Here is a 111,906-nt window from a genome sequence, read left to right as displayed (position 1 = left end):
AAGGGTTGGGTCAACAACCTGTCCACCGACGTGTTCTCCGATGACATCGCCGTGCTCGAAGCCATCAACGCCGGGCAGTGCGACGTGGGTATCGTCAACACCTATTACTATGGCCGCCTGCACAAGCAGAAGCCGGACCTGGCCGTGAAGCTGTTCTGGCCGAACCAGGGTGACCGTGGCGTGCACGTGAACCTGTCGGGTATCGGCCTGACCCAGCACGCGCCGCATCCGGAAGCCGCCAAGGCGCTGGTGGAGTGGATGACCACGCCTGAGGCGCAGAAGATCTTTGCCGACGTGAACCAGGAGTTCCCGGCCAACCCGGCGGTGCCGCCGTCAGCCGAAGTGGCGACGTGGGGCAAGTTCGTCGCGGATACCTTGCCGGTGGAAGTCGCGGGCAAGCGACAGGCTGAGGCTATTCGGTTGATGGATCGCGCCGGCTGGAACTGACACACTACGGGTCAAAATGTGGGAGGGGGCTTGTCCCCGATAGCGGGATATATCAGTTCACTCATCATGGACAGATCCACCGCCATCGGGGGCAAGCCCCCTCCCACATTGGATTGAGTTGAATTTAAGACATTCATTGAGAGCTGACTTTGGCCCACCCCGCCCAACGCCGCTGGTACCTGCCGGTCTTTACCGTCGCCGCCCTGGTGCTGTTGCCGCTGAGCGTGCTGTTGCTGTCCTGGCAAAGTATCGATGCACAGGTCTGGTCGCACCTGTGGGAAACCCAGATGCCGCGCCTGCTGGGCAACACGCTCACCCTGGTGCTGGGCGTCGGCATTGGCGTGACCCTATTGGGCGTCAGCCTGGCCTGGCTGACCAGCCTCTGCGAATTCCCCGGACGACGCTGGCTCGATTGGGCACTGATGTTGCCGTTCGCCATTCCTGCCTATGTGCTGGCCTTTGTATTTGTCGGCCTGCTGGACTTCTCCGGCCCCGTGCAAACCCTGTTGCGTGAATGGTTCGGCACCGGGCTGCGCCTGCCACGGGTGCGCTCCACCGGCGGTGTGATCATCGTTCTGGTCCTGGTGTTCTATCCCTATGTTTATCTATTGGCGCGCACCGCATTCCTGGCCCAGGGCAAAGGCCTGATGGAGGCCGCGCGGGTGCTCGGGCAATCGCCATGGCGAGCGTTCTGGCACGTGGCTCTGCCCATGGCGCGCCCGGCGATTGGGGCTGGAGTCGCCTTGGCGTTGATGGAAACGCTGGCGGATTTCGGCGCGGTCTCGGTGTTCAACTTCGATACGTTCACCACCGCCATCTACAAGACGTGGTACGGCTTCTTCAGTCTTTCCAGCGCCGCCCAACTGGCCAGCCTGTTGCTGCTGGTGGTGATGTTGGTGCTGTACGGCGAGCGGCGCGCCAGGGGCGCCAGCCGGCCAGGCAATGAGCGGCCACGGGGCAAGGCGTTGTACCACCTGCGCGGGGTCAAGGCGGCCGCAGCCAGCAGTTGGTGCGCGTTGGTGTTCGCCTGCGCGTTTGTCATCCCGATGCTGCAACTGGTGGCCTGGTTCTGGCAGCGCGGCCGCTTCGATCTGGATGAGCGCTATTCGGGCCTGATCCTCCATACGCTTTACCTGGGCGGCATCGCGGCCTTGATCACGGTCAGCGTGGCGCTGGTACTGGCGTTCGCCAACCGCCTGGCGCCGACACGGGCGATCCGTTCCGGTATCAGCCTGGCCAACGTTGGCTATGCCTTGCCGGGCTCGGTGCTGGCGGTATCGATCATGTTGGCGTTCAGCTATCTGGACCGTGAACTGGTGGTGCCGCTGTCCGGCTGGCTCGGCGGGGCGGGCAAGCCGTTGTTGCTGGGCAGCCTGTCGGCGCTGGTGCTGGCGTATCTGGTGCGTTTCCTGGCGGTGGCCTATGGGCCGTTGGAAAACAGCCTGGCGCGTATCCGTCCGTCCCTGCCGGAAGCTGCACGCAGTCTTGGCGTCAGTGGTCCACGACTGTTTTGCAAAGTGTATCTCCCGTTGCTGTTGCCGGGGACGTTGAGCGCAGCACTCCTGGTGTTTGTCGATGTGCTCAAGGAAATGCCTGCCACCTTGCTGATGCGCCCGTTCGGCTGGGACACGCTGGCGGTGCGGATCTTTGAAATGACCAGCGAAGGCGAGTGGGCACGGGCCTCTTTGCCGGCGTTGACCCTGGTGCTGGTGGGCCTGTTGCCGGTGATCGGGCTCATCCGACGCTCTGCACGGCAAATCGGTTAGGTGCCAGTCCTACGGCTTGCGGCTACAATGCGCGGCATTCGGTGCGCTTCGTCTTTTGGAGCGGGTCGCTGGACGTGGCTGCAGGCCTTGTGAATCAAGGTGTTCAGCGCGGACAGTAGCTCCGCGCACCTTCGCCAAGCCCGGAAGGAGAAACCCATGGGACAGCGTACGCCTCTGTATGACCTGCATCTCGCCCTCGGCGCGAAAATGGTCGATTTTGGCGGTTGGGATATGCCTCTGCACTACGGCTCGCAAGTTGAGGAGCACCATCAGGTGCGACGCGACTGCGGGGTGTTCGATGTATCTCATATGACCGTGATCGATGTCAGCGGCCCCCAGGCCAAGGAATGGCTGCAGCACCTGCTGGCCAATGATGTCGAACGCCTGCACGACTGCGGCCGTGCGTTGTACAGCGCCATGCTCAACGAGCAGGGCGGCGTGGTGGACGACATGATTGTCTACCGCACCGAGGCCGCCTATCGGCTGGTGGTCAACGCCGCCACCCGCGACCAGGATATGGCCTGGATGCACGCGCAACTGGGCGACTATCAGGTGCAACTGCATGAGCGCGCCGAGTTGGCGATGCTGGCCATCCAAGGCCCCCACGCCCGGCAGAAGATCGCTGAGCTGGTCACTCAATCGCGCAGCACCCTGATTCACCAGCTCAAGCCCTTCGAAGGCCGCGCCGATGGTGACTGGTTTATCGCACGTACCGGGTACACCGGCGAAGACGGCCTGGAAATTGTCCTGCCTGCCGATCAGGCACCGGGCTTTTTCAATGACCTGGTGGGCGCTGGTATTTCACCCATCGGCCTCGGCGCCCGCGATACCTTGCGCCTGGAAGCGGGCATGAACCTGTACGGCCAGGACATCCACCAGGAGGTTTCGCCCCTGGCGTCGAATATGGCCTGGAGCATCGCCTGGGAACCGGCCGAGCGTAATTTCATTGGCCGCACCGCACTGGAAGCGGAAAAAGCAGCTGGTGTGCAGTTCAAACTGGTCGGGCTGGTGCTGGAAGAACGCGGGGTTTTGCGTGCTCACCAGGTGGTTCGTATCGCCAATATTGGCGAAGGGGAGATCACCAGTGGTAGTTTCTCTCCTACGCTGAGCAAATCCATTGCGCTGGCGCGTGTACCGACGGCAACCGCTGATCGGGCCGAAGTGGAGATCCGCGGCAAGTGGTACCCGGTTCGAGTGGTCAAACCGACCTTCGTGCGCCATGGCAAAACCTTGATCTAACCTATTTCCGGCAGGCCGAAGGCCGCTGACATTACTTCTTGAGGACACAGACTATGAGCGATATCCCTGCCGACCTGCGTTTTGCCGAAAGCCACGAATGGGCACGCCTGGAAGCTGACGGCACCGTGACCGTCGGTATTTCCGACCATGCCCAGGAAGCGTTGGGTGATGTGGTGTTTGTTGAGTTGGCCGAAGTGGGCGCCCAGTTTGACGCGACTGGCCAGGCGGGTGTGGTTGAGTCGGTCAAGGCCGCCTCGGATATCTACGCCCCGGTTGCAGGCGAAGTGATTGCCGTCAACGAAGAACTGAGTGGTAGCCCGGAGCTGCTGAACTCTGATCCCTACGGCGCTTGGATCTTCAAGCTCAAGCCAAGCAACCCGGCTGATCTGGATAAATTGCTGGATGCTGCCGGCTACAAAGCCGCCATCGGCGAGTGATCCTGTTGCGGGAGCCGGTCAAACGGCTCCCGCAATGTGTTTTCAGGGCTGTAGAACCGCCTTCACGGCTGCCACCGACCGCTCCACATCCGCCTCTGTCATCGCCGTAAACATGGGCAACGACACGATCAAACGTCCCACTCTCTCCGCCACCGGGAACATGCCTTCCTTGAACCCCTGTGCCCGATAAAGGCTCAGCAGGTGGATCGGCGGGTAGTGATAGCCAATGCCGACGCCATGAGCCTGCATCTGCTCCATGAAGGTGGCGCGGGCTGGCAGACCGTCTTGACGTTCCGGCAGCACCAGTTGAAACAGGTGCCAGTTGCTGTTCTCGAAGTCTGCCGGCGGCAGTTGTGCGCCGTACTGCTCTTCAAAGTCACTGCCAAAGCATTTGAAGTAGTGCCGCGCCAGGTTCTGGCGGTGAGCAGTGATCTGCTCGATATGGGCAAATTGCCCCAGGCCAATGGCGGCGGCGATGTCGGTCATGTTGAACTTGCCGCCCAATACATCCACGTCGAGGCCGTCGAAGCCGGTGCGGGTAACGCCCTGCAGGCGGTATTTTTCCGCCAGCCGTGCCTCTTCGGCGTTGTTCAACACCAGGCAGCCGCCCTCGGAAGAGGTGATGTTCTTGTTGGCCTGGAAACTGAACGACACAAAATCCCCGGTGGCGCCAATACGCTCGCCATCCCAGCTGGAACCCAGCGCCTGCGCCGCATCTTCGATAATGCGCAGGTTGTACTTGTTCGCCAGTGCATACAGCATCGGCATATCCAGGGGCAGGCCGGCCAGGTAGACCGGGATGATCGCCTTGGTGCGCGGGGTAATCGCCGCTTCCACCTGGGACAGGTCGATATTGCGGGTCACCGGGTCAATATCGGCAAACACCGGCGTAGCGCCCACTTCCAGGATCACGTTGGCCGTGGCCACCCAAGAGATTGGCGTGGTGATGACTTCATCGCCCGGACCGATGCCGGCAATGCGCAAGGCAATCTCCATGGTGCAGGTGCCCGAGTTGAAGGTGCGCACCGGCCGACCGCCAAAGTACTCCGACAACTGCGCCTCGAATGCCTGGACCTTCGGCCCGCTGGTGATCCAGCCCGAGCGCAGTACATCGCCGACCGCTGCAATGGTGGCTTCATCAATGGTGGGTTTGGAAAACGGCAGGAAGGGCAGTTGGCTCATGACGACGAAGGCATCCGTTTCAGGTTGGCGATGAGTAAGCGAGGTATCAGTACCGGCATGGTTGCACGGGTTGACTGAATATAGCCTGTCGCCCGTGAATGAATTGTCATGCGCGGGGAAAAACGTGGACAAAAAAATGCCGCTTCAACAGCGGCATTTTTCAGAGCGATGGAATCACTCGGTGACAGCATTTTTCGCAAGGATGGCGTTGGCCAACTCCATGTCCGTGGCCTGCAGACCAGGGTTATCAGCGCGAACTTTCTGCATTGCTGCTTCCAGGTATGGACCACGGATGCCGCCGTCGCTGGCAACGAAGCTGCCTGCGTCGTCTTGTGCAGCGACCACCAACTTGTGGTCCTTGAAGGTCAGGTACGTCGAGCCGGTAGTGGCGCCGGACGAGATGACATTGCGCCAGAAACTGTCGGCCATGGCTGATCCGACAGGGAGGGAAAGCACAGCAAGGGTTGCGACAGCATATTTGAGACGCATGATGGGTGACTCCGGGTGGGTTATCTGTACTTTATGATTGTAGTTAGCCCAATCGAGTTCCATCACTGACTAAACAGTTTCAACCCTTAACACCACGCCTTCCTGGCCAACCACCCGTACTTGGGCGCCTACGGGGCTGTCCGGGCCGGTCACCATCCACACGCCATCACCGACTTTCACCTTGCCCCGGCCATCCACAATCGCCTGGTGCACCACGAAGGTGCGGCCGATCAGCTCGGAGCCGCGTTCGTTGAGCCCCGGCTGGTCGCTGGCCTTGGCGCTGCTGCGCTGACGTTTCCACCAGTACACCGCCGTCATTATCGACAACACGGCAAACAGCAGGAGTTGCCATTCCAGCCTCAGGGGTGGCACCAGGAACTTGATCACGCCCACGGCCGCCGCGGCGATACCCATCCACAACAGGTAACCGCCAGCGCCGAATACCTCAAGAATCAGCAGTACCGTGCCCAGTGCCAGCCAATCCCAGAACGACAGATGCTGCAGGAAATCCCACATGGCGCTGGCCTCAGCCTTTCTTGTTGTCGAACGTTGCCTTGACGATCTCGCCGATACCGCCAACTGCGCCGATCACCTGGCTGGCTTCCAGCGGCATCAGGATGACCTTGCTGTTGTTGGCCGAAGCCAGCTTGCCCAGGGCGTCGATGTATTTCTGTGCGACGAAGTAATTGACCGCCTGCACATTGCCCGACGCGATTGCTTCCGATACCACCTGTGTGGCGCGGGCTTCGGCTTCGGCCTGACGCTCACGGGCTTCGGATTCAAGGAACGCCGCCTGGCGGCTACCTTCGGCCTCGAGAATCTGTGCCTGCTTCTTGCCTTCGGCCGTCAGGATCGCCGAGGCGCGCAGGCCCTCGGCTTCGAGGATCTGCGCACGCTTGATCCGTTCGGCTTTCATCTGGCCCGACATCGCGGCCATCAGGTCGGCGGGCGGGCTGATGTCCTTGATCTCGATACGGGTGATCTTGATCCCCCACGGCGCGGTGGCTTCGTCCACGGTCTTCAACAGTTTTTCGTTGATGCCGTCACGCTGGCTGAGCATGGCATCCAGTTCCATGGAGCCGAGCACGGTACGGATGTTGGTCTGCAGCAGGTTGCGGATGGCGTGTTCGAGGTTGTTCACCTCGTAGGCGGCCTGGGCGGTGTTGACCACCTGGAAAAAGCACACGGCGTCGATCTGCACGGTGGCGTTGTCGGCGGTGATGACTTCCTGGGGCGGGATATCCAGTACGCTTTCCATCACGTTGATCTTGCGACCGATGCGGTCCATGACCGGGATGATGATGTTCAAGCCAGGCTTGAGGGTATTGGTGTAACGGCCGAAACGCTCGACCGTCCATTGGTAGCCCTGGGGGACCACCTTGAAGCCCATGAACAGGATGGCGATGGCCAGCCCCACGAAAAGAAGCAGTACGGTTCCGATCTGCATAGCGATTCCCTATCTGATGGTGTCAGTGAAACGACGTTGGGCCGATTGTAACGGTGTTGTCACCGATAAGAACGGTTTCACTGCTTAACAAACAAAGGATTTGTTACCGAATCCCCGGGAGTCACCCGCAAGACTTCCGCCATCGTGGTGAGCCCCGCCGCGACCTTCTGCATGGCGGCCATACGCAAGCTGCGCATGCCGTGAGTCACTGCTGCCTGGCGCAGGGCCTGCACATCGGCCCCAGGCGTGATCAAAGTCCTGAGCGCTTCGTTCAAAACCATGATTTCGTAAACGCCGGCCCGCCCCTGATAACCGCTGTGTCGACATTCAACGCAACCGACCGCTTCATGGGCGTCACCCAACGCACGCTTGCAGTGGGGGCACAGAACCCGCACCAAACGCTGCGCCATTACGCCGAGCAAGGTGGCTTTGATCAAATAATGCGCAATGCCCAGCTCCTGCAGGCGGCTGATGGCGCTGGGCGCATCGTTGGTATGCAGGGTCGACAGCACCAGGTGCCCGGTCAATGCAGCCTGGATCGCCATTTCGGCGGTCTCCTGGTCGCGGATCTCGCCGATCATGATGATGTCCGGGTCCTGGCGGAGCAGGGCGCGGATGCCGCTGGCGAAGGTCAGGTCGATATTGTGCTGCACCTGCATCTGGTTGAACGCCGGCTCGACCATTTCGATCGGGTCTTCCACCGTGCACAGGTTGACTTCCCGCGTGGCCAATTGCTTGAGCGTCGTGTAGAGGGTGCTGGTCTTGCCTGAACCGGTAGGGCCGGTGACCAGGATGATGCCGTTGGTCTGGCTCGTCATGGCTTGCCAGCGTTGCTGGTCCTCAACCGATAAACCAAGCTGGTCAAAGCCCTTGAGCAGCACCTGTGGGTCGAAGATCCGCATCACCAGCTTTTCGCCAAACGCCGTGGGCAAGGTGGACAGGCGCAACTCCACTTCCGCTCCGGTCGGGCTCTTGGTCTTGACCCTGCCGTCCTGGGGCCTGCGCTTTTCTGCCACGTTCATGCGGCCCAGGCTTTTGAGGCGGCTGACGACTGCCATCGTGACCTGGGGCGGGAACTGATAGACGTCGTGCAGCAACCCGTCGATGCGAAAGCGCACACGGCCCTGTTCACGGCACGGTTCAATGTGGATATCGCTGGCCCGCTGGCCGAAAGCGTACTGCAACAGCCAGTCGACGATGTTGACGATATGCGCGTCGTTGGCATCCGGCTCCTGGTCGCTGGCGCCGAGGTTGAGCAGTTCGTTGTTGCCCGGTGCCGCAACTTTTTGATCGGCGCCGCTGACGGACTTCGCCAGCCGGTAGAACTCGCCGATACAGCGCGTTATGTCATGGGGGTTGGCAACCACACGCTTGATCGAGCGCTTGAGCACCTGCGCCAGCCCGGCTTCCCAACTGGTGACGTGGGGCTGGGCGCTGGCGACGGTGACCGTCTGCGCGTCCACCGCCACTGCAAGGATGGCGTGGCGTTGGGCGAACGCATGGGACATCAGCGGCACGACCGTCGCCACATCGATCTTCAACGGATCGATGCGCAGGTACGGTTGCCCGGCATGCTGGGCCAGCCATTCGGTCAGGGTTTCCAGACTGGGGCCAAGGGCTGCGATGCTTTCCAGGGGATGCAAGGTGTTGCTGGCCGGCAGCGCCGACAACTGCTGTGCAACTTCCGGGGTGATCACTCGCCCTTCGAGCAAAGCCGGCAGCAGCTGACGCAGTTCCAATCGTTGATCAACCGGCATGGAGATTTTCCTGAGGGCAGTGGGCGTAAATCCCAGGCTAGCCAGCCCCTGAATATCTTCCTCCCGGCGTGTATTGCAGGGTCTTACTGAGCAACCGCCATCACTGCCTGAGGCGCCACGGAATCAGCCGACCACACGTCCAGTGTGCACACGCTGATCAGGTTTCGAATCTTTTCACCGATCACCTGGGCGCGGTGCCAGCTCAGGCCGTCCATCACGATGCCGATGTTTAACAGGTCTTCTTCGCGGTTGACCGTAACCTGCTGTGGCGTGAGGAATTGCAGAGCGAAATAGTTGAGTACCCGGCACACCACGTCGGGCTCCGCCTCGGCGACGATCTGGTAATGGGCCTGGCAATGGGCGCTGTTGACGGCCCACGCATCGACGCGGGTGGCGGGGTGGTTGGTTTCGACGGCATGCATGGGAAAGCTCCGGATTCGACTGGAGAAATTTTTACATTCGCCACGGGAGATTTCTTATCTAAGATGGGCCTTATTTGTCGAAAATCGAATCAATCAATTCAGAATAAGTGCGATGGAGGGTATTTATATGCACAGCGAGTTGGACGCCTACGACCGCCGTATCCTGGCCCTGTTGCAAGAAGACGCTTCTCTCTCCAGCGCGCAGATCGCCGAACAGGTCGGCCTGTCCCAGTCGCCTTGCTGGCGACGTATCCAACGGCTCAAGGAAGAGGGTGTGATTCGTGGCCAGGTGACCTTGCTGGATCGCAAGAAGATCGGCCTCAACACGCAGATATTCGCCGAGGTGAAACTCAACGCCCACGGCCGCTCCAACTTCACCGAGTTCACCGATGCGATTCGCGGGTTCCCGGAAGTGCTGGAGTGTTATGTGCTGATGGGGGCGGTGGACTTTCTGCTGCGTATCGTCACCTCGGACATCGAGGCGTATGAGCGGTTTTTCTTCGAGAAACTGTCGATGGTGCCTGGGATTCAGGAGGTTAATTCGATTGTGGCTTTATCCGAGATCAAATCCACCACCAGCCTGCCAGTATTGCGCTGACAGGCTGGTGATAGCGGCCTTACAGACGCAGCAGAGTCTTCCACGCCCGGTTCTGATACACCGCAATCGCCTGATGCATCCGCGCATCCAGCGACTCATCGGTAATCGGCTGGTTGGCCAGTTGCACCAACTTGTTCAGCTCGCCGTACAGACGGTCCAGTTCCGGAATGTCGACCACCTGGCGCGCATGGTGCAGCCAGGCCTGGATGCGTTCGATACGCGGCAGTTGCTCGGCCAGGTCTTCCGGCTGTTGCTGGTAGCGCGGCAGTTGCAGGGCGACAGCGTCGTCGGCCAGCAGGCGCGGCAGCCAGTTGGTGATTTGCGCGGCGCCCTGGCGGTTGCCACGCACGTTGCGGTCGGCGGTCCAGGTGCGGGCGAGCAGCCAGCGTGAAGCGTTCAGTGAGAACAGGCCCCAGCGCACGTCGTCCAGTTCTTCGGCGAACTGTTCCGGCGCGGCTTTGCGGATGTCCTCGTCGTCATCACCGGCCTGTACCAGTGGACGCCAGTCTTCCAGCAGGGCATCGAGTGCGCTGCGCAGTTCGCTGGTGGACTGACGCGGTGCCGCCTGGCCAAGGCTGCCGACCAGGGCACGCAGTTCACCGAGGTTGTCGACCCAGTCTTGCAGCAGGCGCCAGTGGCCATTGAAACGGTATTGCTCGGCCAGGCGTTGGCTGCTGCCCAGCAGGTGCCACATGATCGCAGCGAAGGCATCGTCCAGCGGCATTTCAGCGTGGATCTGCGGCGCCGGCAGGCTCAGGGAGTAGCTACTGGCGTCGTACAAACGGTAGCCGCGCTCGGCCTTGCTGATATCGCACGGCATCAACGCCAGGGTCGCGGCCAGCTCGGCGGCCAACTCCAGCAGGGCGGCCGGTTCGCCTTCGCGCAGTTCCAGTTCCAGCTCGCAGATTTCTTCTTTCTGCTTGCCGACCACCACGTGGCCCAGATCCAGGGCGGCTTCGATCACCACCTTGGCCTTGCCGCGACCCCAGGCGATTTCGGCGCGCTCACGCACGAAGTCGGTGGTGAAGATCGGCTTGAGGGTCTTTTTGTCCAGCTCGGCCAGTTGCTCGGGCCAGCATTCGCCGTCGAGTTTCTTTACGTCGAGCTTGGCTTTAGGCAGTTCCCAGTTGTATTCGTTACGTTCCGACAAGCCGGCGACGCTCTGGCCGCGGGTCTTGAGGGTCTGGATGATGTCGTCACCGTCCTTGCGCAGGCGCAGGGCGACTTTGGCCTGGGCCAGGTCGCGCTCGGGGGTGTCGAAGTACTGGTTCATCAACTCACGGCGTTCCCAGCCACTTTTGTTGCGTTTTTTCAGGAGCGGGTGCTCACGCAGCGCGGCGAGGGTCTCGCGGCTGACGCGGAGCTTGATTTCAGTTTCTTTTTGCATGGCCGGAACATCCAGGATCGGGAGCGCAGCCGGGGAAGTGAGTGGCTGCCAAGGTCGTGCAGTGTACAGGACTGAGCCCGGCAACGCGCCGCAACGGTTTATTGTGTCGTGCAGATGGCTCTATAGTGAGGCTCATCCGGGAAGTCGAGAGGCCGAGCATGCCGTTACCGTCCATGAAAGAGCAGTTTGCCGCGTTGATTGCCGCGCCATCCGTGAGCTGCACCCAGGCCTCTCTCGACCAGACCAACCGCCCGGTGATCGACTTGCTCGCCGCTTGGCTGGGGGATCTGGGTTTCGCCATCGACATCCAGCCAGTCAGCCCCGGCAAGTTCAACCTGTTGGCCAGTTACGGCAGTGGGCCCGGAGGCCTGGTGCTGGCGGGTCATAGCGATACCGTCCCTTATGACGCAGCGCTGTGGAAGACCGACCCGCTCAAGCTGACGGAAGTTGACGGCCGTTGGGTAGGATTGGGCAGCTGCGACATGAAGGGCTTTTTCGCGCTGGCCATCGAAGCGGTGTTGCCGCTGCTGGATCAGCCGTTCAAACAGCCTCTGCTGATTCTCGCCACCTGTGATGAAGAAAGCTCCATGTCCGGCGCTCGCGCACTGGCCGAAGCGGGCCGCCCTCTGGGTCGCGCAGCGGTGATCGGCGAGCCGACCGGCCTCAAGCCGATCCGCCTGCACAAAGGCGTGATGATGGAACGCATCGATATTCTTGGCCAAAGCGGCCACTCGTCGGACCCCAGCCTGGGCCACAGCGCGCTTGAAGCCATGCACGACGCCATCGGCGAACTGCGCGGCCTGCGCCTGGCCTGGCAGCGCGAGTACCGCAACCCTCAGTTCAGCGTGCCGCAACCGACCATGAACTTCGGTTGCATCCACGGCGGCGACAACCCCAACCGCATCTGCGGCCAGTGTTCCCTGGAGTTCGACCTGCGCCCACTGCCGGGCATGGACCCCCAGGTGCTGCGCGATGCGATCCGCCAGAAGCTCCAGCCGGTGGCCGAGCGCCATCAGGTCAAGATTGACTATGCGCCCCTGTTCCCCGAAGTACCGCCGTTCGAGCAACCGGAAGATGCCGAACTGGTACGGGTGGCGGAACGATTGACCGGCCATCGTGCCGAAGCAGTAGCGTTCGGCACCGAAGCGCCTTATCTTCAGCGCCTTGGTTGTGAAACCCTGGTGCTCGGCCCCGGCGACATCGCCTGCGCACACCAGCCGGGCGAATACCTCGAAATGTCACGCTTGACGCCTACAGTGCGTCTATTGCGGGAACTGATCGAACATTACTGCCTGAAACCTGCATAAATTAACCCCTGCCTGTTCGTACATAGAAGGAGAGTGAGCGTGTCGCCAAGCCTGTTCCGACGATAACCATCAGCCCGCCGTGCGCTTTCAGGATTCATCCTTTTTCGGCTGCTTTTTATTACAGGCCCAGGTTCTATGCCCGACTACGTTAACTGGCTTCGCCATGCGTCCCCCTACATCAATGCCCACCGCGACTGTACCTTTGTGGTCATGCTGCCTGGCGATGGTGTGGAACATCCCAACTTCGGCAATATCGTCCACGACCTGGTGCTGCTGCACAGCCTGGGTGTGCGATTGGTACTGGTCCACGGTTCGCGCCCACAGATCGAAGCGCGCCTTGAAGCGCGGGGCCTGACCCCGGCTTACCACGAAGGCTTGCGCATCACCGATGCCGCAACCCTGGAGTGCGTGATCGACGCGGTCGGCCATCTGCGTATCGCCATCGAAGCGCGCCTGTCGATGGACATGGCCTCGTCACCGATGCAGGGCTCGCGCCTGCGCGTTGCCAGCGGCAACCTGGTGACGGCACGTCCGATCGGTGTACTCGAAGGCGTGGACTACCATCACACTGGCGAAGTGCGCCGCGTCGACCGCAAGGGTATCAATCGCTTGCTGGATGAGCGCTCCATCGTGTTGCTGTCGCCGCTGGGGTATTCGCCAACCGGTGAGATCTTCAACCTGGCCTGCGAAGACGTCGCGACCCGCGCCGCCATCGACCTGGGCGCCGACAAGCTGCTGCTGTTTGGCGCCGATATGGGCTTGATCGATGAAAACGGCCGCCTGGTACGCGAGCTGCGCCCGCAACAGGTGCCGGCTCACCTGCAGCGCCTGGGCAAAACCAACTACCAGGCCGAATTGCTCGATGCCGCCGCCGAAGCGTGCCGGGGTGGAGTAGGGCGCAGCCATATTGTCAGCTACGCCGAAGACGGCGCCTTGCTCACCGAGCTGTTTACCCGGGACGGCGGCGGTACGCTGGTGGCCCAAGAGCAATTCGAGCAGGTGCGCGAAGCGGCGATTGAGGATGTCGGCGGTTTGCTCGACCTGATCAGCCCGCTGGAAGAGCAGGGCATCCTGGTACGCCGTTCGCGGGAAGTGCTGGAACGTGAGATCGAGCAGTTCAGCGTGGTAGAACGCGAAGGCATGATCATCGCCTGTGCAGCGCTGTATCAGATCGCCGATTCGGACGCGGGAGAGCTGGCTTGCCTGGCAGTGAACCCGGAATATCGCCATGGCGCTCGTGGCGATGTGTTGCTGGAGCGCATCCAGGCCCGTGCCCGGGCGCAGGGGTTGAAGACCTTGTTTGTCCTCACCACCCGCACCGCGCACTGGTTCCGTGAGCGGGGGTTTGTGCCGAGCAGTGTCGACCGCCTGCCGTCGGCGCGGGCGTCGCTGTACAACTATCAGCGTAATTCGAAGATCTTCGAGAAGGCCCTGTAATCCACACCCTGTAGGAGCCGGTTAACCGGCTCCTACAGGGTGCAGGGTTTGACGAATTTGTCGGTCACGAAGGCCGAGTCATCCGGCAGCACTACCTCAACCTTCCCCTGTTACTCCAAGAGCTTCGCCGTCTCCCCGATCGCCTTCGCCGTGCCGCCTTTTGGCAGCGCATCGGTTTGTTGTGCCTGGGCATCCGGGAATGTCGTGCCGGCTAGCAGCTCATGAATGTCTGCGGCGTCGGCGCCTGTCATTTTCGCGATTTTCTGCACCGGTTTCGAATCTACTAATGAGAGGTTGAGACAAACGGCGTGGCGATGGTTTTACCGATCAAATCCTTGGGTGCGTCAATGTGGCTGCCCTTACGCACCACCGATGCTTCAGAAGTATTGATCTGGGCCGATACGATGAACGCGACGATGGATAGATTCCGTGATGCCGCTGCGGCAGCGGCGCTGGAACCGAGGTTGCCGATTTGCACGTCGCCCGAGGCCATGGCGGTTACGACTTCCGGCCCACTGTTGAATGGTGCCAGGCAATTTTCTAGCCGATGGGCAAATCGGCCGCTTTGACACCAAAAGAAACTATTAGTGACACAAAAACTGTAACAAATTGACGGGAGGATATGCGTTTGGCCATGATGGCGTCGCCTTTTTGATCGTGGGTGACGTATGCAACCTTACGGCCACACTAATCGATCTAAAAAAGTGCTAAAAAATACCCTTTAGGAATTAGCTTATGAAGCGGTTCGTCTACGCTGACGGGTTCGCGTCATGCAAAGGCTTATTCCTGAATCGTATGAAAAAGAATGAAATAATTCTTTTTGGGTGTATGAAAAACTCATTACCCTGCAGGGACCAAATCAACTGCGATTAGACGAAGGTAGTAGACACACAAGGTTACGATTGACTTGGTGGTCACTATCTGGCGCTAATCGCGCATCTGTGGATCGAGGGCGTCAGACCCGAGACCAAAGAAATACAAAAATTAGAAATGAGAGGAGCGGTACATGAAGAAGTCCACCTTGGCACTGGCTGTAGCCCTGGGCGCAATCGCTCAGCAAGCAGGCGCTGCCGGTTTCATCGATGACAGCAAAGTAACACTGGGTCTGCGTAACTTTTACATCAACACTGACAACCGTGACTCGGCTGCTGGCACAGCCGCCAACAAGCGTGCCGGTGTTCAGAGCAAGAACGAAGAATGGGGCCAAGGCTTCGATCTGCGCTTCATCTCCGGTTACACCCAAGGCACCGTGGGTTTCGGTCTTGATGCTATCGGCCTGCTGGGTGTTCGCCTGGACTCCGGCGGTGGCACGAATGGCGCAACTGCCTCGTCTTATGGCGGCACTGTGTTCCCGAGCAAATCCAATGGCGAAGCCGTTGATAACTACTCGAGCCTGGGCCTGACTGCCAAGGCCAAGATCTCTCAGACCGAACTGAAGCTGGGTACGCTGATGCCCAAGCTGCCCGTCATCGTGTCGAACGACGGTCGTCTGCTGCCGCAAACCTTCCAGGGTGGCCAGATCACCACAAACGATCTCAACAAGGACCTGACGCTGGTTGCGGGTCAGATCGAAAAAGCCAAGGGTCGTAACTCCAGCAACGTCGACAACCTGTCGATCGCGGGTGCCAACTCCCGTGGCGTCAACTGGCGTGACAGCAACAAGTTCTACTACGCCGGTGGCGACTACAAGATCACCAAGGATCTGACTGCCCAGTACTACTACGGCAACCTGGAAGACTTCTACAAACAGCACTTCCTGGGTCTGACCCACAACTGGGCTATCGGCCCGGGCGTACTGAAGTCTGACCTGCGTTATTTCAACAGCTCCGATGACGGTAAAAACGGTCACGAATCCGCCTACTTCTCCTCGGGTAACTACAGCGGTGTGAACTCCGGTCGCGGCAAGGTTGATAACAACCTGTACAGCGGTCTGTTCCTCTACACCGTTGCAGGTCACACCTTCGGTGGTGGTTACCAAGTGAGCAACGGCAGCAGCGACTTCCCTTGGCTGAACCAAGGCGACGGTTCGTCGGCTTACCTGACCACTGACATGCAGATCGCCAAGTTCGCCCGTGCCGGCGAACGTACCTGGCAAGCTCGCTACTCCTACGACTTCGCCAAGGTTGGCGTGCCTGGCCTGACCGCCGGTGTTGTTTACCTCAAAGGTACCGACATCGATACCGTCAACAGCACTCGCGCAGAATTCACCGGCCAGTCCGAGTGGGAGCGTGATATCACTGTTGCCTACGTAGTGCCAGAAGGCCTTTTCAAAAACGTCGGTGTCGCCTGGAAAAACGCTATGTGGCGCAACGATGTTGCGGCCGCGCGTGATCAAGACGAAAACCGTGTAATCGTCAGCTACACCTACGCGTTCAAGTAACTGCGTAAAACCCTGCCCGGTGCAACACCGGGCAGGGTGTCTTGCTTTCAAGTCGGGCCAAACCCCCGCAGGCCCTTCCTGACCCCTCTTTGTACAGCGTCTCAAGGCCTTCTCTAACCTTGAAAACGATGTTGCTCCTCGTCTGCCCCCGCGTCCAATGAACAGATTTTTAATATTCCTTTATCGTCTAGATAAATTGATATTTATTCTTTTTAAATAATCCACAATCCATGCACAGTGGGCTCCATAAGCACTCACCAGGAGCCACACCATGAGCCTAAGACTGGGCGATATCGCCCCCGACTTCGAACAGGATTCCAGCGCCGGCACGATTCGTTTCCACGAATGGCTGGGCGATAGCTGGGGTGTGCTGTTTTCCCACCCGGCGGATTTCACCCCGGTGTGCACCACCGAGCTGGGTTTCACCGCCAAGCTCAAGGACGAATTCGCCAAGCGCGGCGTCAAGGCCATCGCCCTGTCGGTCGACCCGGTGGATTCGCACCACAAGTGGATCGAAGACATCAACGAAACCCAGAACACTGTTGTCAACTTCCCGATCCTGGCCGACGCCGATCGCAAAGTGTCCGACCTCTACGACCTGATCCACCCCAACGCCAGTGACACACTCACCGTGCGTTCCTTGTTCGTGATCGACCCGAACAAGAAGATCCGCCTGACCATTACCTACCCGGCCAGCACCGGGCGCAACTTCCACGAGATCCTGCGGGTCATCGACTCGTTGCAGCTCACCGACAGCCACAAGGTCGCCACGCCCGCCAACTGGCAGGACGGTGATGAGGTGGTGATCGTGCCTTCGCTCAAGGATGAGGAAGAGATCAAGAGACGCTTTCCGAAGGGCTATCGCGCGGTGAAGCCGTACCTGCGCCTGACACCACAACCGAATCGCTGATCACATAGCAGGGGTTTTGAGGCCGTTTCGACGGCCTTTTTTTTCGGCTGCGATTTCATACCTGGTATATGCATTTTAAGAATAAACAAATGAAAAAATAAGATTTATAGATATATGAATCTGCTGATAAGGTCTGTTCCATCTTGGCGCCATCGCCACACAGCGAACCGCCGACACCTGCTCAAGGAATTCCTGCATGTTGGTCGTAACACTTGGAGGCAGCCCCAGCCAGCGCTCCCGCTCCGGGGTATTGCTGGATAAAACCCGTCAGTGGTTGCAAGACAAAGGCGTAGAAGTGGTGAGTTACCAGATACGGGACTTCCCGGCTGAGGACCTGCTGCATGCGCGCTTCGACAGCCCCAAGGTCATCGACCTGTTGCAACAAGTGGCTAACGCTGACGGCCTGGTGATCGCTACGCCGGTGTACAAGGCCTCGTTCTCCGGCGCGCTGAAGACCGTGCTGGACCTGCTGCCCGAACGCGCCCTGGCCCACAAGATCGTGTTGCCGATGGCCACCGGCGGCAGCATCGCCCACATGCTGGCGGTGGACTATGCCTTGAAGCCGGTGCTGTCGGCGCTGAAGGCCCAGGAATTGCTCCACGGCATCTTTGCCGAAGACAGCCAGATCGCGTATGGCGAAGGCAGTGCCCAGGCGCAGTTGGTGCCAGTACTCGAACAGCGTTTGCACGAAGCCCTGGAAACACTGTACGGCGCCATGGCCCGTCGCCCGAAACCGCTGGACCCCCACGTGTTGAACGAACGTTTGTTGAGTGCTCGCTGGAGCATCTGAGCCTCACTGATATACCGAAACACTCACCTTACTCAGCCGCCAACGGCCAAGCAGGTGCAGCCAAAACCCCTAATCGCATTTTTGGAGAGAGCGCCATGCGCACTGTCATCTTGCGTCGTGGTCTGGTCGCACTGTTTGCTGCGGCTGTGTCCTTCGGCGCCATTGTTCAAGCTCAAGCGGCCGAGACCCTGCGGATCGGCTATCAGAAATACGGCACGTTGGTGCTGCTCAAGGCCAAGGGCACCCTGGAAAAACGCCTGGCGGCCCAGGGCGTTAATGTCCAGTGGACCGAGTTCCCTGGCGGCCCCCAGCTGCTTGAAGGCCTGAATGTCGGCTCCATCGACTTTGGCGTGACCGGCGAAACCCCGCCGGTGTTCGCCCAGGCTGCCGGTGCCGACCTGCTCTACGTGGCCTACGAACCACCGGCGCCGACCAGCGAAGCGATCCTGGTGCCGAAAGACTCACCGATCAAATCCGTGGCCGAGCTCAAGGGCAAGAAAATCGTGCTCAACAAAGGCTCCAACGTGCACTACCTGCTGGTGCGGGCCCTGGAAGATGCCGGCCTGAAATACACCGATGTGCAAACCGTATTCCTGCCGCCCGCCGATGCCCGTGCCGCTTTCGAGCGTGGCAGTGTGGACGCCTGGGTGATCTGGGACCCGTACCAGGCCGCCGCCGAGAAACAACTGCAGGCCCGCACCCTGCGTGACGGCACCGGCATCGCCGACAACCATCAGTTCTACCTGGCGACCAAACCGTATGCCGAACAACATCCGCAAGTGATCAAGGCGCTGGTGGAAGAAGTGCGCGCCGTGGGCGAATGGTCCAAGGCCAACCCCCAGGAAGTCACCGAACAAGTCGCACCGCTGCTCGGTCTGCCGGCTGACATCACCCTGACCTCGGTAAAACGCCAGGGCTACGGCGCGCTGTTCCTGACCCCGGAAGTGGTCGCCGCCCAGCAGAAAATCGCCGACAGCTTCTACCAACTCAAATTGATCCCCAAACCCTTGAGCATCAAGGACGTGATCTGGACGCCACCCGCCGCCGTTGCCAACGCGCCGTAATCCGACTTCTTCAGGAGACAACTCCATGAGCCTCAATATTTTCTGGTTCCTGCCTACCCACGGCGACGGCCATTACCTTGGCACCGCCGAAGGCGCTCGCGCCGTTGACCACGGTTATCTGCAGCAAGTTGCCCAGGCCGCCGATCGCCTGGGCTTCGGTGGGGTGCTGATCCCGACCGGGCGCTCCTGCGAAGACTCGTGGCTGGTGGCCGCTTCGCTGATCCCGGTGACCCAGCGCTTGAAATTCCTTGTCGCGCTGCGCCCCGGGATCATTTCCCCGACGGTGGCTGCGCGTCAGGCCGCGACCCTGGATCGTCTGTCCGGTGGCCGTGCATTGTTCAATCTGGTGACCGGCGGCGATCCGGAAGAATTGGCCGGCGACGGCTTGTTCCTCAGCCATGAAGAGCGCTACCAGGCCTCGGTGGAATTCACCCGCATCTGGCGCCGTGTGCTGGAAGGCGAGACCGTGGATTACGACGGCGAACACATCAGCGTCAAAGGCGCCAAGCTGCTTTACCCGCCGATCCAGCAACCGCGTCCGCCACTGTACTTCGGCGGCTCCTCCGAAGCGGCCCAGGACCTGGCAGCCGAGCAGGTGGAAATGGTGTTGACCTGGGGTGAGCCACCGGCCGCCGTCGCGGAAAAAATCGAACAGGTACGCGCCAAGGCCGCCAAGCTCGGGCGTACCGTGCGCTTTGGTATCCGCCTGCATGTGATCGTGCGTGAAACCAACGAAGAAGCATGGAAGGCCGCCGACAAACTGATCTCCCACCTGGATGACGACACCATCGCCCGTGCCCAGGCCTCTTTGGCACGCTTTGATTCTGTCGGCCAGCAACGCATGGCGGCGTTGCATGGCGGCAACCGCGACAACCTCGAAGTCAGTCCCAACCTGTGGGCCGGCGTCGGCCTGGTGCGTGGCGGTGCGGGGACGGCGCTGGTGGGCGATGGCCCGACCGTGGCGGCACGCGTCAAGGAGTACGCCGCGCTGGGTATCGACACGTTTATTTTCTCCGGTTATCCACACCTGGAAGAGTCGTATCGCGTTGCCGAATTGCTGTTCCCTCACTTGGATATCGAGCGACCCGAGCTGCCGAAAAGCGCCGGCTACGTCAGCCCGTTCGGCGAGATGGTCGCCAACGATATCCTTCCCAAAGCTGCGTCACAGAGCTGAGGCCGCCCCATGAGCTATGAAAAACTAAGCCACCGCGTGGCGCCCTGGGTACTGCCGGTGCTATTGCTCGCGGTGTGGCAGTTGTCGGTATCGGCGGGGTGGTTGTCGACCCGTATCCTGCCGGCGCCCAGTGCCGTGATTGCTGCCGGCGTGCATCTGGTCGCCAGCGGTGAGATCTGGACGCACCTGGCGATCAGTGGCTGGCGTGCCGGCCTGGGGTTTGTGATCGGCGGCAGCATCGGCCTGGTCCTGGGCTTTATCACTGGCTTGTCGAAGTGGGGCGAACGCCTGCTGGACAGTTCGGTGCAGATGATCCGCAACGTGCCGCACCTGGCGCTGATTCCGCTGGTGATCCTGTGGTTCGGCATTGATGAGACGGCGAAGATTTTCCTGGTTGCCCTCGGCACGCTGTTCCCGATCTACCTGAATACCTACCACGGCATCCGCAATGTCGACCCGGCGTTGGTGGAGATGTCGCGCAGCTACGGCTTGTCCGGGTTCAGCCTGTTCCGCCAGGTGATCCTGCCGGGTGCGCTGCCGTCGATCCTGGTCGGCGTGCGCTTTGCCCTGGGCTTCATGTGGCTGACGCTGATCGTGGCGGAAACCATCTCGGCCAGCTCCGGCATCGGCTACCTGGCGATGAACGCCCGTGAATTCCTGCAAACCGACGTGGTGGTGTTGGCCATCGTGATGTACGCCATCCTCGGCAAACTCGCCGATCTGGCTGCTCGTGGCCTGGAGCGTGTGTGGCTGCGCTGGCACCCGGCCTATCAAGTGAATAAAGGAGGTGCGGCATGACAGCTCAACAACCTCCGCGCCTGCTCAAGGGCATCCCCCTGGCGGTACGCAAGTTGCGCAAGGCCTTTGGCGCACGGGAAGTGCTCAAGGAGATCGACCTGCACATACCTGCCGGCCAATTCGTGGCGGTGGTCGGTCGCAGTGGCTGCGGCAAAAGTACCTTGCTGCGCCTGCTGGCCGGGCTGGACAAAGCCAGCGGCGGCGAGCTGCTGGCCGGTTCCGCACCGCTGAGCGAAGCGCTTGAAGACACGCGGTTGATGTTCCAGGAAGCGCGCCTGTTGCCATGGAAAAAGATCATCGACAACGTCGGCCTTGGCCTTAAAGGCGATTGGCGCCCCAAAGCGTTGGAAGCCCTGGAGGCGGTCGGCCTGGCTGAACGTGCCAACGAGTGGCCGGCGGCGCTGTCCGGTGGGCAGAAGCAACGCGTGGCCCTGGCCCGTGCGCTGATCCACCAACCGCGCCTGCTGTTGCTGGATGAGCCGCTGGGGGCGCTGGATGCCCTGACCCGCATCGAGATGCAGCAACTGATCGAAAACCTGTGGCAGAAGCATGGCTTCACCGTGTTGCTGGTAACCCACGATGTCAGCGAAGCCGTGGCAATTGCCGACCGCGTCATCCTGATCGAAGACGGCGAAATCGGCCTCGACCTGATCGTCGACCTGCCACGCCCGCGTGCACGGGGCTCACATCGCCTGGCCGCGTTGGAAGCTGAAGTGCTCAACCGTGTGCTGTCGTTGCCCGGCTCGCCACCGGAACCCGAACCTGTTTCACCGCTGCCTACGCAATTGCGTTGGGCTCAATAACTCACTCGTCCCCTGAAGGAAGAACACCATGACTATTAAAGCCATCAACGTGCGTAACCAGTTCAAAGGCACCATCAAGGAAATCGTCGAAGGCGACGTGCTGTCGGAAATCGACGTGCAGACCGCGTCCGGCATTGTCACTTCCGTGATCACCACCCGCTCGGTCAAAGAGCTGGAGCTGGTGATTGGCAGCGAAGTAATTGCCTTCGTGAAATCCACCGAGGTGTCGATCGCCAAGTTGTGATCGCGCTTGAGACCGCCATCGGGGGCAAGCCCCCTCCCACATTTTGAATGTATTCACAAATCAAAGTGTGGGAGGGGGCTTGCCCCCGATGAGGCCGGCCCAGCCCCCACAAAATTAACGCTTGGGCAGGTAGGGCGGCAGGTACAGCCCTACATACGCATCAAACACCCGCATCCCTTCCTCCGCCATGCGCGGTGTGATCAGCCCATGCTGATGCACCGAGCGCGCATACACTCGGTCGCTCAGCTCCAACGCCAGGGCAAATACATCCACATCCTTCGGTAGCGTCGGCACTTCGAAGTGGCGGTTGAACACCGCGAGCATCAAATCTCCCAGCTCCAGATCATGCTGACGATCCGCCTGGGTCACTTCGGTCAGCCCATGCTGGGCCAGGATCAACTGGCGGGCGGCGGCGTCGTGCTCGTAGATGCTGAGCATGCGCTGTTCGACGATGCAGGACAGGTCGCGCCAATGCTTGAGTGAGTCGTGGTCGATGGGCGCCTGAATCGCCGCCCGGAAAGCGGCATGCACATCGGCGGTCAGAGCTTCCAACAGCGCCGGCACACTGGCGAAGAAGTGATACACCGACGACGGCGGAATCTGCGCCCGCTCGGCCACGCCGTAGATCGACAAACCCGCCACGCCTTCGGCAGCCAGCAAGGTGCGGGCGGCGTCGAGGATCGCGTCGATCCGGGCCTGACTGCGGGCGCGGGGTTTGCGAAGGGCGGCGGGGCGGGTGGTCATGGAAGTCTCCTACAAGGCAGCGGGCATTGTACGCAGAGCCTGAAGATGATCCATACCTGGGGCGAGGGCTTTTGTGGTGAGCGAGTTTGTTGTGGCGAGCAGGCTTGTTGTGGCGAGCGGGCGTGCCACAACAAGCCTGCTCACCACATTTACAGTCGCAACCGCTTACACGGTATGCAGGTACCAGTTGTACTCAAGGTCGGAGATGGAGTGTTCGAACTCTTCCAGCTCACTTTCCTTACAGGCGACGAAGATATCGATGTATTTAGGATCGATGTACTTGGCCATCACCTCGCTGTCGTCCAACTCGCGCAATGCATCGCGCAGGTTGTTCGGCAGGCTTTGCTCGTTTTGCTCGTAGCTGTTGCCTTCCACCGGTGCGCCAGGCTCGATCTTGTTGGTCAGGCCGTGGTGCACGCCTGCCAGGACCGAAGCCATCAGCAGGTAAGGGTTGGCGTCGGCGCCGGCCACGCGGTGTTCGATACGTACGGCATCGGACGAGCCGGTCGGTACGCGAATCGCCACGGTACGGTTGTCCAGGCCCCAGCACGGCGAGTTCGGCACGTAGAACTGTGCGCCGAAACGACGGTAGGAGTTGACGTTGGGGCACAGGAACGCCATCTGGGCGGGCAGGGTCTCGAGCACACCGCCGATCGCGTGACGCAATGCGGCGTTCTGCTCGGGATCCTCGCTGGCAAAAATGTTCTTGCCGTCTTTGTCCAGGATCGAGATGTGTACGTGCAAACCGTTGCCTGCCTGGCCCGGATACGGCTTGGCCATGAAGGTGGTGTCCATCTCATGGTCGTAGGCGATGTTCTTGATCAGGCGCTTGAGCAGTACCGCGTAGTCGCAAGCCTTGATCGGGTCGGCCACGTGGTGCAGGTTCACTTCGAACTGCGCCGGGGCACTTTCCTTGACGATGGCGTCGGCCGGGATGCCTTGTTCTTTCGCACCTTCCAGGATGTCCTGGAGGCAGTCGACATATTCGTCGAGGTCGTCGATCAGGTAGACCTGTGTCGAGTGCGGGCGTTTGCCGGAGATCGGCGAGCGGGGCGGTTGTGGGCGGCCGTTCACGTTCTCCTGGTCGATCAGGTAGAACTCAAGCTCGAAGGCGGCGCAGATGGTCAGACCGAGGTCGTCGAATTTGCTTACAACTTGGCGGAGCACTTCGCGCGGATCGGCGAAGAAAGGTTCACCTTCAAGTTCGTGCATGGTCATCAGCAGTTGCGCGGTGGGGCGCTTTTGCCAGGGTTCATTGCACAGGGTGTCGGGGATCGGATAACAGATTCGGTCAGCATCACCGATGTCCAGGCCCAGGCCGGTGCTTTCCACCGTAGAGCCGTTGATATCCAGGGCAAATAAAGAGGCAGGCAGGTTAATGCCCTTCTCGTAAACCTTGTGGAGGCTGGTGCGTTCGATGCGCTTGCCGCGCACCACACCATTCATATCCGCAATTAGAAGGTCTACGTACAGAACCTCAGGATGATCCTTAAGGAACGCGTTCGCTTCGTTAAGCTGAACGGCACGCGGGGGTACCGACATGATGCAACACCTTTGTTGTTAAAAATATCAATCATTGATCTTTTCTGGTTTCAGTCAACCCGAACGGCATGCCGAAGTCAAGCGAGGCCTTTTTTGCCCTAAAAAAGCGCCGTGAAGGCTTTTTTGGGGCTTTTTGGGGCGGTTTTTTGGGTTTGAGAGGCTTGGGACTCGCAGGCTTGAGCGGGCCGTGTTGTATTTTTTACGGGGGTGTTGTGTAAAAAAATGAACAAGGCTAAGCTCGATTCAAACCCATAACAGCAATAATACCGGGGTGCTTCATGTTTCACCTGCCGCCCAACGGCGTCTTGGCCTGCTTCAGCCAGGCTGTGTCATCCGTATTTTCCTCCCGCGTGATAGCGCGCCCCCCGGCCAATATTCTTGACGCCCGGTCTACCCTCTTTTTTGCTTCCTCATTTGTCAGAGAGCGGCGTGCGCCCTGCGTGCTGCTCAAGATTGCGCACAACTTTGGCGTGAGGAATGCAACGCAGCAGCAAATGGCAGGTAAGCTCCTACCCTGAACGAAAAAAACGACGCGGATGCTGCGTCAAACAACGCCTGGCCTTTAATGGATGCCAGGAAACCCAGCCCAGAGGCATTTATGAGTAACAACCTCGACCAGCTCACCGATTGGTTGAAAGACCACAAGATCACAGAAGTCGAATGCATGATTGGCGACCTCACCGGCATCACCCGGGGCAAGATCTCGCCGACCAACAAGTTCATTGCCGAAAAGGGCATGCGCCTGCCCGAAAGCGTTCTGCTGCAGACCGTGACCGGCGACTATGTCGAAGACGACATCTATTACGAATTGCTCGACCCGGCCGACATCGACATGATCTGCCGCCCCGACCAGAACGCCGTGTTCCTGGTGCCTTGGGCCATCGAGCCGACCGCCCAGGTGATCCACGACACCTACGACAAGCAAGGCAACCCGATCGAGCTGTCGCCGCGCAACGTGCTCAAGAAGGTCCTCAAGCTCTACGCCGACAAAGGCTGGCAGCCCATCGTGGCGCCGGAGATGGAGTTCTACCTGACCAAGCGCTGCGAAGACCCTGACTTCCCGCTGCAACCGCCGATTGGCCGTTCCGGCCGCCCGGAAACCGGTCGCCAGTCTTTCTCTATAGAAGCCGCCAACGAATTCGACCCGCTGTTCGAAGACGTCTACGACTGGTGCGAACTGCAGGAGCTGGACCTCGATACCCTGATCCACGAAGACGGCACGGCGCAGATGGAGATCAACTTCCGTCACGGCGATGCCCTGTCCCTGGCCGACCAGATCCTGGTGTTCAAGCGCACCATGCGCGAAGCCGCGCTCAAGCACGACGTGGCCGCCACCTTCATGGCCAAGCCGATGACCGGCGAGCCCGGTAGCGCGATGCACCTGCACCAGAGCATCATCGACATCGCCACCGGCAAGAACGTCTTCTCCAATGAAGACGGGACCATGAGCCAGCTGTTCCTCAACCACATTGGCGGCCTGCAGAAATTCATCCCTGAACTGCTGCCGCTGTTTGCCCCCAACGTGAACTCGTTCCGCCGCTTCCTGCCCGACACCTCGGCGCCGGTGAACGTGGAATGGGGCGAAGAAAACCGCACCGTCGGCCTGCGCGTACCGGATGCCGGCCCGCAGAACCGCCGTGTGGAAAACCGCCTGCCGGGTGCCGACGCCAACCCGTACCTGGCGATTGCCGCCAGCCTGTTGTGCGGCTACATCGGCATGGTCGAAGGCCATAACCCGAGCGCGCCGGTGGTGGGCCGTGGTTACGAGCGGCGCAACCTGCGCCTGCCGTTGACCATCGAAGACGCCCTGGAGCGCATGGAAAACAGCAAGACCATCGAGAAATACCTGGGTCAGAAATTCATCACAGGCTACGTCGCGGTCAAGCGGGCCGAGCATGAAAACTTCAAGCGCGTGATCAGTTCGTGGGAGCGGGAATTCCTGCTCTTTGCCGTCTGATACGCCGGGCGCGCCCTTTGAACGGCGCGCCCTTTACTGAAAAGTCTAGGAGATTGGTATGTCCAGCAACAACCCGCAAACCCGTGAATGGCAAGCCTTGAGCAGCGATCACCACCTGGCGCCGTTCAGCGACTTCAAGCAATTGAAAGAGAAAGGCCCACGGATCATCACCAAAGCCCACGGCGTTTACCTGTGGGACAGCGAAGGCAACAAGATCCTCGACGGCATGGCCGGCCTGTGGTGCGTGGCGATCGGTTATGGCCGCGATGAACTGGCTGACGCCGCCGCCAGGCAAATGAAAGAACTGCCGTACTACAACCTGTTCTTCCAGACCGCTCACCCGCCAGTGCTGGAACTGGCCAAGGCCATTTCCGACATCGCACCGGCCGGTATGAACCACGTGTTCTTCACCGGTTCCGGCTCCGAAGGCAACGACACCATGTTGCGCATGGTTCGCCACTACTGGGCGATCAAGGGCCAGCCAAACAAGAAAACCATCATCAGCCGCAAGAATGGCTACCACGGTTCCACCGTGGCCGGCGCCAGCCTGGGCGGCATGACGTATATGCATGAGCAGGGCGACTTGCCGATCCCGGGCATCACCCACATCGCCCAGCCGTACTGGTTTGGCGAAGGCGGCGACATGAGCCCGGAAGAATTCGGCGTGTGGGCCGCCAACCAGTTGGAAGAAAAGATCCTGGAACTGGGCGTGGACAACGTCGGTGCCTTTATTGCCGAGCCGATCCAGGGTGCCGGTGGCGTGATCGTGCCGCCGGACACCTACTGGCCGCGCATCAAGGAAATCCTCGCCAAATACGACATCCTGTTCATTGCCGACGAAGTCATCTGCGGTTTCGGTCGCACCGGTGAGTGGTTCGGTAGCGACTTCTACGACCTCAAGCCCCACATGATGACCATCGCCAAGGGCCTGACCTCGGGCTACATCCCGATGGGCGGCCTGATCGTGCGCGATGACGTGGTGGCGGTGCTCAACGAAGGTGGTGATTTCAACCACGGCTTCACCTACTCCGGTCACCCGGTGGCCGCTGCAGTGGCCCTGGAAAACATCCGCATCATGCGCGATGAAAAAATCGTTAACCGTGTGCATGATGAAACGGCACCGTATTTGCAGAAACGCCTGAGGGAGTTGGCGGATCATCCGCTGGTGGGCGAAGTGCGCGGCGTGGGCATGCTCGGTGCCATTGAACTGGTGCAGGACAAGGCCACCCGCAAGCGCTACGAAGGCAAGGGTGTCGGCATGATCTGCCGCACGTTCTGCTTCGAAAATGGCCTGATCATGCGCGCCGTGGGCGACACCATGATCATTTCGCCGCCGCTGGTGATCAGCAAGGCAGAAATCGACGAGCTGGTGACCAAGGCTCGGCAGTGCCTGGACCTGACTTTGGCGGCATTGCAGGGCTAAGTGCTAGGCTCAGAACGCAGTGGCTTTCGGGTGCTGCGTTCAGGGCAGTTATAAATGAGGCTTTGGTTGAAAGCCGGCCTCGGAACTTGCCAGACTGTCGCCCTGTTTTGTTGCCCTTTGGCTGGGCTACTCAACATTGAAAGCTTGTGGCCCAAAAAAGAAAAAATCGGAGCATCACCAAATGAAGGCATTAGGTTTGAAGAACGCTGGCAAGACCCTCCTCGCCTTGTCCCTGATGGGCGCAATGGCGGGCGCGGCCCAGGCAGACGATAAAGTGCTGCACGTCTACAACTGGTCCGACTACATTGCACCGGACACCATCGCCAACTTTGAAAAAGAGTCGGGCATCAAGGTGGTGTACGACGTTTTTGACAGCAACGAAACCCTGGAAGCCAAGTTGCTGGCAGGCAAGTCCGGTTACGACATCGTCGTGCCGTCGAACAACTTCCTCGCCAAGCAGATCAAGGCCGGTGTCTACCAGGAGTTGGACAAGTCCAAGCTGTCCAACTACGACAACCTGAACAAATCCCTGCTCAAGGCCGTGTCGGTCAGCGACCCGGACAACAAGCACGCCTTCCCGTACATGTGGGGCTCGATCGGCATCGGCTACAACCCGGAGAAGGTCAAGGCCGCGCTGGGCGTGGACAAGATCGACTCGTGGGACGTGCTGCTCAAGCCTGAAAACATCGCCAAGCTCAAAAGCTGCGGCGTGAGCTTCCTCGATTCGCCAACCGAAATGCTGCCGATCGCGCTGCACTACCTGGGCCTGCCGACCGACAGCCAGAAGAAAGATGACCTCAAGCAAGCCGAAGCGCTGTTCCTGAAGATCCGTCCTTCGATCGGCTACTTCCACTCTTCCAAGTACATTTCCGACCTGGCCAACGGCAACATCTGCGTGGCCGTGGGTTACTCGGGTGACATCCAGCAGGCCAAGTCCCGCGCGGCCGAAGCCGGTGGCAAGGTCAAGGTGGCCTATGACATTCCGAAAGAAGGCGCTGGCAGCTTCTTCGACATGGTCGCCATCCCTAAAGATGCCGAGAACGTCGACGCGGCCTACAAGTTCATGAACTACCTGCTCAAGCCTGAAGTCATGGCATCGATCACCAACAGCGTGCGTTTCCCGAACGGTAACGAGAAGGCCACCGCGCTGGTCGACAAAGACATCACCAGCGACCCGGGCATCTACCCGCCAGCGGATGTGCAGGCCAAGCTCTACGCCATTGCCGACCTGCCGGCTGCGACCCAGCGTGAAATGACACGCAGCTGGACCAAGATCAAGTCCGGTAAGTAAGCGCTGAAACCGGTGGAGGGGCAGTTTGACTGCCCCTCTCACAAATTAAATAACAGAAAGTTTTGCCGGATCGGTTTATCGAGGGTAAGTTGCGCGCCGGTTTTGTTGCCGGGCAACAACTTTGGGCCCAACTATTTAAGAGGACCTCCACTTGCCAATTTCTTTATTTCGCAAAGCCATGCTGGTGGGTGCAGGTATCACGCTGACGTTGAGCGTACAGGCCGCACCGACCGTGCATATTTATAACTGGTCGGATTACATCGGCGACGACACCCTGGCCAACTTCGAAAAGGCCAGCGGCATCAAGCCCGTGTATGACGTGTTTGACTCCAACGAAACCCTGGAAGGCAAGCTGCTGGCCGGGCGTACCGGCTACGACGTGGTGGTGCCGTCCAACCACTTCCTGGGCAAGCAGATCAAGGCCGGGGCATTCCAGAAGCTCGACAAGTCGTTGCTGACAAATTACGCCAACCTTGACCCGGCGCTGCTCAAGCGCCTGGAAAAGAACGACCCGGGCAACCAGTACGCCGTACCGTACCTGTGGGGCACCAATGGCATCGGCTACAACGTCGATAAAGTGAAGGAAGTGCTGGGCGTCGACCATATCGATTCCTGGGCCGTGCTGTTCGAGCCGGAAAACATGAAGAAACTGGCGACGTGCGGCGTGTCGTTCATGGACTCGGCGGACGAAATGCTGCCGGCAGTGCTCAACTACATGGGCCTGAACCCCAACAGCGAGAACCCTGAAGACTACAAGAAGGCCGAAGCCAAGCTGCTCAAAGTGCGACCCTACGTGACCTACTTCCATTCTTCCAAATACATCTCGGACCTGGCCAACGGCAACATCTGCGTGGCGGCCGGGTTCTCCGGCGATGTGTTCCAGGCCAAGGCTCGCGCAAGCGAAGCGGGCAAGGGCGTGAACATCGCCTACGCGATTCCGAAGGAAGGCGGCAACCTGTGGTTCGACGTGCTGGCCATCCCCAAGGATGCCACCAACGTCAAAGAAGCCCACGCCTTCATCAACTATTTGCTGCAACCTGAGGTGATCGCCCAGGTCAGTGATTACGTCGGTTACGCCAACCCTAACCCAGGGGCGGACAAACTGATGAAGCAATCGATACGCACGGACGAAGCGGTTTACCCACCGCAGGCGGTACTCGACAGGACCTTCGTCAACTTCGAGCTACCCCCGAAAGTGCAACGTTTGATGACCCGTAGCTGGACCAAGGTCAAGACGGGCAAGTAAGGCTCAAACTATCCAAGGTTCGCCCGCCTCGGGCGCACAGAAATTTTTGTTGGGAGTTTCGTAAATGGCAGTTGCCTCCGGCGCCTATAAGAAAGCCCTCGAAGGGGACCAGACACCGAAGAAGGTGCTGGTCAAAATCGACCGGGTCACGAAGAAGTTCGACGAGACGATTGCCGTGGACGATGTGTCCCTGGAAATCAAGAAGGGCGAGATCTTCGCCCTGCTCGGCGGTTCGGGTTCGGGCAAGTCCACCTTGCTGCGCATGCTCGCAGGTTTCGAGCGCCCGACCGAGGGCCGCATCTACCTCGACGGCGAGGACATCACCGACATGCCGCCCTACGAGCGGCCGATCAACATGATGTTCCAGTCCTACGCCCTGTTCCCGCACATGACCGTGGCGCAGAACATCGCCTTCGGCCTGCAACAGGACAAGATCCCCAAGGCCGAGATCGACGCCCGCGTGGCCGAGATGCTCAAACTGGTGCAGATGAGCCAGTACGCCAAGCGCAAGCCGCACCAGTTGTCCGGTGGCCAGCGCCAGCGTGTGGCCCTGGCCCGTTCCCTGGCCAAGCGTCCGAAACTGCTGTTGCTCGATGAGCCCATGGGCGCCCTCGACAAGAAGCTGCGTTCGCAGATGCAACTGGAGTTGGTGGAGATCATCGAGCGCGTGGGCGTGACCTGCGTGATGGTGACCCACGACCAGGAAGAGGCCATGACCATGGCCGAGCGCATCGCGATCATGCACCTGGGCTGGATCGCCCAGATCGGCAGCCCGATCGACATCTACGAAACGCCTACCAGCCGCCTGGTGTGCGAGTTCATCGGCAACGTCAACATCTTCGACACCCAAGTGGTCGATGACGCCGAAGGCCACGCGGTGCTCAAGTGCCCGGACCTGGACCGCGACATCTATGTGGGCTACGGCATCGCCACCTCGGTGGAAGACAAGTCGGTAACCTACGCCATCCGCCCGGAAAAACTGTTGGTCACCACCCAAATGCCGACCTGCGAGCACAACTGGTCCAGCGGCAAGGTGCACGATATTGCCTACCTGGGCGGCCATTCGGTGTTCTACGTGGAGTTGCCGAGCGGCAAGCTGGTGCAGTCCTTTGTGGCCAACGCCGAGCGCCGTGGCCAGCGGCCGACCTGGGGTGACCAGGTCTACGTATGGTGGGAAGACGACAGCGGCGTGGTACTGCGCTCATGAACATGAAGAAGCTCAAGCGCCGCCTGCAACGAATAACGCCCAGTGGCCGTCATGCGGTCATTGGCATTCCCTTCCTGTGGCTGTTCCTGTTCTTCATGCTGCCGTTCTTCATCGTCCTGAAGATCAGTTTTGCCGAAGCCGACGTGGCGATCCCGCCGTATACCGAGATCTACACCTTCGTTGAGCAGAAACTGCAGTTGGTGCTCAACCTGGGCAACTACGCGATGCTCGGCGACGACGAGTTGTACATCGCTGCGTACCTGGGCTCGCTGAAAATGGCGTTCTTCAGCACGCTGCTGTGCCTGTTGATCGGCTACCCGATGGCCTATGCCATTGCCAGTGCGCGCAAAGAGATGCAGACCGTGCTGGTGCTGCTGATCATGATGCCGACCTGGACCGCGATCCTGATCCGCGTGTATGCGTGGATGGGCATCCTCAGCAACAACGGTTTGCTCAATGGCTTCCTGCTGTCCATCGGCTTGATCAACGAGCCGCTGCAGATCCTCAACACCAACATCGCGGTGTATATCGGCGTGGTCTATTCGTACCTGCCGTTCATGATCCTGCCGCTGTACGCCAACCTGGTGAAACACGACCAGAGCCTGCTGGAAGCCGCTTCGGACCTGGGTTCGAGCACCTTCAACAGCTTCTGGAAGATCACCGTGCCGCTGTCCAAGAACGGCATCATCGCCGGTTGCATGCTGGTGTTCATCCCCGTCGTGGGCGAGTTCGTGATCCCGGAACTGCTGGGCGGCCCGGAAACCCTGATGATCGGTAAAGTGTTGTGGCAAGAGTTCTTCAACAACCGTGACTGGCCGGTGGCCTCCGCCCTGGCGGTGGTGATGCTGGCGATCCTGATCGTGCCGATCATCCTGTTCAACCGCAGCCAAGCCAAAGAGATGGAGGGCAAGATATGAAGCGCTTCAGTTTCTCGAGTTTCATGCTGGTGGCGGGGCTGCTGTTCATCTACCTGCCGATGCTGATCCTGGTGATCTACTCGTTCAACGAATCCAAGCTGGTGACAGTGTGGGGCGGTTGGTCGATCAAGTGGTACGTGGGCCTTCTGGACAACACCCAGTTGATGGGCTCTGTGGCGCGTTCCCTGGAAATCGCCTGCTACACGGCAGTGGCCGCGGTAGCGCTGGGCACCCTGGCGGCCTTCGTGCTGACGCGCATCAGCCAGTTCAAGGGCCGCACGCTGTTTGGCGGCCTGGTGACCGCGCCATTGGTGATGCCCGAGGTGATCACCGGTCTGTCGCTGTTGCTGCTGTTCGTGGCCATGGCGCAGATGATCGGCTGGCCCCAGGAGCGTGGCATCGTCACCATCTGGATCGCCCACACCACGTTCTGCGCGGCGTATGTGGCGGTGGTGGTGTCGGCGCGCTTGCGTGAGCTGGACCTGTCGATCGAAGAAGCGGCGATGGACCTGGGTGCGCGGCCGTGGAAGGTGTTCTTCCTGATCACCATCCCGATGATTGCGCCGTCGCTGGCGGCGGGCGGCATGATGTCGTTCGCGTTGTCCCTGGATGACCTCGTGCTTGCCAGCTTCGTATCGGGCCCGGGCTCGACGACCTTGCCGATGGAGGTGTTCTCGGCGGTGCGCCTTGGGGTCAAACCCGAAATCAACGCCGTGGCCAGCCTGATCCTGCTGGCGGTGTCGCTGGTGACCTTCCTGGTGTGGTTCTTCAGCCGGCGTGCCGAAGAGATGCGCAAGAAGGCCATTCAGCAAGCGATTGAAGAAGCCGCTGCCGATGGCTGGCAGCAGCCGGACAAGCGCCGGGCAGCTGCACCGGTCTAAATGTGGGAGGGGGCTTGCCCCCGATGACAGTGTGTCAGCCAATGGATATGTGGCTGATGCTCCGCTATCGGGGGCAAGCCCCCTCCTACGTTTGATTGCATTTCAAGTCCAGGGCGACTTGCGGATCACCTCCACAAAATTCATCGGCTTGAACCCCGGCTCCTGATCCACCAGCACATCCGTCTTCACGTTGCCGAACGTGGTCTGCGGACGATGGCGCAAGCCGTCGGCAAACGCGCAGATGATGCACTCCTTGAACCCCTCGCCGCGTGGGTGCGCATGCACCACGGCTTCGCGCTGCAAGCTGGAAAACGCGGCGTAGTCCATGCCCAGCACGTCCATTTCAACGCCGGCCGTCACCAGTGCCACAGTCGGGCGCAAATGTTGCGGCACGCCTGGGGTGGTGTGCAGGGCGATGGACAGCCACACCTGTTCAATATCGTCATCGCTCAGCCCATATGGCTTGAGGAACGCGGCCGCGGCGTTGGCACCGTCGACTTCGAAGCGCTCGTTGTCACTGCGATGGCCTTCCACCAGGCCCAGGTCATGGAACATCGCGCCGACATAGAGCAGCTCCGGGTTGTAGGCCAGTTGCTTGCGTTCACCGCTCAAGGCGCCGAACAGGAATACCCGGCGCGAGTGGTGGTAGAGCAGGTCGGATTCGACGTCGCGGATGTATTCGGTGGTGGCCTTGGCCAGGGCGCTGTCCGGAATCGGGATGCCGGCGATGGTGGTGGTCATGGTGGTTCTCCTCAACAAAGCGCCGGGGGTGGCGCCGATGAGTCCAGTCTGTTCGCGTGGCCGCCAAGGGGCCATCGCGGCGGGGGAGCGATCCCGGCCAATGTGCTGGCATATCACGCCAAGGGTGTACTCGGTCAAATGTAGGCGCTGGCTTGTCGGATCGCCGCACTGCTGCGATATCATCACCGCGGTATACCTGATGGACCGAGTCGCTTGCATCGCAGGCAAGCCAGCTCCCGCAGGGTTTTGCGTTCGCCCGGACATAAAGGTCTACCCATGCAAAAAACCGTCGCCATCCTGATCTTCCCCGGCGTCCAGTCACTGGACGTGAGCGGTCCCATGGACGTGTTCTGCGAAGCCAACCGTTTTCTGCCGTCGCAGGATCATTACCGGTTGGACGTCATCGGCTTCGGTCACGGCAACATGGTTGCTTCCAACGGCCTGTCATTGCAGGCCCATCGGCACTACAGCGACGCGTTGCAAGCGTATGACCTGCTGCTGGTGGCGGGTGGCCCGCAGTTGCCCTTCGAAGACTTCGGCGCCGAGTTCGATGCTTGGTTGCGTGGCGCCACGGCGCGTGCGCAGCGCTTCGGCTCGATCTGCAACGGCGCTTTCCTGCTGGCCCGCGCCGGGCTGCTGGACGGGAAAACCGTGACCACCCACTGGAACGATGCGGCGGATCTGGCGCGCTTGTGCCCCACGGCTCAGGTCGAAGCCGACCGTCTCTACGTGCAGGACGGCAGTCTCTACACCTCGGCCGGGGTCACGGCGGGCATCGATCTGTCGTTGTATCTGTTGGCCCAGGATCATGGCCCGGAAGTCGCGCTGAGCGTGGCCAAGCGCCTGGTGGTGTTCACCCAGCGGTCGGGCGGGCAGTCGCAGTTCAGCCCGTTTCTGACGCCCCACGCCGAAACCACCTCGGCGGTAGCGCTGGTGCAGTTGTATGTGTTGGCGAACCTGACCGGGGACCTGACCATTGCCGATCTGGCCAAGGCCGCGAACATGAGCGCACGCAACTTCTCCCGGGTGTTTGCCCGTGAGGCGCGGATCACGCCGGCGGAGTTTGTCGAGCGGGCGCGGGTGGATGCGGCGCGGGTCATGCTGGAAAGCAGCCCCGCACCGCTCAAGACCGTGGCCTACCAATGCGGCTTTCGCGACGCCCAGCACATGCGCAGTGTGTTCAACCGCCGCCTGGGCGTGACGCCGCAACAGTTCCGGCTTAACTTTGCGGCGCCGGTATAGGCGCCGGTTACTGCGGCGCGCGCGCGGGCAACAGCTTCAGTGTCCCGCGCGTATTGGCCGTCACTTCCTCATCGGTGAAATGCGCCTGTTCGTAGCCACCTTCGATGTAGGTTTCGGCCTGGTCGCTGTAGTGTCGGTCAAACGGCACGCCACTTTGCCCGACCGGGTTGATGGTCAGTGCGTGAGCCGCATCGGCGAAGTCGATCAAGCGGCGGGTCGAGGGGCCGTAGGTGACCGGCCACGGCGCCGGGCCGATCATGGCCGACTGGTTGTTCGGCACTTCATGGGTGCCCGGCGCAGGGAACGGGCCGACGTTGAATACCTTGTCCAAAGGCTTCTGCATGCCCAATGGATGGCCGTGGGTCAGGGTATGCGCGGTGCCCCACTGCCATTGGCCCGGGTCATCGCCGAGGGTGGCCTTGAGGTGCGCGAGGCTGTTGTCCCAGGCGAGCTTGACGGTATCGGCGCGCTTGCCATCCCACCACGGTGAGTCCGGCGTGGCGGCCAGGCGTGGCAGGGCGGCGTCGATCACGCGGGTGGTGAGCAGGGTCTTGAACATGCCGTCGCCGAGTTTCGGGTGGAAGGCCGCGTCGGTCAGGTTGAACAGGAACTGGTTGAACAGCGTGGCGCTGGTGGAGTCCAGCGGGTAGTCACCTTTCCAACGTGCAAGCTGCTCCACCAGTTTCAACTGTGCCGGGTCCTTGACCACCTCACGCAGTACCGGCAACAGCGGCGCCAGCAGGCGCGGGCCGAAAGCGGTGGTGGTGCCCAGTTGCAAGGCCTGGCTGTTGTTCACGTCCCATTTCACGCTCTTGTCGCTCAACTGCGCATTCAACTGCTGGCCACGGTCGGCCAGGTTGTAATAGCCGGGGATCTCCATACCGGTGGGCGACGCGGGCTGAGCATTGGCCGACACCACATAGCCGCGTGCCGGGTTTTCTTCCTGCGGGTTGGCGCTGAAGGGGTAGAAACCCGGTTTATCGGCCTGTTCGGTACTGCCATCGAGGATGAAACCGGGGTTGACCCCGGCCGGGCGAATCGGCAATTGCGCCGCCGCCCACCAGCCGATATCGCCCTTGGCGTTGGCCCACACGATATTCAGGCCCGGCGCGGACACCTTGGCTGCAGCGGCTCGGGCCTTGGCCAGGGTGTCGGCGCGGTTGAGCTGGTAGAAGCCTTCGAGGATCGGATTCTGGGTGTCGAGGAACGCCCACCACATGGCAATCGGGGTCTTGCCGGCGTTCTCGCCGAGCACGTCATTGATGATCGGGCCGTGGGGCGATTGGCGCAGGGTCAACGTCATCGGCGCCTGGCCCTTCACCGCGATCTGTTGCTCGGTGCGGGTCATGTCGACCCACTGGCCGTGGTACCAGACCTGGTTGGCATTGTCCGGGTTGACCTTCTCGGCGATCAGGTCGAGGTCGTCGTTCTGGAACATGGTCAGGCTCCAGCCGAAATCCAGGTTGTGTCCCAAGAATGCCATCGGCACCAGTGCGTTGTGATAGCCATACAGCTCGAAACCCGGCGCCGACAGCTGCGCTTCGTACCACACCGACGGCACCGAGAAACGAATATGCGGGTCACCCGCCAGCAACGGCTTGCCGCTCTTGGTACGGTTGCCGCTGATGGCCCAGGCGTTACTGCCTTCGAACTGCGGCAGGCCGTTGTCGGCCAGGGCCTGTTCGCTCAGTGACGCGAGGGCGCCGAGGGTCTGCCAGTCGCTGGCGGCGAGGTTGAGGGCGCCCTTGGGCTGCCAGTCGAGGTCAAAGATTTTCAGGTAGTCGCTGCCCAACTGGTCGCGTACGTAAGTCAGCAAAGGCTCGGTGCGAAACGCGGCGGCAAAGCTGTAGGCCATATACCCGGCGACGCTGATGGTGTCTTCGGCGGTGAACGGCCGCTTGGGGATGCCCAGCACGTCGAACTCCATCGGGCGGGCGTGGCTGTCCTGATACTGGTTGATCCCGTCCAGATAGGCTTGCAGGGCCTTCCAGTGCGCCGACTCATGATCCAGTTGCGCCACATAGGTCGCGGCGCGGTCGCGAATGCGCAGGCTGCGGAACAGTTTGTCGGTCTCCAGCACCTTCGGCCCGAGCACTTCGGCCAATTCGCCACGCGCCAGGCGCCGCATGATTTCCATCTGGAACAGACGGTCCTGGGCATGCACATAGCCCAGGGCGCGATACAGGTCGGTTTCGTTCTCGGCGCGGATATGCGGCACGCCACGGTCGTCGTAGCGCACCGTGACCGAGCCTTGCAGGTTGGCCAGCGTCACCGTGCCCTGGCGGGTGGGCTGCTTGCTATAGACGTATGCGCCTGCGCCAAGGGCAGCCAGCACGACCAGAACCGCGAACACCTGCAAGACGCGCTTCATGAACATTCCTTACCAAGAGAGAGGCGGGTTACGAGCCTTTTGGCCACGAACAATAGCAGCCCACCGCCAGGGTGTGAGTAGCATTTATCTCGCGCCCCACTTCAAGGGCCTTCAGGATCGGCTCAATAAAGCTGTTGCTGGAATTGCACGTGAGGCCCTCGCTGTAGGGCCCGAAATACGCGAGCTTGCCTGTGCGATCCCAGATCCCCACGGCCGGGCTGGCCGGCACCTGGTCGGCGCCGGGCAGGGCGGCGAGGGTTTTCATCGTGCGCAGGTTGTCGGGCAGTTGGCCGTGGCTGCCGGGCTTTTGCAGGGCGTAGAACTCGACGCCTTGGGGCGCGTACTGCTCGATCAACTCGCCCAGGTGCTGCTGGTTGCCGACGTTGCACGGGCAGGCTGGGTCCCAGAAGTGCACCAGGCGGATCGGGCCGGGGCCGGCGAGGTCGGCGGGCAGCTTCAATGGGTCACCGGAAAACACCGCCGTGTGTTCGCTGAAGGCGCGCAGGTAGCGGCCCTGGAACCAGTCATACGCCGCCCACAGCACGCCCGCACAGATAACCAGGATCAGGCTGGCGAATAGAGCGGTGCGGTAGGGCTGTCGCATTCAGATGTATCCTCGAAGGTCGCGTAGCTTGCCATGCTTGTCCTGACAGATGAATATCGCAGCTCGATATTCATCTTCGCCGCCAGTCTGGAAGCCTTTATGCCCGTCACCTTTGACCCCGATCATCTGCGCGAAAGCCTGCAGCCCCTGGTGGATGCGCAACCGCTTTCAGCCGAGGCACGGGTCTACCAGCGTTTCTATGGGCTGGACCAGGCGGTGAGTCGCCTGGGGCGCTTCGAGGTGGATGGATTCGAGGTGGTCGCGCAAGTGTGGTGGCCGCCCACACCGGTGGCCACGATGTTCATGTTCCACGGCTTCTACGACCACATGGGGCTGTACCGTCATGTGGTGAAGTGGGCGCTGGACCAGGGCTTCGTGTTGATCGCCTGCGATCTGCCCGGGCATGGGCTGTCCAGCGGCGCGCGTGCCAGCATCGACGATTTTGCGGTGTACCAGCACGTGGTGCAGGCCCTGTTTAGCCAGGCCGAAGCCCTGCAATTACCACAACCCTGGCACCTCTTCGGGCAAAGCACCGGCGGCGCGGTGGTGGTGGACCACCTGCTCAATCACGGCGCCGACAGCCCCGCCCAGGGCAAGACCTTCCTGCTGTCCCCCCTGGTGCGGCCGCGTGCGTGGGGCTGGTCGCAGGTCAGCTATTACCTGCTGCGCCCCTTCGTCAAAGGCATTGCGCGGCGGTTCAGCGAAAACACCAACGACCCCGCGTTCAAACCGTTCCTTGAAGCCGACCCACTGCAGCCGCGCCAGTTGCCGACCGCCTGGGTGGGCGCCTTGGCGCGCTGGATCAAACACATCGAAGCCGCACCGCGCAGCCCTCGGCGGCCGGTGATCGTGCAGGGTGAAGAAGACATGACGGTGGACTGGCAGCACAACCTGCAGGTGTTGCGGAGCAAGTTCGACCAGCCGGAGGTGTTGATGCTGCCGCGTGGCAGGCATCACTTGGCCAATGAGATTCCGGAGATTCGCGAGCAGTACTTCAGATATCTCACCCAGCACCTGAACTAAGACGATCCAAATGTGGGAGGGGGCTTGCCCCTCCCACATTTTTTACTGCGCAAGGCTTGAGGTGCTTTGGCCGACCGCCAGGCCCGCGCGAATAGCGGCAAGGGCTGCCTGGTAATACGCCTTACCTTCCGGCGACTCCGCAAACGTCGCGAATTCTTCCAACTCCGGGTCGGACAGATCCCGATAGACGTACAGCAGCGTGTTGTTCAGATCCTTGTCGATCTGCTGCATCAACCGTTCACGTTGACCATTCAACATGCCTTGGGCCTGGCCGCCGCCCAGCAGGCCGGGGATCATCTGGCTCAGGCTGTCGGCCGCCACGCCGGCAATCGCCAGGCTGACTTCCGCGCCGGCTTCACGGGCCGGCAGGGCCTGGGCCAGGTGGCCGATGATCAGGCTGCGTGTGGCGCCGGCTTCGATTTTCGGCAAACCCTGGGCGTTTTTCGCCAGTTGGTCACGGCGGGTGGCGAGCAATTCGGCGGCGACAATCTTGCGGCCCAGGGGCGATTGGAAAAACGCCAAGGCAGGCGCAGGGTCCGCCAGGTGTTTGCGCAATTGCGCTTCGGCACGCTGGTCCATGGCCTGGGCGGCAAAGCGTTTATTGCTGTTGTCCACCAGCGCCTGGTACACCGCCGGCGGCAGGCTATTGCGATAGCGTTGCTGGGCGGCACTGAGGGCGTCATTGAAATGCGCACGTTGTTCGGCCCAGCCGGCGACCTTGTACAACTGGTCATGGCCGTCTGCCCAGGCGGGCAAAACGCAGAACATCAGCAAGGAAAAAAACAAACGACGCATAGGGACTCCTGTCAGTCGGCCACTATTGTCCGTGTCGGGCGTAGGATTTGTCGAGAAGTCCTATCAGTCACCTGACTAAAGTGTATTCAGACGCTCGGCGGCTCTGTCGGATTCACAGGCGTATGGATACTATGCGCGCCATGCAAATGCCCTTCGATCACCCCTTGCTGCAACGTATTGTCGACGACCTGGCCGAAAAGGGCTGGTCCCGACAGGACGGCTTCCTGCCCCAGGCTCTGACCCTGGAACTGGCGGCTGAGTGCCGTAAACGCAAGGCCGAAGGTGAGCTGGCCCCGGCAGCGGTAGGGCGCGGCCCGAGCCAGGAGATCCGTGAAGGCATTCGCGGTGACCACATCCAGTGGCTGGAAGAGGGCGATGCGGCGGTTTGCGACACCTATATGGCGGTGATGGACAGCCTGCGCCTGGCCATGAACCGTGACCTGTTCCTGGGCCTGGAAGACTTCGAAAGCCATTTCGCGATGTACCCGCCGGGGGCGTTTTACCTCAAGCACCTGGACCGTTTCCGTGACGATGACCGGCGCATGGTCTCGGCGGTGATCTACTTGAACGATGCCTGGCTGCCCGAACATGGCGGCCAGTTGCGCATGTACCTCAAAAACGGCGTCGAATACGACGTGGTGCCCACCGGCGGTAGCCTGGTGGTGTTCCTGTCGGGCGAGGTGCCCCACGAAGTGATGCCCGCCACGCGCGAACGCCTGTCCCTCACCGGCTGGTTTCGCCGGCGGGGCAACGAGCCGTTCTGAGCATGCAAAAGATTCTGATCAGCCGCTGCCTGCTCGGGCACAAGGTGCGTTATGACGGTGGCGCCAGCGGGCCGTTCGACCAGTTGGCCGTGTGGCAGGCCGAGGGGCGTGTGGTTGCGATCTGCCCGGAAGTGTCGGGTGGTTTGCCAACGCCACGACCTGCTGCCGAGATCCCAGGCGGGCAGGGTGTGGATGTGTGGGAGGGGCGTGCCCAGGTGCTGACGGCCGAGGGCGAAGATTTCAGCGCAGCGTTCCTTGATGGTGCCCGCCAGGCACTGGCTCTGGTTCAACGCCACGCTATCCGCATCGCCGTGCTCAAGGCCAATAGCCCGTCCTGTGGCAACCTGCTCACCTATGACGGCACTTTTACCGGCGTGAAAGTGAGTGGCGAGGGCGTAACCGCGGCACTGCTCAAGCGCCACGGCGTGCAGGTGTTCAGTGAGCTGGAGCTGCCTGAGGCTGCGCGGGCACTGGCGCGGCTGTAGTCGGGGTTTCTCCTTCAAACCACTTCTGCGACAGCGCCTTTAACCGGCCATCCTCCTTCACCCGCTTCAGCGCGCCGTCCAGGCTCGTCTTGAACGCCGGGTTACCCTTCTGGAACGGGATCACCAAATCAGGCTTCTCGCGATAAACCTCGCTGAAATCGAACTGATCCTCAAGGTCGGCAGTCTTAGCGATATGGTTGATGGCCACGTCGTACTTGCCGGTTGCCACGCCGGGCAGCAAGTCGACGTCATCGGTGGTGATGAACGAGGAGCGCACATCCATTTCCTTTGCCAGCAGCTCACCCAGTTCCACTTCGAAACCGGTGAGTTTGTCGCCTTCCTTGAAGTTGAACGGAGGTGTATTGGCTTCAAGGGCGATGCGCAGTTCGCCACGATCGAACACATCATCGACCAGTTCGGCGTGAGCCAGGGGGCTCAGAAGGGGAAGCAGCAGTAACAGGCCAGGCGAAAAGCGCATGGTCACTCCTAGAGAATTTTTATGTGCGAGGCGCCGGTCAGCATCGCTTTGCTATGGTGTTGAGTGCCTTGGACAGCAATTTGTCGCGAAGTTGTCTTAACCCTACAGATTTCACAGAAAAACTGGAGAAGCGAATGAAAGCCCTTTTGTCCCGTGCCACCCTGGCCTCCCTGATGCTGGGTGCTTCGATGTTGGCAAACGCTGCTGATGTTCCCCGCACCCCCGCACCCAAGGGCGCCGAGGTGTTTATCGTCTCGCCCAAAGATGGCGCCACCGTCGACAAGACCTTCACCGTCAAGTTTGGCGTGAAGGGGTTGGACCTGGAACCGATCGACAAGCAGGTGCCCGGTGCCGGTCACCATCACCTGCTGGTCGACCAGGACGTGAAGTCGCTCAAAGCAGACGAGGCAATCCCGGCCACCGCCACCTCTATCCATTTCGGCAAGGCGCAAACCGAAACCGAACTGACACTGGCCCCAGGCAAGCACACCTTGCAACTGGTGGCGGGCGATAACGTGCACCGCCAGTTCGAGCCCACTGTAGCCTCGAAAGTGATCACGGTTAACGTCAAGTAAGATTTGTTCAGATGCAAAAAAGGGAGCCCCGAGGGGCTCCCTTTTTTGTGGTGCGGTCGAAACCTTAGAACAACACGCGGCTACGGATAGTGCCGTTGATGTGCTGCAGCTTCTCTTGCGCCAGGTCCGAGTACTCGGCGTCGACGTCGATCACCACGTAGCCGACCTTCTCGTTGGTCTGCAGGAACTGACCGGAGATGTTGATGCCGTTTTCCGCGAAGACCTTGTTGATCTCCATCATCACGCCAGGGATGTTCTGGTGGATGTGCAGCAGACGGTGTTTGCCAGGGTGAGCCGGCAGGGCCACTTCCGGGAAGTTCACGGACGATACCGAGGTACCGTTGTCGCTGTACTTGACCAGCTTCTCGGCCACTTCCAGGCCAATGTTGGCTTGGGCTTCAGCGGTGGAACCGCCGATGTGCGGGGTCAGGATCACGTTGTCCAGGCCACGCAGCGGGCTTTCGAAGATGTCGTCGTTGGAGCGAGGCTCAACCGGGAACACGTCGATGGCGGCGCCGATCAGGTGCTTGTCCTTGATCGCATCGGCCAGGGCGTCCAGCTCGACCACGGTGCCGCGTGCGGCGTTGATCAGGATGCCGCCCTTCTTGATGGCGCGGATTTCCTTCTCGCCGATCATCCACTGGGTCTCGGCAGTTTCCGGAACGTGCAGGGTCACGATGTCGGACATGCCCAGCAGCTCGGTCAGGCTGGCCACTTGGGTGGCGTTGCCCAATGGCAGCTTGGTCAGGGTGTCGTAGAAGAACACCTGCATACCGAGGCCTTCAGCCAGGACCGACAACTGAGTGCCGATCGAGCCGTAACCGACGATGCCCAGCTTCTTGCCGCGGATCTCGAAGGAGTTGGCCGCGCTCTTGATCCAGCCGCCACGGTGGCAGGAAGCGTTCTTCTCGGGAATGCCGCGCAACAACAGGATGGCCTCGGCCAGCACCAGCTCCGCCACGGAACGGGTGTTGGAGTACGGTGCGTTGAACACCGCGATGCCGCGCTCGCGCGCAGCAGAGAGGTCGACCTGGTTGGTGCCGATGCAGAAACAGCCGACCGCCACGAGTTTCTTGGCGTGATCGAAGATTTCTTCGGTCAGCTGAGTGCGGGAGCGAATGCCGATAAAGTGCGCGTCGGCGATCTTTTCCTTGAGCTGGGCTTCCGGCAGAGAACTGGTGATGTACTCAATGCTGGAGTACCCGGCGGCCTTCAGTACTTCGACGGCCGATGGGTGGACGCCTTCCAGAAGAAGGAACTTGATCTTGCTCTTATCGAGAGAAGTCTTGCTCATCTGCGTAAACCTGTATCCCGGAGAAAAATGGCAGGGAATCGGATCGCTTAAGCTGACCCGGACGGCAGGAAAGCCGTCACCGCAGAAACGCCCTTGGGCTCTGTCCTGCGGGGGCGGTATGCTAGCATACGCGCCCCGCTAAACACTCATTCCTGCGACGTGAAGCGTTCTCAGGATGACCATGAATTGTTCGAGAGTTCTGTCGATGACCCATCCTGCCCTGATTGATGAGCTAAAGACCCTGGTTGAGCCCGGCAAAGTGCTGACCGATGCAGACTCCCTGGAGGCTTACGGCAAGGATTGGACCAAGCACTTCGCACCCGCCCCGACCGCCATCGTCTTCCCCAAGACCACTGAGCAGGTCCAGGCCATCGTGCGTTGGGCCAATGCGCACAAGGTGGCGCTGGTGCCATCCGGTGGGCGTACTGGCCTGTCGGCCGCTGCCGTGGCGGCCAATGGCGAAGTGGTGGTGTCGTTCGACTACATGAACCAGATCCTCGACGTGAACCTCACCGACCGCACCGCCGTGTGCCAGCCGGGCGTGGTCACCAAGCAATTGCAGAACGTTGCCGAAGAAAAAGGCCTGTACTACCCGGTGGACTTCGCGTCGTCGGGTTCCAGCCAGATTGGCGGCAACATCGGCACCAATGCCGGCGGAATCAAGGTCATTCGCTACGGCATGACCCGCAACTGGGTGGCCGGCATGAAGGTCGTCACCGGCAAGGGCGATGTGCTGGAGCTGAACCGCGACCTGATCAAGAACGCTACCGGCTACGACATGCGCCAACTGTTCATCGGCGCCGAAGGCACCCTGGGCTTTGTGGTCGAAGCCACCATGCGCCTGGATCGTGCGCCGAAAAATCTCACCGCCATGGTGCTCGGCACTACTGACTTTGATTCGATCATGCCGGTATTGCACGCGTTCCAGAGCAAGCTGGACCTGACTGCCTTCGAGTTCTTCTCCGACAAGGCCCTGGCCAAGGTCATGGGCCGTGGCGACGTGCCGGCGCCGTTCGAAACCGAGTGCCCGTTCTATGCGCTGCTGGAATTCGAAGCCACCACCGAAGAAGTCGCCAACCACGCACTGGAAACCTTCGAGCACTGCGTGGAACAAGGCTGGGTGCTGGACGGTGTGATGAGCCAGAGTGAAACCCAGCTGCACAACCTGTGGAAACTGCGCGAGTACATCTCCGAGACCATTTCCCACTGGACCCCATACAAGAACGATATTTCGGTGACTGTCTCCAAAGTACCGGCGTTCTTGAAGGAAATTGACGCGATCGTCGGCGAGCACTATCCGGACTTCGAAATCGTCTGGTTCGGCCACATCGGCGACGGCAACCTGCACCTGAACATCCTCAAGCCGGAAAACCTGAGCAAGGACGAGTTCTTTGCCAAATGCGCCACTGTCAATAAGTGGGTGTTCGAAACCGTCGAGAAATACAACGGCTCGATCTCCGCTGAACACGGCGTTGGCATGACCAAGCGCGATTACCTGACCTACAGTCGCTCGCCGGTTGAAATCGAATACATGAAGGCTGTCAAAGCAGTGTTCGACCCGAACGGGATCATGAACCCTGGCAAGATCTTCGCTGTTTAATCGCCCTGAAGGAGTCGTTCCATGAGCTACCAGCACAAGTATGTCGACGGCACCAACATCCACTTTCCGGTGGGGAAAGTGGTGTGTATCGGGCGTAACTACGCCGAACATGCCAAGGAACTGGACAACCCGGTACCGACCGAACCGTTGCTGTTCATCAAGCCGGGCAGCTGTGTGGTGCCGTTGGGCGACAGTTTCACTATCCCCACCGAGCGCGGTTCGGTGCATTACGAAGCGGAGATCGCGGTGTTGATCGGCAAACCATTGTCGAACAAGCCCAGCCGTGAAGAAGTGCTGGATGCCATCTCCGGCTTCGCCCCGGCCCTGGACCTGACCCTGCGCGACAAGCAGGCCGAGTTGAAAGCCAAGGGCCTGCCGTGGGAAATCGCCAAGTCCTTCGACGGCGCGGCGGTGATTGCGCCGTTCGTGGTGGGCAGTACCTTTGCGGACGTGACCGACATCGGCATCCGCCTGACCATCAATGGCGAGGTGCGCCAGGACGGCAACAGCGCGCAGATGCTCAACCCGATCATCCCGATGATCCGGCACATGGCCGGCTGCTTCTCGCTGCAGGCGGGCGACGTGATCCTCACCGGCACCCCGGCCGGTGTAGGCCCGCTGAATGTGGGGGATGAGTTGGTGCTGGAACTGGCGGGCCAGCATCGTTTTGAAAGCGTTGTTCGTTAAGCACTGACAAAACGCGGTCAAAATTGTGGGAGGGGGCTTGCCCCCGATGGCGGTTTATCAGTCAAACATCTGTTGCCTGACACTCAGCAATCGGGGGCAAGCCCCCTCCCACATCCCAGGCTTTTGCATTTTTTTCACACGCCATCCGGATAATCCTCAGCCTCGTTCGCGCAGGCCCGTTGTTCCTGTGCTATCACCTAACGCTGACTTTCCGGAAAAAGCGCCCAATGGCCGTGTCCCTGCCCTCCGCTTCACCCAAGCCGCGTTCTCGTTTTGCCATGCGCTGGTATTCCTGGCTGTTGCTGACAGGGGTGATCCTGTATGGCGTGGCCTGGGCCCTGCACTGGGATGATCGCGGTGTGTTGTGGGTGCTGGAGCGCTTTGAGACGCCGGCTGAACGCCAGCAGAGCGTATGGCTGCCGGACTACCATGCGGTCATTGATGGCAAGCTCTTGCCGGGGATGGAGAAGGACGAAGCGTCAGACGTTGCCTACAACCCACAGACCAAAACCCTGTTTTCCGTGATGGGCAAAAACCCGTTCCTGGCCGAGTTGAGCCTGCAAGGCGATGTATTGCGCAAGATGCCGCTCAACGGCTGGGACAACCCGGAAGGCGTGACCGTGATGGAGAATGGCCTGTTGGCAGTGGTCGACGAGCGCCAGCACACCCTGACCATCGTCAAGGTCGATGCGAGCACCACCCAACTGAACAAGGCCGACTTCACCAGCTATGACCTCGGCCCGTCCAAGGACCAGAACAAGGCCTTCGAAGCCATCACCTGGGACAAGCGTAACCAGCAGTTGATCCTTGGCGAAGAGCGCCCGCCCGCGCTGTTTACCTGGAAAAGCGACGGCGGCCCGACCCTGGCGGGCGATAAACACACGCTGGCGAGCAAAGAACTGGACATGCGCAACCTCTCGGCCCTGTCCGTCGACCCGCGTACCGGGCATTTGCTGGTGCTGTCGGCCGACTCCCATCTGTTGCTGGAGCTGGACGAGAAGGGCCAGCAAGTCAGCTTCATGACCCTGCTCGGCGGTTTCAACGGCCTCAAGCACACCATTCCCCGTGCCGAAGGAGTGACCATGGACGAGGAGGGCACGCTGTACATCGTCAGTGAGCCAAACCTGTTCTACCGATTCGAAAAGCAGAAATAGCACACCGATTACGTCAGATATGTCTCTGTGAGCGGCATCTGCCAGACATCCGAGCGTGTTTAAGTTTAAATTCAGACGGGCGTGATATTCATTCGCCACTTTTGAATTTGAGCCCCCCGATGCAACGACTAGCCCGCCCCAAACCCCTGTTCATCATGCTTGCGCTGATCGCCCTGGTCAGCGCCGGGGCCGTTGCGCAGCATTTTCGCCTGTTCGAACGTGCCTGGTTCAATTGGCAGGTATGGCGCCAGCCAGCGGACGAACGCTCCATCGGGCTGGCGGACTACCGCGTCACGCTGGAGGCCCAGGCCATTGAGGGGCTCGACGACGATGTCTCGGCTCTGACCTACGACCCGGTGCGCAAAAGCCTGTTCACCGTCACCAATAAAAACGCCGAGCTGATCGAGTTGTCCCTGGAAGGCAAGATCTTGCGGCGCATCCCCTTGATCGGGTTCGGCGATGCCGAAGCCGTGGAGTTCATCAGCGACAACATCTATGTCATCAGCGATGAGCGCCAGCAGCGGCTGATCAAGGTGCATGTGGACGATGACACCCAATTCCTCGACGCCGCCGATGCGGAGCAGATGACCCTGGGCCTGCACGTCGGTGGCAACAAGGGCTTTGAAGGCCTGGCCTACGACTCGGTGGGCAAGCGCCTGTTCGTGGCCAAGGAGCGCGACCCGATGCTGATCTATGAGGTGCATGGCTTCCCGCATTTCAAACCGGAAAAAACCTACTCGGTACACGTGATCAATAACCCCAAGCGCGACGCCGGGTTGTTTGTGCGTGACCTGTCAAGCCTGCAATACGATGAGCGCAGCGGCCATCTGCTGGCGCTGTCGGATGAGTCGTTTCTGGTGCTGGAACTGGATATCGACGGTCGCCCGTTGAGCAGTCTGTCACTGCTCAACGGACGTCATGGCCTGACGAAGCGAGTGCCGCAGGCCGAAGGCATCGCCATGGATGACGAGGGCGCGCTGTACCTCGTCAGCGAGCCGAACCTGTTTTACGTCTTCAAGAAGCCTTGAGGGTTTTGACGCCTTCGGCGGTGCCCAGCAGCAGCACATCGGCCGGACGCGCCGCGAACAGGCCGTTGGTGACCACGCCGACAATCGCGTTGATCTGCGTTTCAAGCTCCACCGGATTGGTGATCTGCATGTTGAACACGTCGAGGATAATGTTGCCGTTGTCGGTCAGCACACCTTCACGGTACACCGGGTCGCCGCCCAGCTTCACCAGCTCGCGGGCCACGTGGCTGCGGGCCATCGGGATCACTTCCACTGGTAACGGGAAGGCACCGAGCACCGGCACCAGCTTGCTGGCGTCGGCGATGCAGATGAAGGTCTTGGCCACGGCCGCGACGATCTTCTCGCGGGTCAGGGCTGCGCCGCCGCCCTTGATCAGGTTCAGGTGTTCGTCGCTTTCATCGGCGCCGTCGATGTAGAACTCCAGGTCGCTCACGGTGTTGAGCTCGTACACCGGAATGCCGTGGCCCTTGAGGCGTGCGGCGGTGGCTTCGGAGCTGGCCACGGCGCCATCGAATGCGCCCTTGTGCTGGGCCAGTGCATCGATAAAGCAGTTGGCGGTGGAGCCGGTGCCGACACCGACGATGCTCTTGTCGTCGAGTTTAGGAAGGATTAAATCGACGGCGGCCTGGGCCACTGCCTGTTTGAGTTGATCCTGGGTCATGCGGGCTCCGGAACGGGCGGGGAGTTATCGAGGGGCGCGAGTATAACCCAACAAAACCTCTGGATTCGTGTGGTCGCCCGCCCAAACGCTGGGTTAGACTCCTTGGCCCTGCCCAACCCGCCCAGTGATATCCGCCGATGCTTGAACAGTACGTCAAAAAGATCCTCACCTCGCGCGTTTACGACGTTGCCGTAGAAACCCCGTTGCAGACCGCCCGTCAGCTCTCCGAGCGGCTGGGCAACCAGGTCTGGCTCAAGCGTGAAGACTTGCAACCGGTGTTCTCGTTCAAGATTCGCGGCGCCTATAACAAGCTGACCCAACTGAGCGCCGAAGAACGTGCGCGCGGCGTGGTCACCGCGTCGGCCGGCAACCATGCCCAGGGCCTGGCCCTGGCGGCGAAGGTGCTGGGGGTCAAGGCCACCATCGTGATGCCCAAGACCACGCCTGAAATCAAGGTCGAAGGCGTGCGCTCCCGTGGCGGCAAAGTGGTGCTGCATGGCGATTCGTTCCCGGAAGCCCTGGCCTACTCGCTCAAACTGGTCGACGAAAAAGGCTACGTGTATATCCACCCCTACGATGATCCGCACACCATTGCCGGGCAGGGCACCGTGGCGATGGAGATCCTGCGCCAGCATCCAGGGCCGCTGGACGCGATTTTCGTACCGGTGGGCGGCGGCGGGCTGATCGCCGGTATTGCGGCGTACGTGAAATACCTGCGCCCCGAGATCAAGATCATCGGCGTCGAGCCGGACGACTCCAACTGCCTGCAAGCCGCCATGGCTGCTGGCGAGCGCGTTGTGCTGCCGACCGTGGGCATCTTTGCCGATGGCGTGGCGGTGGCGCAGATCGGCCAGCACACCTTCGACATCTGCAAGGACTATGTGGATGAAGTGATCACCGTGAACACCGACGAGATCTGTGCGGCGATCAAGGACATCTACGACGATACCCGTTCCATCACCGAGCCGGCAGGGGCTTTGGGCGTGGCCGGGATCAAGAAGTACGTCGAGACCCGTGGCGTCACCGGACAGACCCTGGTCGCCATCGACTCCGGCGCCAACGTCAACTTCGACCGCCTGCGCCACGTGGCCGAACGCGCCGAGCTGGGTGAAGGCCGCGAAGCCATCATCGCCGTGACCATCCCTGAGAAGCCCGGCAGCTTCAAGGCGTTCTGCGAGGCCGTGGGTAAACGCCAGATCACCGAATTCAACTACCGCTACCACTCCGGCAGCGAGGCGCACATCTTTGTCGGCGTGCAGACCCATCCGGAAAATGATCCGCGCAGTGCCCTGATCGCCAGCCTGACCCGCCAGGGGTTCCCGGTGCTGGACCTGACCGAGAACGAACTGGCCAAGTTGCACATTCGTCACATGGTGGGCGGGCACGCGGCCAAGGTCAGCGATGAAGTGGTGTTGCGCTTCGAGTTTCCGGAGCGTCCGGGGGCGTTGTTCAACTTTCTTAACAAATTGGGCGGGCGCTGGAACATCTCAATGTTCCACTATCGCAACCACGGCGCAGCAGACGGCCGTGTGGTCGCCGGCCTGCAAGTGCCGGCGGATGAACGTCACCTGGTACCGGCCGCCCTGGAAGCCATCGGCTACCCGTACTGGGATGAAAGCGATAACCCGGCCTACAAACTGTTCCTCGGTTGAGCGACTACGCTGAAGGGGCGGCCTTCAAGGAAAACGACACATGGAAACCCTGACCACCCTGAAAGTTATCCACATGGCAGCCACTGTGGTGTTGCTGCTCAGTGGCCTTGGCCTGGCGCTGCTGGCCTGGCGCAAACGCAGCGCCGGCCCGGCGGTGACCGTGCAGCGCCCGTGGGCGTTCGTCTGGTTGCTGATGGGCGTGTGCGTGGTCAGCATGCCGTTTACCGGCTGGTGGCTGGTGCACCTGGTTGGCTGGCCGCTGGGCCAGACCTGGATCCTGGGTTCCAGCATCCTCTATACCGTGGCGGCGCTGGCCTGGTTCTGGCTGGTGGCGCGGCTCAATCGCCTGCGCAAAGGTGAGGGCGGTAGCCTGAACTTCACGCTGGTGCTGGCGGTGGTCAGTCTGGTGGGGTTTGTGGCGATTGCCGGTCTGATGGGCGCCAAGCCGGTTTAAGGCTTTGGACCGAGTCGTCTGCATCGGGGGCAAGCCCCCTCCCACATTTTGACCGTGTGAACCCGATCAAGTGTGGGAGGGGGCTTGCCCCCGATGGCTTCATCAGCTGCGCAGCGTGATCACCGGCCAGCCGCGCTTCTCGGCCTCGGCCCGCAGGTTCGGATCCGGATCCACCGCCACCGGGTGAGTCACTTTCTCCAGCAGCGGCAAGTCGTTCATCGAGTCGCTATAGAAATAGCTGTCTTCCAGGCTGTACCCGGTTTCTTCCAGCCAGCGGTTCAAGCGCGTCACCTTTCCTTCACGGAAGCACGGCACATCGGTGCTGCGCCCGGTGTAGCGGCCGTTTTCCATCTCGCACTCGGTGGCGATCAAGGTTTCAACGCCCAGGCGAGCGGCAATCGGCGCGGTGACGAAACGGTTGGTGGCGGTGATGATGACCAACTTGTCACCGGCGGCGCGGTGTTTGGCCAGCAGCTCAATGGCCAGCGGCAGCATGATCGGCTCGATGCAGTCGCGCATATAGTCGTTGTGCCATTCGTTCAACTGGGTGATCTCGGTGCGGCCGAGGATCTCCAGGCAGAAGTTCAGGTAGGCGGCGTTGTCCAGCTTGCCGGCCAGGTAATCCTGGTAGAACTCGTCGTTGCGGGCCTTGTAGGCCACCGGGTCGAGAATCCCGCGTTCACAGAGGTAATCGCCCCAGGCGTGATCGCTGTCACCGCCGAGAAGGGTGTTGTCCAAGTCGAATAAAGCCAGGCGCATTGCAGTTACTCGCTGAAAAGTCTGTAAAAAGGCGTCCAGAATACGGTCTTTTCACAAGAGTGCACATAAGGTACGAAGCCTCGTTGCCGCTTCATCAACCTTTGTGGAACAATGCGGCGACATGCGTTTGCGAGGTTGTTGCCGTGATCGACCCCGATGGTTTCCGTCCTAATGTCGGGATTATTCTTACGAATGATGCCGGACAGGTGCTATGGGCTCGCCGAATCAACCAAGATGCCTGGCAGTTTCCTCAAGGTGGAATCAACCCCGACGAGACCCCTGAAGACGCCTTGTACCGCGAGTTGAACGAAGAAGTCGGCCTTGAGCGCGAAGATGTGCAGATTCTGGCCTGTACCCGTGGCTGGTTGCGCTATCGTTTGCCGCAACGCCTGGTGCGTACCCACAGCCAACCGCTGTGTATCGGCCAGAAGCAGAAATGGTTTCTCCTGCGCCTGATCTCCAACGAGCAGCGGGTGCGGATGGATTTGACCGGTAAACCGGAGTTCGATGGCTGGCGCTGGGTCAGCTATTGGTATCCGTTGGGCCAGGTGGTGACATTCAAGCGCGAGGTTTATCGTCGCGCGCTCAAAGAGCTTGCCCCGCGCCTTTTAGCGCGCGACTGACGACGGAGTTCGACCCCGAGCCATGCTCAATACGCTGCGCAAGATCGTCCAGGAAGTTAACTCCGCCAAGGATCTCAAGGCGGCGTTGGGGATTATTGTGTTGCGCGTCAAGGAAGCCATGGGCAGCCAGGTCTGCTCGGTTTACCTGCTGGACCCCGAGACCAACCGTTTTGTGCTGATGGCCACGGAGGGCTTGAACAAGCGCTCCATCGGCAAGGTCAGCATGGCGCCCAATGAAGGTCTGGTGGGCCTGGTGGGGACGCGTGAAGAACCCCTGAACCTTGAAAACGCGGCCGATCACCCGCGTTATCGCTACTTTGCCGAAACCGGTGAAGAGCGTTACGCCTCGTTCCTTGGGGCACCGATCATTCACCACCGACGCGTCGTCGGCGTGTTGGTCATCCAGCAGAAAGAGCGCCGTCAGTTCGACGAAGGTGAAGAAGCCTTCCTCGTGACCATGAGCGCGCAGCTCGCCGGGGTTATCGCTCACGCCGAGGCCACTGGCTCGATTCGCGGCCTGGGGCGCGAAGGCAAGGGTATCCAGGAAGCCAAGTTCGTTGGTGTACCCGGTTCGCCAGGCGCTGCGGTCGGTACGGCGGTGGTCATGCTGCCGCCGGCTGATCTGGACGTGGTGCCGGACAAGGCCGTCACCGACATCGACGCTGAAATCAAACTGTTCAAGACCGCCCTGGAAGGCGTGCGCGCCGACATGCGCAACCTGTCGACCAAGCTGGCCACCCAACTGCGCCCCGAAGAGCGCGCGCTGTTCGACGTGTACCAGATGATGCTCGACGACGCGTCGCTGGGTAATGAAGTCAAGACCGTAATCAAGACCGGCCAGTGGGCCCAGGGCGCGCTGCGCCAGGTGGTCACCGATCACGTCAACCGTTTCGAACTGATGGACGACGCCTACCTGCGCGAACGGGCCTCGGATGTGCGCGACCTCGGTCGCCGTCTGCTGGCGTACCTGCAGGAAGATCGCACCACCAACCTGGTCTACCCCGACAACACCATCCTGATCAGCGAAGAGCTGACCGCGACGATGCTTGGCGAAGTGCCGGAAGGCAAACTGGTCGGCCTGGTGTCGGTACTCGGCTCGGGTAACTCCCACGTCGCGATCCTGGCTCGGGCCATGGGCATCCCGACGGTGATGGGCCTGGTGGACCTGCCGTATTCCAAGGTGGATGGTATCGACATGATTGTCGATGGCCATCGCGGCGAAGTCTTCACCAACCCCAGCGAAGTGCTGCGCAAGCAATACGCCGAAGTGGTCGAGGAAGAGAAGCAACTGGCGCTGGGCCTCGATTCATTGCGCGAGTTGCCATGCGTGACCACCGATGGTCACCGTGTGCCGCTGCTGGTGAATACCGGCCTGCTCGCCGACGTGGCCCGTGCGCAACAGCGTGGCGCCGAAGGGGTGGGGCTGTACCGCACAGAAGTGCCGTTCATGATCAACCAGCGTTTCCCGAGCGAGAAGGAGCAGCTGGCGATCTATCGCGAGCAACTGCAGGCCTTCCACCCGTTGCCGGTGACCATGCGCAGCCTGGACATCGGCGGCGACAAGTCACTGTCGTATTTCCCGATCAAAGAGGACAACCCGTTCCTCGGCTGGCGCGGCATTCGCGTCACCCTCGACCACCCGGAAATCTTCCTGGTTCAGACCCGCGCCATGCTCAAGGCCAGCGAAGGCCTGAACAACCTGCGCATCCTGCTGCCGATGATCTCCGGCACCCATGAGCTGGAAGAGGCGCTGCACCTGATCCACCGCGCCTGGGGCGAAGTACGCGATGAAGGCGCCGACGTACCGATGCCGCCGATTGGCGTGATGATCGAGATCCCGGCGGCGGTGTACCAGGCCAAGGAACTGGCGCGGCAGGTGGACTTCCTGTCAGTGGGGTCCAACGACCTGACTCAATACCTGCTGGCTGTGGACCGTAACAACCCACGGGTGGCCGACCTCTACGACTACCTGCACCCGGCGGTGCTGCAAGCCCTGCAACATGTGGTGCGCGACGCCCATGCCGAAGGCAAGCCGGTGAGCATCTGCGGCGAAATGGCTGGTGACCCGGCGGCGGCGGTGCTGTTGATGGCGATGGGTTTTGACAGCCTGTCGATGAACGCCACCAACTTGCCGAAGGTGAAGTGGATGCTGCGCCAGGTGGAGCTGAGCATGGCCAAGGAGCTGCTGGCGAAGTTGATGACCATCGACAACCCGCAAGTTATCCACAGCTCGTTGCAGTTAGCCCTGAAAAACCTGGGACTGACGCGGATGATCAACCCGGCCTCTGCCAAAAACCTTTGAAAATGTGGGAGGGTGGGGTCATAGGTTGATTTCGACTTCGCCCAACCGCCCACCGTGCGGCCCGAAACTGCGTTCCACCATCCGCCGCGTCCCGTCGGCATTCACGATCAATGCCGTGCTCGCCCGCGTCCCGTAACTCGGGCTGGCAATAAACACGCTGGATAAAAGGCTTTCCGTCGCCAACCCCACCCCAGTGTCCGGCAAGTCCGCAAACGGCGCGGTCCGTGGGTCACTCAAAATATCCAGCAACGCCTCTGGTTGCGGATCATCCAGAACCGCGCTCAACGCCGCCCTGGCCTTGAGCAACTTGGGCCACGGCGTATCCAGCCCCGCGTTGGATAGCCCATACACCCCGGCCTTCAGGCGCGTGGGCTCGGTATGGTTGGCGTTGTAATGCCACAGCTCATCCCGCGTGCCCACCAGCAGATTGAATCCGGCATATTCAATCGAACGGCCGTTAACATCGGCTAAATATTCGTCAATCGGCAGCGAACCGTTGAGAAACCGCGCCACTAATTCCCCCCGTGACTTACGGGCCGGCGGTTGGTGCGGATCACGGATATTGGTCAGGGCAGCGAAGCGCCCGTCGGCATTCACGCCCAGCCAAGTGCCACCGGCTTCCTGGTCACGGCCGGCGTACACCTGTGGCGCATCCGGCCACTGGGCCAGCGGCAGGCTGGGGCGGGCGTAGAACTCATCGCGGTTGGCCGCGACGATCAGCGGCTGGGCGTGGCCCGGCCGCCAGGCAAAAACAATCAGGCACATCAGGCGATCCCTTTTGTGTTTTCGGCCACTCTACCCACTCAAGCAGAGGCGTTCCATCGTATCCAGTTGGGTCGCATGCCTTCCATCCGTTAACATGCCGGACTTGGTTCGGGGGCTCCCATGGAATTTCTGCTGTATTTGCTGCTCGGCGCCTGTGCGGGTGTGCTCGCCGGGCTGTTCGGCGTGGGCGGCGGGATCATCATCGTGCCGGTGCTGGTGTTCAGCTTCACCTTGCAGGGGTTTGACCCGCAGGTGCTGACCCACCTGGCGGTGGGTACTTCCCTGGCGACGATCATCTTTACCTCGGTGAATGCCGTGCGTGAACACCACCGGCGGGGCGCGGTGCGTTGGCCGATCTTTGTGTGGATGACCGTGGGCATCCTGATTGGCGCCGGCTTTGGCGCGCTGACTGCCGAGGCGATTTCCGGCCCGCACCTGCAAAAGATCATTGGCGTGTTTGCCTTGCTGGTGGCCGTGCAACTGGCCCTGGAGGTCAAGCCCAAGGCCAGCCGTACGGTGCCGGGCAAGGTTGGCCTGACCGTGGCGGGGACGTTTATCGGCTGGGCCTCGGCGATTTTCGGAATTGGCGGCGGTTCGCTGACCGTGCCGTTCCTGACCTGGCGCAGCGTGCCGATGCAGCAGGCGGTGGCCACTTCATCGGCCTGTGGCTTGCCGATTGCGGTGGCCAGTGCATTAAGTTTCATGATTCTGGGCTGGCATGACCCGCTGTTGCCCGCTCATAGTCTAGGGTTCGTGTATTTGCCAGCGCTGTTGGGCATTGCCCTGACCAGCATGGTGTTCGCCCGTTTCGGCGCACGCCTGGCGCATCGCTTGTCGCCGCGTTTGCTCAAGCGGCTCTTCGCCGGGTTGCTGTTCTGTGTCGGTTTGAACTTTTTGCTTTGAAAAAACTTGAGTAATGCAGGCTTAATCGCGGCCCGGCATGGTCCGCACGCCTAACGAATGATTTAACGAGGAGTCGCAATGCTGCCTTACCCGCAGATCGACCCGGTGGCCCTGGCCATCGGTCCGCTGAAAATCCACTGGTACGGGTTGATGTACCTGATCGGCATCGGCGGTGCCTGGTTTCTGGCCTCCCGACGCCTGAACCGGTTCGACCCGACCTGGACCAAGGAGAAACTCTCCGACATGGTCTTCTGGCTGTCGATGGGGGTGATTGTCGGCGGGCGACTCGGCTACGTGCTGTTCTATGATCTGTCCGCGTACATCGCCAACCCGACATTGATCTTCGAAGTATGGAAAGGCGGCATGGCGTTCCACGGCGGCTTTATCGGTGTGATGATCGCTGCCTGGTGGTTCGGTCGCCGCAACGGCAAGTCGTTCTTCCAACTGATGGACTTCGTCGCGCCGATGGTGCCGATCGGCCTGGGCGCCGGGCGTATCGGCAACTTCATCAACGCCGAGTTGTGGGGCAAGCCGACCGACGTGCCGTGGGCCATGGTGTTCCCGCCGTTCAGCGATCCGGCGCAACTGCCGCGCCACCCGTCGCAGCTCTACCAGTTTGCGTTGGAAGGCGTGGCGCTGTTCCTTATCCTGTACATCTTTTCGCGCAAACCGCGCCCGACCATGGCGGTTTCCGGCATGTTCGCGCTGTTCTATGGGATCTTCCGCTTTATCGTCGAGTTCGTGCGTGTGCCGGATGCGCAACTGGGCTACCTGGCGTTCGGTTGGGTGACCATGGGCCAGATCCTCAGCCTGCCGATGATCATCGGTGGCCTGGGCCTGCTGTGGTGGGCGTACAACCGCCCGCAACCTCTGAAGAACACCGCGCTTTAAATTCGAATGCCCAGGTCTTTATCTGGCCTGGGCTTCAACGATACGGGTACCAACATGAAGCAATATCTCGAGCTACTGAACGACGTCGTGACCAATGGACTGACCAAGGGCGATCGCACCGGTACCGGCACCAAAGCCGTGTTTGCCCGTCAGTATCGGCATAACCTGGCCGACGGCTTCCCGCTGCTGACCACCAAGAAGCTTCACTTCAAAAGCATTGCCAATGAACTGATCTGGATGTTGAGCGGCAACACCAACATCAAGTGGCTGAACGAAAACGGCGTGCGCATCTGGGACGAATGGGCCACCGAAGATGGCGATCTGGGCCCGGTGTACGGCGAACAGTGGACCGCCTGGCCAACCAAGGACGGCGGCACGATCAACCAGATCGACTACATGGTCCACACCCTCAAGACCAACCCCAACAGCCGCCGCATCCTGTTCCACGGCTGGAACGTCGAGTACCTGCCGGACGAAACCAAGAGCCCCCAGGAAAACGCCCGCAACGGCAAACAAGCCCTGCCACCGTGCCACCTGCTGTACCAGGCGTTCGTGCATGATGGTCACCTGTCGATGCAGTTGTATATCCGCAGCTCCGACGTCTTCCTCGGCCTGCCGTACAACACCGCCGCGCTGGCCTTGCTCACCCATATGCTGGCCCAGCAGTGCGACCTGATCCCCCATGAGATCATCGTCACCACCGGCGACACCCACGCCTACAGCAACCACATGGACCAGATCCGCACCCAGCTGGCGCGCACGCCGAAGAAGCTGCCGGAACTGGTGATCAAGCGCAAACCTGCGTCGATCTACGACTATAAGTTCGAAGACTTCGAGATCGTGGGCTACGACGCCGACCCAAGCATCAAGGCCGACGTGGCTATCTGATCAATGCCCATGGCTGCGCCCTACATGTGAGGGCTCAGCCTCACTGGCCAGCACACTCCCGCTGACTTCCAGCCGCTGCAGAATCCCGCACTGATTCCCGCCGCCACAGCGCTGGCGCAGGTCCAGCAATTGCTCCTGCAACGCCAACAGCCCATCGATCCGCGCTTTCACGTGGTGGATATGCTCGTCGATCAGCGCATTCACGCTTTCGCACTGGTCCTGAGGGCTGTCCCGTAGCCCCAGCAGGCTGCGGATTTCTTCCAGGGTCATGTCCAGGCTGCGGCAATTGCGGATAAACACCAACCGCTCGGTGTGTGCCTGGGTGTATACGCGGTAGTTGGCGTCGGTGCGCGCCGGCGGCGGCAGCAGGCCTTCCTTCTCGTAGTAACGGATGGTTTCCACCGGGCAGTCGGTCAGTTTGGCCAGTTCGCCGATCTTCATCGCAACAATCTCCAAATGGGTGCTTGACCCTATAGTGGCTACAGGGTCTTTACTTGGCAACAGGCACCTTTACGGACGCGACAGAATGAGCGATTCCATCCACACCCCGCATAAACACGATCATGATCACGATCATGGCCCGAAAAAACTCACGCCTGTGCATGACCATGGCCACGGCGGCGCCTGCTGTTCCGGCACCCCGGCCCCGGCGTTGGTGCAATTGAGCGAAGCGCCCACCGCCGGCTCGCGGCTGAGCACCTTTCGCATCGAAGCCATGGACTGCCCCACCGAGCAGACGCTGATCCAGAACAAACTGGGCAAGCTTGCGGGTGTGCAGCAACTGGAATTCAACCTGATCAACCGCATCCTCGGTGTCACCCACGATCTGCCGACGACCGCGCCGATCATCGACGCCATCAAGTCCCTGGGCATGCAGGCCGATCCCGTCGAAGAAGGCACACCCGCCGCCGAACCGCCCGCCAAGAAACACTGGTGGCCGCTGGCGTTGTCCGGCATCGGCGCGTTGGGCGCCGAAGTGCTGCACTTCACCAGCGCCGCGCCGACCTGGGTGATTGCCATCGTGGCGCTGTTGTCGATCCTCAGTGGCGGGCTCACCACCTATAAGAAGGGCTGGATTGCCCTGAAAAACCTCAACCTGAACATCAATGCCCTGATGAGCATCGCGGTAACCGGCGCGATCCTGATCGGCCAGTGGCCGGAAGCGGCGATGGTGATGTTCCTGTTCACCGTGGCCGAGTTGATCGAAGCCAAATCCCTGGACCGTGCGCGCAATGCCATCAGCGGCTTGATGCAGATGACGCCCGAGCAGGCCACCGTGCAGCAGGCTGATGGGTCTTGGGCTGAACAAGAGGTCAAGAGTATCGATCTTGGCGCCATCGTGCGGGTAAAGCCTGGCGAGCGTATCGGCCTGGATGGCGAAGTCACCGCTGGCCAATCCACGATCGATCAGGCGCCGATCACCGGTGAAAGCCTGCCGATTGAAAAGACCGTGGGCGACAAAGTCTTCGCCGGCACCATCAACCAGGCCGGTTCCCTGGAATATAAAGTCACTGCCGCCGCCAACAACTCCACCCTGGCGCGCATCATTCACGCGGTGGAGCAGGCCCAGGGCGCACGGGCACCGACCCAGCGCTTCGTCGACAGCTTCTCGAAAATCTACACCCCGGCGGTGTTCCTGTTTGCCCTGGGCGTGGCGGTGATCCCGCCGTTGTTCATGGCCGGTGCCTGGTTCGACTGGATCTACCGCGCCCTGGTGCTGCTGGTGGTCGCCTGCCCGTGTGCACTGGTGATTTCCACCCCGGTGACTATCGTCAGCGGCCTCGCGGCGGCAGCGCGCAAAGGCATCCTGATCAAGGGCGGCGTGTACTTGGAGGGCGGTTACAAGCTCGACTACCTGGCCCTCGACAAGACCGGCACCATTACCCACGGCAAACCGGTGCAAACCGATTACCTGGCGCTGTTCCCCAACGTCGAAGACAGCGCACCGGCATTGGCCGCCAGCCTGGCTGGGCGTTCCGATCACCCGGTGTCGCTGGCGATCGCCAATGCGGCTGTGGATAAAAATCTGCCTACCCACATTGTGGATAACTTCGCCGCCCTGGCCGGTCGCGGCGTGCGCGGCGAGATCAACGGCGAAACCTACCATTTGGGCAACCACCGCCTGGTGGAAGACCTGGGCCTGTGCTCGCCGGAGCTGGAAGAAAAACTCTTCGCCCTGGAGAAGCAAGGTAAGTCCGTGGTGCTGCTGCTCGACAAGTCCGGCCCACTGGCGCTGTTCGCCGTGGCCGACACGGTCAAGGACAGCAGCCGCGAAGCCATCCAGCAGTTGCACGAACTGGGCATCAAGACTCTGATGCTTACCGGTGACAACACCCATACCGCCCAGGCGATTGCCGCCCAGGTTGGCATCGACCAGGCCCAGGGCGACCTGTTGCCGACCGACAAGCTGCAAGCCATCGAAACCCTCTACGGCCAAGGCCACCGCGTGGGCATGGTCGGCGACGGCATCAACGACGCCCCGGCCCTGGCCCGCGCCGAGATCGGCTTTGCCATGGCTGCAGCGGGTACCGACACGGCCATCGAGACCGCTGATGTGGCCTTGATGGACGATGACCTGCGCAAGATTCCGGCTTTCATTCGTCTGTCGCGGCAAACGTCGAGTATCCTCAAGCAGAACATCGCCCTGGCGCTGGTGATCAAGGCGATCTTCCTCGCGGTCACCTTCCTGGGCATGGCCACGATGTGGATGGCGGTGTTCGCCGACATGGGCGTGAGCTTGCTGGTGGTGTTCAATGGCCTGCGCCTGTTGCGCAAATAGACGATGAGAGGGTGGTGTGCTGAGTGCCGAGTTGAAGGCGTTTTATATGGTCGCCCGCCTGGGCAGCATTACCCAGGCGGCGAAAAAACTCGGCCTGAGCCAACCCACGGTCACCACCCAGATCCGCAATCTGGAAAGCCAATACGGCATTGAATTGTTCTACCGTGGCGGGCGTCGCCTCACCGTCAGCGACGAGGGCGCGCGGCTGCTGCCGATGGTCAAGGCGCTGTTGCAGCAGGAAGCGGATATCGAGTTTTTCCTGCGCAACAACGGCCAGGTCCAAGGCGCACTGAGGATTGCCGCGACGGCGCCGTACTACATCCTCGACCTGGTCAAAGCCTTTCGCGAACGCCTGCCGCAGGTGGAAGTGTCGGTGGAAATCGGCAACTCCCAGCAGGTGCTCGAAGCGCTGGACGATTACCGCGTCGACGTTGCCGCCTCCTCGCAACTGCTCGAAGACCCACGCCTGATTCGCCGCGTACTGGGCACCGATCCCCTGGTGTTGGCGGTGCACCGCAACCATCCGTTGGCCAAGCTCGACCATGTACCGCTCAACGCATTGGCCGGGCACACGCTGTTGATGCGTGAAGCGGGCTCTACCACGCGACGTTTGACCGAAGAACTGTTGCAGAGCGCAGGTGTGAGCTTTGGACCGCTGCTGGAAATCGGCAGCCGCGAGTCGATTCGTGAAGCGGTGCTGCGCAACATCGGCATCAGCATCATTGCCCGCCAGGAAGTGCCCCATGACCCGCAATTGCGCGTGCTGACCATCGAGAATGCGCCGCAGATTCCTGAGTATCTGTACTGCCTCAAAGAACGGAAAAGTGCTCGCCTGCCGGCGGCTTTTCTGGGGTTGGCGCAGGAAATGTCGCCGCTCTGAAGCGTGGTGATCGCCTTGAGGGCCAATCGGGGGCAAGCCCCCTCCCACACTTGACCGAGTTCCAACATGAGAACGGGGTCTAATGTGGGAGGGGGCTTGCCCCCGATAGCGATAGACCAGGCACTCAGCACTGAGAGCCCTACCCAAATCCACCAATACCACTATCGCCGCGTTTTGCCTTTCTGCCACATCAGGGACGCATTGCCACCCTAGCATGGCCCTCATCCGTTCGATGAGGTGCCTTGCATGAACACAGCCCTGACCCAACCCGGCGCGCCCATGAGGGTGCGGGGTATCCAGAAACGCTTCGGCGCCTTTACCGCGCTGGACAACGTGTCCCTGGACGTCGCCGCTGGCGAGCTGGTGTGCCTGCTGGGCCCGTCCGGTTGCGGCAAGACCACCTTGCTGCGCTGTATCGCCGGCCTGGAACGCCAGGACAGCGGCGAGCTTTACCTGGGCGACCGCGATGTTTCCCTGCTGCCGCCCCAGGCGCGGGACTACGGCATCCTGTTCCAGTCCTACGCGTTGTTTCCCAACCTCACCGTTGAAGCGAACATCGGCTACGGCCTCACCGGCAGTGGTCGCGATGAAGTGCGCCAGCGTGTTGGCCAGATGCTCGAACTGGTCGGCCTGGTCGGTAGCGAAAAGAAATACCCCGGCCAGCTGTCCGGTGGCCAGCAGCAACGCGTCGCTTTGGCGCGTGCCTTGGCGCCCGCGCCTTCGTTGTTGTTGCTGGATGAACCGATGTCGGCCCTCGACGCCCGCGTGCGTGAGCATCTGTGCACCGAGCTGCGCCAACTGCAACGGCGCCTGGGCATCACTACGTTGATGGTCACCCACAACCAGGATGAAGCGATGCTGATGGCCGACCGTATCGCCGTGATGAACAACGGCAAGGTCGAGCAATACGCCACGCCCCAGGAGGTCTACGACCGTCCGGCCACGCCGTTCGTGGCGGAGTTTGTCGGCCAGGGCAATTGGCTGCCGTTCAGCCGCAACAGTGCCAGTCACGCCCAGGTCGGCGGGATGAACATGCGCCTGGCCGACGATGCCGGCATGGCCAAGTCCGGGCGCCTGTTCTGTCGCCCGGAGGCGATCAGCGTCAACCCGCCGGTGCATGAAGAAAACCTGTTCCCGGCCAAGGTGCGCGAGATCACCTTCCTTGGCAACCGCTGCCGCATGAGCTTTGAGCTGGAGCAATTGCCCGGCCACCCGCTGCTCGCCGAACTGGCCCCGGAAGCCATGCCGCGCCTGGGGGCACAGCACATCTGGGTGGCCTTGCCGCCGCGCAGCCTGCAGGTGTTTGCCTGAGATGGCTGCTGTGATGACACTGCCACGCCAGGTTTCGCGCGCCGAAACCGGCGACAGAGTTTTCGTCGTCGGCGGCAAACTGCTGTGGCTGTTGCTGTTGGGTATCGCTGTATTGATGCCGTTGCTGGCGATCTTCTGGCGCGGTTTCAGCAGCGAGGCCGGGCAGGGCGGTGGCCTGGTGGCGGCGCGGGAGCTGGTGACCAGCGCCAACTTCCATTGGCTGCTGGGCAATAGCCTGAAAGTGTCCCTGAGCGTGGCGGCCATCGTCGTACCGCTGGCTTACCTGTTTGCCTACGCCCTGCAACGCACCTTGATTCCCGGCAAGGCGATCTGGCGCGGTATGTCACTGCTGCCGCTGATGGCGCCGTCGATGCTGCCGGGCATTGCGCTGGTCTATCTGTTTGGCAACCAGGGCATGCTGCGCGGGCTGCTTTCGGAGAACATCTACGGTTTCTGGGGCATTGTGCTGGGGGAGGTGATCTACACCTTCCCACATGCCTTGATGATTCTGCTGTCGGCGCTGTCCCTGGCGGATGCACGCTTGTTCGATGCCGCCTCCAGCATGGGTGCCAGCCCGGCCCGGGCGTTTCGCAGCATCACCTGGCCGGCCACGCGCCAGGCGGTGTTCGCCGCGTTTTGCCTGGTGTTCACCCTGACCATCACTGACTTTGGTGTGCCCGTGGTGGTGGGTGGCGATTATCAGGTGCTGGCCCTGGAGGCGTACAAGGCGGTGGTCGGCCAGCAGCAGTTCGGGCGCGGTGCGCTGATCGGCATGGTGTTGCTGCTGCCGGCGTTGTTCAGCTTTGGGGTGGATGCCTGGCTGCGCCGCCGTCACGGCGACTCGATGAGCGGCCGTGCGCAAGTGTTTCAACCGGTGCCATCGGCCTTGCGAGACGCCTGCTACCTGGCCATCGTGCTGCTGATCTGCGCGGTATTGCTGTTGGTGTTTGGCATGGCGGTGTATTCCTCGCTGGTGAAATTCTGGCCGTACAACCTGTCGCTGTCCCTCAACCATTACCAGTTCGAGGACACAGCCGGCGGCGGTTGGCTGGCTTACCGCAACAGCCTGACCCTGGCCCTGTGCACCGCGTTGATCGGCAGCGTGCTGATCTTCACCGGCGCCTACCTGATGGAAAAAACCAAGGGCCAGAAGGGCCTCAACCTGGCCCTGCGCATGCTCAGCTTCGTGCCGATGGCCGTGCCGGGCCTGGTGCTGGGCCTGGGCTACGTGTTCTTTTTCAACCTCAACGGCAATCCGCTGCATGTGTTCTACGGAACCATGACCCTGCTGGTGGTGTGCACCATTGCGCATTATTTGACCACTGCACAGATGACCGCGACCACCGCACTGCGCCAGCTCGACGCCGAGTTCGAAGCCGCCGCGCTGTCCCTCAAAGCGCCGCTGTACCGGCATTACTTGAAGGTGACGGTGCCGATCTGCCTGCCGGCGCTGCTGGACATCGTGCGCTATCTGTTTGTGTCGGCGATGACCACCGTGTCCGCCGCGATCTTCCTCTACAGCCCCGACACCATCCTCGCCGCTGTCGCCGTGCTGAACATGGACGACGCCGGCAACGTGGGCGGTGCGGCGGCCATGTCGACCCTGATCCTGTTCACTTCGGCCGGCGTTTCGCTGCTGCTGGCGTGGGCTTCACGTGGCGCGTTGCGCCGCTCCCAAGCCTGGCGCCAGACCGCGCCCGGGCAATAATCCTGAAGGAGGTGTTCCATGTTCAAGCCCCTGGCGCTGGTCGCGGCGGTACTCACGGCATTCAGCGTGAATGCCTTTGCCGCAAAAACCGAATTGACCGTGTACACGGCCCTCGAAGCCGAGCAATTGAAGACCTACAAAAAGGCCTTCGAACAGGCTAACCCCGACGTCGAGATCAAATGGGTGCGTGATTCCACCGGCATCATCACCGCCAAGCTGCTGGCCGAGAAAGACCGCCCGCAAGCCGACGCAGTGTGGGGCCTGGCCGCCTCCAGCCTGGCGATCCTCGACCAGCAAGGCATGCTGGACAACTACGCGCCCAAGGACCTGGACAAGATCGGCAAGAACTATCGCGATGCCGCCAACCCACCGGCGTGGGTCGGCATGGACGTGTGGGCGGCGACCATCTGCTTCAACACCGTTGAAGCCGAGAAACAGGGCCTGACCAAGCCGGTGAGCTGGCAGGACCTGACCAAGCCTGAGTACAAGGGCAAGATCGTCATGCCCAACCCGGCCTCGTCCGGCACCGGTTTCCTTGACGTCAGCGCCTGGCTGCAGACCTTCGGCGACAAGCAAGGCTGGCAGTACATGGACGACCTGCACCAGAACATCGGCCAGTACGTTCACTCCGGGTCCAAGCCGTGCAAGCTGGCGGCTTCCGGTGAATTCCCGATCGGCATTTCGTTTGAATACCCGGCGGTACAGCTGAAACGCCAGGGCGCGCCGTTGGACATCATCCTGCCGAAGGAAGGCCTGGGCTGGGACATCGAAGCCACCGCGGTGATCAAAGGCACCGCGCACAAGGACGCCGCGCAGAAACTCGCCGACTTCTCCGCCAGCCCGGCGGCCATGGAGCTGTACAAGGACAACTTTGCCGTGCTCGCCCAGCCGGGTATCGCCAAGCCGCAGACCGAATTGCCGGCCGACTACGAGCAGCGTTTGATCAAGAACGACTTTGCCTGGGCGTCGAAGAACCGCGACAGCATCTTGACCGAGTGGCGCAAGCGCTATGACGGCAAGTCGGAGAAAGTGGCAGGGCAGTAAGGTTTTTCGTTGGGGCTACTGGCCTCATCGGGGGCAAGCCCCCTCCCACACTAATCGAACTGTGGGAGGGGGCTTGCCCCCGATGGCGGTCTGCAAAACAGGACATCACGATATGACACACCACAGCGACCTGCTGATCATCGGCGCCGGCATCCTCGGCCTGTCCCACGCCTACGCCGCCGCCAAACGCGGCCTCAAGGTCAAGGTGTTCGAACGCAGCGCCACGCCCTTGGGCGCTTCGGTGCGCAACTTCGGCCAGGCGCTGGTGACCGGCCAACCACCGGGGCCGATGCTCGACCTGGCACGCGAAAGCCGTGAGATCTGGGGCCATTGGGCGCAGGTCGCCGGGCTGCAACTCAAGCGCAACGGCGCCTACCTGTTCGCCCGCACCGAAGCCGAAGAGCATCTGCTGGAAGCGTTCTGCGCTGGCCGTGCGCAGGAACACGGCTACAACGTCGACCTGCTGCAAGGCGCAGCGATGAAAGACCTGTACGGCGGCCAGTTCCGCCATCACCGCGCTGCGCTGCATGGCAAGGACGATCAGCAACTGTATTCGCGCGAAGCGATCCCTGCGCTGATCAACTACCTGGCGCAAGAGCTGAAGGTGCAGTTCTACTTCTCTACGCTGGTGCGCGACGTCGAACCGGGCCAGTTGCACAGCACGGCAGGCAGCTTTCGCGCTGAACAGATCATCGTGTGCTCCGGCCACGACTACCAGACCCTGCTGGCCGAAGCGATGACCGAACTCAACCCGAGCATCTGCCGCCTGCAAATGCTGCGCGCGCGGCCAGCGGTGAACCTGAACCTGCAACACGCGTTGCTCACCGGCTTGAGCTGCGTGCATTACGGCGCCTTTGCCGACCTGCCGGAAGCCGCGCCGGTGCAGGCGCAAATCCTGCGGGAGGCACCGCACCTGCATGAGCACGGTATCCATTTGCTGATCAGCCCGACGCCCCATGGCGAACTGATCATCGGTGACTCCCATGACTACGGCAGCGATGCATCGCCGTTCAATGCCGAGCAGGTCGATGACTGGATGATCGCGCTGGCCGAGCAGACCCTGGGCTGCAAGATCCAGGTCGTGGAGCGCTGGCAGGGCGTGTACGGCTCACGCGGGCCGGCGCCGTTTTCGTTCCTGCGGGCGGCGCCGGGTGTGAGCGCGGCGTTGATGCACACCGGTGTGGGCATGAGCGTGGGGCCGGCAATGGCTGAGCGAAATATCACAACCTTGTGGGGGGCGGCGTGATCAACCCGGAACAGACCATCGCCGAAGTCTTCGGCTTGTACGAACAGCACGGCACGGCGGATTACATCGGCGAGCCGGTGTCGCAGATCGAGCACATGTCCCAGGCTGCACAGTTGGCCATGGCCGAAGGCTTCGATGATGAAGTGGTGCTGGCGGCGTTTTTCCACGATATCGGGCACTTGTGCGGCGAGGGCGGCGAAAACATGGGCGGCTATGGCGTGGTCAGTCATGAGCGGCTCGGCGCCGATTACTTGCGTCGTGCAGGCTTCAGCGAGCGCATGGCCAAACTGGTGGAGTATCACGTGCAAGCCAAGCGCTACCTGACCTTCAGCCAGCCGGGCTATTACGCCCGCCTGAGCGAAGCCAGTCATCGTACGCTCGGGTATCAAGGCGGTGTGATGACGCAAGAAGAAGCCCAGGCGTTTGAGCAAGACCCGCTCTGCGAGATCAGCCTGCGCATGCGCCATTGGGACGAACAGGCCAAGGCAATGCACGTGCCGGTGCTCGACCTTGAAGTGCTCAAGGCAAAGGCGCGGCAGGTGCTGGCGGCTTAGGTTTCGTCGAGGCGCCGGGCCAGTGCTTCGATCTGTTCCTGGCGCTCGGCCTGGCTGAGCCTGGGGTGAGGGTTGAGCGACGACCACTGCGGGTGGGCGCGGGCTTTGTGCAATGCATCCGGCAACTTGCCCTCGCGCCAGGTCTTGTCCTGGGGCGTGTCGACCTTGATGCTGTGCATCGCCGCATGGCCGCGCAGGTCCAGGGCCTTGAGCAACTGGCGTTGGCGCAGGGCGAGCAGGCGCAATACGCTGTCGTCCACGGTCAGCTCGCGCTGGCCTTTGATCTTGCCCAGCAGCCGGCTGCCATAGCTGCGTGCGGTTTGCAGCGCGCCACCGGCAATGGCGCCGGCCAGGGCGGCGGCGCCCAAGGTCAGGCCGCCGACCAACAGATCCACACCGGCACCCGCCGCTGCGCCTGCGGCGATCCCGCCACCGACGCGCACGCCGAGTTGCTTGAGAGTTTCCGGGTTGAACAGGTCGTCGCCCCAGCGCCCGTCCAGCAGCGGCAGGTCACTGGCGGCGGCATCCTGCGGGCGGAAGCCGAACAGCTTGAGCAGCGCTTCCACACACTTTTGTTCGCGTTGGCGCACGGCTTTGCGCAGGTCGCCGATGGCGTGTTGTTCATCTTCGGTGACCACGCTACGGCGGCAGGCGGCGCAGTCGATCAGCAGTTCGGCGATCAGCCGGGCGGCGCTTTGCTGACGGGCCTGACGCTGCGCCTCTTGATCCAGGATCAGCCGTTCCAATTGCGGCCGTGCGTTTTCCAGCAGCAGGGCGAGGCTTTCATACAGGCGCCGCTCGCCGTCTTCCGGCGGTGCCACGCTGTCGAAGCGCACCAGCGCGTGCAGGCCAAGCCGGGCCAGGGCTTCGCGCCAGTCCGGCTCGCGGTGGTCGCTGCTGCTGACAAAGTTGAGCACCGGCAGCAACGGCTTGCCGCAACTGGCCAGCACTTGCAGCTCGTCGCGGTACTTGGCCAGTACCGGCTCGCGGGCGTCGATCACATACAGGCCGGCGTCGGAGGCCAGCAGTTGGCGCAGCACCTTGGCTTCCTGTTCGAAACGCTGGCGCGCTTCGCTGCCTTCCAGGAACCGCGCCAGGCGGGCCGGGCCGTCGAGGCGTTCGCCGGGGCGATCCAGGCGCTCCAGGTAATCGAGCAGGGCGATGGCGTCTTCCAGGCCGGGGGTGTCGTACAGCTCCAGCAGGGCTTCGCCGTCGACCGACAAGCGTGCGCCTTCCACATGCCGTGTGGTACTGGGACGATGGGACACTTCGCCGAAGCCCACATCTCGCGTAAGGGTGCGCAGCAGCGACGTCTTGCCGACATTGGTGTGGCCAACCACGGCGAGTTTCAGGGGCTTAGTCATGACCGGTCTCCAGCCAGTTCAGCGGTGCGCAGTCGGCAAAGGGCAATTCAAGCTGTTGCAGCGCGGTGTGCCAGTCGCCCAGGCGCTCGGCGTCGAGGGCCTGGCCGGGCGGCGCTTGCAGCAGCCACACGCGGGTGGCGGTGGCGCTGCGGGCGAGTTCGGCGATCAGCGCCAGGCTGCCGCGATCCGGCGAGCGGCGCGGGTCGCAGGCGATGGCCAGGCGTGCGGGCGGGAAGCGCGTGAGTTGTTCCAGCAGTTTGTTGCGCGATTCGCGGCTGTCGAGGATCCCGGCGTTCTTCACGTTGTGCGGCAGTTTGGGCGGCCAGGGGCGCTGGTCGTCCAGCTCGATGGCCACCAGCAGCGCGCCGTCGCTTTGCAGTTCGCTGACGCCGCCGCTGACGTGATGCAGTTGTTCGGGGGCGGCATCGTTGACCCCGAGGCGCTCACTGCTCGGCATCAGGCGCTCGCGCAATTGGCTGTAGCCGGGCAGGTTGAGGTCCAGGCGCAGGGCGGCGCGTCCACGTTTCCAGCGCCACAGGCAAAGCAGGGCAAGGATCAACCTGGGCAGCAGGCCATAGACCAGCAGCACGCCCACCAGCCACGCGGCCCAGGCCTGGCGGGCGCTTTCGATATTCAGCGCGGAATCGCCGCTGGCGCGGATCATCTCGACGGTCGGCACATTGAAGCCCAGCAGGGCGGGCAGGGTGCCGAGGGCCTGGGTGACGGCGACGAAGGTGTCGGCGCCGAGAATGGTGGTTTCCCACACGAAGCCGTAGCGGCGGGTGGCGAGCAGTGTCAGCAGAATCACCAGGGCGCTGAGCAACGCCAGCAACCACAGGCTATTGACCAGCACACCTACGGCCCAGCGATTGAGTTTCTGCCGTTGCAGCAATAGCAGCAGTGCGGGCGCCAACTGCGCAGCCTTCGCGTCACGGGCGAGTTTTTCGCTGAGCCATAACCACAGTCGCCCCAGGCTGGCGCTGTGTTCACCGGCAAACAGCAGGCCCAAGGCCCAACTGATCAGCAGGATCAGGTTCAAGCCGAGCAAGCTGCCCAAGGCCCAGAACACATTCACCGGGACCAGGCCGTTGCCCAGCGCGGCAAAGGCCAGGCCCGCGCCGCTGATCACCGCGACGACCGCCAGCAGCACCAGCGCCAGACGTGCGCCTTTCAACCAGCGGGTGAGGGCGGTCGTGAGCCCATCGCGCTCGGCCAGGTGCAGGGCGCGGTGCTGGATGCGCGTCGGCAGGTCGCCACCGGCGGTCCGGGCCAGGCGGTTGGCTTCCAGGTCTTCCAGAGGGCCGGCGTGTTCTTCGCGCAGGCGCACGGTTTCTGTCAGCCAGAGTGTGTGCAAAGGAGTCACGCGTTGTCCTGTCGTGTTTGTGAGCCTGGAGCATAACCCCTGGCTCGGGGCTCTGGTATTCTCGTCGCCATGAAAAAAACTCTCCCTTTAAGCCTGATCGCAGCCCTCGGTGAAAACCGTGTGATCGGCGTCGACAACAGCATGCCCTGGCATTTGCCGGGGGATTTCAAATATTTCAAGGCCACCACGCTCGGCAAGCCGATCATCATGGGGCGCAAGACCTGGGACTCCCTGGGCCGACCGCTGCCGGGGCGCTTGAACATCGTGGTCAGCCGTCAGACCGATCTGGCGCTGGAAGGTGCGGAAGTTTTTCCGTCTCTGGAGGCCGCGGTGGAACGCGCTGAGGAATGGGCAAAGGCGCAAGGCGTTGACGAGCTGATGCTGATCGGCGGCGCGCAGTTGTATGCGCAGGGGCTGGAGCAGGCGGATCGCCTGTATTTGACGCGGGTGGCGTTGAGCCCGGAGGGGGATGCGTGGTTTCCGGAGTTTGATCGGGGCCAGTGGCAGTTGGTTTCCAATCTGGAGAATCCAGCTGAAGGTGATAAGCCTGCTTACAACTTTGAAGTCTGGGAAAAAGCCTAAAAGCATCGGGGGCAAGCCCCCTCCCACATCTTGACCGTCAAGTGTGGGAGGGGGCTTGCCCCCGATTGCTATCTATCAGGCTTGCGCTAATTCCGCATGCTCATCCGCATTCAACAACGCCTTGTCCGTCTGCCCCATGACCTGGCTGGTAATCGCCCCCGCCGTCATCGAGCCATTCACGTTCAACGCCGTACGGCCCATGTCGATCAGCGGCTCCACGGAAATCAGCAGCGCCACCAGTGACACCGGCAAGCCCATGGCCGGCAGCACGATCAGCGCGGCGAAGGTCGCACCGCCGCCCACGCCGGCCACACCGGCCGAACTCAGGGTCACAATCGCCACCAGGGTCGCGATCCACAGCGGGTCCAGCGGGTTGATGCCCACGGTCGGCGCGACCATCACCGCCAACATCGCCGGGTAGAGGCCGGCGCAACCGTTCTGGCCGATGGTCGCGCCGAACGAGGCGGCAAACCCAGCGATGGATTGCGGGATGCCCAGGCGACGGGTCTGCGCTTCAATGCTCAGCGGGATCGCCGCCGCGCTGGAGCGGCTGGTGAAGGCAAAGGTCAGCACCGGCCACACCTTGCGGAAGAAGCGCAGCGGGTTGATCCCGGCCAGGGACAGCAGCAGGCCGTGCACCACGAACATCAGGCCCAGGGCCAGGTACGACACCACCACGAAACTGCCGAGCTTGATGATGTCTTGCAGGTTGGAGCCGGCGACCACTTTGGTCATCAGCGCCAATACGCCATACGGCGTCAGCTTCATCACCAGGCGCACCAGGCGCATCACCCAGGCTTGCAGGGTGTCGATGGCGTTGAGGACTTTCTGGCCCTTTTCCACGTCATCCTTGAGCAGTTGCAGCGCGGCAACCCCCAGGAATGCGGCGAAAATCACCACGCTGATGATCGAGGTCGGCTTGGCCCGGGCCAGGTCGGCGAACGGGTTGGCCGGCACGAACGACAGCAGCAGTTGCGGGATATTCAGATCGGCGACCTTGCCCGCGTAATCGCTCTGGATCACTTGCAGGCGCGCCATTTCCTGGGTGCCGGCCACCAGGCCTTCGGCGGTGAGGCCGAACAGGTTGGTCAGGGCGATGCCGATCAGCGCCGCAATCGCTGTGGTGAACAGCAGCGTGCCGATGGTCAGGAAGCTGATCTTGCCCAGGGACGAGGCGTTGTGCAGGCGTGCCACGGCGCTGAGGATCGACGCGAATACCAGCGGGATCACGATCATTTGCAGCAGTTGCACATAACCGTTGCCGACCAGGTCGAACCAGCCGATGGAGGCCTTGAGTACCGGGTTACCGTCACCGTAGACCGTGTGCAGCACGGTGCCGAACACCACGCCGAGTACAAGGGCAAACAGCACCTTCTTGGCGAGGCTCCAGTTTGTGCGACGGGTTTGTGCCAGGCCCAGCAACAGGGCCACGAACACCAGTAAGTTGAGAATCAGGGGCAGATTCATTGAAGCTCCGTTGAGAAGGCAGCCAATCGCGCGAGCCTGCGATTGCGAACCGGAAAGCCTAACAGCTTGAAATATATTGATTTAATACCGATATGGAATGGTGACTGTCGTTTTTGGAATAAGCCCTTGACGCTCAGGCACATGTCCTTGGCGCGTTCACGACGCAAGCGGTCGTGCTCGGGCGATAACTGTCACAGGGATTTGTTAGCGTCGATGTTTTTCACTCAGGGAGAAACGCATATGAAGCTCGCTTCGAGATTGTTTGCCGCCGCACTGTGCTTGGGCCTTGCCGGGCCAACCATGGCTGCTACCGAGTTGAAACACTGGCCGGCCCCGGCCGCCGAGCAACTGAACAAAATGATCGCCGCCAACGCCAACAAGGGCAATTTCGCGGTGTTCGACATGGACAACACCAGCTACCGCTACGACCTCGAAGAGTCCCTGCTGCCCTACATGGAAAACAAGGGCCTGATTACCCGCGACAGCCTTGATCCGTCGCTCAAGCTTATGCCGTTCAAAGACACCGCCGACCATAAGGAAAGTCTGTTCAGCTACTACTATCGCCTCTGCGAAGTGGACGACATGGTCTGCTACCCGTGGGTTGCCCAGGTGTTCTCGGGGTTCACCCTCAAGGAGCTCAAAGTGCAGGTCGATGAGCTGATGGCCTCCGGCAAGCCCGTGCCCGTCACTTATTTCGAAGGCGACGCCATTAAGAAGTCCGAGGTGCAACCGCCGAAAGTCTTCACCGGCCAGGCCGAGCTATACAACAAACTGATGGAAAACGGCATCGAGGTGTATGTGATGACCGCCGCTTCCGAAGAGCTGGTGCGCATGGTCGCCGCCGATCCGAAGTACGGCTACAACGTCAAGCCCGAGAACGTCATCGGCGTGACCACCTTGCTCAAGGACCGCAAGACCGGCGAGCTGACCACCGCGCGCAAACAGATCATCGCCGGCAAGTATGACGAAAAGGCCAACCTGGGCCTGGAACTCACGCCCTACCTGTGGACCCCGGCGACCTGGATGGCCGGCAAGCACGCGGCGATCCTCACCTACATCGACGAATGGAAAAAGCCGGTACTGGTGGGTGGCGACACCCCGACCAGCGATGGCTACATGCTGTTTCACGACGTGGACGTGGCCAAGGGTGGTATCCACCTGTGGATCAACCGCAAGGACAAATACATGACCCAGTTGAACGGCATGATCGCCAAGCACGCGGCGGCGCAGGCCAAGGAAGGGTTGCCGGTGACGGCGGACAAGAACTGGGTGATCGTCAAGCCTGACGAAATCCAGTAACACCGCGGCGCTTGTTATCGGGGGCAAGCCCCCTCCAACATTTTTATCTATTGTTATTGGGGTTTGGGCCAGGCAAAAAAATGCCCCGCACTTGGCGGGGCATTTTCATGGGCGAGGCTTACAGGCCGTCGAGCATCGCCTTGTTACGCACCGCGCCCTTGTCGGCACTGGTGGCCAGCAGGGCATAGGCTTTCAATGCGGTGGTGACTTTGCGCGGACGCTTCTCCACCGGTTTCCAGCCTTTCTTGTCCTGCTCGACCCGGCGTGCCGCCAGTTCTTCGTCGCTGATCAACAGGTTGATCGAGCGGTTCGGAATGTCGATCAGCACCTTGTCGCCGTCCTGCACCAGGCCAATTGCGCCACCGGCAGCGGCTTCCGGCGAAGCGTGGCCGATGGACAGGCCCGAAGTACCGCCGGAGAAGCGGCCGTCGGTCAGCAAGGCGCACGCTTTACCCAGGCCCTTGGACTTCAGGTAGGACGTCGGGTACAGCATTTCCTGCATGCCCGGGCCGCCTTTCGGGCCTTCGTAGCGGATGATCACGATGTCGCCTTCCTTCACTTCGTCGGCGAGGATGCCGCGCACGGCGCTGTCCTGGCTTTCGAAGATCTTCGCGTTGCCTTCGAACACATGGATCGACTCATCCACACCGGCGGTTTTCACCACGCAGCCATCCAGGGCGATGTTGCCGTACAACACGGCCAGGCCGCCTTCTTTCGAGTAGGCGTGCTCGACACTGCGGATGCAGCCGTTTTCACGGTCGTCGTCGAGGGTGTCCCAACGGGTCGACTGGCTGAACGCGGTTTGCGTCGGGATACCGGCCGGGCCAGCCTTGAAGAAGGTGTGCACGGCTTCGTCGTCCGTCAGGGTGATGTCCCACTTGGCGATGCCTTCGGCGAGGGACTTGCTGTGTACGGTCGGCAGGTCGGTGTGCAGCAGGCCGCCACGGGCCAGGGAGCCCAGGATGGAGAAGATCCCGCCGGCGCGGTGCACGTCTTCCATGTGGTACTTCTGGATGTTCGGCGCGACCTTGCACAGTTGCGGCACGTGGCGGGACAGGCGGTCGATGTCGCGCAGGTCGAAATCGATCTCGGCTTCCTGGGCCGCGGCCAGCAAGTGCAGGATGGTGTTGGTGGAACCGCCCATGGCGATGTCCAGGGTCATGGCGTTTTCGAACGCCTTGAAGTTGGCGATATTGCGCGGCAATACCGACTCATCGTTCTCGCCGTAGTAACGCTTGCACAGCTCGACGATGGTGCGGCCGGCCTGCAGGAACAGTTGCTCGCGGTCGCTGTGGGTGGCCAGCGTCGAGCCGTTGCCCGGCAAGGCCAGGCCCAGGGCTTCCACCAGGCAGTTCATCGAGTTGGCGGTGAACATGCCGGAGCACGAACCGCAGGTCGGGCAGGCGCTGCGCTCGTATTCCGCGACCTTCTCGTCAGAAGCGCTGGAATCGGCGGCGATGACCATGGCGTCGACCAGGTCGAGGCCGTGGGAGGCCAGCTTGGTCTTGCCGGCTTCCATCGGGCCGCCGGAGACGAAGATCACCGGCACATTCAGGCGCAGGGCGGCCATCAGCATGCCAGGGGTGATCTTGTCGCAGTTCGAGATGCAGACGATGGCGTCGGCGCAGTGGGCGTTGACCATGTACTCGACGGAATCGGCGATGATCTCGCGGCTCGGCAGCGAGTACAACATGCCGTCATGGCCCATGGCGATGCCGTCGTCCACGGCGATGGTGTTGAATTCCTTGGCCACGCCGCCAGCGCGTTCGATCTCGCGGGCGACCAGCTGGCCCAGGTCCTTGAGGTGCACGTGACCCGGTACGAACTGGGTGAACGAGTTGGCAATCGCGATGATCGGCTTCTTGAAGTCGTCATCTTTCATCCCCGTGGCACGCCACAGTGCGCGCGCGCCGGCCATGTTGCGGCCGTGGGTGGATGTTTTCGAGCGGTAATCTGGCATGGAGCACTCCGGGCGGCTAATCGGTATCAAAAGGGAGTGAGCTTCTATTGACGTCTGGAACACCCGAAAAATGGCCGTGTGTCCGGAAGTTGCCACTCGCGTCGCGGGATCGCCGCTTGCTTGGGCCTCGAGCTCATAAACCCGCCGGGGGATGACTGGCGATGAATAGGCCGATTCTACACCGCTGGCGGCGGGAGGGAATGACCGAAACCGTGAAGATAGCGGCTACGGGACGTGCGGGCGGGTCAGCGTCCGGTTCTGGCATTGGTCAGCCAGCCCCACAGGCTGAAGACGATGAAGCTCAGGGCGATGCTCATCAATAGGTTGGATCCGGTCTGCGCCAGGGCGGCACTGCTGATGGCGGCGGTCAGGAACATGATGCTGTTCCCCGCCGAGGCAGCAGTGCCCGCGCTGCTTGAGAACAGCAGCATCGCCTCAGAAATCGCCGCCGGGCGAACCAGCGTCACGGCCAGGGCGCTGATTAACATCGGGATGAGCAACGTCACAGTGGTGATGGCGTCCAGGCTGACGATCAGCGTCAACAGCACGCCAGCGACGAGTAGCAGCCCCAGGCCGATATTGATTTGCCGGGACAGCACAATGCGCTTTTGCAGGTACGAGGCTGCAACGCCGCCCAGCAGATAGGCCACGCCGTACACCATCAGCACCAGCGCGTACTGGTATTCGGAGAGCTTCAGCGCATCCATGAAAATCAGCGGTGTCACGCTGATCAAGGCGAAATAACACGCGAATACCAATGCGGCGATCCACCAGTAGCGCAGGAAGTCGCGATTGCGGGCGACGGCTTTCAGCGTGCCGATGATCGACACCGGCGTGCGGCGCGGGCTGGCGGACTTGGACGGCAGGATGCAGAGGGCATGGATCAACATGCCCAGTGCCATCACGGCGAACCCATAAAAGCTGCCTTGCCAGTCGAAGGTGGTTTGCAGCCAGGAGCCGATCAACGGCGACAGCGCGACGAATGAACCGCTCAGGGTCATGTAGTAAAGGCGCACTCGAGCGCGGTCCTGCTCCTCGAACAGGTCTTCCACCAGTGCGTGGCCTAATACAAAAAAGCCGCAGCCCAGGGCCTGGACAGAGCGAAACAGCAGGAAGGTCAGGTAGTCCGTTGCCATCGCGCAACCGATCGCACCCAGGATCGACAACGTGATGCAGCCCAGCAGGACTTCCTTGCGGCCCCATTTGTCCGACAGTGGGCCGGCGATCAGTTGGGAGATGGAAAAGACCAGGGTGAACAGGCTGATGGACAGCGCAACCTCTGCGCTTGGCGTGTCGAATCGGGCCGCCAGGGCAGGGAATGAGGGCAGGAGAATATTGATCGGAAAGAAGCTGATCAATGAAATGCAGGTAATGAGGATGAAGCGGGAGAGGTAGGGCCCAGACATTGTTTTTGTTTTCCGGAATAAAACCAGAAACGAATACTAGTCTGCGAAAAGTGGAATTCAATCAAAAGCGTTGAGAGAAACTTCCTGAATTGACGTGGCTTGCTTGGGTAGGAAAAGCGTTTACGGCAACCACAAAACAAATGTGGGAGGGGGCTTGCCCCCGATTGCGTAGTGTCAGCCCCATATTAGCTGGCTGACACACGGCTATCGGGGGCAAGCCCCCTCCCACATTTTTATCTGTGCTTGGCTTTAGCTATTCGGCAACAACCGGCACGTAATGCTCTTGATATAGCGCGTCTCGACAATCGCCGGATGCACCGGATGGTCCGGGCCCTGGCCGCCGCGTTCGAGCATCTGGATATTGCGGTCCAGGTGGCGGGCGCTGGTCAGCAGGATGTTTTGCAGGTCGTCTTCCGGCAGGTGCATGGAGCACGACGCGCTGACCAGGATGCCGTCCTTGCTGAGCAGGCGCATGGCTTGCTCGTTGAGGCGGCGGTAGGCGCCTTCGCCGTTCTTCATGTCTTTTTTGCGTTTGATGAAGGCCGGTGGGTCGGCGACGATCACATCGAAGCGTTCTTCGCTGGCTTTCAGTTCTTTCAAGGCTTCAAACACGTCGCCTTCGATGCAGGTCATCTTCTCGGCAAAGCCGTTCAGCGCGGCGTTGCGCTCCACGCCGTCGAGGGCGAAGGCGGAGGCGTCGACGCAGAACACTTCACTGGCGCCGAAGGCCGCAGCCTGCACGCCCCAGCCACCGATGTAGCTGTACAGGTCGAGTACGCGCTTGCCCTTGGCATACGGGGCCAGGCGAGCGCGGTTCATGCGGTGGTCGTAGAACCAGCCGGTTTTCTGGCCCTGGATTACCGGGGCTTCGAATTTCACGCCGTTTTCTTCCAGCGCCACCCACTCCGGCACCAGGCCGAACACGGTTTCGACGTAGCGGTTAAGGCCTTCGGCATCGCGCGCGGCGGAGTCGTTCTTGAACAGGATGCCGCTTGGCTTGAGCACCTGTGTCAAGGCAGCGATCACGTCTTCTTTATGGGCTTCCATGGTCGCCGAGGCGATCTGCACCACCAGGATGTCGCCGAAACGGTCGACGACCAGGCCTGGCAGCAGGTCGGAGTCGCCGTAGACCAGGCGGTAGAACGGCTTGTCGAACAGGCGGTCGCGCAGGGACAGGGCGACGTTGAGGCGGTGCACCAGCAGCGACTTGTCCAGCGGCAACTTGATGTCGCGAGACAGCAGGCGGGCGCAGATCAGGTTGTTCGGGCTCATGGCCACGATGCCCAGGGTCTTGCCGCCGGCGGCTTCGAGGATGGCCTGGTCACCCGCCTGGAAGCCGTGGAGTGGGGTGGCGGCCACGTCGATTTCGTTGCTGTAGACCCACAGGTGGCCGTTGCGCAAACGACGATCGGCGTTGGCTTTGAGACGCAGGCTTGGCAGGGACATGACGTCGCTCCGGAAAAAAGAGCGGGAGTATACCTGTTGCGGCGCGGTTCATGTGGGCATGGGCTTGCCCGCGATGCAGGCGGCGCGGTGTATCTGACGTACGGCGGTGATGCCATCGGCAGCAAGCCCACTCCCACATTTAGTCCGGTTTCAATCGGGCATTTGGGTGTCGGTCAGGTTTGCTTAGAGGTTAGAATCCCCGTCTAGCCCAGAGTATGTACTTATGTCCCAAGAGCTTTCCGCCGAACAGATCCAACAGGCCCTGCAGGGCATCAGCGTGCCGCCCCAGCCGCAAATCATGGTGGATTTGCAGATGGAGCAATACATGCCCGATCCGGACCTGGAAGTGATCGCGCGGCTGATCTCCCAGGACCCGGGCCTGTCGGGCGCACTGCTGAAGATCGTCAACTCGTCTTATTACGGCCTGAGCAACAAGATCGCGTCGATCCAGCGCGCAGTGAACCTGTTGGGCAGCCGTTCGATCATCAATCTGATCAACGCGTTGTCGATCAAGGGCGAGATGAGCGACGACACCATCGTCATCCTCAACCGCTTCTGGGACACCGCCCAGGATGTGGCCATGACCTGCCTCACCCTGGCCAAGCGCACCGGCGCCCAGGCGGTGGACGAGGCCTATGCCCTGGGCCTGTTCCATGACTGTGGCGTGCCGCTGATGCTCAAGCGCTTCCCCAACTACATGGCGGTGCTGGAGCAGGCGTATGCCAATGCCGGCCCCGATTGCCGCGTGGTCGACACCGAGAACAACGCGTTCAACACCAACCATGCGGTGGTCGGCTACTACACCGCCAAATCCTGGCGCCTGCCGCAGCATGTGACCGACGCCATCGCCAACCACCACAACGCCTTGGCGATCTTCAGCGATGAGTCGTCGCGCACTCCGCAGCTCAAGAACCTGCTGGCGATCCTGAAAATGGCCGAGCATATCTGCTCGTCCTACCGTGTACTGGGCAGCCAGACGGTGGACCATGAATGGAATGCCATCGGCCACCTGGTGCTGGACTACGTGGGGCTGTCGGACTACGACTTCGAGAGTATGAAATTGTCGATCCGCGAACTGGGCGCCCACTGATCCTTCCTTAAAGAGGCACCTATGCCCGAGTTACCAGAAGTCGAAACCACCCGGCGCGGGATTGCGCCCCACCTGGAAGGCCAGCGGGTCAGCCGCGTGGTGGTGCGTGAACGGCGCCTGCGCTGGCCGATCCCGGAAGACCTCGATGTGCGCCTGTCCGGGCAGCGCATCGTGCTGGTGGAGCGGCGGGCCAAGTACCTGTTGATCAATGCCGAAGTGGGCACCTTGATCAGCCACCTCGGCATGTCGGGCAACCTGCGTCTGGTAGAGGCTGGCATGCCGGCGGCCAAGCATGAACATGTGGATATCGAGCTCGAATCCGGCCTGGCCCTGCGCTACACCGATCCTCGGCGTTTTGGCGCGATGCTCTGGAGCCAGGACCCGCACAACCATGAACTGCTGATCCGACTGGGGCCGGAGCCGCTGACCGACCTGTTTGACGGCGAGCGTCTGTTCCAGCTGTCCCGTGGGCGGTCGATGGCGGTGAAGCCGTTCATCATGGACAACGCGGTGGTGGTGGGTGTGGGCAATATCTACGCGACGGAAGCGCTGTTTGCGGCGGGGATCGATCCGCGTCGTGAGGCGGGTGGTATTTCGCGAGCGCGTTATTTGAAGCTGGCGATCGAGATCAAGCGCGTGCTGGCGGCGGCCATCGAGCGTGGCGGCACCACGTTGCGCGACTTTATCGGCGGCGACGGGCAGCCGGGGTATTTCCAGCAGGAACTGTTCGTCTATGGCCGGGGCGGCGAGGCGTGCAAGGTCTGCGGCAGCGAATTGCGCAATGTGGTGCTGGGACAGCGCGCGAGTGTGTTTTGCCCTAAGTGCCAGAGCTGATTGATGGGTGATTGCTGATATTGCCATCGGGGGCAAGCCCCCTCCCACAGTGAAAGTGTTCGCAATCCAAATGTGGGAGGGGGCTTGCCCCCGATGAGGTCATGACAGGCGCTAAAGGTGGGTCAGGCCTTACCGGTAATCTTGCGGTACTTCTCCATCAGTTGCTCTTGCGTCTCTGGATGGGCTTCATCCAGCGGGATGCAATCCACCGGGCACACTTGCTGGCACTGAGGCTCGTCGTAGTGGCCGACGCACTGGGTGCACAGGTTGGGGTCGATCACGTAGATCTCTTCGCCCTGGGAAATTGCGGCGTTCGGGCACTCGGGTTCGCAGACGTCGCAGTTGATGCAATCGTCGGTGATGATCAGGGACATGGAAACTCCTGCCAGGGCCGTCCGCCAAGGCATCTGAAAACTAATGCGCGCAATTGTGCCGCATTGGCGCCCGCAGTGCGAGCAGGCGCCGATTGGGGGCTTATTTCTTGAAGCGCAGGGTCAGTGCATCCGCCACGGCCGGGTGCACGAACTTGGTGATATCTCCGCCCAAAGCGGCAATTTCACGGACCAACGTCGAGGAAATGAACGAATAGCGTTCCGACGGTGTGAGGAACAGGCTTTCCACGTCCGGCGCCAGTTGGCGGTTCATGTTGGCCAACTGGAACTCGTACTCGAAGTCCGACACCGCACGCAGGCCGCGCAGGAACACATTGGCGTTCTGCTCTTTGGCGAAATGCGCCAACAGTGTGGAAAAGCCCACGACTTCCACATTGGGCAGGTGTTTGGTGACCTCACGCGCCAACTCCACGCGCTGTTCCAGGGGAAACAGCGGGTTTTTCTTGGGGCTGGCCGCGACCGCGATGATCACATGGTCGAACAAGCGTGAGGCACGTTCGACCAGATCGCCATGGCCTTTGGTAATCGGGTCGAAGGTACCTGGGTACAACACTCGGTTCATCGCGTCGTCCTGGCGGAGTCCGTTGGGGAACCGGATGGTATCGCAGCCGTCCCGGTCGGGAAAGTCAACTTATGCAGAAGAAAGCACTATAGACACGGCGAATACCGTGTTTTTTCACGCTGTTTTCAGACGTTCGGCCAAGGCTGTCGCCAGTTGGGCGGTCAAACCGTACACCGATAATTGTGGGTTGGCCCCAATGCTGGTGGGGAATAGAGAGCCATCGTGGATCGACAGGTTGCGCAACTGATGATGGCGACCCAGGCTGTCGGCCACTGCATTTTTCGGGTCTTCGCCCATGGCGCAACCGCCCATCACATGGGCGCTGCCCAGGCAGGTGCGATGCAGTTCCAGATTGAGGCCTTCAATCAGCGTGCGCGCTTCGCCCAGGGTTTTTACGTAGCGGGCATCGTGATGCAGCGGCTTGACCGACTTGGCGCCCGCCGCGAACTGGATCTCGGCCATGCTGTGGAAGGCACGACGCAAGCCATTCCAGGCGTAGTCCGACACCTGGTAGTCGAGCACCGGCGTGCCATCGCCACGTAGCTCCACGCTGCCGCCCGGGCTGTCGGGGTGGAAGCCGTCGCGCAGCAGCGCCAGCATCGCGTGGGTGTTGGGCAATTGGCTCATGTCCAGGGCGTTTTGGGTGCCGTAACCGCCGAGCAGGGTGCTGGCCAGCGCCGGGTGCAAGGGCGGCGCCTCCAGCTTGTACGACATTTTCCCCGTGGTGCCGTCCTGCCACTGGAAATGGTCGGAATAGATCGACTGCGGCGCGCCGTAGAACGGGTTGATCACCTCGTCGAACAGCCCGGCGGAGAAGTTCACCAAGTGCAGGAACGTGCGTTTACCCAGCCGCGAGTGCGGGTCGGGCGCGTCCGAGCGCATCAGCAGCGCGGGGCTGTTGATGCCGCCGCCCGAGAGCACGTAATGTTTGGCCTTCACAGTGATCTTGCGTCCGGTAGGCGCCACGCAACGCTCGTCCATTGCCATACATTCCAGGCTACTGATGGTGTCGCCGCTGTATTTGAGGCGCTCGGCGCGGGCCAGGTACAACAGCTCGCCGCCTTTTTCCAGGGTGGACGGGATGGTGGTCACCAGCATCGATTGCTTGGCGTTGACCGGGCAGCCCATCCCGCAATAGCCCAGGTTGAAGCAGCCGCGCACATTGCGCGGGATCACATGCCAGCTGTAACCGAGCTTTTCGCAGCCTTTGCGGATCACATCGTTGTTGGGGTTGGGGGGCAGGGCCCAGGGCGCGATGCCCAGGCGTTGTTCCATTTTTTCGAACCAGGGCGCCATTTCGGCGCTGCTGTGGCCCTTTACGGCGTACTCGCTGGCCCAGTGAGCGAGGGTGGCGTCCGGGGTGCGGAAGCTGGACGTCCAGTTGATCAGCGTAGTGCCGCCCACGGCTCGGCCCTGCAGGATGGTGATAGCGCCGTCCTTGCTCATGCGACCGATGCCCTCCTGGTACAGGCTGGTGTAGGCCTCGTCCTCCAGTAGCTTGAAGTCGCTGCTGGTCTTGAGCGGGCCTTCTTCGATCAGCAGCACCTTGTAGCCGGCGGCACTGAGGATTTCGGCAGTGGTGCCGCCGCCGGCACCGCTGCCGATGATCACCACATCGGCTTCCAGGGTCAGGTCGTTATCGAGGGTGGCGCCATTGTGGGTTTTCCAGCCACGGGCCATGCCGTCGCGGAACAGGTCGGGTACGGGCATCAGGGTCGTCTCTTGTTTTTATGGGAGGGCGGCGAATCAAATCTTCGGCGGGCCGGGGTAACCGCAATGCGCCCAGGACGCCGGCTGGAAATACCAGGCCATGATCACCAGCTTGAGCAGCGAGCCCTGGCCCATGCGCAGCAGGTTCAGGTAGCTGTTTTCCCAACGGTGCAGGAAGTTGCGGATCTGCTCGCCGCTGGCGTTTTCCCAACTGCCCCAGATTCCGGTCAACGGTCCACGGGTGACGCCCATGCCCAATACGTCGAACAGTTGCTGGGTAAGCTTGAACATCTCCGGCGACAGGTGTTGCAGGCTGAAGTCGAGCTTCTTGAGGGTGTCTTCAATCCCGCTGGCAACTTCCTGGGCGCTGGCCACGCCTTCGAGCAGCACCGGGATGACCGCGCGCAGGAACGGCAAGTCACTGCTGCGCAGCATGGCAAAACCGCTGGCCGGCGTGCTGCTGGAGCAACCGCTGAGGCTGGCGCCCAACCCGGCGGTAGCCAGGAAGGCGCTGGCGCACAGGCCAATCTTCAAGACACCGCGCCGCGACAGCGCGGGTGAATCAGTCAGGCTAGGGTTCATTGTTATTGTTATCCCGTGGGTGGCGGTTTCAGCGAACGAACAGCTTCTGGATCAACGTCTGGATGGCTTTGCCGTAGGGCGGGTAGATCAGCTTCGCCGCGTTAAGGCGCTGTTTCACCAGCACCCCCTTGGCTTTGCTGAACGTCAGGAAGCCTTCATGCCCGTGATAGTGGCCCATACCCGACGGGCCGATGCCGCCAAAGGGCATGTCGTCCTGGGCCACATGCAGCAGCGTGTCGTTCAGGCACACGCCGCCGGAATGGGTTTCGTGGAGCACGCGGTCCTGCTCGCGCTTGTTGTAACCGAAGTAGTACAGGGCCAGTGGACGAGGGCGTTGGTTGATGTAGGCAAAGGCCTGGTCGATACCGCGATACGGCACGATCGGCAGCACCGGGCCGAAGATCTCGTCCTGCATCACGGTCATGTCATCGCTGACATTCAGCAACAGGCTGTGGGCCATGCGCCGCGCCTGGCCCTGGTCATACAGCGGGATCAGGGTGGCGCCCTTGTCGGTGGCGTCCTTGACGTAGGCATTCAGCCGGGCCAGCTGTCGTTCGTTGATGATGGCGGTGTAGTCCGGGTTGTCGGCCAGGGTCGGATAAAATCCGCGAACGGCCTGGGTGTAGGCCTCGACGAAGCCGTCGACGCGGTCTTCCGGCACCAATACATAGTCGGGCGCGACACAGGTTTGGCCGGCGTTCAACGCCTTGCCGAAGGCGATGCGTTCGGCGGCGTCCTTGAGTGGTACATCCGCAGACACGATGGCCGGCGACTTGCCGCCCAGCTCCAGGGTGACCGGTGTGAGGTGTTCGGCCGCCGCACGCATCACATGCTTGCCGATGCTGGTGGCGCCGGTGAACAGCAGGTGGTCGAAGGGCAGCTTGGAAAACGCCATGCCCACCTCGGCTTCGCCCAGCACTACGCACACCAGGTCTTCGGGGAAGATTTTCGTCAGCAGCACCTTGAGCAACTCGCCAGTGGCGGGGGTGGACTCACTGAGCTTGAGCATCACCCGGTTGCCCGCCGCCAACGCGCCGACCAGCGGACCAATGGCTAGGTACAGCGGGTAATTCCAGGGCACGATCACGCCAACTACGCCCAACGGTTGATAGATGACTTTGGCCGAGGCCGGTTGGAAGGCAATGCCTACAGCGCGCCGGGATGGTTTCATCCAACCCTTGAGGTGTTTGCTGGCATAGTGAATGCCATGCAGGCTGGGCATCAGTTCGGCAAACAGGGTTTCGTCGGCACTGCGGTGGCTGAAGTCCTGGCTGATCGCGTTGATCAGTGCCTGGCGCTCGTCGCTGAGCAGGTCGCGCAGAGCCTTGAGCCATTGCTGGCGCTGCGCGGCCGATGGCATCGGGTTGGCGGCGTAGGCACGACGCTGGGTGTCGAACAGGCGCTGGAGTGAGTCCAGTGCCTGGGAATCTTGCAGGTAGGCAACGTTGGCAGACATGGCGGCGTTCCCGATTGTTATAGGTCTGCCTGGATTTTTAGAGTCATTACTCTAAATTGTCAAATAACATTGCAGCAACATCCGGTTTTATCCGTGCAAGGATAGGCCGTAAGATGCCTTATCACGTGTACAGAAGCTGATCCCCTATGGCACCACGAGTAAAGACCAGCGAGCGCATTGTGCAAACCAGCCTGGAGCTTTTTAACCAGCAGGGCGAGCGCAGTGTGAGCACCAACCACATTGCCGCCCACATGGAAATTTCGCCGGGCAACCTGTACTACCACTTCCCCAACAAGCAGGCGATCATCGCCGTGCTGTTTCGTGAATACGAAGCCCTGGTGGACAGTTTCCTGCGCCCACCCCAAGGCCGCGCCGTCACCGTCGAAGACAAGCGCTTCTACCTGCAGGCCGTGCTGGCCGGTATGTGGCGCTACCGTTTCCTGCATCGCGACCTCGAACATCTGCTGGAAAGCGACCCGGAACTGGCCACCGGCTACCGGCGCTTTTCCCAGCGCTGCCTGACCCAGGGCGGCGCCATTTACCAAGGGTTTGTCGACGCTGGCATCCTCAATATGGACCCGGTGCAAACCGAAGCCTTGACCCTCAATGCCTGGATCATCCTCACCTCCTGGGTGCGCTTTCTGTGCACCACCAATGAAAACTCCGCCCACCTGAGCGCCGAGGCGATCAAGCGCGGGGTGTATCAGGTGCTGGTGCTGGAGGCGGGGTTTGTCACGCCCCAGGCGAAGGAGGCCGTGGATGCGTTGTTCAAAGAATTTTACGTGCCGTTGAATCAGGCATTGGAAGAAGTGAAGTAGGACCTTTCCCGAATCTGTTCATAGGAGTCCGTCATGCCGCTTGCCCAACTGATCAGCCCCCAGCAATTGGCCGAGCGCCAGAAGGCCGGCGGGTTGGTGATCCTCGATTGCCGTTTTGCCCTGGAAGACCCTGACTACGGGCTCTGCAGCTATGCCGAAGGGCATATCGAGGGCGCGCAGTACGCTGACCTGGAACGCCACCTCAGTGGGCCAGTGATCAAGGGCGTGACCGGTCGCCATCCGTTGCCGGCCGCAGATACCTTCGCCGAGCAATTGCGTGCCTGGGGGATCAACGCCGACACCGATATCGTGCTGTATGACGACGGCCCCGGTGCCTATGCCGCACGGGCCTGGTGGTTGTTGGCGTGGCTGGGCAAGCGCGATGGCGTGTTTATTCTGGATGGTGGCCTCAAAGCCTGGCATGCGGCGGGTTTCCCGCTGAGCCTGGACGCGCCGGTGGTTGAGCCGGGTGCCTTCGTTGGTGCGCCAGATAATCGCCTGGTGCTGGATGCCGAGCAAATGCAAAAACGCCTGGGCCAACCCGGCCTGACCTTGCTCGACGCCCGTGCACAGCCGCGCTTTCGCGGTGAAGTCGAGCCGATCGACCCGGTGGCCGGGCACATCCCTGGGGCGCAGTGCGCGGCGTTCAACGAAAACCTGGGTGCTGATGGCCGCTTCCTGCCGGCAGACCAGCTCAAGCAACGCTTCGCCGCCCAACTGCAAGGTCGCTCGCCGGATCAACTGGTGGCGTACTGCGGTTCAGGGGTGACGGCGTGCCACAATCTGTTTGCCCTGAGCCTGGCCGGTTACCCGTTGGGCAAGTTGTATGCAGGGTCGTGGAGCGAGTGGATCACCGATCCGGCACGGGCCATCGCTACCGGCGACTGAGCAACCAGGCCGGAATACGGCGCTCCAGGTAATAACCGGGGCGCTTCAGTGTTCCATCGACAAAACCGACATGCCCGCCCTTGGCCAGCAATTCGAATTCGGTGCAGTCCGACAGCTCACTGGCCTCGGGCAGGCTGTGGGCAAACACAAACGGGTCATCGGCGGCCTGGATGATCAGGGTCGGCGTGCGGATATCGCCCAGATAATAGCGACTGGAGGCGCGGCGGTAATAGTCCTCGGCGTTCAGGAAACCGTGCAGCGGCGCGGTGACCCGGCCGTCGAAGTCCCAGAACGTGCGCATCTTGTCCAATGAGCCCAGGGCCTCAAGCGTCTTCAACCCCTCCGCACGACCATCCTCTAGAAAGCGCCGTTGCTTGACGCGGATATAGGCCAGCATTTCCCGCATGAAATGCTTCTGATAAACCCGCGAGAATCCCAGGCCGATGCGATCCGCGCACTGGTCCAGGCGAAACGGCACCGATACCGCCGCCGCGCCTTGCAGCCCTGATGCTTCGCCGGTTTCGCCCAAATGCTTGAGCAGCACATTGCCGCCCAGTGAATAACCCACCGCATACAGCGGCGCCAGCGGTCGCTTGGCGCGCAGATGGGCAATCGCCGCGGCCAGGTCTTCGCTGGCGCCGGAGTGATAGCTGCGCGCCAACAGGTTTGGTTCGCCCGAGCAGCCACGCCAATTCAGCGCCGCGCTGGCCCAGCCTTGCGCAGCCAGGGCTTTTTGCAGACCGGCCACGTAGGGCGAATTGGAGGAACCGGTCAACCCATGCAGTACCAGCACCAACGGTGCTTGCGCGTCATGGGGGCCATGCCAATCGAGGTCGAGGAAGTCGCCGTCTTCCAGCCACAGGCGTTCGCGTTGGCGTTCGATGTGGGTGGTAGGGCGCCACAGCGGCCCCCACAGTGTTTGCAGGTGGGGGTTGCCGAGGCCGAAGGCGGGGGTGAACAGGTCGGAAGAAGGGGTCATGACACGCTCTGCTGCGGATGCATTTAACTGTGGCGAGCGGGCTTGCCCCGCGTTGGGCTGCGAAGCGGCCCCAAAACCAGTAATGATGTTCTAACTGAGCAATCGCGGTGTTCTTGGTGGGGCTGCTGCGCAGCCCAACGCGGGGCAAGCCCGCTCGCCACAACAAGCCCGCTCACTACAGAAAGCCCGCTCGCCACAAACAGAGGTCAGGCGGCGCTGCGTTGCCACAACGCGTAATACACCCGTCCGGACTTCTGTTCCCGGTGTAGGCGCCAGGTGGCCGGCAAGCCCAGGGTAGAAGGGGCGGTCTCGCTTTCAGTGTAGATCCACGAATCCGCTGCCAGCCATTGGCGATCTTCCAGCAATGCGCACACGGCTGGCAGCAAGTTCTGGTTGAACGGCGGGTCGAGGAACACCACGTCGAACTCGCTGGCCGGCTGGGTTTCCAGGTAGCGCAGGGCGTCGGCGGTTTGCACCTGGCCGGTGGTGCAGCGCAGGGTGCCCAGGTGTTCCTTGAGGCTGGACACCGCCACATTGCTGGCGTCCAGCGCCTGGCCCAGGGCGGCGCCACGGGACAGCGCCTCCAGGAACAGCGCGCCACTGCCAGCGAACGGGTCCAATACTTTGGCGCCTGCAATGTATGGAGCCAGCCAGTTGAACAGGGTTTCACGCACGCGGTCAGGCGTCGGGCGCAGGCCTACGACGTCGGGGAAGCTCAGCTTGCGGCTGCGCCATTCGCCGCCAATGATGCGCAGCTGGCCCACACCGTTATGCACGTTGTGGACAGGTTTTTTCGGGCGAGATGAACTGGCCATTAATGCTCCGGAACCCCGAGCGGCTGCTCGGCGGGTTTATCAGTGGGGGGCGGTAGTGGCTTTTGCGCAATCGTCGGGCCGGCGGTCACGATGACCATCTTGTCGGCGCTCAAGTGTTTATTCATTGCAGCCTTGACCTGCTCTACGGTCAGGGCCTGGGATTGTTTCATGAAATCTGCCAGATAGGTCAGCGGCAGGTTGTAGAAACCCATCGCGCCCAACTGCCCGACGATATCGGCGTTGCTGGCGGTCGACAGCGGGAAACTGCCGGCCAGCTCGCGCTTGGCGTCATCCAGTTCTTTTTGCGTCGGGCCGGTCTTGAGGTAGTCGGCCACCACGTCCTCGACCAGGCGCAGGGTGCCGCCGCTCATTTCGGCGCGGGTCTGCAGATTGATCATGAACGGGCCACGCACCTGCATCGGTGAGAAACCGGAGTACACGCCGTAGGTCAAACCACGTTTTTCACGCACTTCGCTCATCAAGCGAGTGCCGAAACCGCCACCGCCGAGGATCTGGTTACCCAGGGACAAGGCTGCGTAGTCCGGGTCGGCACGGTCGATGCCCAGTTGCGCGAACAGCAAGTGCGTCTGTTTGGACGGGAACTCGATACGAGTCAGGCCCGGTTTGGGTTCGGTCGGCTGAGCAATTTTTGGCAGCGCCGGGCCCTTGGGCAGCGATGCAGAAACCTTGGCCGTCATGGCTTCGGCTTCGGCGCGGGTCAGATCGCCCACTACCGCAATCACCGCGTTGCCTGTTGCGTAAGCCTTGGCGTGGAACGCCTGCAACTGCGCGATGGTGATCTTTGGCACGCTCTCGGGCGTGCCTTCGCTCGGGTGCGCGTAAGGGTGGTCGCCGTACAGGTGCTTGAACAGTTCAAGGCTGGCCAGCTTGCCGGGGTTCTGCTTCTGGTACTCGAAGCCGGCGAGGATCTGGTTCTTGATCCGGGCCAGGGAGTCGGCCGGGAAGGTCGGTTTGCCGATCACCTGGTCAAATAGGCTCAGGGCGGCGTCGCGTTTGCTACTGTCGCTGAGGCTGCGCAGGGACACCAGCGCCATGTCGCGGTATGCACCATTGCCAAAGTCCGCGCCCAGACCTTCGAAATCACGGGCGATCTGGCTCACATCCTTGCCCGGTACGCCTTCGTTGAGCATGGCGTTGGTCATCAGCGCCAGGCCGGGTACGTTGCCGTCCTGGCTGCTGCCGGCGGCGAACAGGATGCGCATGTCAAACATCGGCAGTTCATGGGCTTCGACGAACAGCACCTTGGTGCCTTCGGCGGTGGTCCAGGTCTGTACGTCGAGCTTGCGGTTGGTCGGCGCCTTGTCGTCCAGTTCCGCCAGGGATTGCAGCTTGCTGCTCGATTGGGCTTTTTCCAGTGCCTGGCTGGCGACGGACTCGCTCGGACGCAGGAAATACACGGCGCTCGCCGCAATCAGGGTGACGACGATCAGGCCGGGGAAGATCAGGCGGCTGCTTTTGCGATCACTCATGAGCGGTCTCCTCAGGCAAAACATGGGCGACGCTCAGACGTTCGCGGGTGAAGTAGGTGCGCGCGGCTTTCTGGATATCTTCCGGGGTCACGCTTTGCAGGTCGGCGAGCTCCGTGTCCATCAGTTTCCAGGACAGGCCGACGGTCTCCAGGGAGCCGATGGCCGTGGCCTGGCTGGTGATGGAGTCACGCTGGTAGACCAGGCCGGCAATGACCTGGGCGCGGATGCGTTCCAGTTCTTCGGCGGTCGGCGGCTTGGCCTTCAACTCTTCCAGCAGGCGCCACAGGCCGGCTTCTGCCTGGGCGACGGTTTTCTTCTTCTGCTGATTCGGCGTGGCGCTCAGCATGAACAGGGTATCGCCACGGGTGTAGGCGTCGTAGTTGGTGGACGCAGCGGAAACCAGCTCTTCACCACGCTCCAACTGTTCGGAGATGCGGGCGCTGTAGCCGCCGTCCAGCAAGGCCGAGATCAGGCGCAGGGCCTGCACCGAACGCTTGTCTTCGGCGGTGGCCAGGCCTGGCACGTTGAAGCCCAGCATTACGCTCGGTAGTTGGGTTTTCACATGCAGCGTCAGCAGGCGCTCGCCGGGCTCGGCCAGTTCCATCGGGATCTTGGCCGGTGGCACGTCACGCTTGGGGATCGGGCCGAAGTAGCGCTGGGCCAGGTTCTTCACTTCGTCCGGGGTGACGTCGCCGACCACCACCAATGTGGCATTGTTCGGCACGTACCAGGATTGGTACCAGTGGCGCAGCTCTTCGACTTTCATGCGGTCCAGGTCGGCCATCCAGCCGATGGTCGGCGTGTGGTAGCCGCTGGCCGGGAATGCCATGGCCTTGAAGCGCTCGTAGGCCTTGGACATCGGGTTGTCGTCGGTGCGCAGGCGGCGCTCTTCCTTGATCACCTCGATCTCGCGGCTGAACTCGTCGGCCGGCAGGCGCAGGCTGGCCATGCGGTCGGCTTCCAGCTCGAAGGCGACGCCCAGGCGGTCGCGGGCCAGCACCTGGTAATAAGCGGTGTAGTCATCGCTGGTGAAGGCGTTCTCTTCGGCGCCCAGGTCGCGCAGGATCAGCGAGGCTTCGCCGGGGCCGACCTTGGCGCTGCCCTTGAACATCATGTGTTCCAGGGCGTGGGACAAACCGGTCTGGCCCGGGGTTTCGTAGCTCGAACCGACCTTGTACCAGACCTGGGAAACCACCACCGGGGCGCGATGATCTTCGCGCACGACCACCTTGAGGCCGTTGTCCAGGGTGAATTCATGGGTGGGTTGTGGGTCGGCAGCCAAGGCTGAAAGAGGCAGACAAACTGTGCTGAACAGCAGGCCTGCGGCGTGGCGGGCTAGAGCATTCATTCGTTTTTAAACCTGTTGGGCTGCCCGCTTGGTCTTAGCGTCGGCGGGCGAGGAGGTGCTAGGATACTGATCCGACTGAGGGACGGCCACTGCGGCCGTCTTGTTGAGGCCCTATTTTGGCCTTCAAAATGTTGCGCATGAACGAGCTGGCTAAAAAACAGTCTGTTACGCATCGAATTTTATTTACCGGCGCGCCCCTTGGCGCGTCGCTACCTTGAGATAGCCGTCTCCATGTTTGGTTCCAACGACGACAAGAAGACCCCAGCCGCGGCTGGCGAGAAGAAAGGCCTGTTCGGATGGCTGCGCAAAAAACCGCAGGAAACCGTCGACGAACACCCGCCGGTTCAACCTGAACCTATCCCTGAGCCAACAGTAGAAGCCGAACCGGTTGCCGAAACCCCGGCGCCGGTGGTATTGCCGATGGCCGAGCCGGTGTTGCAGCCGGTCGTCGAGGCTGTCCCGGAACCCGAGCCGGAACCCGAGCACAAACCGTGGCTGGAACTGCCGGTGGCTGAAGAGCCCGTGGCGCTGGTCGAAGATGTGCAGGCTGAGCACATCGCCCCGCCGATTCCGGCTGTGGCCGAGGTGGCAGTGCCTGCTGTTGTCGAGCCGGAGCCCGTCGTCGCACCTGTCGAAACCAGCAAGACCGGCTTCTTCGCCCGTCTCAAGCAAGGCCTGAGCAAGACCAGCGCCAGCATTGGCGAAGGCATGGCCAGCCTGTTCCTGGGCAAGAAGGTCATCGATGACGAACTGCTGGAAGACATCGAAACCCGCCTGCTCACCGCCGACGTGGGCGTCGAAGCCACTGCCGTGATCATCCAGAGCCTCACCCAGAAGGTCGCGCGCAAACAGCTGACCGACGCCGACGCGTTGTACAAATCCCTGCAGGCCGAGCTGGCCGCGATGCTCAAGCCGGTGGAAGCGCCGCTGGTGATCACCCCGAAAAAACCTTTCGTGATCCTGGTGGTGGGCGTCAACGGCGCCGGCAAGACCACCACTATCGGCAAGCTGGCCAAGAAGCTGCAGTCCGAAGGCAAGAAAGTCATGCTGGCAGCCGGCGATACCTTCCGTGCCGCCGCGGTTGAACAACTGCAGGTGTGGGGCGAGCGCAACAAGATCCCGGTCATCGCCCAGCACACCGGCGCCGATTCCGCCTCGGTGATCTTCGATGCCGTGCAAGCCGCCAAGGCCCGTAACATCGACGTGCTGATCGCCGATACCGCCGGTCGCCTGCACACCAAAGACAATTTGATGGAAGAGCTGAAAAAGGTTCGCCGTGTGATCGGCAAGCTCGACGCAGACGCGCCGCACGAGGTTCTGCTGGTACTGGACGCTGGCACCGGCCAGAACGCCATCAGCCAGGCCAAGCAATTCAACCAGACGGTACAACTGACCGGCCTGGCATTGACTAAGCTCGACGGCACGGCCAAGGGCGGCGTGATCTTCGCCCTGGCCAAGCAGTTCGGGTTGCCGATTCGTTATATCGGCGTCGGTGAAGGCATCGACGACCTGCGCACCTTTGAAGCCGAACCCTTTGTACAGGCACTGTTTGCCGAGCGGGAGCGTTCATGATTCGATTCGAACAGGTCGGTAAACGCTATGCGAACGGGCATGTCGGCTTGCATGAGCTGAGCTTTCGAGTGCGTCGCGGCGAGTTTCTATTTGTAACCGGTCACTCCGGCGCAGGCAAAAGTACGTTGTTGCGCCTGCTGCTGGCCATGGAGCGTCCGACCACCGGTAAGTTGCTGTTGGCGGGCCAGGACCTGGCCACCATCAGTAATGCGCAGATTCCGTTCCTGCGCCGCCAGATCGGCGTGGTGTTCCAGAATCACCAGTTGCTGTTCGATCGCACCGTGTTCAACAACGTGGCGCTGCCGTTGCAGATCCTCGGGCTGTCCAAGGCCGAGATCGTCAAGCGCGTGGACTCGGCCCTGGAGCGCGTGGCGCTGTCGGACAAGACCGATCTCTACCCTGGCGACCTGTCCACCGGCCAGCAACAGCGCGTCGGTATCGCCCGCGCTATCGTCCACCGCCCGGCCCTGCTGCTGGCGGACGAACCCACCGGCAACCTCGACCCGCGCCTGGCGGCCGAGATCATGGGCGTATTCGAAGACATCAACCGCCTGGGCACCAGCGTGCTGATCGCCAGTCACGACCTGGCACTGATCGCGCGCATGCGTCATCGCATGCTCACTCTGCAACGTGGCCGCCTGATCGGTGACGGGGAGGCCGGCGTATGAGTGCAACACGCAGCCCTAAAGTCTCCGAACGCGTGGCGCCGAAACCGGCCGACCCGCAACCGCCGAAGAAAAAACACGACCACGATGACGATGGTCCGGACTTCAGCACCTTGCTGCGCGCCTGGATCGAAAGCCATCGCGCCAGCCTGGTCGACAGCCTGCGCCGCCTGGGCAAGCAGCCGATCGGCAGCTTTTTCACCTGCCTGGTGATGGCAGTGGCCCTGAGCCTGCCGATGGGCCTGTCGCTCCTGCTTAATAATGTGGAGCGCCTGGGCGGTTCCTGGCAGCGCGCAGCGCAGATTTCGCTGTACCTGAATATCGACGCCAGTGCCAAAGATGGCGAAGCGTTACGCGACGACATCAAGAACATCCCCGGCGTGGCGGATGCCGAGTACATCAGTCGCGATCAGGCACTGGAAGAGTTCCAGCAACAATCCGGCCTGGGCGAGGCGCTCAAGGAGCTGCCACAGAACCCGCTGCCGGGCGTGGTCCTGGTGACGCCGAACGAGGTGGACAAGCCGGCGCTGGAAGCCCTGCGACAAAAACTCGCAGAGATGCCCAAGGTGCAACAGGCGCAACTTGATCTAGTCTGGGTAGAGCGCCTGGCCGCGATCCTCAAGCTGGGCGACCGCTTTGTGTTCGGTCTGACAGTGCTGTTGGTGTCTGCATTACTTTTGGTGATAGGTAATACCATTCGTCTTCATATTGAAAACCGTCGCACCGAGATAGAAGTGATTAAACTGGTCGGCGGCACGGACAGCTATGTGCGTCGGCCTTTTCTGTACATGGGCGCGCTTTATGGCTTTGGTGCCGGGATTTTGTCCTGGGGCGTGCTGGCTTTTGGCCTGGACTGGCTGAACGACGCGGTTGTCGGGCTTGCCGGACTCTACGGCAGTGATTTCGCCCTGGCTGGCGTGCCGGTAGCCGATGGTCTGAGTCTCTTGCTTGGCGCGGTATTGTTGGGGTATATCGGTGCTTGGATTGCGGTCGCTCGTCATTTACGTGAGCTGGCACCGAAGTAGTTAATGTCAGATTAATGTGGTTTCGTTTGTATTGACCGTATTGGTGGTTTAGGGAACTTGTCCTACGGTTCCCGGTCAATTTTCGCAGTGCTTCACTGCACGAGTTATGTGAGTCGGAGGTTTTTTCGTATGACCACTTCTTTGCAACCTGCTTATGCCTTGGTCCCGGGTGCGAACCTGGAAGCCTATGTGCACACGGTCAACAGCATTCCGCTGCTGACGCCCGAGCAGGAGCGTGAACTGGCCGAGAGTCTCTACTATGAGCAGGATTTGGGGGCGGCTCGGCAGATGGTGCTCGCCCACCTGCGTTTTGTCGTACATATCGCCCGTAGCTATAGCGGCTACGGCCTGGCTCAGGCTGACCTGATCCAGGAAGGCAACGTCGGCCTGATGAAGGCTGTAAAGCGCTTCAACCCCGAGATGGGTGTGCGCCTGGTATCGTTTGCCGTGCACTGGATCAAGGCGGAAATCCACGAGTTCATCCTGCGCAACTGGCGCATCGTGAAAGTCGCGACCACCAAGGCCCAGCGCAAACTGTTCTTCAACCTGCGCAGCCAGAAAAAACGCCTGGCGTGGCTGAACAACGAGGAAGTCCACCGCGTGGCCGAAAGCCTTGGTGTGGAACCGCGTGAAGTGCGCGAGATGGAAAGCCGCCTGACCGGCCACGACATGGCCTTCGACCCCGCTGCTGAAGCGGACGACGACAGTGCCTTCCAATCGCCGGCCAACTACCTGGAAGACCACCGTTACGACCCGGCGCGTCAGCTGGAGGATGCGGATTGGAGCGACAACTCCAACCACAACCTGCACGCAGCACTGGAAGTGCTGGACGACCGCAGCCGTGACATCCTCTACCAGCGCTGGCTGGCAGAAGAAAAAGCCACGCTGCACGACCTGGCGCAGAAGTACAACGTGTCGGCCGAGCGGATTCGTCAGCTTGAGAAAAGCGCGATGAACAAGCTGAAACTGTCCATCGCAGCCTAAAAATATGGGAGGGGGCTTGCCCCCGATAGCAGAGTGTCAGTCAACATCAAGGTGACTGGTCCATCGCTATCGGGGGCAAGCCCCCTCCCACATTTGTTTTTGTTGTGTCAGTCGGACCAGGGCGCCTTGCGGGAGTTGTTCAGTTCGACCAGGTAACCGTCTCCACCCAACTGACTCATCTGCTGACGAATCCAAGCCGCGCGCCTTGCCACATACGCCGTCGGATGGCTGGCACTCCACACCCGTGGATTGGGCAAAACAGCCGCCAGATAGCTGGCCTGCTGCCGCGATAACCCCTTGGCACTCACCCCAAAGTGATGCCGCGCCGCCGCTTCCGCGCCAAACACGCCTTCGTCCCACTCCACGCTATTGAGGTACACCTCAAGAATTCGCTGCTTGGGCCACAACACCTCGATCAACCCGGTAAACCAGGCTTCCAGGCCTTTGCGCAAATAGCTGCGGCCGGCCCACAGGAACAGGTTCTTCGACACCTGCTGGCTCAACGTACTGGCACCGCGAATCGAGCCGCCGCGCTCGTTGTGCAGGATCGCCGCCTGGATCGCACCGAAATCAAAGCCCCAATGCTGCGGGAAGCGCTGGTCTTCACCGGCCATCACCGCCACTTTGAGGTCATCGGAGATCTCGTCCCACGGTACCCAGGTGCGCTGCAGGTCAATGGGTTCGCCGTCGAACCAGGATTCGACCTTGCGCTCCACCATCAGCGCGGTGAAGGGCGGCGGGACGACACGAAACAGCAGCACCAGCAGCACACTGCCGATGGCAAACCATTTGACGACGTTGAGAAAGCGTTTGAAGAGGAGACGCAGCATAGAGATGGCTTGGCCGAACCCGTTGAGCGGGCCATTATACAGACCCGGCCCTTTGAGTCTGACTGGAGTTCCTCATGCTGCGTGGCTTTCTGATGTTGGCTGCCTTTTTCGGCTTCACCGGTGTCGCCCTTGGGGCCTTCGCCGCCCACGGCCTGAAAAACCGCCTGAGCGCCGAGTACCTCGCAATTTTCCACACTGGCGTGACCTACCAACTGGTGCACACCCTGGCGCTGTTCGGCGTGGCGCTGCTGGCGGCGCATATCCCTGGCCGGTTGGTCAGCTGGGCGGGCATCTCGTTTACCGTTGGCATCCTGCTGTTCTCCGGCAGCCTGTATGTGCTGACCCTGACCGGCATCAGCAAGCTTGGGATCATCACGCCGTTTGGCGGCCTGGCCTTCCTGCTTGGCTGGTTCTTCCTGGGCCTGGCGGCGTGGCGCTTGCAGGCAGCCTGACCAAGGGACTTGGGCCGGCAACCTCAATCGGGCTAGAATGCCGACCCCTAAAAACGATGGCGGCCCGTGGCATGCGCATTCAGTTGAACGGCGAATCCTTTGAACTGCCCGACGGTGAAACCGTTGCGGCCCTGCTGACCCGACTGGACCTGACCGGGCGGCGCGTCGCAGTGGAACTCAACCTGGATATCGTCCCGCGTAGCCTGCACGCCGAGACCGCACTCGCCGAAGGCGACCAGGTCGAAGTGGTCCACGCCATCGGCGGCGGCTGATCGCGCAGTTTCCTGAATTCTGCAGAACCTCACCCCATTCCGAGGATTTCCCATGAGCATCGTTCGTAGCGACAAGCCTTTCGTCCTGGCCGGGCGTACCTACCAGTCCCGCCTGCTGGTCGGCACCGGCAAGTACCGCGACATGGAAGAAACCCGCCTGGCCATCGAAGCCTCGGGCGCCGAGATCGTCACCTTCGCCGTGCGCCGCACCAACCTCGGCCAGATCGAAGGCGAGCCGAACCTGCTTGAAGTGCTGTCGCCGGACCGCTACACCTTCCTGCCGAACACCGCCGGTTGCTACGATGCCATCGAGGCCGTGCGCACCTGCCGCCTGGCCCGTGAGCTGCTCGACGGCCACAACCTGGTGAAGCTGGAAGTGCTGGCCGACCAGAAAACCCTGTTCCCCAACGTGATCGAAACCCTCAAGGCCGCCGAAACCCTGGTCAAGGAAGGTTTCGACGTGATGGTCTACACCAGCGATGACCCGATCATTGCGCGCCAACTGGCGGAAATCGGCTGCATCGCGGTGATGCCACTGGCCGGCCTGATCGGTTCCGGCTTGGGCATCTGCAATCCGTACAACCTGCAGATCATCCTCGAAGAAGCCAAGATCCCGGTGTTGGTGGATGCAGGCGTGGGCACGGCCTCCGACGCAACCATCGCCATGGAACTGGGCTGTGACGCGGTGCTGATGAACTCGGCCATCGCTCACGCCCAGCAACCGATCCTGATGGCCGAAGCCATGAACCACGCCATCGTCGCGGGCCGCCTGGCCTACCTCGCCGGCCGCATGCCGAAAAAACTCTACGCCAGCGCCTCCTCGCCGCTGGATGGTCTGATCAAGTAAGAGCCATTGATGACTGAATCAAACGAAACGCCGAACACCCTGGAAGCAGGCGACGAGTCCAAGCACCGCCGCATCAAGAGTTTTGTGATGCGCGCCGGTCGCATGACCGAAGGCCAGCAAAAGGGCCTGGAGCAAGGCACGCCGCTGTTCGTGTTGCCATTGGCCGACGCGCCGGTGGACTACGACCAGGTGTTCGGCCGTTCGGCCCCGCGTTCCCTGGAAATCGGCTTCGGCATGGGCCACTCCCTGCTGGAAATGGCCGCCGCTGCGCCGGACCAGGACTTCATTGGCGTGGAAGTCCACCGCCCAGGTGTCGGCGCGCTGCTCAACGGCGTGTTGACCCAAGGCCTGACGAACCTGCGGGTCTATGACTGCGACGCGATCGAAGTGCTCAACCGCTGCATCGCCGACAACAGCCTCGATCGCCTGATGCTGTTCTTCCCGGACCCATGGCACAAAGCCCGTCACCACAAGCGCCGCATCGTCCAGGCCTCCTTTGCGGAGCTGGTGCGCAGCAAGCTGAAAGTGGGCGGCATCCTGCACATGGCCACCGACTGGGAACCCTACGCGGAATACATGCTGGAAGTGATGAACGTCGCCCCCGGCTACCGCAACCTGGCTGAAGACGGCAAATGCGTGCCACGCCCGGCCGAGCGGCCGATCACCAAGTTCGAGCGTCGTGGCGAGCGGCTGGGGCACGGGGTGTGGGATCTGAAGTTCGAGAAGCTGGCGTAACTCCCCATTAGCTTGAAATGCAATTCTATGTGGGAGGGGGCTTGCCCCCGATAGCGGTGGATCAGTCAGCTTATCTGTAGCTGACCCAAAGCAATCGGGGGCAAGCCCCCTCCCACATTTGTTTTTGCAGTGTGCTATGAATCAGCGGCGGTCTGCGACTACGCCGATCAGTACCAGTACCACGATCAACACCGGCGCCAGGCTGTAGTTATTGAACTGGCTCAACCCCCGCACAATCCACGGCGTGGCATAGATCAGCGCCGCGCCGCTGCCGATCATGCACACCAGCGCCATCAACGGCACGCGCAACGCACCCGCGATGCTGCCCAGGCGTGCTTCGATCCAGCCCTTGATATCGGCGCCGAACAGCACCAGCAGGCAGCCCACGAGGGCCAGGGAGATTTCCGACAGGTTGCTGCGGCTCCAGCGGGATACGGTGGCGAGCAGGTCGAGTACCAAATCCATTCGATTTCCTTAAGAGCGTCAGCTCAAAAACTTCTGCAACAGATCATTGAGAAAGAGTTGCCCGCGGTCGGTCGCCGCCAGGCGTGACGGTTCGACCTGCATTAAGCCACTTTGTTCTGCCTCGCGGCGGCCTTCATCGAGGCTCGCCAGATCCAGACCGGTACGCTCGGCGTAGAGCCTGGCATCGACCCCTTCGGTGAGGCGCAGGGCGTTCATCAGGAACTCGAATGGCAACTCTTCGTTGGTCAGCTCCTTCGCGCCGGCCTGGAAGCTTTTGGCCGGGTTTAGGTAGTCCTTCGGTGCACGGGTCTTCCAGGTGCGTACGATGCGCCCGTCCGGATGGCTGAGCTTGCCGTGTGCGCCGGCACCGATGCCGATGAAGTCACCGAAGCTCCAGTAATTGAGGTTATGCCGCGCCGGGCGACCTGGTTGGGCATAGGCCGATACTTCATATTGCGCGTAGCCGTGTTCGGCAAGCAACGCCTGGCCGGCTTCCTGGATGTCCCACAGGGTGTCGTCTTCCGGCAGTGCAGGCGGCTGGTTCCAGAACACGGTGTTGGGTTCCAGGGTCAGCTGGTACCAGGACAAGTGCGTCGGCTTCAGCGCGATGGCCTGGCGCAAGTCGCTCAAGGCATCGTCCAGGGACTGATCGGGCAGCCCGTGCATCAAGTCCAGATTGAAGTTATCGAACCCGGCCTGGCGCGCCATGCCAGCGGCACGTACGGCTTCGTCGCCATTGTGGATACGGCCCAGGGCCTCAAGCTTTTCCTGCTGGAAGCTCTGGATACCGATGGACAAGCGATTGATCCCCAGCTTGCGATAGGCCACGAACTTTTCTTGCTCGAACGTCCCGGGGTTGGCTTCCAGGGTGATCTCGATATCGCCGGCAAACGGGATGCGGGCTTCCACGCCCTTGAGCAACCGCCCCAACGCTGCGGCGCTGAACAGGCTGGGCGTGCCGCCGCCGAAGAAGATCGAACTGAGTTCGCGGCCATGCACTGCGTGCAGGTCCTGATCGAGGTCGGCCAACACGGCGTCCACATACTCCTCTTCCGGCAGCACTTTACTGGCGGTGTGGGAGTTGAAGTCGCAATAAGGACATTTGCGCACGCACCACGGGATATGGATGTACAGCGCCAGGGGCGGCAGCACAGGCAAGGCCGCCCGAGGTGTTTGCGCGCCGCCGTGGATCAGCGGCTGCGCAGAGGTGTTCAGGGTCATTTCAGGCTCAGGCGTTGGCGCAGCAAATCCATTGCGCGGGCACGGTGGCTGATCTGGTTCTTGTCGGCCGGGCTCAGTTCGGCACTGGAAACGTTACGTTCCGGCACCCAGAACAAAGGGTCATAGCCAAACCCATGCTCGCCGCTGGCCGCATGCAGGATGCGCCCGTGCCACAGGCCTTCGCACAGAATCGGCAGCGGGTCATCGGCATGCCGTACCAGGGCCAGCACGCAGACGAACTGTGCGCCGCGCTCGGCGTCCGGTACGTCCTTGAGCGCGTCCAGCAGCTTGGCGTTGTTGGCGGCATCGCCCTTGCCGTCGGCGTAGCGCGCCGAATAAATGCCCGGTGCGCCGCCGAGGAAATCGACGGCCAGCCCCGAGTCATCCGCCAGCGCTGGCAGGCCGGAGATGCGTGCGGCGTTGCGTGCCTTGAGGATAGCGTTCTCGACGAACGACAGGCCGGTCTCTTCCGGTTCCACCTGGCTGAACTCGCCAATCGAGCGCAACTGCACGGAGTCGCCGAGCATGGCTTGCAGTTCTTTGAGTTTGCCGGCGTTATGGCTGGCCAGTACGAGTTGGGTGAGGTTCATTTTTCCGCCGGAAACAGTTCCTGGTTGAACTGGAAGCTATGGGCTTTGCCGCCGGTTTCAACGTTGATGGTAAACGTCTTGTATTCGCGCTGCGTCACGGAGTAGGGCGCCAGGTAATTGATGCCGCCTTTCTCGTTGATCTGCTTGAACGTCAGGACTTCGCTCTTGCCGCCCAAGTCCTTGATGGTGCCGGTCACTTGCGCGGCCACCGGGGTCACGCCCTTGATCACCGTCACGTTGATCAAGCCCTTTTCCTTGCTGCGCACCACGCCGACGGCCTGGGCGGTTTCCGGTTGCAGGAAGCTGGAGGTGAACGTGTTGTAGTGGACGGTGATATCGCCGAAGTCTTTCTTGCGATTGGCATCGATAGCGTCGGCGGCCAGGGCGCTGGCGCCCAGGCACGCGGTCAATAGAAATACAGCCAGGCGTTTCATGAGCGTCCCTCTTGAAGATGATTAGACGGCAATCTTGTGGTCCGTCAGGCCAGGACTGCTGACCCGGTAAATACCGATTTCGCCCAACAGATTGGGCCATAGTTTACTTGCCCAGCCGTGACGATGCTGTTGATCGACGGCAAGGCGGTTGATCACCTTGGCTTCACGCTCACTGCACAGGGCTTCGAAGTCTTCGAAGGTGCAGAAGTGGATGTTCGGCGTGTTGTACCAAGTGTACGGCAGGAAGTCCGACACCGGCATGCGGCCCTTGGTGGCCAGGTACCAGCGGCAGCGCCAGTGCCCGAAGTTGGGGAAGGTGATGATGCACTGGCGGCCTACGCGCAGCATTTCGTCGAGGATGCGGTCCGGGTAGTGCACCGCCTGGAGGGCCTGGGTCATCACCACGATGTCGAAGCTGTTGCTGGCAAAGTTGCCCAGGCCCTTGTCCAGGTCCTGCTCGATCACGTTGATGCCTTTGGCCACGCACTGGGCGATGTTGTCCGGGTCGTTTTCCAGGCCGTAGCCAGTGACTTGCTTGTTGTCGCGCAGCCAGCTCAGCAGTTCGCCATCGCCGCAGCCCAGGTCGAGCACGCGGCTGCCGGCGGGGATCCAGTCTTGGATGATTTCCAGGTCGGCTCTCATGGCGTTCTCACACAGTAATCCGGTTCATGTAATTGCCGAACGCCTGCAAGTAACGCGGGATCGGGATCAGGAAGGCGTCGTGGCCTTGCGGTGCATCGATCTCCAGGTAGCAGACGTCCTTGCGTGCAGCCATCAGCGCGTCCACCAGCTCGCGGGAGCGGGCCGGCGAGAAGCGCCAGTCGGTGGTGAAGGACATCACGCAGAACTTGGCCGTGGCGCCTTCGAAGGTTTTCGCCAGGTCGTCGTCGTGGTTGGCGGCCGGGTCGAAGTAGTCCAGCGCCTTGGTCATCAGCAAGTAGGTGTTGGCGTCGAAACGCCCCGAGAACTCCTCGCCCTGGTAGCGCAGGTAGCTTTCCACCTGGAACTCGACGCTGTGGAAGTCGTAGTTGAGCTTCTCGCTCTTGAGGCCACGGCCGAATTTCTCGCCCATGGAGTCATCGGACAGGTAGGTGATATGCCCGACCATCCGCGCCAGCATCAGGCCGCGCTTGGGAATCACGCCGGCTTCCTGGAACGAACCACCGTGGAACTCCGGGTCGGTAAGGATGGCCTGGCGTGCCACTTCGTTGAAGGCGATGTTCTGCGCCGACAGCTTGGGGGCCGAGGCGATTGCCAGGCAATGGCGCACGCGGTCCGGGTAGGTGATGGTCCATTGCAGCGCCTGCATGCCGCCCAGGCTGCCGCCGATTACTGCCGCCCACTGGTTGATACCCAGCAGGTCGGCGAGGCGCGCTTGGCTGTGCACCCAGTCTTCCACGGTGAGCACCGGGAAGTCGGCGCCGAACGGTTTGCCGGTTTCCGGATTGAGGCTGCTGGGGCCGGTGGAACCGTTGCAGCCGCCCAGGTTGTTCAGGCTGACCACAAAGAACTTGTTGGTGTCGATGGGCTTGCCGGGGCCGATGCAACTGTCCCACCAGCCGGGCTTGCGATCCTCGGCAGAGTGGAAACCGGCCGCGTGATGATGGCCGGACAAGGCGTGGCAGATCAGCACGGCGTTGCTCGCCGTGGCGTTCAGTTGGCCATAGGTTTCATAGATCAGGTCGTAGGCGGGCAGCGAACGGCCGCAGGCCAGGGCCAGCGGTTCGCTGAAGTGCGCCACTTGGGGCACGACCAGTCCAACAGAATCGGGGGGGAAGGCAGCTGGCATCGACCCTGCTCTCGTTTAAATGAGGCGTAAGTCTAAAGACCGCTGCACCTAGCGGCAAGCAATGGCCTGAGCGGTTTGAAATGTGGGAGGGGGCTTGCCCCTCTCACATTTGCTTTGCGTCAGATCAGTAGACGCAAAATCTCCGGCATCCCGGTCATGGCCGCCAGGTTGTTGATCACCAGCATGTCCAGCAACTTGAGCACCATGAACGCCAGGATCGGCGAGATATCCAGGCCGCCGAGGTTCGGCAGCAGGCGGCGGAATGGCGCCAGGGCCGGCTCGCAGATCTGGTTCACCAGCTCGGCGCCAGGGTTGTGGCTACCGGGGGCGACCCAGGACAGGATCACGCTGATGATCAGGGCGAAGAAGAAGATCTTCAGGAACAGCGCGGTCACGCCGATGATGGCCCAGATCAGCAACTGTACGAAATTGCCGGTGGTGCCGTAGGTCAGCAGCAGGGTCAGCGCCATCAAGGCCAACTGCACCAGGATTGCCAGCACCAGCGACGACATGTCCAGGCCGAACAGGCTCGGGATGATCCGGCGCAATGGCTTGAGCAGCGGTTGGGTGGCCTTGACGATGAACTGGCAGAGCGGGTTGTAGAAGTTCGCACGTACCAGTTGCAGCACGAAGCGCATCAGGACGATCAGCAGGTACAGGCTGCCGAGGGTTTGCAGCACGTAGACGGCTGCGGTGTTCAAACCAATCATGTTGGCTCCTTATTTGCCCAGTTGTTCGGCGAGTTCCGCCGAGCGGCGCGCAGCGGCACCCAGTGCTTTTTCCACCAGGGCTTCAAAGCCCCCGGCCTGGAACGACTCGATGGCCGCCTGTGTGGTGCCGCCCGGCGAGGTCACGCGGCGGCGCAGCTCGGCGGCGTCCACATCGCTGGACACCGCCATGCGCGCAGCCCCCAGGGCGGTCTGCGCGGCCAGTTGTTCGGCAACGTCCTTGGACAGGCCCAGCTTCACGCCGGCGGCGGTCATGGCTTCGATCAGCAGGAAAAAATACGCCGGGCCGCTGCCGGATACGGCGGTGACCGCGTCCAGTTGCTGCTCCTGTTCCAGCCACAGCGCGAGGCCCACGGCGGACAGCAGTTCTTGCGCCTGGTCGCGTTGTTCGGCGCTCACTTCGGTGGTGGCGTACAAGCCGCTCACGCCTTGGCTGACCAGGGCTGGCGTGTTGGGCATGCAGCGCACGATCGGCTGGGCGCCGAGCCAGGTGTTCATGCTGGCGCAGGTGATGCCGGCGGCGATGGACACCACCAGTTGGTTCGGCTGCAGGCTTGGGCGCAGGCTTTCGCACACCGCCTTCATGGCCTGCGGCTTCACTGCCAGCACGATCACGTCGACGCCCTGGATGGCCTCGGCGTTGTCGGCAAAGGTTTCAATACCGTGCTCGGCGCTGACGCGGGCACGGGTGTCTGCGCCCGGGTCGCTGGCGCGGATCTGCGCGGCATCCAGGCCCTTGGCCCGCAGGCCACCGATCAGGCTGGCCGCCATGTTACCGGCGCCGATAAAGGCTATACGCGTGTCTTTCATGACAGGTCCTTAGCTATATGGAAGTCAGCCATTTCATGGCTGGCCGTAGTCGCGGGCGCCAAACAGGGCGGTACCGATCCGCACCCAGGTGGCGCCTTGGGCAATGGCCGACTCAAGGTCGTGGCTCATGCCCATGGAAAGTGTGTCCAGCGGCAGGTTCAAACTGGCTTGCAGCTCGCGCACGGTGGCGAAGGCTGCATCTTGCGCGGCGCGCTCTTCGGTCGGCTCGGGGATTGCCATCAGGCCACGCAGCTTCAGGCGCGGCAGGGCGCTGATAGCGTTGGCCAGGGCTGGCAGGTCGGCGGGTGTACAGCCGGACTTGCTGGCTTCGCCGCTGACGTTGACCTGGATGCAGATGTTCAGCGGTGGCAGGTCGGCCGGGCGTTGTTCGGACAAGCGTTGAGCGATTTTCAAGCGGTCCACGGAATGCACCCAAGCGAAGTTCTCGGCGATAGCGCGCGTCTTGTTCGATTGAATGGGGCCGATGAAGTGCCAACTCAAGGGCAGGTCGGTTAATTCGGCCTGTTTGCCCAGGGCTTCCTGCAGATAGTTCTCGCCAAAATCGTGCATCCCGGCGGCATAGGCTTCGCGCACGGCTTGCGCGGGTTTGGTCTTGCTCACGGCCAGCAGGTGGATGCTGCTTGCGTCACGTTGCACGGCGTCGGCTGCGGCGCGGATGCGCTGGCTAACCTGGCCGATGTTGTCTGCTATCGTCGACATTCAAGATGCGCCCGTGGATATGGAGTCCGCGGCATTCTACTGGAAATGGAAAGCCCTATGGATATCACTGAATTACTCACGGCCAGCGTGCGCCGTGGCGCCTCCGACCTGCATTTGTCCGCCGGACTGGCGCCGATGCTGCGGGTGGATGGGGAGGTCTGGCCGCTGGATGGGCGGGTGCTTTCACCCCCGCAAGTGGCCGACTTGTTGAGCCCATTGCTCAATCAGCACCAACAAAAGGATTTCGAAACATCTCTTGAAACGGATTTTGCCTTCGAACTGCCCGGTGTGGCGCGGTTCCGCGCCAATGTGTTCCGGCAGGAGCGGGGCATGGGCGCGGTGTTTCGCGCCGTACCGGCCGAGGTCCAGAGCCTGGAGCGCCTCGGCCTGGGGGAAGTATTCCAGCGTATCGCCCAGCTGCCGCGCGGCCTGGTGCTAGTGACCGGCCCTACCGGCTCGGGCAAGTCTACGACTCTGGCGGCGATGATCGACTTTCTCAATCAGCATCGACGCCAGCACATCCTCACCCTTGAAGACCCCATCGAGTTTATCCACACGCCGAACATGGCATTGATCAACCAACGGCAGGTGCACCGCGACACCCATAGTTTTTCGGTTGCCCTGCGCTCGGCGCTCAGGGAAGACCCGGACGTGATCCTGGTGGGTGAACTGCGCGACCTGGAAACCATCCGCCTGGCCCTGACGGCGGCTGAGACCGGGCACCTGGTATTCGGCACCTTGCATACCTCGTCGGCGGCAAAGACCGTGGATCGGCTGGTGGATGTGTTTCCGGCGGGGGAAAAGGCCATGGTCCGCTCGATGCTGTCGGAGTCGTTGCAGGCAGTGGTGTCCCAGGTGCTGGTGAAGAAGATCGGCGGGGGGCGGGTGGCGGCCCATGAAATCATGTTGGGTACGCCGGCTATTCGCAATCTGATCCGTGAGGACAAGGTGGCGCAGATGGTCTCGGCGATCCAGACGGGTGGGGCGCTGGGGATGAAGACGCTGGATATGAGCTTGAAGGCGTTGGTCGGGGAGGGGGTGATCAGTCGGGAAGAGGCGCAGCAGAAGGCGAGGGTGCCTGGGGAAATATGAAGGTCCAAATGTGGCAGGGGCTTGCCCCCGATAGCAGTGGATCAGTTAGCTTATTTGTAGCTGATCCACGGTAATCGGGGGCAAGCCCCCTCCCACATTGTTCACCCACCGCACTCCAGCCTGGAATCAGCGCTGGACCACCCGCAGGTTGTTCTGCTCTTTGGGCAATACCCGCTTGGCAATCACGTAGTTCTTGTCCCAGAACGGTTTCTTCAGCGTGTCGATGCTGACCGCTTTGCCACGGCGTGGTGCGTGGATGAAACGGTCGTTGCCCAGGTAGATGGCAACGTGGTTCACCTGGCGGCTCTTCAATTTGAAGAACAGCAGGTCACCCGGTTTCAAGTCCTTGCGATCAACCTTCTGCCCGTGGCCGGCGGCCATGGCGTTGGAGGTGCGTGGCAAATCCACGGCGGCTACGTCGTTAAACGCATATTTCACCAAGCCGCTGCAGTCGAACCCTTTACTTGGGCTGCTGCCGCCCCAACGATAAGGAGTACCGAGCACGTTGACGGCACGGCTGAGCACGGTGCTGCTCTGCCTGGTGTTGACGCCTACCAGGCCGGCCGTTGCCTTGCCGTGGGCCTTGCTCAGTTGAGTCGGGCGGTTGACGGTCAGCTTGACCGACTTGGCGGTGCTTGGCGTGCTGTGGACTTTAGGGGTGAAACCGTTAACGTTGGGAAGTCGTTGCTCACGATTGGTGGCGTGGGCGGCCAGTGGCATTAATAGGCAAATGGTTAGCCATGTCTTGAAAAATGGTCGCATTAGGCGTGGCTCTTATGGGTTTGCGCGCAACTTTATAACAGCTTTTTGTGTCGTTCTCAGGCCGTTTGTCGACTGAACCTTGACGTCAAAATCAGGAAAAACGCGACGATTCGCCGCAATTGTCCTACACAAGTCAGGTGGCATAAGGCTTTCAGGGCAGGGAAGATACCATTTGCCGTACGTCGGGCGCCCGTAAAAAAGTCACAAAGAAAATGAAAAAATTTATCTATCGAGGCAAAAGAGGTACGCGATGAACACCTATCAGCAGATTGGCGAGCAGCAAGACACCCACAGCAAGGTCATCGGTTACCTGCTGTGGATTTTCGGTTTTACCGGGGCGCATCGCTTCTACTACGGCAAGCCGGTGACCGGAACAATCTGGTTTTTCACCTTTGGCTTGCTGGGTATCGGCTGGCTGATCGACCTGTTCCTGATCCCAGCCATGGATCGTGAAGCGGACCTGAGGTTTACCGCCGGGCCCATCGAATACAACGTGGCCTGGATCCTGTTGGCGTTTCTCGGGGTATTTGGCGTGCACCGCATGTACCAGGGCAAATGGATCACCGGCCTGATCTACCTGCTGACCGGCGGTTTGTTCCTGGTTGGGGTGCTGTATGACTTCTGGACGTTGAATACGCAGATATCGATCCGCAATGCCGAGCGCAACAGCGGCCGCTGATCTTTAACTTCTGGTGGAGATCAACATGTGGGAGGGGGCTTGCCCCCGATAGCGGTGGATCAGTCAGCTTATCTGTAGCTGACCCACTGCAATCGGGGGCAAGCCCCCTCCCACATTGATCATGCCCACATTAGAGGTGGGATTTTTCAGGCCGGGTAGCTGATGCGGCCATCCACCAGGGTGTAACGCACCGTCGCCGGCAGGCTATGGCCGATGAACGGGCAGTTTTCACCTTTGGATAGCCATTGCTCCCCCGCAATCGTGGAACTGGCCGGATCAAAAAGCACCAGGTCCGCCGCCGAACCCACCGCCAACTTGCCCGCTGGCAGGCGCAAGGCCTCGGCCGGGCCGCTGCTCAGGCGTGCCAACAATGTCGGCAAGTCCAGCAACCCATCCTCTACCAACGTCATCGCCAGAGGCAGCAATAGTTCGACACTGCTGATGCCCGGCTCTGTCGCGCCAAACGGTGCCAGCTTGGCATCCCTCTCATGGGGCTGGTGATGGCTGGAAATCGCCGAGACCACACCGGACTTCACTGCTGCGCGCAAACCGTCGCGGTCAGCCAGGGTACGCAGTGGCGGTTGCACGTGGTACAGGCTGGAGAAGTCGATCAGCGCTTCGTCCGTCAGGATCAGCTGATAAAGCGCCACATCCGCTGTCACCGGCAAGCCACGGGCCTGGGCCTGGGCGATCAGGGCCACGCCCCGCGCACTGGTCAACTGGCTGAAGTGCGCACGCACGCCGCTTTGTTCCACCAGCAGCAGGTCACGGGCCAGGGCCACGGTCTCGGCGGTTTCCGGGATGCCCGGCAGGCCGAGGAAGCTGGCCACGGCGCCTTCATGGGCCAGGCCGCCTTCGGCCAGGTCACGGTCCTGGGAATGGAAGATCACGGTAAGGTCGAAAGTCGCCGCGTATTCCAGGGCACGTAACAGCGTGCGGGTACTGCGAAAGCTATCCAGGCCGTTGCCGAAGGCCACGCAACCGGCGTCGCGCAGTGCGATCAGTTCGGCGAGTTGTTCGCCTTCCAGGCCTTTGCTCAAGGCGCCGATAGGGAACACTTTGCAGTTGCCGGCTTCACGGGCGCGGTCGAGGATCAGCTCGGTCACGGCCGAGGTGTCCAGCACCGGCCTGGTGTGCGGTGGGCAGCACAGGCTGGTTACCCCACCGGCTGCGGCAGCGCGGGTTTCGCTGGTGATATTGCCCTTGCGGCTGTAGCCCGGCTCGCGCAGGGCGACGTTCAGGTCAACCAGGCCAGGCGCGGCCACCAGGCCTTTGGCCTCGATCGTCTCGCTGGCGCTGAAGCCTGCGGGCGCGGCGCCAATGGCGATGAGCTTGCCGGCGTCCAGATGCAGATCGGTAACTTGATCCAGGCCACTGGCCGGATCGACGACGCGGGCGCCGAGGATGCTGAGCTTCACTGGGCGTTCTCCTGCTCGAATTGACGTTGCGCGGTTTGCCCGCTCATGGCCATGGACAGCACGGCCATGCGTACGGCGATGCCGTAGGTCACCTGGTTGAGGATCACCGACTGCGGACCGTCGGCCACCGCCGACTCAATCTCCACGCCACGGTTGATCGGGCCCGGGTGCATCACGATGGCATCCGGCTTGGCGCCGGCCAGGCGTGCGGTGGTCAGGCCGAACAAACGGTAGAACTCGCCTTCGCTCGGTAGCAGGCCACCGGCCATGCGCTCGCGTTGCAGGCGCAGCATGATCACCACGTCCACGTCCTTGAGGCCTGCGGCCATGTCGGTGTAGACCTTCACGCCGTACTGTTCGATACCGATGGGCAACAGGGTTTTCGGCGCAATCACGCGGATATCCGGGCAACCCAGGGCTTTGAGGGCCAGCATGTTCGAGCGCGCGACCCGCGAATGCAGGATGTCGCCGACGATGGCCACCGAGAGATTCTCAAAGCTGCCTTTGTGCCGACGAATGGTGAGCATGTCGAGCATGCCCTGGGTCGGGTGGGCGTGGCGGCCGTCACCGCCGTTGATGATCGCCACCTGCGGGCACACGTGTTCGGCGATGAAGTGCGCGGCGCCGGAGTCGCCGTGGCGTACCACGAACATGTCGGCGGCCATCGCTTCCAGGTTGCGCAGGGTGTCGAGCAGGGTCTCGCCCTTGCTTGCCGACGAGGTGGACACGTTCAGGGTGATCACATCGGCCGACAGCCGCTGGGCGGCCAGTTCAAAGGTGGTGCGGGTGCGGGTGGAGTTCTCGAAGAACACGTTGCAGATGGTTTTGCCGCGCAACAGCGGGACCTTCTTCACCGCCCGGCCACCGACTTCGAGGAACGAGTCGGCGGTGTCGAGGATTTCGGTGAGCAGTTCGCGGGGCAAACCGTCGAGCGACAAGAAGTGTCGCAACTGGCCCTGAGCATTGAGCTGCAGCGGGCGCTTGGCATCTAGAGGCGTCATCGCGGGGACTCTTTACAAGGCGGTTTAAAGGGCGAGGTCTTGCAGTTCGAGTACGAGCGGCGTGGGACCGAGCAATTTTACCCGTTGATGGGCTTCTAGCGACAGGGTGGCGCCGACCACATCCGGGCTGATCGGCAATTCGCCGGCGTCCAGGTCCAGCAGGCACACCAGGGTCACGCTGGCCGGGCGGCCATAATCGAACAGTTCGTTCATGGCGGCACGGATGGTGCGACCGCTCATCAGCACGTCGTCGATCAGCACCAGGTGCTGGCCTTCGATCTCGAAAGGCAGGGCCGACGGACGCACTTGTGGGTGCAGGCCGTTCTGGCTGAAATCGTCGCGGTAAAAGGAGACGTCCAGGGTGCCCAGGGGCGAATCGCTGCCCAGTGCTTCCAACAACGCCTGGGCCACCCACACACCGCCGGTGCGAATACCGATGAAGCGCGGCTCGCTGATGTTGCGGTGTTGCAGATGGGCCGTGAGGCTGGTGGCCATCTGGCTGATCAGTTCGGCGGGGTTCGGCAGGCTCATGCAGGCTCCTTCAGGACCTTGGCGCAGGCAAGGTCCGGGCTCAAACGTAAAAAGACGCGGCAAGCCGCGTCTGTCAGGATTCAAATAAAGCGGTGTTTTCATCCAGCCAACCCTGCAACAGCAGGGCGGCGGCGATGGCGTCTACCGGGTTGTCGCGGTAGCTGCCTTTCTGCCCGCCACGGTCGCGTCGCTCGCCTTTGGCTTCAAAGGTGGTGAGGCGTTCGTCGTGGGTATAGAAGGGCAGGTTGTAGCGGCCATTGAGGCGGCGGGCGAATTTTTCGGCACGCAGGCACATGTCGCTGGGGGTGCCGTCCATGTTCAGGGGCAGGCCGACCACGACCGCGTCGGGCTTCCACTCTTTGATGAGGGCTTCAACCTGGTTCCAGTCCGGCACGCCGTTCTGGGCTTTCAAGGTGCACAGCTCACGGGCCTGGCCGGTGATCACCTGGCCTACGGCTACGCCGATCTGTTTGGTGCCGTAGTCAAACCCGAGGATCAGACGCAAAGCCATCAGGCGTGTCCCGCCTGGCTGGTCAGCAGGTTGAGGTTGATCCCCAGCGTCGCCGCAGCTGCGTCCAGGCGCAGTTCACTGGCGGTGTTGAACAGGATGTCGGCGTCGAACGGGCAGGTCAGCCAGGCATTGCTGGCCAGTTCGGCTTCCAATTGGCCGGCTTCCCACCCCGCGTAACCGAGGGTGATCACGCTTTGCTCAGGCCCCACGCCGTCGGCGATGGCGAACAACACGTCCTGGGAGGTGGACAGCGATACGCCGTCCAGATCGACCGTGGCCTGGAACTTCGGCCCGGTCGGGTGCAGTACAAACCCACGATCAGTCTGCACCGGCCCGCCGATGTAAATCGGCACGCCCTGGCACCGGGCCGGCGGG

Annotated in this window: 111 protein-coding genes and 1 pseudogene (2 of these 112 running past the window's edge); 61 read left to right on the top strand and 51 right to left on the bottom strand. The window is 61.5% G+C overall.

Annotated features, from left to right (window positions below):
- The 4 genes from K5K89_RS27915 to gcvH all read left to right on the top strand — a co-directional run.
- Positions 1-447 carry the 3' end of an extracellular solute-binding protein gene (locus K5K89_RS27915; RefSeq protein WP_222540615.1) on the top strand. Its footprint begins 558 nt before the window's first position, so 447 of the gene's 1,005 nt are visible here — the last part of the coding sequence; the start codon falls outside the window, past its left edge; it ends in the stop codon at positions 445-447.
- A 149-nt stretch (positions 448-596) separates the two neighbouring features.
- Positions 597-2,213, top strand: a complete 1,617-nt coding sequence (locus K5K89_RS27910) for an ABC transporter permease (protein WP_071490447.1) — start codon at positions 597-599, stop codon at positions 2,211-2,213.
- 156 nt (positions 2,214-2,369) lie between these two features.
- Positions 2,370-3,452, top strand: coding sequence for a glycine cleavage system aminomethyltransferase GcvT (gene gcvT, locus K5K89_RS27905; protein WP_071490446.1), 1,083 nt, complete (start codon positions 2,370-2,372; stop codon positions 3,450-3,452).
- 53 nt (positions 3,453-3,505) lie between these two features.
- Positions 3,506-3,889 carry a glycine cleavage system protein GcvH gene (gcvH, locus tag K5K89_RS27900; RefSeq protein ID WP_071490445.1) on the top strand — a complete coding sequence of 128 codons (384 nt, stop codon included), beginning with the start codon at positions 3,506-3,508 and terminating at the stop codon, positions 3,887-3,889.
- A gap of 42 nt (positions 3,890-3,931) precedes the next feature.
- Here the strand turns inward: gcvH and K5K89_RS27895 are convergent, their stop codons facing one another.
- From K5K89_RS27895 to K5K89_RS27870, 6 genes are all read right to left on the bottom strand, one after another.
- Entirely contained in the window at positions 3,932-5,071 is a 1,140-nt protein-coding gene (locus tag K5K89_RS27895; protein ID WP_093120513.1) for a DegT/DnrJ/EryC1/StrS family aminotransferase, read from the bottom strand.
- A 174-nt stretch (positions 5,072-5,245) separates the two neighbouring features.
- Entirely contained in the window at positions 5,246-5,560 is a 315-nt protein-coding gene (locus K5K89_RS27890) for a DUF2388 domain-containing protein (RefSeq protein ID WP_003176799.1), read from the bottom strand.
- A 69-nt stretch (positions 5,561-5,629) separates the two neighbouring features.
- Positions 5,630-6,076 (bottom strand): NfeD family protein, encoded by a 447-nt coding sequence (locus K5K89_RS27885; RefSeq protein ID WP_222540614.1) that lies wholly within the window; start codon positions 6,074-6,076, stop codon positions 5,630-5,632.
- A 10-nt stretch (positions 6,077-6,086) separates the two neighbouring features.
- Positions 6,087-7,007 carry an SPFH domain-containing protein gene (locus K5K89_RS27880; RefSeq protein WP_010207363.1) on the bottom strand — a complete coding sequence of 307 codons (921 nt, stop codon included), beginning with the start codon at positions 7,005-7,007 and terminating at the stop codon, positions 6,087-6,089.
- A gap of 77 nt (positions 7,008-7,084) precedes the next feature.
- Positions 7,085-8,764, bottom strand: a complete 1,680-nt coding sequence (locus tag K5K89_RS27875) for a GspE/PulE family protein (RefSeq protein WP_071490442.1) — start codon at positions 8,762-8,764, stop codon at positions 7,085-7,087.
- A gap of 83 nt (positions 8,765-8,847) precedes the next feature.
- The gene (locus tag K5K89_RS27870; RefSeq protein ID WP_222540613.1) at positions 8,848-9,186 is read right to left on the bottom strand and encodes a hypothetical protein; all 339 of its coding nucleotides are present in this window, start codon (positions 9,184-9,186) and stop codon (positions 8,848-8,850) included.
- Between the two features lie 127 nt (positions 9,187-9,313).
- Here K5K89_RS27870 and K5K89_RS27865 point away from each other — a divergent pair, with 127 nt between their 5' ends.
- On the top strand, positions 9,314-9,784 hold the full coding sequence (locus K5K89_RS27865; protein ID WP_010207358.1) for an Lrp/AsnC family transcriptional regulator: 471 nt from the start codon (positions 9,314-9,316) through the stop codon (positions 9,782-9,784).
- A gap of 19 nt (positions 9,785-9,803) precedes the next feature.
- On the opposite strand, the gene K5K89_RS27860 is transcribed toward K5K89_RS27865, so the two are convergent.
- The gene (locus K5K89_RS27860; RefSeq protein WP_222540612.1) at positions 9,804-11,171 is read right to left on the bottom strand and encodes an inorganic triphosphatase; all 1,368 of its coding nucleotides are present in this window, start codon (positions 11,169-11,171) and stop codon (positions 9,804-9,806) included.
- Positions 11,172-11,329: 158 nt separating this feature from the next.
- Between K5K89_RS27860 and argE the strand changes: the two genes are divergently transcribed.
- Both argE and argA read left to right on the top strand, forming a co-directional pair.
- Entirely contained in the window at positions 11,330-12,478 is a 1,149-nt protein-coding gene (argE, locus tag K5K89_RS27855; protein WP_071490438.1) for an acetylornithine deacetylase, read from the top strand.
- A 135-nt stretch (positions 12,479-12,613) separates the two neighbouring features.
- Positions 12,614-13,915 (top strand): amino-acid N-acetyltransferase, encoded by a 1,302-nt coding sequence (gene argA, locus K5K89_RS27850; RefSeq protein WP_071490437.1) that lies wholly within the window; start codon positions 12,614-12,616, stop codon positions 13,913-13,915.
- Between the two features lie 32 nt (positions 13,916-13,947).
- On the opposite strand, the pseudogene K5K89_RS27845 reads toward argA, so the two are convergent.
- A pseudogene (locus tag K5K89_RS27845) lies at positions 13,948-14,551 on the bottom strand (ABC transporter substrate-binding protein).
- A 370-nt stretch (positions 14,552-14,921) separates the two neighbouring features.
- On the opposite strand from K5K89_RS27845, the gene K5K89_RS27840 reads away from it, so the two are divergent.
- The 8 genes from K5K89_RS27840 (at position 14,922) to K5K89_RS27805 (ending at position 22,078) form a co-directional block, all read left to right on the top strand.
- Positions 14,922-16,295 (top strand): OprD family porin, encoded by a 1,374-nt coding sequence (locus tag K5K89_RS27840; RefSeq protein WP_222540611.1) that lies wholly within the window; start codon positions 14,922-14,924, stop codon positions 16,293-16,295.
- Between the two features lie 271 nt (positions 16,296-16,566).
- Positions 16,567-17,205, top strand: coding sequence for a peroxiredoxin (locus K5K89_RS27835; protein WP_071490435.1), 639 nt, complete (start codon positions 16,567-16,569; stop codon positions 17,203-17,205).
- Positions 17,206-17,401: 196 nt separating this feature from the next.
- On the top strand, positions 17,402-17,995 hold the full coding sequence (gene ssuE, locus K5K89_RS27830) for an NADPH-dependent FMN reductase (protein ID WP_058426479.1): 594 nt from the start codon (positions 17,402-17,404) through the stop codon (positions 17,993-17,995).
- 95 nt (positions 17,996-18,090) lie between these two features.
- Positions 18,091-19,059, top strand: coding sequence for a sulfonate ABC transporter substrate-binding protein (locus K5K89_RS27825; RefSeq protein ID WP_071490434.1), 969 nt, complete (start codon positions 18,091-18,093; stop codon positions 19,057-19,059).
- 25 nt (positions 19,060-19,084) lie between these two features.
- Positions 19,085-20,233, top strand: a complete 1,149-nt coding sequence (gene ssuD / locus K5K89_RS27820) for an FMNH2-dependent alkanesulfonate monooxygenase (protein WP_071490433.1) — start codon at positions 19,085-19,087, stop codon at positions 20,231-20,233.
- 9 nt (positions 20,234-20,242) lie between these two features.
- Positions 20,243-21,031 (top strand): aliphatic sulfonate ABC transporter permease SsuC, encoded by a 789-nt coding sequence (gene ssuC / locus K5K89_RS27815; RefSeq protein WP_071490432.1) that lies wholly within the window; start codon positions 20,243-20,245, stop codon positions 21,029-21,031.
- On the top strand, positions 21,028-21,834 hold the full coding sequence (gene ssuB / locus K5K89_RS27810; RefSeq protein ID WP_092241799.1) for an aliphatic sulfonates ABC transporter ATP-binding protein: 807 nt from the start codon (positions 21,028-21,030) through the stop codon (positions 21,832-21,834). Before ssuC ends, ssuB begins: the two co-directional genes overlap by 4 nt.
- 28 nt (positions 21,835-21,862) lie before the next feature.
- Positions 21,863-22,078, top strand: coding sequence for a molybdopterin-binding protein (locus K5K89_RS27805; RefSeq protein ID WP_003213899.1), 216 nt, complete (start codon positions 21,863-21,865; stop codon positions 22,076-22,078).
- 114 nt (positions 22,079-22,192) lie between these two features.
- On the opposite strand, the gene K5K89_RS27800 is transcribed toward K5K89_RS27805, so the two are convergent.
- Complete coding sequence (locus tag K5K89_RS27800) at positions 22,193-22,822, bottom strand: TetR/AcrR family transcriptional regulator (RefSeq protein WP_092241804.1); 630 nt, start codon at positions 22,820-22,822, stop codon at positions 22,193-22,195.
- Between the two features lie 165 nt (positions 22,823-22,987).
- Entirely contained in the window at positions 22,988-24,364 is a 1,377-nt protein-coding gene (locus K5K89_RS27795; RefSeq protein ID WP_003213894.1) for a glutamine synthetase family protein, read from the bottom strand.
- Between the two features lie 598 nt (positions 24,365-24,962).
- On the opposite strand from K5K89_RS27795, the gene K5K89_RS27790 reads away from it, so the two are divergent.
- The 7 genes from K5K89_RS27790 (at position 24,963) to K5K89_RS27760 (ending at position 33,286) form a co-directional block, all read left to right on the top strand.
- Positions 24,963-26,321, top strand: a complete 1,359-nt coding sequence (locus K5K89_RS27790) for a glutamine synthetase family protein (RefSeq protein WP_003176780.1) — start codon at positions 24,963-24,965, stop codon at positions 26,319-26,321.
- Between the two features lie 58 nt (positions 26,322-26,379).
- A complete protein-coding gene (locus K5K89_RS27785; protein WP_222540610.1) occupies positions 26,380-27,744 on the top strand; it encodes an aspartate aminotransferase family protein in 1,365 nt (454 codons plus the stop codon).
- 196 nt (positions 27,745-27,940) lie between these two features.
- On the top strand, positions 27,941-29,035 hold the full coding sequence (locus K5K89_RS27780) for a polyamine ABC transporter substrate-binding protein (RefSeq protein ID WP_071490483.1): 1,095 nt from the start codon (positions 27,941-27,943) through the stop codon (positions 29,033-29,035).
- A gap of 151 nt (positions 29,036-29,186) precedes the next feature.
- The gene (locus K5K89_RS27775) at positions 29,187-30,281 is read left to right on the top strand and encodes a polyamine ABC transporter substrate-binding protein (RefSeq protein ID WP_071490428.1); all 1,095 of its coding nucleotides are present in this window, start codon (positions 29,187-29,189) and stop codon (positions 30,279-30,281) included.
- Between the two features lie 64 nt (positions 30,282-30,345).
- Positions 30,346-31,488 carry an ABC transporter ATP-binding protein gene (locus tag K5K89_RS27770; protein ID WP_222540608.1) on the top strand — a complete coding sequence of 381 codons (1,143 nt, stop codon included), beginning with the start codon at positions 30,346-30,348 and terminating at the stop codon, positions 31,486-31,488.
- Positions 31,485-32,405 (top strand): ABC transporter permease subunit, encoded by a 921-nt coding sequence (locus tag K5K89_RS27765; protein WP_058426489.1) that lies wholly within the window; start codon positions 31,485-31,487, stop codon positions 32,403-32,405. Before K5K89_RS27770 ends, K5K89_RS27765 begins: the two co-directional genes overlap by 4 nt.
- Positions 32,402-33,286, top strand: a complete 885-nt coding sequence (locus tag K5K89_RS27760; protein WP_058426490.1) for an ABC transporter permease subunit — start codon at positions 32,402-32,404, stop codon at positions 33,284-33,286. The genes K5K89_RS27765 and K5K89_RS27760 overlap by 4 nt, the downstream gene beginning before the upstream one ends.
- A gap of 102 nt (positions 33,287-33,388) precedes the next feature.
- Here the strand turns inward: K5K89_RS27760 and K5K89_RS27755 are convergent, their stop codons facing one another.
- A complete protein-coding gene (locus K5K89_RS27755) occupies positions 33,389-34,027 on the bottom strand; it encodes an HD domain-containing protein (RefSeq protein WP_071490426.1) in 639 nt (212 codons plus the stop codon).
- 276 nt (positions 34,028-34,303) lie between these two features.
- Between K5K89_RS27755 and K5K89_RS27750 the strand changes: the two genes are divergently transcribed.
- Entirely contained in the window at positions 34,304-35,269 is a 966-nt protein-coding gene (locus K5K89_RS27750; RefSeq protein WP_222540607.1) for a GlxA family transcriptional regulator, read from the top strand.
- A gap of 7 nt (positions 35,270-35,276) precedes the next feature.
- On the opposite strand, the gene K5K89_RS27745 is transcribed toward K5K89_RS27750, so the two are convergent.
- Together K5K89_RS27745 and K5K89_RS27740 are read right to left on the bottom strand one after the other, a co-directional pair.
- Complete coding sequence (locus tag K5K89_RS27745) at positions 35,277-37,640, bottom strand: penicillin acylase family protein (protein ID WP_222540606.1); 2,364 nt, start codon at positions 37,638-37,640, stop codon at positions 35,277-35,279.
- Between the two features lie 28 nt (positions 37,641-37,668).
- Positions 37,669-38,244, bottom strand: a complete 576-nt coding sequence (locus K5K89_RS27740) for a DUF6436 domain-containing protein (protein WP_071490423.1) — start codon at positions 38,242-38,244, stop codon at positions 37,669-37,671.
- Positions 38,245-38,343: 99 nt separating this feature from the next.
- Here K5K89_RS27740 and K5K89_RS27735 point away from each other — a divergent pair, with 99 nt between their 5' ends.
- On the top strand, positions 38,344-39,267 hold the full coding sequence (locus K5K89_RS27735; RefSeq protein ID WP_071490482.1) for an alpha/beta hydrolase: 924 nt from the start codon (positions 38,344-38,346) through the stop codon (positions 39,265-39,267).
- Between the two features lie 42 nt (positions 39,268-39,309).
- Here the strand turns inward: K5K89_RS27735 and K5K89_RS27730 are convergent, their stop codons facing one another.
- Positions 39,310-40,062 carry a DUF2059 domain-containing protein gene (locus K5K89_RS27730; protein WP_071490422.1) on the bottom strand — a complete coding sequence of 251 codons (753 nt, stop codon included), beginning with the start codon at positions 40,060-40,062 and terminating at the stop codon, positions 39,310-39,312.
- Positions 40,063-40,193: 131 nt separating this feature from the next.
- Here K5K89_RS27730 and K5K89_RS27725 point away from each other — a divergent pair, with 131 nt between their 5' ends.
- Positions 40,194-40,826, top strand: coding sequence for a 2OG-Fe(II) oxygenase (locus K5K89_RS27725; protein ID WP_222541763.1), 633 nt, complete (start codon positions 40,194-40,196; stop codon positions 40,824-40,826).
- A gap of 2 nt (positions 40,827-40,828) precedes the next feature.
- The gene (locus K5K89_RS27720; RefSeq protein ID WP_222540605.1) at positions 40,829-41,311 is read left to right on the top strand and encodes a DUF523 domain-containing protein; all 483 of its coding nucleotides are present in this window, start codon (positions 40,829-40,831) and stop codon (positions 41,309-41,311) included.
- Here K5K89_RS27720 and K5K89_RS27715 read toward each other — a convergent pair.
- Positions 41,262-41,789, bottom strand: a complete 528-nt coding sequence (locus K5K89_RS27715; protein ID WP_071490419.1) for a transporter substrate-binding domain-containing protein — start codon at positions 41,787-41,789, stop codon at positions 41,262-41,264. The genes K5K89_RS27720 and K5K89_RS27715 overlap by 50 nt on opposite strands.
- Before the next feature lie 134 nt (positions 41,790-41,923).
- On the opposite strand from K5K89_RS27715, the gene K5K89_RS27710 reads away from it, so the two are divergent.
- Positions 41,924-42,364 carry a DUF4399 domain-containing protein gene (locus K5K89_RS27710; RefSeq protein WP_092241842.1) on the top strand — a complete coding sequence of 147 codons (441 nt, stop codon included), beginning with the start codon at positions 41,924-41,926 and terminating at the stop codon, positions 42,362-42,364.
- A 64-nt stretch (positions 42,365-42,428) separates the two neighbouring features.
- Here K5K89_RS27710 and serA read toward each other — a convergent pair whose 3' ends face one another.
- Positions 42,429-43,658, bottom strand: a complete 1,230-nt coding sequence (serA, locus tag K5K89_RS27705) for a phosphoglycerate dehydrogenase (protein WP_071490418.1) — start codon at positions 43,656-43,658, stop codon at positions 42,429-42,431.
- 205 nt (positions 43,659-43,863) lie between these two features.
- Here serA and K5K89_RS27700 point away from each other — a divergent pair, with 205 nt between their 5' ends.
- From K5K89_RS27700 to K5K89_RS27685, 4 genes are all read left to right on the top strand, one after another.
- The gene (locus tag K5K89_RS27700; RefSeq protein ID WP_122675396.1) at positions 43,864-45,258 is read left to right on the top strand and encodes an FAD-binding oxidoreductase; all 1,395 of its coding nucleotides are present in this window, start codon (positions 43,864-43,866) and stop codon (positions 45,256-45,258) included.
- 21 nt (positions 45,259-45,279) lie between these two features.
- Positions 45,280-45,945 carry a fumarylacetoacetate hydrolase family protein gene (locus K5K89_RS27695; protein WP_222540604.1) on the top strand — a complete coding sequence of 222 codons (666 nt, stop codon included), beginning with the start codon at positions 45,280-45,282 and terminating at the stop codon, positions 45,943-45,945.
- A gap of 227 nt (positions 45,946-46,172) precedes the next feature.
- The gene (locus K5K89_RS27690) at positions 46,173-47,099 is read left to right on the top strand and encodes an SdiA-regulated domain-containing protein (protein WP_071490416.1); all 927 of its coding nucleotides are present in this window, start codon (positions 46,173-46,175) and stop codon (positions 47,097-47,099) included.
- A gap of 119 nt (positions 47,100-47,218) precedes the next feature.
- Complete coding sequence (locus K5K89_RS27685) at positions 47,219-48,127, top strand: SdiA-regulated domain-containing protein (RefSeq protein WP_092241850.1); 909 nt, start codon at positions 47,219-47,221, stop codon at positions 48,125-48,127.
- Here K5K89_RS27685 and rpiA read toward each other — a convergent pair.
- Entirely contained in the window at positions 48,114-48,788 is a 675-nt protein-coding gene (rpiA, locus tag K5K89_RS27680; protein WP_016979019.1) for a ribose-5-phosphate isomerase RpiA, read from the bottom strand. The two genes, K5K89_RS27685 and rpiA, sit on opposite strands and share 14 nt — an antisense overlap.
- 137 nt (positions 48,789-48,925) lie before the next feature.
- Here rpiA and ilvA point away from each other — a divergent pair, with 137 nt between their 5' ends.
- Positions 48,926-50,440 carry a threonine ammonia-lyase, biosynthetic gene (ilvA, locus tag K5K89_RS27675; protein ID WP_092241852.1) on the top strand — a complete coding sequence of 505 codons (1,515 nt, stop codon included), beginning with the start codon at positions 48,926-48,928 and terminating at the stop codon, positions 50,438-50,440.
- 40 nt (positions 50,441-50,480) lie between these two features.
- Complete coding sequence (locus K5K89_RS27670) at positions 50,481-50,894, top strand: DUF2269 family protein (protein WP_071490413.1); 414 nt, start codon at positions 50,481-50,483, stop codon at positions 50,892-50,894.
- 102 nt (positions 50,895-50,996) lie between these two features.
- Here K5K89_RS27670 and K5K89_RS27665 read toward each other — a convergent pair whose 3' ends face one another.
- Complete coding sequence (locus K5K89_RS27665) at positions 50,997-51,653, bottom strand: HAD family hydrolase (protein WP_071490412.1); 657 nt, start codon at positions 51,651-51,653, stop codon at positions 50,997-50,999.
- A 143-nt stretch (positions 51,654-51,796) separates the two neighbouring features.
- Between K5K89_RS27665 and K5K89_RS27660 the strand changes: the two genes are divergently transcribed.
- A complete protein-coding gene (locus tag K5K89_RS27660) occupies positions 51,797-52,276 on the top strand; it encodes an RNA pyrophosphohydrolase (protein ID WP_003176750.1) in 480 nt (159 codons plus the stop codon).
- 22 nt (positions 52,277-52,298) lie between these two features.
- Positions 52,299-54,578 (top strand): phosphoenolpyruvate--protein phosphotransferase, encoded by a 2,280-nt coding sequence (gene ptsP / locus K5K89_RS27655; RefSeq protein WP_222540603.1) that lies wholly within the window; start codon positions 52,299-52,301, stop codon positions 54,576-54,578.
- Positions 54,579-54,596: 18 nt separating this feature from the next.
- Here ptsP and K5K89_RS27650 read toward each other — a convergent pair whose 3' ends face one another.
- Positions 54,597-55,343 (bottom strand): NRDE family protein, encoded by a 747-nt coding sequence (locus K5K89_RS27650; RefSeq protein WP_071490410.1) that lies wholly within the window; start codon positions 55,341-55,343, stop codon positions 54,597-54,599.
- A gap of 120 nt (positions 55,344-55,463) precedes the next feature.
- On the opposite strand from K5K89_RS27650, the gene K5K89_RS27645 reads away from it, so the two are divergent.
- From K5K89_RS27645 to K5K89_RS27635, 3 genes are all read left to right on the top strand, one after another.
- Complete coding sequence (locus tag K5K89_RS27645; protein WP_071490409.1) at positions 55,464-56,246, top strand: sulfite exporter TauE/SafE family protein; 783 nt, start codon at positions 55,464-55,466, stop codon at positions 56,244-56,246.
- A 78-nt stretch (positions 56,247-56,324) separates the two neighbouring features.
- A complete protein-coding gene (gene lgt, locus K5K89_RS27640; protein ID WP_071490408.1) occupies positions 56,325-57,137 on the top strand; it encodes a prolipoprotein diacylglyceryl transferase in 813 nt (270 codons plus the stop codon).
- A 54-nt stretch (positions 57,138-57,191) separates the two neighbouring features.
- Positions 57,192-58,025: a thymidylate synthase gene (locus K5K89_RS27635; protein ID WP_092241868.1), complete on the top strand. Its 834-nt coding sequence runs from the start codon at positions 57,192-57,194 to the stop codon at positions 58,023-58,025.
- On the opposite strand, the gene cadR is transcribed toward K5K89_RS27635, so the two are convergent.
- A complete protein-coding gene (gene cadR, locus K5K89_RS27630) occupies positions 58,026-58,466 on the bottom strand; it encodes a Cd(II)/Pb(II)-responsive transcriptional regulator (RefSeq protein ID WP_071490406.1) in 441 nt (146 codons plus the stop codon).
- A gap of 85 nt (positions 58,467-58,551) precedes the next feature.
- Here cadR and K5K89_RS27625 point away from each other — a divergent pair, with 85 nt between their 5' ends.
- From K5K89_RS27625 to K5K89_RS27595, 7 genes are all read left to right on the top strand, one after another.
- The gene (locus tag K5K89_RS27625) at positions 58,552-60,804 is read left to right on the top strand and encodes a heavy metal translocating P-type ATPase (protein ID WP_222540602.1); all 2,253 of its coding nucleotides are present in this window, start codon (positions 58,552-58,554) and stop codon (positions 60,802-60,804) included.
- Positions 60,805-60,820: 16 nt separating this feature from the next.
- Positions 60,821-61,684 carry a LysR family transcriptional regulator gene (locus K5K89_RS27620; RefSeq protein ID WP_071490404.1) on the top strand — a complete coding sequence of 288 codons (864 nt, stop codon included), beginning with the start codon at positions 60,821-60,823 and terminating at the stop codon, positions 61,682-61,684.
- A gap of 246 nt (positions 61,685-61,930) precedes the next feature.
- Entirely contained in the window at positions 61,931-62,995 is a 1,065-nt protein-coding gene (locus K5K89_RS27615) for a putative 2-aminoethylphosphonate ABC transporter ATP-binding protein (protein WP_222540601.1), read from the top strand.
- 1 nt (position 62,996) lies between these two features.
- On the top strand, positions 62,997-64,703 hold the full coding sequence (locus K5K89_RS27610; protein WP_222540600.1) for a putative 2-aminoethylphosphonate ABC transporter permease subunit: 1,707 nt from the start codon (positions 62,997-62,999) through the stop codon (positions 64,701-64,703).
- A gap of 18 nt (positions 64,704-64,721) precedes the next feature.
- Positions 64,722-65,747 (top strand): putative 2-aminoethylphosphonate ABC transporter substrate-binding protein, encoded by a 1,026-nt coding sequence (locus K5K89_RS27605; RefSeq protein ID WP_071490401.1) that lies wholly within the window; start codon positions 64,722-64,724, stop codon positions 65,745-65,747.
- A gap of 112 nt (positions 65,748-65,859) precedes the next feature.
- The gene (locus K5K89_RS27600; protein ID WP_222540599.1) at positions 65,860-66,993 is read left to right on the top strand and encodes a TIGR03364 family FAD-dependent oxidoreductase; all 1,134 of its coding nucleotides are present in this window, start codon (positions 65,860-65,862) and stop codon (positions 66,991-66,993) included.
- Complete coding sequence (locus tag K5K89_RS27595) at positions 66,993-67,547, top strand: phosphonate degradation HD-domain oxygenase (RefSeq protein WP_222541762.1); 555 nt, start codon at positions 66,993-66,995, stop codon at positions 67,545-67,547. The genes K5K89_RS27600 and K5K89_RS27595 overlap by 1 nt, the downstream gene beginning before the upstream one ends.
- Here K5K89_RS27595 and K5K89_RS27590 read toward each other — a convergent pair.
- Positions 67,544-68,911, bottom strand: coding sequence for a DUF3482 domain-containing protein (locus tag K5K89_RS27590; RefSeq protein ID WP_222540598.1), 1,368 nt, complete (start codon positions 68,909-68,911; stop codon positions 67,544-67,546). The two genes, K5K89_RS27595 and K5K89_RS27590, sit on opposite strands and share 4 nt — an antisense overlap.
- Positions 68,904-70,274, bottom strand: a complete 1,371-nt coding sequence (locus K5K89_RS27585) for a DUF2868 domain-containing protein (protein WP_222540597.1) — start codon at positions 70,272-70,274, stop codon at positions 68,904-68,906. Before K5K89_RS27585 ends, K5K89_RS27590 begins: the two co-directional genes overlap by 8 nt.
- A 69-nt stretch (positions 70,275-70,343) precedes the next feature.
- On the opposite strand from K5K89_RS27585, the gene K5K89_RS27580 reads away from it, so the two are divergent.
- Entirely contained in the window at positions 70,344-70,856 is a 513-nt protein-coding gene (locus K5K89_RS27580) for a dihydrofolate reductase (RefSeq protein WP_071490397.1), read from the top strand.
- Between the two features lie 75 nt (positions 70,857-70,931).
- Here the strand turns inward: K5K89_RS27580 and K5K89_RS27575 are convergent, their stop codons facing one another.
- A complete protein-coding gene (locus K5K89_RS27575; RefSeq protein WP_071490396.1) occupies positions 70,932-72,323 on the bottom strand; it encodes an L-cystine transporter in 1,392 nt (463 codons plus the stop codon).
- Positions 72,324-72,563: 240 nt separating this feature from the next.
- On the opposite strand from K5K89_RS27575, the gene K5K89_RS27570 reads away from it, so the two are divergent.
- Positions 72,564-73,622 (top strand): haloacid dehalogenase-like hydrolase, encoded by a 1,059-nt coding sequence (locus K5K89_RS27570; protein ID WP_371322027.1) that lies wholly within the window; start codon positions 72,564-72,566, stop codon positions 73,620-73,622.
- A 118-nt stretch (positions 73,623-73,740) separates the two neighbouring features.
- On the opposite strand, the gene ilvD is transcribed toward K5K89_RS27570, so the two are convergent.
- The 3 genes from ilvD to K5K89_RS27555 all read right to left on the bottom strand — a co-directional run bounded on the left by ilvD (position 73,741) and on the right by K5K89_RS27555 (position 78,434).
- Positions 73,741-75,582 carry a dihydroxy-acid dehydratase gene (gene ilvD / locus K5K89_RS27565; RefSeq protein ID WP_024077932.1) on the bottom strand — a complete coding sequence of 614 codons (1,842 nt, stop codon included), beginning with the start codon at positions 75,580-75,582 and terminating at the stop codon, positions 73,741-73,743.
- Positions 75,583-75,827: 245 nt separating this feature from the next.
- On the bottom strand, positions 75,828-76,988 hold the full coding sequence (locus tag K5K89_RS27560) for an MFS transporter (RefSeq protein WP_222540596.1): 1,161 nt from the start codon (positions 76,986-76,988) through the stop codon (positions 75,828-75,830).
- 249 nt (positions 76,989-77,237) lie between these two features.
- Positions 77,238-78,434 carry a class I SAM-dependent rRNA methyltransferase gene (locus K5K89_RS27555; RefSeq protein ID WP_005792302.1) on the bottom strand — a complete coding sequence of 399 codons (1,197 nt, stop codon included), beginning with the start codon at positions 78,432-78,434 and terminating at the stop codon, positions 77,238-77,240.
- 277 nt (positions 78,435-78,711) lie between these two features.
- Here K5K89_RS27555 and K5K89_RS27550 point away from each other — a divergent pair, with 277 nt between their 5' ends.
- Positions 78,712-79,524 carry an HDOD domain-containing protein gene (locus K5K89_RS27550; protein ID WP_222541760.1) on the top strand — a complete coding sequence of 271 codons (813 nt, stop codon included), beginning with the start codon at positions 78,712-78,714 and terminating at the stop codon, positions 79,522-79,524.
- A gap of 21 nt (positions 79,525-79,545) precedes the next feature.
- Positions 79,546-80,358, top strand: a complete 813-nt coding sequence (gene mutM, locus K5K89_RS27545; protein ID WP_071490390.1) for a bifunctional DNA-formamidopyrimidine glycosylase/DNA-(apurinic or apyrimidinic site) lyase — start codon at positions 79,546-79,548, stop codon at positions 80,356-80,358.
- A gap of 122 nt (positions 80,359-80,480) precedes the next feature.
- On the opposite strand, the gene K5K89_RS27540 is transcribed toward mutM, so the two are convergent.
- The 5 genes from K5K89_RS27540 to K5K89_RS27520 all read right to left on the bottom strand — a co-directional run bounded on the left by K5K89_RS27540 (position 80,481) and on the right by K5K89_RS27520 (position 85,060).
- A complete protein-coding gene (locus K5K89_RS27540; protein WP_003176712.1) occupies positions 80,481-80,732 on the bottom strand; it encodes a YfhL family 4Fe-4S dicluster ferredoxin in 252 nt (83 codons plus the stop codon).
- 100 nt (positions 80,733-80,832) lie between these two features.
- Positions 80,833-81,312 (bottom strand): pantetheine-phosphate adenylyltransferase, encoded by a 480-nt coding sequence (gene coaD, locus K5K89_RS27535; protein ID WP_003176711.1) that lies wholly within the window; start codon positions 81,310-81,312, stop codon positions 80,833-80,835.
- 114 nt (positions 81,313-81,426) lie between these two features.
- Positions 81,427-83,022 (bottom strand): GMC family oxidoreductase, encoded by a 1,596-nt coding sequence (locus tag K5K89_RS27530; protein ID WP_222540595.1) that lies wholly within the window; start codon positions 83,020-83,022, stop codon positions 81,427-81,429.
- 36 nt (positions 83,023-83,058) lie between these two features.
- Positions 83,059-83,604: a twin-arginine translocation pathway signal protein gene (locus K5K89_RS27525; RefSeq protein ID WP_071490388.1), complete on the bottom strand. Its 546-nt coding sequence runs from the start codon at positions 83,602-83,604 to the stop codon at positions 83,059-83,061.
- Positions 83,605-83,632: 28 nt separating this feature from the next.
- Positions 83,633-85,060, bottom strand: a complete 1,428-nt coding sequence (locus K5K89_RS27520) for a coniferyl aldehyde dehydrogenase (RefSeq protein ID WP_071490387.1) — start codon at positions 85,058-85,060, stop codon at positions 83,633-83,635.
- 146 nt (positions 85,061-85,206) lie between these two features.
- Here K5K89_RS27520 and K5K89_RS27515 point away from each other — a divergent pair, with 146 nt between their 5' ends.
- Both K5K89_RS27515 and K5K89_RS27510 read left to right on the top strand, forming a co-directional pair.
- On the top strand, positions 85,207-85,878 hold the full coding sequence (locus tag K5K89_RS27515) for a TetR/AcrR family transcriptional regulator (protein ID WP_016976019.1): 672 nt from the start codon (positions 85,207-85,209) through the stop codon (positions 85,876-85,878).
- Positions 85,879-85,911: 33 nt separating this feature from the next.
- Entirely contained in the window at positions 85,912-86,766 is an 855-nt protein-coding gene (locus K5K89_RS27510) for a sulfurtransferase (protein WP_222540594.1), read from the top strand.
- On the opposite strand, the gene K5K89_RS27505 is transcribed toward K5K89_RS27510, so the two are convergent.
- The 4 genes from K5K89_RS27505 to K5K89_RS27490 form a co-directional block, all read right to left on the bottom strand.
- The gene (locus tag K5K89_RS27505; protein WP_093527236.1) at positions 86,753-87,745 is read right to left on the bottom strand and encodes a hydrolase; all 993 of its coding nucleotides are present in this window, start codon (positions 87,743-87,745) and stop codon (positions 86,753-86,755) included. The genes K5K89_RS27510 and K5K89_RS27505 overlap by 14 nt on opposite strands.
- A 206-nt stretch (positions 87,746-87,951) precedes the next feature.
- Positions 87,952-88,560: a 16S rRNA (guanine(966)-N(2))-methyltransferase RsmD gene (gene rsmD, locus K5K89_RS27500; protein ID WP_222540593.1), complete on the bottom strand. Its 609-nt coding sequence runs from the start codon at positions 88,558-88,560 to the stop codon at positions 87,952-87,954.
- Positions 88,560-90,050: a M16 family metallopeptidase gene (locus tag K5K89_RS27495; protein ID WP_222540592.1), complete on the bottom strand. Its 1,491-nt coding sequence runs from the start codon at positions 90,048-90,050 to the stop codon at positions 88,560-88,562. Before K5K89_RS27495 ends, rsmD begins: the two co-directional genes overlap by 1 nt.
- Positions 90,043-91,398, bottom strand: a complete 1,356-nt coding sequence (locus tag K5K89_RS27490; RefSeq protein WP_222540591.1) for a M16 family metallopeptidase — start codon at positions 91,396-91,398, stop codon at positions 90,043-90,045. Before K5K89_RS27490 ends, K5K89_RS27495 begins: the two co-directional genes overlap by 8 nt.
- A gap of 231 nt (positions 91,399-91,629) precedes the next feature.
- On the opposite strand from K5K89_RS27490, the gene ftsY reads away from it, so the two are divergent.
- The 4 genes from ftsY (at position 91,630) to rpoH (ending at position 95,644) form a co-directional block, all read left to right on the top strand.
- Positions 91,630-92,970, top strand: coding sequence for a signal recognition particle-docking protein FtsY (gene ftsY / locus K5K89_RS27485; RefSeq protein ID WP_071490380.1), 1,341 nt, complete (start codon positions 91,630-91,632; stop codon positions 92,968-92,970).
- Positions 92,967-93,638 carry a cell division ATP-binding protein FtsE gene (ftsE, locus tag K5K89_RS27480; protein WP_003234627.1) on the top strand — a complete coding sequence of 224 codons (672 nt, stop codon included), beginning with the start codon at positions 92,967-92,969 and terminating at the stop codon, positions 93,636-93,638. Before ftsY ends, ftsE begins: the two co-directional genes overlap by 4 nt.
- Positions 93,635-94,660, top strand: coding sequence for a permease-like cell division protein FtsX (gene ftsX / locus K5K89_RS27475; RefSeq protein WP_016976026.1), 1,026 nt, complete (start codon positions 93,635-93,637; stop codon positions 94,658-94,660). The genes ftsE and ftsX overlap by 4 nt, the downstream gene beginning before the upstream one ends.
- Before the next feature lie 129 nt (positions 94,661-94,789).
- Entirely contained in the window at positions 94,790-95,644 is an 855-nt protein-coding gene (rpoH, locus tag K5K89_RS27470) for an RNA polymerase sigma factor RpoH (RefSeq protein ID WP_222540590.1), read from the top strand.
- A gap of 107 nt (positions 95,645-95,751) precedes the next feature.
- On the opposite strand, the gene mtgA is transcribed toward rpoH, so the two are convergent.
- On the bottom strand, positions 95,752-96,474 hold the full coding sequence (gene mtgA / locus K5K89_RS27465; RefSeq protein WP_071490379.1) for a monofunctional biosynthetic peptidoglycan transglycosylase: 723 nt from the start codon (positions 96,472-96,474) through the stop codon (positions 95,752-95,754).
- 74 nt (positions 96,475-96,548) lie between these two features.
- On the opposite strand from mtgA, the gene K5K89_RS27460 reads away from it, so the two are divergent.
- From K5K89_RS27460 to trmB, 4 genes are all read left to right on the top strand, one after another.
- On the top strand, positions 96,549-96,926 hold the full coding sequence (locus tag K5K89_RS27460; RefSeq protein WP_016976028.1) for a DUF423 domain-containing protein: 378 nt from the start codon (positions 96,549-96,551) through the stop codon (positions 96,924-96,926).
- A gap of 71 nt (positions 96,927-96,997) precedes the next feature.
- Complete coding sequence (gene thiS, locus K5K89_RS27455) at positions 96,998-97,198, top strand: sulfur carrier protein ThiS (RefSeq protein WP_058426546.1); 201 nt, start codon at positions 96,998-97,000, stop codon at positions 97,196-97,198.
- A 52-nt stretch (positions 97,199-97,250) separates the two neighbouring features.
- On the top strand, positions 97,251-98,045 hold the full coding sequence (locus K5K89_RS27450; protein WP_058426547.1) for a thiazole synthase: 795 nt from the start codon (positions 97,251-97,253) through the stop codon (positions 98,043-98,045).
- A 9-nt stretch (positions 98,046-98,054) separates the two neighbouring features.
- Positions 98,055-98,780 (top strand): tRNA (guanosine(46)-N7)-methyltransferase TrmB, encoded by a 726-nt coding sequence (gene trmB, locus K5K89_RS27445; RefSeq protein WP_058426548.1) that lies wholly within the window; start codon positions 98,055-98,057, stop codon positions 98,778-98,780.
- A 141-nt stretch (positions 98,781-98,921) separates the two neighbouring features.
- Here the strand turns inward: trmB and K5K89_RS27440 are convergent, their stop codons facing one another.
- From K5K89_RS27440 to K5K89_RS27400, 9 genes are all read right to left on the bottom strand, one after another.
- On the bottom strand, positions 98,922-99,245 hold the full coding sequence (locus K5K89_RS27440) for a DUF3392 domain-containing protein (protein WP_058426549.1): 324 nt from the start codon (positions 99,243-99,245) through the stop codon (positions 98,922-98,924).
- Positions 99,246-99,263: 18 nt separating this feature from the next.
- Complete coding sequence (gene hemW / locus K5K89_RS27435) at positions 99,264-100,466, bottom strand: radical SAM family heme chaperone HemW (RefSeq protein ID WP_261400823.1); 1,203 nt, start codon at positions 100,464-100,466, stop codon at positions 99,264-99,266.
- The gene (gene rdgB, locus K5K89_RS27430) at positions 100,463-101,056 is read right to left on the bottom strand and encodes an RdgB/HAM1 family non-canonical purine NTP pyrophosphatase (protein ID WP_071490376.1); all 594 of its coding nucleotides are present in this window, start codon (positions 101,054-101,056) and stop codon (positions 100,463-100,465) included. The genes hemW and rdgB overlap by 4 nt, the downstream gene beginning before the upstream one ends.
- A complete protein-coding gene (locus tag K5K89_RS27425; protein ID WP_222540589.1) occupies positions 101,053-101,490 on the bottom strand; it encodes a DUF4426 domain-containing protein in 438 nt (145 codons plus the stop codon). Before K5K89_RS27425 ends, rdgB begins: the two co-directional genes overlap by 4 nt.
- 21 nt (positions 101,491-101,511) lie before the next feature.
- A complete protein-coding gene (gene metW, locus K5K89_RS27420) occupies positions 101,512-102,132 on the bottom strand; it encodes a methionine biosynthesis protein MetW (RefSeq protein WP_034109956.1) in 621 nt (206 codons plus the stop codon).
- Between the two features lie 7 nt (positions 102,133-102,139).
- Positions 102,140-103,279 (bottom strand): homoserine O-acetyltransferase, encoded by a 1,140-nt coding sequence (locus K5K89_RS27415; RefSeq protein WP_071490374.1) that lies wholly within the window; start codon positions 103,277-103,279, stop codon positions 102,140-102,142.
- A gap of 119 nt (positions 103,280-103,398) precedes the next feature.
- Entirely contained in the window at positions 103,399-103,989 is a 591-nt protein-coding gene (locus tag K5K89_RS27410; protein WP_025859579.1) for a YggT family protein, read from the bottom strand.
- Positions 103,990-103,998: 9 nt separating this feature from the next.
- Positions 103,999-104,817: a pyrroline-5-carboxylate reductase gene (gene proC / locus K5K89_RS27405; RefSeq protein ID WP_222540588.1), complete on the bottom strand. Its 819-nt coding sequence runs from the start codon at positions 104,815-104,817 to the stop codon at positions 103,999-104,001.
- Between the two features lie 33 nt (positions 104,818-104,850).
- Positions 104,851-105,537 (bottom strand): YggS family pyridoxal phosphate-dependent enzyme, encoded by a 687-nt coding sequence (locus K5K89_RS27400; protein ID WP_092241976.1) that lies wholly within the window; start codon positions 105,535-105,537, stop codon positions 104,851-104,853.
- A gap of 57 nt (positions 105,538-105,594) precedes the next feature.
- Here K5K89_RS27400 and K5K89_RS27395 point away from each other — a divergent pair, with 57 nt between their 5' ends.
- Positions 105,595-106,629 carry a type IV pilus twitching motility protein PilT gene (locus K5K89_RS27395; protein ID WP_222540587.1) on the top strand — a complete coding sequence of 345 codons (1,035 nt, stop codon included), beginning with the start codon at positions 105,595-105,597 and terminating at the stop codon, positions 106,627-106,629.
- A 126-nt stretch (positions 106,630-106,755) separates the two neighbouring features.
- Here K5K89_RS27395 and K5K89_RS27390 read toward each other — a convergent pair whose 3' ends face one another.
- Entirely contained in the window at positions 106,756-107,391 is a 636-nt protein-coding gene (locus K5K89_RS27390; RefSeq protein WP_071490370.1) for a C40 family peptidase, read from the bottom strand.
- 268 nt (positions 107,392-107,659) lie between these two features.
- Here K5K89_RS27390 and K5K89_RS27385 point away from each other — a divergent pair, with 268 nt between their 5' ends.
- Complete coding sequence (locus K5K89_RS27385; protein ID WP_162276412.1) at positions 107,660-108,070, top strand: NINE protein; 411 nt, start codon at positions 107,660-107,662, stop codon at positions 108,068-108,070.
- A 146-nt stretch (positions 108,071-108,216) separates the two neighbouring features.
- Here K5K89_RS27385 and K5K89_RS27380 read toward each other — a convergent pair whose 3' ends face one another.
- The 5 genes from K5K89_RS27380 to K5K89_RS27360 all read right to left on the bottom strand — a co-directional run.
- Positions 108,217-109,488, bottom strand: coding sequence for a dihydroorotase (locus K5K89_RS27380; RefSeq protein ID WP_222540586.1), 1,272 nt, complete (start codon positions 109,486-109,488; stop codon positions 108,217-108,219).
- Complete coding sequence (locus K5K89_RS27375; protein ID WP_058426561.1) at positions 109,485-110,489, bottom strand: aspartate carbamoyltransferase catalytic subunit; 1,005 nt, start codon at positions 110,487-110,489, stop codon at positions 109,485-109,487. The genes K5K89_RS27380 and K5K89_RS27375 overlap by 4 nt, the downstream gene beginning before the upstream one ends.
- Positions 110,490-110,513: 24 nt before the next feature.
- Complete coding sequence (gene pyrR, locus K5K89_RS27370) at positions 110,514-111,020, bottom strand: bifunctional pyr operon transcriptional regulator/uracil phosphoribosyltransferase PyrR (RefSeq protein WP_058426562.1); 507 nt, start codon at positions 111,018-111,020, stop codon at positions 110,514-110,516.
- 73 nt (positions 111,021-111,093) lie between these two features.
- Positions 111,094-111,531 (bottom strand): Holliday junction resolvase RuvX, encoded by a 438-nt coding sequence (gene ruvX / locus K5K89_RS27365; protein WP_003195067.1) that lies wholly within the window; start codon positions 111,529-111,531, stop codon positions 111,094-111,096.
- Positions 111,531-111,906: the 3' portion of a YqgE/AlgH family protein gene (locus tag K5K89_RS27360; protein ID WP_222540585.1), read on the bottom strand. 194 nt of this gene lie beyond the right edge of the window; the window shows 376 of its 570 coding nt (coding positions 195-570); the start codon falls outside the window, past its right edge; the stop codon is at positions 111,531-111,533. Before K5K89_RS27360 ends, ruvX begins: the two co-directional genes overlap by 1 nt.

This window comes from Pseudomonas sp. DR208 (assembly GCF_019823005.1).
Lineage (GTDB): Bacteria > Pseudomonadota > Gammaproteobacteria > Pseudomonadales > Pseudomonadaceae > Aquipseudomonas > Aquipseudomonas extremorientalis.
The sequence above is the reverse complement of the archived record's forward strand: the minus strand, read 5'-3'. Positions and strand labels throughout refer to the sequence as shown.

Bases quoted from the DNA above. Each gene is read 5' to 3' on its own strand.
- gcvT (WP_071490446.1), top strand. From the start codon at position 2,370: ATGGGACAGCGTACGCCTCTGTATGACCTGCATCTCGCCCTCGGCGCG.
- gcvH (WP_071490445.1), top strand. From the start codon at position 3,506: ATGAGCGATATCCCTGCCGACCTGCGTTTTGCCGAAAGCCACGAATGG.
- K5K89_RS27895 (WP_093120513.1), bottom strand. From the start codon at position 5,071: ATGAGCCAACTGCCCTTCCTGCCGTTTTCCAAACCCACCATTGATGAA.
- K5K89_RS27890 (WP_003176799.1), bottom strand. From the start codon at position 5,560: ATGCGTCTCAAATATGCTGTCGCAACCCTTGCTGTGCTTTCCCTCCCT.
- K5K89_RS27885 (WP_222540614.1), bottom strand. From the start codon at position 6,076: ATGTGGGATTTCCTGCAGCATCTGTCGTTCTGGGATTGGCTGGCACTG.
- K5K89_RS27880 (WP_010207363.1), bottom strand. From the start codon at position 7,007: ATGCAGATCGGAACCGTACTGCTTCTTTTCGTGGGGCTGGCCATCGCC.
- K5K89_RS27875 (WP_071490442.1), bottom strand. From the start codon at position 8,764: ATGCCGGTTGATCAACGATTGGAACTGCGTCAGCTGCTGCCGGCTTTG.
- K5K89_RS27870 (WP_222540613.1), bottom strand. From the start codon at position 9,186: ATGCATGCCGTCGAAACCAACCACCCCGCCACCCGCGTCGATGCGTGG.
- K5K89_RS27865 (WP_010207358.1), top strand. From the start codon at position 9,314: ATGCACAGCGAGTTGGACGCCTACGACCGCCGTATCCTGGCCCTGTTG.
- K5K89_RS27860 (WP_222540612.1), bottom strand. From the start codon at position 11,171: ATGCAAAAAGAAACTGAAATCAAGCTCCGCGTCAGCCGCGAGACCCTC.
- argE (WP_071490438.1), top strand. From the start codon at position 11,330: ATGCCGTTACCGTCCATGAAAGAGCAGTTTGCCGCGTTGATTGCCGCG.
- argA (WP_071490437.1), top strand. From the start codon at position 12,614: ATGCCCGACTACGTTAACTGGCTTCGCCATGCGTCCCCCTACATCAAT.
- K5K89_RS27840 (WP_222540611.1), top strand. From the start codon at position 14,922: ATGAAGAAGTCCACCTTGGCACTGGCTGTAGCCCTGGGCGCAATCGCT.
- K5K89_RS27835 (WP_071490435.1), top strand. From the start codon at position 16,567: ATGAGCCTAAGACTGGGCGATATCGCCCCCGACTTCGAACAGGATTCC.
- ssuE (WP_058426479.1), top strand. From the start codon at position 17,402: ATGTTGGTCGTAACACTTGGAGGCAGCCCCAGCCAGCGCTCCCGCTCC.
- K5K89_RS27825 (WP_071490434.1), top strand. From the start codon at position 18,091: ATGCGCACTGTCATCTTGCGTCGTGGTCTGGTCGCACTGTTTGCTGCG.
- ssuD (WP_071490433.1), top strand. From the start codon at position 19,085: ATGAGCCTCAATATTTTCTGGTTCCTGCCTACCCACGGCGACGGCCAT.
- ssuC (WP_071490432.1), top strand. From the start codon at position 20,243: ATGAGCTATGAAAAACTAAGCCACCGCGTGGCGCCCTGGGTACTGCCG.
- ssuB (WP_092241799.1), top strand. From the start codon at position 21,028: ATGACAGCTCAACAACCTCCGCGCCTGCTCAAGGGCATCCCCCTGGCG.
- K5K89_RS27805 (WP_003213899.1), top strand. From the start codon at position 21,863: ATGACTATTAAAGCCATCAACGTGCGTAACCAGTTCAAAGGCACCATC.
- K5K89_RS27800 (WP_092241804.1), bottom strand. From the start codon at position 22,822: ATGACCACCCGCCCCGCCGCCCTTCGCAAACCCCGCGCCCGCAGTCAG.
- K5K89_RS27795 (WP_003213894.1), bottom strand. From the start codon at position 24,364: ATGTCGGTACCCCCGCGTGCCGTTCAGCTTAACGAAGCGAACGCGTTC.
- K5K89_RS27790 (WP_003176780.1), top strand. From the start codon at position 24,963: ATGAGTAACAACCTCGACCAGCTCACCGATTGGTTGAAAGACCACAAG.
- K5K89_RS27785 (WP_222540610.1), top strand. From the start codon at position 26,380: ATGTCCAGCAACAACCCGCAAACCCGTGAATGGCAAGCCTTGAGCAGC.
- K5K89_RS27770 (WP_222540608.1), top strand. From the start codon at position 30,346: ATGGCAGTTGCCTCCGGCGCCTATAAGAAAGCCCTCGAAGGGGACCAG.
- K5K89_RS27765 (WP_058426489.1), top strand. From the start codon at position 31,485: ATGAACATGAAGAAGCTCAAGCGCCGCCTGCAACGAATAACGCCCAGT.
- K5K89_RS27760 (WP_058426490.1), top strand. From the start codon at position 32,402: ATGAAGCGCTTCAGTTTCTCGAGTTTCATGCTGGTGGCGGGGCTGCTG.
- K5K89_RS27755 (WP_071490426.1), bottom strand. From the start codon at position 34,027: ATGACCACCACCATCGCCGGCATCCCGATTCCGGACAGCGCCCTGGCC.
- K5K89_RS27750 (WP_222540607.1), top strand. From the start codon at position 34,304: ATGCAAAAAACCGTCGCCATCCTGATCTTCCCCGGCGTCCAGTCACTG.
- K5K89_RS27745 (WP_222540606.1), bottom strand. From the start codon at position 37,640: ATGAAGCGCGTCTTGCAGGTGTTCGCGGTTCTGGTCGTGCTGGCTGCC.
- K5K89_RS27740 (WP_071490423.1), bottom strand. From the start codon at position 38,244: ATGCGACAGCCCTACCGCACCGCTCTATTCGCCAGCCTGATCCTGGTT.
- K5K89_RS27735 (WP_071490482.1), top strand. From the start codon at position 38,344: ATGCCCGTCACCTTTGACCCCGATCATCTGCGCGAAAGCCTGCAGCCC.
- K5K89_RS27730 (WP_071490422.1), bottom strand. From the start codon at position 40,062: ATGCGTCGTTTGTTTTTTTCCTTGCTGATGTTCTGCGTTTTGCCCGCC.
- K5K89_RS27725 (WP_222541763.1), top strand. From the start codon at position 40,194: ATGCGCGCCATGCAAATGCCCTTCGATCACCCCTTGCTGCAACGTATT.
- K5K89_RS27720 (WP_222540605.1), top strand. From the start codon at position 40,829: ATGCAAAAGATTCTGATCAGCCGCTGCCTGCTCGGGCACAAGGTGCGT.
- K5K89_RS27715 (WP_071490419.1), bottom strand. From the start codon at position 41,789: ATGCGCTTTTCGCCTGGCCTGTTACTGCTGCTTCCCCTTCTGAGCCCC.
- K5K89_RS27710 (WP_092241842.1), top strand. From the start codon at position 41,924: ATGAAAGCCCTTTTGTCCCGTGCCACCCTGGCCTCCCTGATGCTGGGT.
- serA (WP_071490418.1), bottom strand. From the start codon at position 43,658: ATGAGCAAGACTTCTCTCGATAAGAGCAAGATCAAGTTCCTTCTTCTG.
- K5K89_RS27700 (WP_122675396.1), top strand. From the start codon at position 43,864: ATGACCCATCCTGCCCTGATTGATGAGCTAAAGACCCTGGTTGAGCCC.
- K5K89_RS27695 (WP_222540604.1), top strand. From the start codon at position 45,280: ATGAGCTACCAGCACAAGTATGTCGACGGCACCAACATCCACTTTCCG.
- K5K89_RS27690 (WP_071490416.1), top strand. From the start codon at position 46,173: ATGGCCGTGTCCCTGCCCTCCGCTTCACCCAAGCCGCGTTCTCGTTTT.
- K5K89_RS27685 (WP_092241850.1), top strand. From the start codon at position 47,219: ATGCAACGACTAGCCCGCCCCAAACCCCTGTTCATCATGCTTGCGCTG.
- rpiA (WP_016979019.1), bottom strand. From the start codon at position 48,788: ATGACCCAGGATCAACTCAAACAGGCAGTGGCCCAGGCCGCCGTCGAT.
- ilvA (WP_092241852.1), top strand. From the start codon at position 48,926: ATGCTTGAACAGTACGTCAAAAAGATCCTCACCTCGCGCGTTTACGAC.
- K5K89_RS27670 (WP_071490413.1), top strand. From the start codon at position 50,481: ATGGAAACCCTGACCACCCTGAAAGTTATCCACATGGCAGCCACTGTG.
- K5K89_RS27665 (WP_071490412.1), bottom strand. From the start codon at position 51,653: ATGCGCCTGGCTTTATTCGACTTGGACAACACCCTTCTCGGCGGTGAC.
- ptsP (WP_222540603.1), top strand. From the start codon at position 52,299: ATGCTCAATACGCTGCGCAAGATCGTCCAGGAAGTTAACTCCGCCAAG.
- K5K89_RS27650 (WP_071490410.1), bottom strand. From the start codon at position 55,343: ATGTGCCTGATTGTTTTTGCCTGGCGGCCGGGCCACGCCCAGCCGCTG.
- K5K89_RS27645 (WP_071490409.1), top strand. From the start codon at position 55,464: ATGGAATTTCTGCTGTATTTGCTGCTCGGCGCCTGTGCGGGTGTGCTC.
- lgt (WP_071490408.1), top strand. From the start codon at position 56,325: ATGCTGCCTTACCCGCAGATCGACCCGGTGGCCCTGGCCATCGGTCCG.
- K5K89_RS27635 (WP_092241868.1), top strand. From the start codon at position 57,192: ATGAAGCAATATCTCGAGCTACTGAACGACGTCGTGACCAATGGACTG.
- cadR (WP_071490406.1), bottom strand. From the start codon at position 58,466: ATGAAGATCGGCGAACTGGCCAAACTGACCGACTGCCCGGTGGAAACC.
- K5K89_RS27625 (WP_222540602.1), top strand. From the start codon at position 58,552: ATGAGCGATTCCATCCACACCCCGCATAAACACGATCATGATCACGAT.
- K5K89_RS27615 (WP_222540601.1), top strand. From the start codon at position 61,931: ATGAACACAGCCCTGACCCAACCCGGCGCGCCCATGAGGGTGCGGGGT.
- K5K89_RS27610 (WP_222540600.1), top strand. From the start codon at position 62,997: ATGGCTGCTGTGATGACACTGCCACGCCAGGTTTCGCGCGCCGAAACC.
- K5K89_RS27605 (WP_071490401.1), top strand. From the start codon at position 64,722: ATGTTCAAGCCCCTGGCGCTGGTCGCGGCGGTACTCACGGCATTCAGC.
- K5K89_RS27600 (WP_222540599.1), top strand. From the start codon at position 65,860: ATGACACACCACAGCGACCTGCTGATCATCGGCGCCGGCATCCTCGGC.
- K5K89_RS27590 (WP_222540598.1), bottom strand. From the start codon at position 68,911: ATGACTAAGCCCCTGAAACTCGCCGTGGTTGGCCACACCAATGTCGGC.
- K5K89_RS27580 (WP_071490397.1), top strand. From the start codon at position 70,344: ATGAAAAAAACTCTCCCTTTAAGCCTGATCGCAGCCCTCGGTGAAAAC.
- K5K89_RS27575 (WP_071490396.1), bottom strand. From the start codon at position 72,323: ATGAATCTGCCCCTGATTCTCAACTTACTGGTGTTCGTGGCCCTGTTG.
- K5K89_RS27570 (WP_371322027.1), top strand. From the start codon at position 72,564: ATGAAGCTCGCTTCGAGATTGTTTGCCGCCGCACTGTGCTTGGGCCTT.
- ilvD (WP_024077932.1), bottom strand. From the start codon at position 75,582: ATGCCAGATTACCGCTCGAAAACATCCACCCACGGCCGCAACATGGCC.
- K5K89_RS27560 (WP_222540596.1), bottom strand. From the start codon at position 76,988: ATGTCTGGGCCCTACCTCTCCCGCTTCATCCTCATTACCTGCATTTCA.
- K5K89_RS27555 (WP_005792302.1), bottom strand. From the start codon at position 78,434: ATGTCCCTGCCAAGCCTGCGTCTCAAAGCCAACGCCGATCGTCGTTTG.
- mutM (WP_071490390.1), top strand. From the start codon at position 79,546: ATGCCCGAGTTACCAGAAGTCGAAACCACCCGGCGCGGGATTGCGCCC.
- K5K89_RS27540 (WP_003176712.1), bottom strand. From the start codon at position 80,732: ATGTCCCTGATCATCACCGACGATTGCATCAACTGCGACGTCTGCGAA.
- coaD (WP_003176711.1), bottom strand. From the start codon at position 81,312: ATGAACCGAGTGTTGTACCCAGGTACCTTCGACCCGATTACCAAAGGC.
- K5K89_RS27530 (WP_222540595.1), bottom strand. From the start codon at position 83,022: ATGCCCGTACCCGACCTGTTCCGCGACGGCATGGCCCGTGGCTGGAAA.
- K5K89_RS27525 (WP_071490388.1), bottom strand. From the start codon at position 83,604: ATGAACCCTAGCCTGACTGATTCACCCGCGCTGTCGCGGCGCGGTGTC.
- K5K89_RS27520 (WP_071490387.1), bottom strand. From the start codon at position 85,060: ATGTCTGCCAACGTTGCCTACCTGCAAGATTCCCAGGCACTGGACTCA.
- K5K89_RS27515 (WP_016976019.1), top strand. From the start codon at position 85,207: ATGGCACCACGAGTAAAGACCAGCGAGCGCATTGTGCAAACCAGCCTG.
- K5K89_RS27510 (WP_222540594.1), top strand. From the start codon at position 85,912: ATGCCGCTTGCCCAACTGATCAGCCCCCAGCAATTGGCCGAGCGCCAG.
- K5K89_RS27505 (WP_093527236.1), bottom strand. From the start codon at position 87,745: ATGACCCCTTCTTCCGACCTGTTCACCCCCGCCTTCGGCCTCGGCAAC.
- rsmD (WP_222540593.1), bottom strand. From the start codon at position 88,560: ATGGCCAGTTCATCTCGCCCGAAAAAACCTGTCCACAACGTGCATAAC.
- K5K89_RS27495 (WP_222540592.1), bottom strand. From the start codon at position 90,050: ATGAGTGATCGCAAAAGCAGCCGCCTGATCTTCCCCGGCCTGATCGTC.
- K5K89_RS27490 (WP_222540591.1), bottom strand. From the start codon at position 91,398: ATGAATGCTCTAGCCCGCCACGCCGCAGGCCTGCTGTTCAGCACAGTT.
- ftsY (WP_071490380.1), top strand. From the start codon at position 91,630: ATGTTTGGTTCCAACGACGACAAGAAGACCCCAGCCGCGGCTGGCGAG.
- ftsE (WP_003234627.1), top strand. From the start codon at position 92,967: ATGATTCGATTCGAACAGGTCGGTAAACGCTATGCGAACGGGCATGTC.
- ftsX (WP_016976026.1), top strand. From the start codon at position 93,635: ATGAGTGCAACACGCAGCCCTAAAGTCTCCGAACGCGTGGCGCCGAAA.
- rpoH (WP_222540590.1), top strand. From the start codon at position 94,790: ATGACCACTTCTTTGCAACCTGCTTATGCCTTGGTCCCGGGTGCGAAC.
- mtgA (WP_071490379.1), bottom strand. From the start codon at position 96,474: ATGCTGCGTCTCCTCTTCAAACGCTTTCTCAACGTCGTCAAATGGTTT.
- K5K89_RS27460 (WP_016976028.1), top strand. From the start codon at position 96,549: ATGCTGCGTGGCTTTCTGATGTTGGCTGCCTTTTTCGGCTTCACCGGT.
- thiS (WP_058426546.1), top strand. From the start codon at position 96,998: ATGCGCATTCAGTTGAACGGCGAATCCTTTGAACTGCCCGACGGTGAA.
- K5K89_RS27450 (WP_058426547.1), top strand. From the start codon at position 97,251: ATGAGCATCGTTCGTAGCGACAAGCCTTTCGTCCTGGCCGGGCGTACC.
- trmB (WP_058426548.1), top strand. From the start codon at position 98,055: ATGACTGAATCAAACGAAACGCCGAACACCCTGGAAGCAGGCGACGAG.
- K5K89_RS27440 (WP_058426549.1), bottom strand. From the start codon at position 99,245: ATGGATTTGGTACTCGACCTGCTCGCCACCGTATCCCGCTGGAGCCGC.
- hemW (WP_261400823.1), bottom strand. From the start codon at position 100,466: ATGACCCTGAACACCTCTGCGCAGCCGCTGATCCACGGCGGCGCGCAA.
- rdgB (WP_071490376.1), bottom strand. From the start codon at position 101,056: ATGAACCTCACCCAACTCGTACTGGCCAGCCATAACGCCGGCAAACTC.
- K5K89_RS27425 (WP_222540589.1), bottom strand. From the start codon at position 101,490: ATGAAACGCCTGGCTGTATTTCTATTGACCGCGTGCCTGGGCGCCAGC.
- metW (WP_034109956.1), bottom strand. From the start codon at position 102,132: ATGAGAGCCGACCTGGAAATCATCCAAGACTGGATCCCCGCCGGCAGC.
- K5K89_RS27415 (WP_071490374.1), bottom strand. From the start codon at position 103,279: ATGCCAGCTGCCTTCCCCCCCGATTCTGTTGGACTGGTCGTGCCCCAA.
- K5K89_RS27410 (WP_025859579.1), bottom strand. From the start codon at position 103,989: ATGATTGGTTTGAACACCGCAGCCGTCTACGTGCTGCAAACCCTCGGC.
- proC (WP_222540588.1), bottom strand. From the start codon at position 104,817: ATGAAAGACACGCGTATAGCCTTTATCGGCGCCGGTAACATGGCGGCC.
- K5K89_RS27400 (WP_092241976.1), bottom strand. From the start codon at position 105,537: ATGTCGACGATAGCAGACAACATCGGCCAGGTTAGCCAGCGCATCCGC.
- K5K89_RS27395 (WP_222540587.1), top strand. From the start codon at position 105,595: ATGGATATCACTGAATTACTCACGGCCAGCGTGCGCCGTGGCGCCTCC.
- K5K89_RS27390 (WP_071490370.1), bottom strand. From the start codon at position 107,391: ATGCGACCATTTTTCAAGACATGGCTAACCATTTGCCTATTAATGCCA.
- K5K89_RS27375 (WP_058426561.1), bottom strand. From the start codon at position 110,489: ATGACGCCTCTAGATGCCAAGCGCCCGCTGCAGCTCAATGCTCAGGGC.
- pyrR (WP_058426562.1), bottom strand. From the start codon at position 111,020: ATGAGCCTGCCGAACCCCGCCGAACTGATCAGCCAGATGGCCACCAGC.
- ruvX (WP_003195067.1), bottom strand. From the start codon at position 111,531: ATGGCTTTGCGTCTGATCCTCGGGTTTGACTACGGCACCAAACAGATC.